Origin of the sequence: Streptomyces sp. NPDC058758 (assembly GCF_042746075.1) — a bacterium.
Taxonomy (GTDB): Bacteria; Actinomycetota; Actinomycetes; order Streptomycetales; family Streptomycetaceae; genus Streptomyces.
The window spans coordinates 54,392-154,404 of sequence record NZ_JBHYPS010000016.1; the positions used below are offsets into that span (position 1 = coordinate 54,392).

Annotated in this window: 63 protein-coding genes; 39 read left to right on the plus strand and 24 right to left on the minus strand. The window is 75.2% G+C overall.

All coding sequences use genetic code 11. The features are described 5' to 3' along the window. Nucleotides 1-129: 129 nt before the first annotated feature. Nucleotides 130-1,551, minus strand: coding sequence for a glycosyltransferase family 4 protein (locus ACFW6A_RS20475; protein WP_386478615.1), 1,422 nt, complete (start codon nucleotides 1,549-1,551; stop codon nucleotides 130-132). Between the two features lie 454 nt (nucleotides 1,552-2,005). Next, nucleotides 2,006-2,713 carry a glycosyltransferase gene (locus ACFW6A_RS20480; RefSeq protein ID WP_386641768.1) on the minus strand — a complete coding sequence of 236 codons (708 nt, stop codon included), beginning with the start codon at nucleotides 2,711-2,713 and terminating at the stop codon, nucleotides 2,006-2,008. Nucleotides 2,714-2,867: 154 nt separating this feature from the next. Between ACFW6A_RS20480 and ACFW6A_RS20485 the strand changes: the two genes are divergently transcribed. Then, the gene (locus tag ACFW6A_RS20485) at nucleotides 2,868-4,730 is read left to right on the plus strand and encodes a glycoside hydrolase family 15 protein (protein ID WP_386641771.1); all 1,863 of its coding nucleotides are present in this window, start codon (nucleotides 2,868-2,870) and stop codon (nucleotides 4,728-4,730) included. On the opposite strand, the gene ACFW6A_RS20490 is transcribed toward ACFW6A_RS20485, so the two are convergent. Both ACFW6A_RS20490 and ACFW6A_RS20495 read right to left on the minus strand, forming a co-directional pair. Then, nucleotides 4,679-5,419: a class I SAM-dependent methyltransferase gene (locus ACFW6A_RS20490; RefSeq protein WP_386481285.1), complete on the minus strand. Its 741-nt coding sequence runs from the start codon at nucleotides 5,417-5,419 to the stop codon at nucleotides 4,679-4,681. The genes ACFW6A_RS20485 and ACFW6A_RS20490 overlap by 52 nt on opposite strands. Next, nucleotides 5,416-9,861 carry an aminotransferase class I/II-fold pyridoxal phosphate-dependent enzyme gene (locus tag ACFW6A_RS20495; protein WP_386641774.1) on the minus strand — a complete coding sequence of 1,482 codons (4,446 nt, stop codon included), beginning with the start codon at nucleotides 9,859-9,861 and terminating at the stop codon, nucleotides 5,416-5,418. Before ACFW6A_RS20495 ends, ACFW6A_RS20490 begins: the two co-directional genes overlap by 4 nt. 196 nt (nucleotides 9,862-10,057) lie before the next feature. Here ACFW6A_RS20495 and ACFW6A_RS20500 point away from each other — a divergent pair, with 196 nt between their 5' ends. After that, a complete protein-coding gene (locus ACFW6A_RS20500; protein ID WP_351850408.1) occupies nucleotides 10,058-10,561 on the plus strand; it encodes a GNAT family N-acetyltransferase in 504 nt (167 codons plus the stop codon). Nucleotides 10,562-10,573: 12 nt separating this feature from the next. On the opposite strand, the gene ACFW6A_RS20505 is transcribed toward ACFW6A_RS20500, so the two are convergent. Both ACFW6A_RS20505 and ACFW6A_RS20510 read right to left on the minus strand, forming a co-directional pair. Then, on the minus strand, nucleotides 10,574-11,314 hold the full coding sequence (locus ACFW6A_RS20505) for an SOS response-associated peptidase (RefSeq protein ID WP_386641777.1): 741 nt from the start codon (nucleotides 11,312-11,314) through the stop codon (nucleotides 10,574-10,576). 70 nt (nucleotides 11,315-11,384) lie between these two features. Further along, nucleotides 11,385-11,876: a DUF664 domain-containing protein gene (locus ACFW6A_RS20510; protein WP_386641780.1), complete on the minus strand. Its 492-nt coding sequence runs from the start codon at nucleotides 11,874-11,876 to the stop codon at nucleotides 11,385-11,387. Nucleotides 11,877-12,144: 268 nt separating this feature from the next. On the opposite strand from ACFW6A_RS20510, the gene ACFW6A_RS20515 reads away from it, so the two are divergent. Further along, nucleotides 12,145-13,704, plus strand: a complete 1,560-nt coding sequence (locus ACFW6A_RS20515; RefSeq protein ID WP_386641783.1) for an alpha/beta hydrolase — start codon at nucleotides 12,145-12,147, stop codon at nucleotides 13,702-13,704. Between the two features lie 12 nt (nucleotides 13,705-13,716). On the opposite strand, the gene ACFW6A_RS20520 is transcribed toward ACFW6A_RS20515, so the two are convergent. Together ACFW6A_RS20520 and ACFW6A_RS20525 are read right to left on the minus strand one after the other, a co-directional pair. Further along, the gene (locus ACFW6A_RS20520) at nucleotides 13,717-14,136 is read right to left on the minus strand and encodes an STAS domain-containing protein (protein ID WP_386641786.1); all 420 of its coding nucleotides are present in this window, start codon (nucleotides 14,134-14,136) and stop codon (nucleotides 13,717-13,719) included. A 147-nt stretch (nucleotides 14,137-14,283) separates the two neighbouring features. Next, nucleotides 14,284-14,691: an ATP-binding protein gene (locus tag ACFW6A_RS20525; RefSeq protein WP_351850416.1), complete on the minus strand. Its 408-nt coding sequence runs from the start codon at nucleotides 14,689-14,691 to the stop codon at nucleotides 14,284-14,286. Between the two features lie 239 nt (nucleotides 14,692-14,930). On the opposite strand from ACFW6A_RS20525, the gene ACFW6A_RS20530 reads away from it, so the two are divergent. Both ACFW6A_RS20530 and ACFW6A_RS20535 read left to right on the plus strand, forming a co-directional pair. After that, nucleotides 14,931-16,454: a catalase gene (locus ACFW6A_RS20530; RefSeq protein ID WP_351850418.1), complete on the plus strand. Its 1,524-nt coding sequence runs from the start codon at nucleotides 14,931-14,933 to the stop codon at nucleotides 16,452-16,454. Between the two features lie 151 nt (nucleotides 16,455-16,605). Further along, nucleotides 16,606-17,151, plus strand: coding sequence for an EF-hand domain-containing protein (locus ACFW6A_RS20535; RefSeq protein WP_351850420.1), 546 nt, complete (start codon nucleotides 16,606-16,608; stop codon nucleotides 17,149-17,151). A 22-nt stretch (nucleotides 17,152-17,173) separates the two neighbouring features. On the opposite strand, the gene ACFW6A_RS20540 is transcribed toward ACFW6A_RS20535, so the two are convergent. Beyond that, nucleotides 17,174-17,611 (minus strand): nitroreductase family deazaflavin-dependent oxidoreductase, encoded by a 438-nt coding sequence (locus tag ACFW6A_RS20540; RefSeq protein ID WP_351850422.1) that lies wholly within the window; start codon nucleotides 17,609-17,611, stop codon nucleotides 17,174-17,176. Nucleotides 17,612-17,788: 177 nt separating this feature from the next. Between ACFW6A_RS20540 and ACFW6A_RS20545 the strand changes: the two genes are divergently transcribed. The 3 genes from ACFW6A_RS20545 (at nucleotide 17,789) to ACFW6A_RS20555 (ending at nucleotide 21,324) form a co-directional block, all read left to right on the plus strand. After that, the gene (locus ACFW6A_RS20545) at nucleotides 17,789-19,315 is read left to right on the plus strand and encodes a DUF3592 domain-containing protein (RefSeq protein WP_386641790.1); all 1,527 of its coding nucleotides are present in this window, start codon (nucleotides 17,789-17,791) and stop codon (nucleotides 19,313-19,315) included. Between the two features lie 70 nt (nucleotides 19,316-19,385). Continuing rightward, the gene (locus tag ACFW6A_RS20550; RefSeq protein ID WP_386481310.1) at nucleotides 19,386-19,904 is read left to right on the plus strand and encodes a hypothetical protein; all 519 of its coding nucleotides are present in this window, start codon (nucleotides 19,386-19,388) and stop codon (nucleotides 19,902-19,904) included. Between the two features lie 169 nt (nucleotides 19,905-20,073). Then, nucleotides 20,074-21,324, plus strand: a complete 1,251-nt coding sequence (locus ACFW6A_RS20555; RefSeq protein WP_351850427.1) for a serine hydrolase domain-containing protein — start codon at nucleotides 20,074-20,076, stop codon at nucleotides 21,322-21,324. 35 nt (nucleotides 21,325-21,359) lie between these two features. Here the strand turns inward: ACFW6A_RS20555 and ACFW6A_RS20560 are convergent, their stop codons facing one another. The 3 genes from ACFW6A_RS20560 to ACFW6A_RS20570 form a co-directional block, all read right to left on the minus strand. Then, nucleotides 21,360-22,331: a quinone oxidoreductase family protein gene (locus ACFW6A_RS20560; RefSeq protein ID WP_386641793.1), complete on the minus strand. Its 972-nt coding sequence runs from the start codon at nucleotides 22,329-22,331 to the stop codon at nucleotides 21,360-21,362. Nucleotides 22,332-22,380: 49 nt separating this feature from the next. After that, a complete protein-coding gene (locus ACFW6A_RS20565; RefSeq protein ID WP_351850429.1) occupies nucleotides 22,381-23,442 on the minus strand; it encodes a sulfotransferase in 1,062 nt (353 codons plus the stop codon). 72 nt (nucleotides 23,443-23,514) lie between these two features. Beyond that, a complete protein-coding gene (locus ACFW6A_RS20570) occupies nucleotides 23,515-24,783 on the minus strand; it encodes an MFS transporter (protein WP_386641796.1) in 1,269 nt (422 codons plus the stop codon). A gap of 56 nt (nucleotides 24,784-24,839) precedes the next feature. Here ACFW6A_RS20570 and ACFW6A_RS20575 point away from each other — a divergent pair, with 56 nt between their 5' ends. Continuing rightward, entirely contained in the window at nucleotides 24,840-25,484 is a 645-nt protein-coding gene (locus ACFW6A_RS20575; protein WP_386641799.1) for a helix-turn-helix domain-containing protein, read from the plus strand. A 158-nt stretch (nucleotides 25,485-25,642) separates the two neighbouring features. Here ACFW6A_RS20575 and ACFW6A_RS20580 read toward each other — a convergent pair whose 3' ends face one another. Next, nucleotides 25,643-26,626: a class I SAM-dependent methyltransferase gene (locus tag ACFW6A_RS20580; protein WP_386482285.1), complete on the minus strand. Its 984-nt coding sequence runs from the start codon at nucleotides 26,624-26,626 to the stop codon at nucleotides 25,643-25,645. A gap of 133 nt (nucleotides 26,627-26,759) precedes the next feature. Continuing rightward, nucleotides 26,760-36,020, minus strand: a complete 9,261-nt coding sequence (locus ACFW6A_RS20585; protein WP_386641802.1) for an amino acid adenylation domain-containing protein — start codon at nucleotides 36,018-36,020, stop codon at nucleotides 26,760-26,762. A gap of 209 nt (nucleotides 36,021-36,229) precedes the next feature. Here ACFW6A_RS20585 and ACFW6A_RS20590 point away from each other — a divergent pair, with 209 nt between their 5' ends. Beyond that, nucleotides 36,230-43,282: an amino acid adenylation domain-containing protein gene (locus tag ACFW6A_RS20590; RefSeq protein WP_386641805.1), complete on the plus strand. Its 7,053-nt coding sequence runs from the start codon at nucleotides 36,230-36,232 to the stop codon at nucleotides 43,280-43,282. A 132-nt stretch (nucleotides 43,283-43,414) separates the two neighbouring features. On the opposite strand, the gene ACFW6A_RS20595 is transcribed toward ACFW6A_RS20590, so the two are convergent. From ACFW6A_RS20595 to ACFW6A_RS20605, 3 genes are read right to left on the minus strand one after another with little or no spacing between them, the layout of a single operon-like run. Next, entirely contained in the window at nucleotides 43,415-43,651 is a 237-nt protein-coding gene (locus ACFW6A_RS20595) for a phosphopantetheine-binding protein (protein WP_351845688.1), read from the minus strand. 23 nt (nucleotides 43,652-43,674) lie between these two features. Then, entirely contained in the window at nucleotides 43,675-44,871 is a 1,197-nt protein-coding gene (locus tag ACFW6A_RS20600; protein WP_351845686.1) for a cytochrome P450, read from the minus strand. Nucleotides 44,872-44,877: 6 nt separating this feature from the next. Further along, nucleotides 44,878-47,388, minus strand: coding sequence for an AMP-binding protein (locus ACFW6A_RS20605; protein ID WP_351845684.1), 2,511 nt, complete (start codon nucleotides 47,386-47,388; stop codon nucleotides 44,878-44,880). A gap of 257 nt (nucleotides 47,389-47,645) precedes the next feature. Between ACFW6A_RS20605 and ACFW6A_RS20610 the strand changes: the two genes are divergently transcribed. The 25 genes from ACFW6A_RS20610 (at nucleotide 47,646) to ACFW6A_RS20730 (ending at nucleotide 75,630) form a co-directional block, all read left to right on the plus strand. Continuing rightward, on the plus strand, nucleotides 47,646-48,665 hold the full coding sequence (locus ACFW6A_RS20610) for a VOC family protein (RefSeq protein ID WP_386641808.1): 1,020 nt from the start codon (nucleotides 47,646-47,648) through the stop codon (nucleotides 48,663-48,665). Next, complete coding sequence (locus ACFW6A_RS20615; protein ID WP_386641811.1) at nucleotides 48,662-49,771, plus strand: alpha-hydroxy acid oxidase; 1,110 nt, start codon at nucleotides 48,662-48,664, stop codon at nucleotides 49,769-49,771. Before ACFW6A_RS20610 ends, ACFW6A_RS20615 begins: the two co-directional genes overlap by 4 nt. Next, nucleotides 49,768-51,096, plus strand: a complete 1,329-nt coding sequence (locus ACFW6A_RS20620) for a PLP-dependent aminotransferase family protein (RefSeq protein ID WP_386641814.1) — start codon at nucleotides 49,768-49,770, stop codon at nucleotides 51,094-51,096. The genes ACFW6A_RS20615 and ACFW6A_RS20620 overlap by 4 nt, the downstream gene beginning before the upstream one ends. 5 nt (nucleotides 51,097-51,101) lie before the next feature. Next, on the plus strand, nucleotides 51,102-52,169 hold the full coding sequence (locus ACFW6A_RS20625; protein ID WP_351845676.1) for an N-acetylneuraminate synthase family protein: 1,068 nt from the start codon (nucleotides 51,102-51,104) through the stop codon (nucleotides 52,167-52,169). Continuing rightward, on the plus strand, nucleotides 52,153-52,962 hold the full coding sequence (locus ACFW6A_RS20630; protein ID WP_386483826.1) for an SDR family oxidoreductase: 810 nt from the start codon (nucleotides 52,153-52,155) through the stop codon (nucleotides 52,960-52,962). The genes ACFW6A_RS20625 and ACFW6A_RS20630 overlap by 17 nt, the downstream gene beginning before the upstream one ends. Before the next feature lie 26 nt (nucleotides 52,963-52,988). Further along, on the plus strand, nucleotides 52,989-54,950 hold the full coding sequence (locus tag ACFW6A_RS20635; RefSeq protein WP_351845672.1) for a transketolase C-terminal domain-containing protein: 1,962 nt from the start codon (nucleotides 52,989-52,991) through the stop codon (nucleotides 54,948-54,950). Then, nucleotides 54,926-55,600: an RraA family protein gene (locus ACFW6A_RS20640; RefSeq protein WP_351845670.1), complete on the plus strand. Its 675-nt coding sequence runs from the start codon at nucleotides 54,926-54,928 to the stop codon at nucleotides 55,598-55,600. Before ACFW6A_RS20635 ends, ACFW6A_RS20640 begins: the two co-directional genes overlap by 25 nt. Continuing rightward, nucleotides 55,600-56,490, plus strand: coding sequence for a dTDP-4-dehydrorhamnose reductase (gene rfbD / locus ACFW6A_RS20645; protein WP_351845668.1), 891 nt, complete (start codon nucleotides 55,600-55,602; stop codon nucleotides 56,488-56,490). Before ACFW6A_RS20640 ends, rfbD begins: the two co-directional genes overlap by 1 nt. Next, nucleotides 56,490-57,134, plus strand: a complete 645-nt coding sequence (locus tag ACFW6A_RS20650) for an HAD family hydrolase (RefSeq protein ID WP_386486856.1) — start codon at nucleotides 56,490-56,492, stop codon at nucleotides 57,132-57,134. Before rfbD ends, ACFW6A_RS20650 begins: the two co-directional genes overlap by 1 nt. Before the next feature lie 6 nt (nucleotides 57,135-57,140). Next, on the plus strand, nucleotides 57,141-58,442 hold the full coding sequence (gene lat, locus ACFW6A_RS20655; protein WP_351845664.1) for an L-lysine 6-transaminase: 1,302 nt from the start codon (nucleotides 57,141-57,143) through the stop codon (nucleotides 58,440-58,442). 79 nt (nucleotides 58,443-58,521) lie between these two features. Next, nucleotides 58,522-58,737 (plus strand): MbtH family protein, encoded by a 216-nt coding sequence (locus tag ACFW6A_RS20660; protein ID WP_351845662.1) that lies wholly within the window; start codon nucleotides 58,522-58,524, stop codon nucleotides 58,735-58,737. 186 nt (nucleotides 58,738-58,923) lie between these two features. Next, complete coding sequence (locus tag ACFW6A_RS20665; protein WP_386641819.1) at nucleotides 58,924-61,698, plus strand: ATP-binding protein; 2,775 nt, start codon at nucleotides 58,924-58,926, stop codon at nucleotides 61,696-61,698. 265 nt (nucleotides 61,699-61,963) lie between these two features. Further along, complete coding sequence (locus ACFW6A_RS20670; RefSeq protein WP_386641822.1) at nucleotides 61,964-65,062, plus strand: BTAD domain-containing putative transcriptional regulator; 3,099 nt, start codon at nucleotides 61,964-61,966, stop codon at nucleotides 65,060-65,062. 79 nt (nucleotides 65,063-65,141) lie between these two features. Beyond that, nucleotides 65,142-65,459, plus strand: coding sequence for a hydroxyisourate hydrolase (locus ACFW6A_RS20675; RefSeq protein ID WP_351845656.1), 318 nt, complete (start codon nucleotides 65,142-65,144; stop codon nucleotides 65,457-65,459). Between the two features lie 448 nt (nucleotides 65,460-65,907). Then, complete coding sequence (gene uraH / locus ACFW6A_RS20680) at nucleotides 65,908-66,270, plus strand: hydroxyisourate hydrolase (RefSeq protein ID WP_351845654.1); 363 nt, start codon at nucleotides 65,908-65,910, stop codon at nucleotides 66,268-66,270. Nucleotides 66,271-66,362: 92 nt separating this feature from the next. Then, complete coding sequence (locus tag ACFW6A_RS20685) at nucleotides 66,363-67,370, plus strand: helix-turn-helix domain-containing protein (protein WP_351845652.1); 1,008 nt, start codon at nucleotides 66,363-66,365, stop codon at nucleotides 67,368-67,370. A gap of 260 nt (nucleotides 67,371-67,630) precedes the next feature. Beyond that, on the plus strand, nucleotides 67,631-68,425 hold the full coding sequence (locus tag ACFW6A_RS20690) for a fumarylacetoacetate hydrolase family protein (RefSeq protein WP_351845650.1): 795 nt from the start codon (nucleotides 67,631-67,633) through the stop codon (nucleotides 68,423-68,425). Nucleotides 68,426-68,477: 52 nt separating this feature from the next. Then, a complete protein-coding gene (locus tag ACFW6A_RS20695; RefSeq protein ID WP_351845648.1) occupies nucleotides 68,478-69,371 on the plus strand; it encodes an acetaldehyde dehydrogenase (acetylating) in 894 nt (297 codons plus the stop codon). Next, nucleotides 69,368-70,405, plus strand: a complete 1,038-nt coding sequence (gene dmpG, locus ACFW6A_RS20700) for a 4-hydroxy-2-oxovalerate aldolase (protein WP_351845646.1) — start codon at nucleotides 69,368-69,370, stop codon at nucleotides 70,403-70,405. The genes ACFW6A_RS20695 and dmpG overlap by 4 nt, the downstream gene beginning before the upstream one ends. 54 nt (nucleotides 70,406-70,459) lie before the next feature. Then, nucleotides 70,460-70,690: an acyl carrier protein gene (locus ACFW6A_RS20705; RefSeq protein WP_351845644.1), complete on the plus strand. Its 231-nt coding sequence runs from the start codon at nucleotides 70,460-70,462 to the stop codon at nucleotides 70,688-70,690. 69 nt (nucleotides 70,691-70,759) lie between these two features. Then, complete coding sequence (gene hisC / locus ACFW6A_RS20710; RefSeq protein WP_351845642.1) at nucleotides 70,760-71,863, plus strand: histidinol-phosphate transaminase; 1,104 nt, start codon at nucleotides 70,760-70,762, stop codon at nucleotides 71,861-71,863. Next, on the plus strand, nucleotides 71,860-72,837 hold the full coding sequence (locus ACFW6A_RS20715) for an LnmK family bifunctional acyltransferase/decarboxylase (protein ID WP_386641829.1): 978 nt from the start codon (nucleotides 71,860-71,862) through the stop codon (nucleotides 72,835-72,837). The genes hisC and ACFW6A_RS20715 overlap by 4 nt, the downstream gene beginning before the upstream one ends. Further along, nucleotides 72,834-73,379 carry an adenylyl-sulfate kinase gene (gene cysC / locus ACFW6A_RS20720; protein WP_386641832.1) on the plus strand — a complete coding sequence of 182 codons (546 nt, stop codon included), beginning with the start codon at nucleotides 72,834-72,836 and terminating at the stop codon, nucleotides 73,377-73,379. The genes ACFW6A_RS20715 and cysC overlap by 4 nt, the downstream gene beginning before the upstream one ends. Continuing rightward, nucleotides 73,376-74,311, plus strand: a complete 936-nt coding sequence (gene cysD / locus ACFW6A_RS20725; RefSeq protein WP_351845636.1) for a sulfate adenylyltransferase subunit CysD — start codon at nucleotides 73,376-73,378, stop codon at nucleotides 74,309-74,311. Before cysC ends, cysD begins: the two co-directional genes overlap by 4 nt. Before the next feature lie 2 nt (nucleotides 74,312-74,313). Beyond that, nucleotides 74,314-75,630, plus strand: a complete 1,317-nt coding sequence (locus ACFW6A_RS20730; RefSeq protein WP_351845634.1) for a GTP-binding protein — start codon at nucleotides 74,314-74,316, stop codon at nucleotides 75,628-75,630. A gap of 35 nt (nucleotides 75,631-75,665) precedes the next feature. Here ACFW6A_RS20730 and ACFW6A_RS20735 read toward each other — a convergent pair whose 3' ends face one another. The 4 genes from ACFW6A_RS20735 to ACFW6A_RS20750 form a co-directional block, all read right to left on the minus strand. Further along, the gene (locus ACFW6A_RS20735) at nucleotides 75,666-79,535 is read right to left on the minus strand and encodes an amino acid adenylation domain-containing protein (RefSeq protein ID WP_386641836.1); all 3,870 of its coding nucleotides are present in this window, start codon (nucleotides 79,533-79,535) and stop codon (nucleotides 75,666-75,668) included. Next, nucleotides 79,532-87,316: an amino acid adenylation domain-containing protein gene (locus ACFW6A_RS20740; RefSeq protein ID WP_386641839.1), complete on the minus strand. Its 7,785-nt coding sequence runs from the start codon at nucleotides 87,314-87,316 to the stop codon at nucleotides 79,532-79,534. Before ACFW6A_RS20740 ends, ACFW6A_RS20735 begins: the two co-directional genes overlap by 4 nt. A gap of 63 nt (nucleotides 87,317-87,379) precedes the next feature. Further along, a complete protein-coding gene (locus ACFW6A_RS20745; protein ID WP_351845628.1) occupies nucleotides 87,380-88,429 on the minus strand; it encodes a MupA/Atu3671 family FMN-dependent luciferase-like monooxygenase in 1,050 nt (349 codons plus the stop codon). A gap of 62 nt (nucleotides 88,430-88,491) precedes the next feature. Then, nucleotides 88,492-91,569, minus strand: coding sequence for an amino acid adenylation domain-containing protein (locus tag ACFW6A_RS20750; RefSeq protein WP_386641842.1), 3,078 nt, complete (start codon nucleotides 91,567-91,569; stop codon nucleotides 88,492-88,494). Nucleotides 91,570-91,915: 346 nt separating this feature from the next. On the opposite strand from ACFW6A_RS20750, the gene ACFW6A_RS20755 reads away from it, so the two are divergent. Beyond that, the gene (locus tag ACFW6A_RS20755; RefSeq protein ID WP_386641858.1) at nucleotides 91,916-93,193 is read left to right on the plus strand and encodes an MFS transporter; all 1,278 of its coding nucleotides are present in this window, start codon (nucleotides 91,916-91,918) and stop codon (nucleotides 93,191-93,193) included. 239 nt (nucleotides 93,194-93,432) lie between these two features. Here the strand turns inward: ACFW6A_RS20755 and ACFW6A_RS20760 are convergent, their stop codons facing one another. Continuing rightward, complete coding sequence (locus ACFW6A_RS20760) at nucleotides 93,433-94,572, minus strand: lytic polysaccharide monooxygenase (protein ID WP_386641845.1); 1,140 nt, start codon at nucleotides 94,570-94,572, stop codon at nucleotides 93,433-93,435. Between the two features lie 241 nt (nucleotides 94,573-94,813). After that, on the minus strand, nucleotides 94,814-96,322 hold the full coding sequence (locus ACFW6A_RS20765) for a DUF4246 domain-containing protein (protein ID WP_386641848.1): 1,509 nt from the start codon (nucleotides 96,320-96,322) through the stop codon (nucleotides 94,814-94,816). A gap of 253 nt (nucleotides 96,323-96,575) precedes the next feature. On the opposite strand from ACFW6A_RS20765, the gene ACFW6A_RS20770 reads away from it, so the two are divergent. From ACFW6A_RS20770 to ACFW6A_RS20780, 3 genes are all read left to right on the plus strand, one after another. Further along, entirely contained in the window at nucleotides 96,576-97,784 is a 1,209-nt protein-coding gene (locus ACFW6A_RS20770) for a glycosyltransferase (protein WP_351845698.1), read from the plus strand. Nucleotides 97,785-98,151: 367 nt separating this feature from the next. Next, a complete protein-coding gene (locus ACFW6A_RS20775) occupies nucleotides 98,152-98,631 on the plus strand; it encodes a hypothetical protein (RefSeq protein ID WP_351845620.1) in 480 nt (159 codons plus the stop codon). A 168-nt stretch (nucleotides 98,632-98,799) separates the two neighbouring features. Further along, nucleotides 98,800-99,720 carry an IS481 family transposase gene (locus tag ACFW6A_RS20780; protein WP_351845618.1) on the plus strand — a complete coding sequence of 307 codons (921 nt, stop codon included), beginning with the start codon at nucleotides 98,800-98,802 and terminating at the stop codon, nucleotides 99,718-99,720. Nucleotides 99,721-99,785: 65 nt separating this feature from the next. Here ACFW6A_RS20780 and ACFW6A_RS20785 read toward each other — a convergent pair. After that, nucleotides 99,786-100,013, minus strand: a 228-nt coding sequence (locus ACFW6A_RS20785; protein ID WP_386641851.1) for a transposase family protein, incomplete at its 5' end; no start/stop codon positions are given.

A 100,013-nucleotide genomic window follows, 5' to 3' on the forward strand; every position in this document is an offset into this window, starting at 1 on the left:
AGGCGGCCCTCCCGGGCTTCTTCGCGGCGACCGGCCCCCCGCGCGGCAGCGGCGGTGGTACGGGGCGCCGGTCGCCCCGTCGGAGGACGGACCCGGTGCGCCGCCCGGCCGGGGACCGTCGTACGGGGGTCATGGCGCGGGCTCCCGCCCCGTGCCGAGGAGCACGTCCCGCCGGGAGGCGAGCGTGACGGAGCCGTCGTGGACCCCGAGCCGCCGCAGCGCCCGGACCGCGCGCACCTCGTCGCAGTCGTGCAGGAGCAGCCGGAACTCGTCGCCCCGGCGGGCGTAGTCGTCGGTCTGGCGCAGCACCCGCCGGATGGAGCGCTCCATCGCGTCGCCGTCGGCGGCCCGGAAGTGCCCGGCCGCCGTGAGGTCGTTCGGCCGCCGCCGCGACCTGCGGTGCCTGCGGAGCCGACGGCCCTCCTGCAGCACCACGGCGGCCAGCCGCTCGGCGCTGGAGTCCCAGGAGAAGCGGGCCGCCCAGGCGCGGCAGCCCGCGGCGAACCGCTCCCGCACGACCGGGTCCCCCAGCTCCTCCAGGGCCTCCGCGATGCCCTCGGCGAGGTCGGTGTCGGAGGTCAGCAGCCAGCCGTTGCGCCGGTGCTGCACCGCGTCGCGCAGCCCCGGCACGTCGCGGGCCACGGTGGGGGTGCCGGCGGCGTTGGCCTCGATGACGGTGAGGCCCCGGCCCTCGGCCGGGAAGGGGACGACGGCCAGCCACGCCTGGGCCAGCAGCTCCTGCCTGCGCCGTTCGTCCACCCGACCGTGGAACGTGACGGCCCCGGCCGCCCCGGTGCCGGCGGCGAGGGCGCGCAGCCGGCCCCGCTCGGCACCGTCGCCGCACACGTGGACCCGCAGGTCCGGGTAGCGGAGCAGCAGCGCGGGCACCGCGCGGACCAGCAGCTCGACCCGCTTGTGCGGGACCAGCCTGCTCACGACGGCGAGGGTGGGGGTGCAGGCGCGGGGAGCGGCGGGGCGCCCCGGCGGCGCGGGGCTGCCGCTCGGCACGACGTACACCGGATTGGCCAGCCGCAGGTCCCGCCGGGTGGCCTCGCGGGTCGACGGCGAGGGCACGACCACCGGACGGCCGCGGTAGGCCGCGCGGCCCACGCGCTGTTCCAGGCGCCGGACGAGGGCGCCGAGGGGCCACCGGAAGCGGTCGTCGAACCGCTGCCGGTGGAGGTGGTGGATGACGCGCACCGCGGCGGTCCCGCGGCCGGCGAACAGCGGCGAGAAGAACGGGATCCCGTCCTGGAAGTCGACCACCGCGTCGTAGGCGTGCCGGTGGCGCAGCAGGTGGCCGGCGGCCGCCGGGTAGACCCCGTACACGCCGCCGGCGCGCAGGATCCGCACGCCGTCGGCCGTGCTCGCCGGCGCCGACCCCGGGTAGCGGGCGGTGAACAGCGTGACCTCGGCACCGGAGGCGGCGAACCGGCGGGCGAGCTCGAAGCAGTATGCCTCCGCCCCGCCCGCCTCCGGGTGCCAGGGGTCCCGCCGGTTCAGCAGGAGGACGTCGGCCCGGGCGAGCTGTGACAGGTTCCCCGCGGTCATGACGCCACCCCGCAGGGCCGGGGCGGGCGGGACCGGGCGGGCTGCGGGCACGCGCGGCCGCCCTCACCGCGAGGACGGCGCGGAGCGGGCGGGGGCGGTGGAGCGGAGGGCGGGGCGCCGTCGGCGGCGCCCGGACCGGACGAGCGGCGCCGGGTCCCGGAGCGGGCGCCCGCGGAGCGGCCGCGCCTGCGCCTGCGCGGCGCGGCCCGCCGGTGTCCGGCCGGGGCGCGGACCGCGGGCGCGGCCCGCAGCACCCGGTCCGAGGCGCGGCGGTCGGGACGGCCCGGGCGGCGGGCGGGGGCCTTCGGACCGCCGGGGCGGGACGCGCGCACGGGCCAGTCGGTCGCTCGTCGCAGGGGGTGCGGGGCGGGCGACGCGAAGCGGGACTCCTGGAGTGAGGACACCGAGCGCCTCTTGCCGGATCGTTCTTCTGCCGAAGCCTGTTCTCTCCACTCTAGGCACGTTCCCGGGGGCGGCAACCGCGCCGGTGCCGGGCGGCGAACCTGAGCAGCGCGTTCCGGGGGCGCTCCCGCCACAGCACGCGCAGGATGCGCCGTCCCTCGTGGAAGGTCCGCGCGGTCGTCCTCCGGTCGGAGCCCGGGGCCTCCCGGCTCGGCACCTCGGCGATCCGCAGGCCGTAGTGCAGGGCGTGGACGACGGTCTCCGGGCCGACCAGTTCGGGGGGGTCCCGCTGTTCCTCCAGAAGGGACAGGAATTCCCGGCGGAAGGCGCAGAATCCGTACCACACATCGGTCAGCTGCTGCCCGTAGAGACGACGGGCAGCGGTGAGCAGAACGCGGTGCCCCATTCTGCGGAACGCCGGATAGGCCGTGCATTCGCCGCCCGCGATGAAACGGGATCCCTTGACGAAGTCGAAGCCGTGGTCGAGGTAGTACAGGAAATGCGGGATGTCGTCGGGGGACATGCTGCCGTCGGCCTGGATCAGGACGACGCGGTCCCCCCACGCGATGTCCGGCCACCGGAAGGGCCGCCCCGCGCCGGGCGCCTCGACCGTCACCACCTGGTCCACGGAGTCCGGCAGCCGGTCGAGGAAACGGCCGGGATCGGGGTCGTCGCGAGCGACGAGGACGACCAGGCTCACGGTCCCCGGGCCCGGCGTCCGGGACCGGTCGGCGGACCGGCGCAGCGGATGAGTGGCCAATCGGAACACCTCCGGCCCCGAGGTGCGACGCCCTTCCATGATGCTTCCGCGGCCGCCGAGCGGTCAACGAGGAGGAAATCCCGCACGCCGGAACGGAAGGGCCGGAGAACGCCGGCCCCGGCCGCCGCGCGCATACGGGACTAGAATCTTCACCATGGCCGGAAAGATCGAGGATTACGCCCTGATCGGTGATCTCGAGACGGCCGCACTCGTCGGAAGGGACGGGGCGATCGACTGGTTGTGCGTGCCCCGGTTCGACTCCCCCGCCAGTTTCGCGGCCCTGCTCGGCACCGCGCGCAACGGGCAGTGGTGGATGGGCCCGGCCGGCCGGCCCCTCTCCCGCCGCAGGGCCTACCGCGGGGAGACCCTCGTCCTCGACACCGTGTGGGAAACCGTCGGCGGCACGGTGCGCCTCACGGACTTCATGCCGCCGCGGCGTCAGTTCCCCTGCGTCGTCAGGATCGTGGAGGGCCTCTCGGGGCACGTCCGGATGTGCGGCGAACTCGGCCCGCGCTTCGACCACGGCCGGGTCGTGCCGCGGAACTGGGCGGCCGGGGAGCGCGTGATGCGCTCGGTGGCCGGACCCGACGCGATGTCCCTGCTCTGCGAGGAGCCGGTGGACCTGTCCGTCACCGAGGCCGGAGCGTCGCTCCGGTTTTCCGTGTCGGCCGGCCAGCGCCTCGGATTCGTGCTGCGCTGGACCCCCTCGCACCTCGCCGACACCGACGCGCCCGTCCCCGACGCGCGGGCGGCCCTCGCCGAGACCCTCCGCTTCTGGCACGACTGGTCGGCGAAGTGCCGCTACCGGGGGCCCGCCCGCGAGGCGGTGATCCGCTCCCTCATCACCCTGAAGGCGCTGACGTACGCGCCGACGGGCGGCATCGTCGCCGCCGCCACCTGCTCGCTCCCCGAATCCCCCGGCGGCGAGCGCAACTGGGACTACCGGTTCTGCTGGCTCCGCGACTCCGCCTTCACCCTCTCCTGCCTGATGCGCAGCGGCTACCACGAGGAGGCGACCGCCTGGAACGCGTGGCTGATCCGGACGATCGCCGGCGAACCCTCCGACCTCCAGCCGGTGTACGGGGTCTGCGGGGAGCGGCGGATCGACGAGAGGGCCGCCCCCTGGCTGACCGGGTACGAGGACTCGTCACCGGTCCGCATCGGCAACGCCGCGGCCGACCAGGTCCAGCTCGACGTCTACGGCGAGGTGATGAACACCCTCTACTCGGCGCTGCGTTCCGGAGTGACCCTCGACGTCCGGATGCGGAGCCTGATCGTCTCGTTCATGGACCACGTGGAGAAGTCCTGGCGGTACCCCGACCGGGGGCTGTGGGAAGTCCGCGGCCCGCCCCGCCACTTCGTGCACTCCAAGGTCATGTCCTGGGTCGCCGCCGACCGCGCCCTGCGCCTCGCCCGCGTGATGGGACTGCGCTCGCGCGAACAGCGCTGGCGGCTGATGCGTGACCTCGTCCGGCGCGAGGTGTGCGACCGGGGCTGGGACGCCCGGCAGCGGTCCTTCGTGCAGTACTACGGTTCCCGCCGGATCGACGCCTCCGCGCTGCTCCTGCCCAAACTGGGCTTCCTGCCGCCCGGCGACCGGCGGGTGCGCGGCACGGTCGACGCGATGCGCCGGCTCGACCACGACGGCTTCCTCCGCCGGTACGAGGAGGACGACGCCGCCCGCACCGGGGGGCTCCACGAGGTGGACGGCCTGCCCGGCGGCGAAGGGGCCTTCCTCGCCTGCTCCCTGTGGTACGCGGACGCCCTGTCGCTGGTCGGCCGGGGCGACGAGGCGCGGGCCGTCTTCGACCGCGTGCTGTCCGTCCGCAACGACGTCGGCCTGCTCTCCGAGGAGTGGGACCCGGCGAAGGGACGTCACCTGGGCAACACGCCCCAGGCGTTCAGCCACGTCGCCGTGGTCAACACGGCCTTCGTCCTCGACGACATCCGCACGGCCGCCCGGCGTCAGCGGTCCGCCCGGACGGCGTGCAGCAGCAGGATGCCGGTGTCCCCGTAGTCGGGCAGCGTGCGGTCCTTCCCGACCCGCCGGATCTCCAGCCGCCGGGCGTGCGGGGCGAACGCCTCCCGGACGACGCCGGCGTCCACCGGGCAGGCGGGCCACAGCGGACCGTCCCCGATCCGGTAGCTCGGCATGTTCTCCATGAACGCGGCCAGCAGGTGCCCGCCGGGCCGGACGCAGCCGGCGAAGTCCCGGCACACCCGGGCGAATTCCTCGTGGTCCTCGGTGACGCTCTCCGCGACGAAGGACATCGACCCGAGGCCGTAGGCGTGCCGGCGCACGGCACGGACGTCGCCCCGGACGGCGGTCACCCCCCGCAGCGCCTCCGCCAGGGTGCGCGGCAACGCGGGGTCCAGCCGCCGGCACAGGGCGTAGAACGGCTGCCAGCTCGGATCCGGGCCGTCCCGCAGCTGCGCGCGGAGATAGGCGTGCCCGGCCGCGCCCGGCTCCAGGGCGTCGACGGCCCGGCAGGCGGTGGCCGCGGGCATCAGCGGGTACAGGTTGGGGCCCGCCCCGAACTCGACGGAACGCTCCACGCTGCCCGGCCCCAGCCGCCGGTAGAGGGCCGAGTGGTGGCGGATCACCGCGACGTCGCAGGGGTGCAGCGACCGGTAGTTCTCCGCCAGGTACGCCTCGACGGGCCAGGCGTCCCAGTCGGCGTCGGCGTTCCGCCGGGGCGCCGTCACCGCCGCCCCGCCCCGCTCGCCGCCCGCTTCAGCGGGTAGCGTCCGGCGAGACCGGTGAGGGTCCGCAGCAGGTCGTCGATCTCCTCGTCCGTGTTCGCCGCCGTGACCTGGATCCGGAACCCGACCTGGTCGCGGGGGACCAGCGGGTACGCGGCGAGCGTGACGTAGACGCCCCGGTCCCACAGGTACTCGGCGACGTCGTTCAGGTCCTCGGCGCGTTCGAGGGGCAGCTCGACGATGGGCAGGCCGTCGGTGTTCGGCGTGGCGGCCCCCAGCCGGCGCACGTGGCGCAGCACGCGCTCGGTCTTGCGGTACAGGTCGGCCCGGATCGCGTCGCCCCGCCGGTCGTTGACGTCGAGCCCGGCGAGCGCCGTGGCCAGCGAGGCCGTGGGGGAGGGGCCGGAGTAGAGGTACGGGCCGGCGGCGACCTTCAGGTGCTCCTTCACCTCGGTGGGGGCCGTGAGGAAGGCGAGCAGCGACGAGTACGCCTTGGAGAAGCCGCCGACGAGGACCGTCCGTTCGTAGTCGAGCCCCAGGTGCCGCACGATGCTGTTGCCCCGGCTGCCGTACGGGGAGCTCTCGCCGGGCCGGCGTTCGCCGATGACGCCGAAGCCGTGGGCGTCGTCCACGTACAGCGTCGCGTCGTGCTCGGCGCAGAGGCGGACCAGTTCCCGCAGGTCCGGCAGGTTGCCCGTCATGCTGTTGACGCCGTCGAGGCACACCAGTCGCGGGCCCCAGCGGGGCGTCGCCCGCAGCAGCGTCTCCAGTTCGCCGGGGTCCTCCGCCCGGAAGCGCCGCAGGGCCGCTCCGTTCGCCCGGGCGACGAGGCAGCCGTCGTACACCGTGCGGTGGGCCCGGTGCTCGACGAAGAGGTGGCCCCCTTCGGCGAGCACCGGGATCACGGAGGTGTGGATCAGGGTGATGGTCGGGAGCAGCAGGGAGTCGGGGGCGCCGAGCAGTTCGGTGAGCCGTTCCTCGATCTGCGGGTACAGCCGGGGGTTGCCGATCAGCCGGGACCAGCTCGGGTGGGTGCCCCAGGCGCGGACCTGCGGATCGATGGAGTCCATGATCTCCGGGTCGAGGTCGAGGCCGAGGTAGTTGCAGGAGGCGAAGTCGGTGAGCCACTGCCCGCCGCTGCGGATCCGGCGGCCCTCCACCTGGTCGATCACGGCGTCGCACATCCGCGTGGTGTGCTGGAGCCGCCCGAGGTCCTCCCACCGCTGCTGGTGGCGCCGCACCGGGACCGGGGTCCGCCGGCCGGCCTGGCCGAGGACCGGCGCCGGGTTCGCCGGCCGCCCGGGCGGGACCGCCAGGAAGTCCTCCGCCTCGTCCGCGGTCATCGGTTCGGCGAAGAGGAAGCCCTGGCCGAAGCCGCAGCCCATGGCGGTGAGCAGGTCCCGCTGCGCCTTGGTCTCGATGCCCTCGGCGATGACCTGGAGCCCCAGCACGTCGGCGAGGCGCACGATGCCCTCCACGATGGCGACCTGCTGGCCGTCGGTCACGATCTCGTCGATGAACGACTTGTCGATCTTCAGGATGTCGAGGGGGAACTCCCGCAGGTAGCTGAGCGACGAGAAGCCCGTGCCGAAGTCGTCGATGGCGATGGAGGCGCCGAGTTCCTTCAGGGTCCGCATGGTGTCCCGGATCTGCTCGTCGCGCCGCATGAGCACCGACTCGGTCAGCTCCAGGGTGAGCGAGTCGGAGCCGAGCCCGAAGCGGTCCAGGACGCGGCGGACGCTGTCGACGAACCCGGTGTCGCGGAACTGGCGCGCGGAGACGTTGACGTTGACCCGCAGCCGCCGGGTTCCGGACCGGGCGTGCCGCCAGCGGGCGGCGTCCCGCGCGGCCCGGTTGAGCACCCAGGTGCCGAGCTGGAGGATCTGGCCGGTCTCCTCGGCCAGGGCGATGAACTGCTCGGGCGGGACCATGCCGCGCCGCCGCGGCCACCGGACCAGCGCCTCGAAGCCGGTGACGTCCCCGCTGCCGATCTCCACGATGGGCTGGTAGCGCAGTTCGAAGCCCTCCTCGGCGAGGGCGTCGTAGAGGCCCGCCTGGAGGTCGTGCCGGGCCTCCATGCGGGCGTGCAGGGCCGGCCGGTAGCTCCGCCACTGCCGCTTGCCGGCGGACTTCGCGGCGTACAGGGCGAGGTCGGCGTGTCCGATCAGCGACTCCGCGTCGTCGGTGCCGGTCGCGGTGGCCACCCCGACGCAGGCCGAGATGCTGGCGGAGCCGTTGGAGAGCGGGAAGGGCCGGCCCAGGGCGTGCACGATCTGCTCGGCGAGGGCGTCGGCGTCGTGCGGCTCCCGGGCCCCTTCGACCAGGAGCGCGAACTCGTCGCCGCCGATCCGGGCCGCGGTGTCGCTGCGGCGCAGGGCGGAGCGCAGCCGGCCGGCGACGGCGACGAGGAGCTCGTCGCCGACGGAGTGTCCCATCATGTCGTTGACCAGCTTGAAGTCGTCGAGGTCGATGAAGAGCACGCTGGTCGTCGCGGACTTCCGGCGGTCCCGGAGCAGGGCCTGTCCGATGCGCTCCACCAGGAGGATGCGGTTGGGGAGGCCGGTCAGGGCGTCGTGGAACGCCCGGTGCATCAGCTCCCTTTCCAGCGTCCGCTGCTGGGTGACGTCGCGCAGGGTGAGGACGATGCCGCCCACGGTGGGGTCGTCGCGCAGGTCGCTGCAGCGCACCTCGACCTCGGGCGTGGAGCCGTCGGGTCCGCGCATGCTCCAGTTGTCCAGGACCTGCCCGTCGTGGGGGCTGCGGGCCCGGGTGAGTGCGTCCTCGGCCCTGCTCCGGTCCTTGGGGTGGACGAGGTCGCTCAGCGGGGCGTCGGACGGCGGGACGGCGCCCAGCATGGTCTCCGCCGCGGGACTGGCGTACCGCACGCTGTCGTCGTCGCCCAGGATGAGGATCACGTCCGAGGCGTTGTGCACCAGGGCCCGGAAGTACGCCTCGCTGTCGCGTCTGGTGATCTCCTCGCTGAGGCCGACGCGTTCGAGGGCGAGCGCCGTCTGGAAGGCGAGGGACCGCATCGGTCCCTGGACCTGCCGCAGTTCGGGGGCGGGGGCCGCGAGGACGAGGGCGCCGAGCGGCGGCCGGGTCGGCGCGTCGGGACCGCCCGGCAGCAGGGGGCACAGCAGGGCGGTGCGGAAGGGCCGGAGCGCCGCCCGGGCGCCGGGCCCGAGTTCGGCGACCGGCAGGTGCCGGATCTCCGCTCCGGCGGGCCCGGGGGCGGCGCGGGCCCCGCCGTCCAGGAGCCAGGAACCGTTCTCGCTGGGGGCCGGTACGGAGCGCAGGCCCCGCCCGCGGTCGAGCACGAGCAGCCGGGCGACGTGCTCCGTCGAGCCGAAGAGCGCGTCGGCGGCCCGGGTGATGGCGGTGGCGACGTCCTCGCGGGTGCGGGCCGACACCAGCAGGGCGGCGGCGACCTGGAGGCTCCGTTCGCGGGCCAGCGTCTTGCGGTTCTCGACGACCAGCAGCCACAGGCGCAGCAGCACCAGCAGGAACATGGCGGCGGAGACGGCGGCGATGACGGGGGCGTCCCGGACGGTGCCCCCCAGGGACTGCGCGAGGAGCACGGCCGGAGCCACCAGGGCGGCGAGGGCGAGCACGGCGAGGCGCCGGCGGATCCGGATGCCGGGCGGATCCGGCCTCGGCTCGGTCAGCCGCACCATGGAGGGGTGCAGGGCCGCGAACCCCCAGGCGGTGAAGTACAGCACCCAGCCGAGGTCCATCGGCGTGCCCACCTGCCAGGTGCCCTGGAGCTGGAGGTAGCCGTACAGGACGTCCGAGACGAGCAGCCCGACCGCGCCGAGGGCGAGCAGCTGGACCGCCCGATCGCCGAGCCCCGCGAGGACGAACCGGGTCAGCATGGCGAGGACGAGGATGTCCCCCAGCGGATAGGCCATGGAGATGGCCCGCTCCACCCAGGTCAGCCCGTCCGACATGCGCAGCGGGCTGATCAGGAACACCCAGGAGAGCACCGCCAGTCCCGTGGTGAGGAGCAGCGCGTCCAGCAGCGCGGACAGGTCGTGGCCCTGGTACCGGTAGCGCAGGAACCCGAAGATGCCGGCCGCGAACAGCGGGTACGTCGAGAGGTAGAAGACGTCGGCCAGGGACGGGAAGGGGTTCGGCCGGTCGAAGTAGGCCTCCATGATGTTGTACGTGGAGTCCCCGGCGACGAAGGTGAGGTTGGCGCAGGCGAGGACCCACCAGGGCCAGCGGTGCGCGGGCCGGTAGAGGTGCACCCCGGTGATCATCATGGCGACGCCGCCGAGGCCCACGACGGCCCAGGCGATGGTGTGCCGGGACGGCACGTCGAGGTAGACGACGGTGGCGACCGCGGCGACGGCGGCGTAGCCGACCGCCAGGGTGCGGCCCTTGCGGGCGGCCCGGTCACGATCCGGTTCCGCCGGCTCCCCGGGCCCGGGTGGGGGTGGGGGCATGGCTTCCTCCGCGCCTGGGCGCGTCCGGGTGCGGTGCGGGCCCGGCCTTCGCGTACCCGGCCGCCGGCCTCCCACCGCATGGCCACCGTCCATTATGTCCCGTTCCTTTGGGCTCTGCGCGATGGGTGCGGACGGGTCGGCCGGCCTTCGCGAGGCCGGGCTCCGGCGGTGCGGGGGAGTGGGGCAGAGTGGGGGCATGACGACGTACGAGACGATGGCGTACCACCTGGAGACCGAGCGGCTGGTGCTGCGGCCGTGGGCCGAGTCGGACGCCGAGGAGTTCTGCGCCCTGCTCTCCGAGCGTGAGAAGGGCTCGCCCACGGTCGAGAAGAGCCGTCGGGGCATCGTGAACCTGCTGGCGGAGACCGAGACCACGGGGATCGCCCTGCTGCCCGTCCAGCGGCGCGAGGAGGGCGACTTCATCGGCTACTGCGGGCTGATCGTCGGGCGCGCCTCGCTGGACGAGCCCGAGATCGCCTACGAGCTCTTCCGGCACGCGCACGGCCGCGGTTACGCCACCGAGGCGGCCGGCGCGGTGCTCCGGGCCGCGATCGCGACCGGCCGGAAGCGGCTCTGGTCGACCGTCGGCACGTGGAACGCGCCCTCGCTGCGGGTCCTGGAGAAGCTCGGCTTCGAGCGGGACCACCTCTCCGTCGAGGAGAACGGCGAAGTGGTCTGGATGACGCGCTCGTTGCCGTGACCGCCGCCCGGTTCAGGCCGCGGGGTCCAGGAGGTGGGGGCCGTTGTTCCGGACGTTGTTCACGGCCGTGGAGACGGGGCGGGCGTCGAGGCGCCCGCCGCCGGGCCGGGCGAGCAGGGCGCGGAGCGCCGCGGTGTCGTGGTGGTGGGGGTCGAGCCAGGCGTCGTGGTCGTCGGGGGAGAGGGTGAGCGGCATCCGGGGGTGGACGCGGCCGGCCGCGTCGGTCGCCTCGGTGGTGATGATCGTGCAGGTGGTCAGCCAGGCGGCCGGATCGTCGTCGTCCTTGACGTCGGGGTCGCGCCAGTGCTCGTACAGGCCCGCCATGGCCATCGGCTCGCCGTCGGCCGGCTGGATGAAGTAGGGCTGCTTGCGGGGCTTGCCCGTCGTCTCGTCCTCCACCCGCTCCCACTCGTAGAAGCCGTCGGCCGGCAGGAGGCAGCGGCGCTTCGCGAAGGCGCGGCGGTAGGCGGGCTTCTCGTGCACCGTCTCGACCCGCGCGTTGATCATCCGGGCGCCCGACGCGGGGTCCTTCGCCCACGAGGGCACCAGGCCCCACCGGAGCGCCCGCAGCTCGCGGCGGACCCGGTCCTCGCCGTCGCCGTCCCGGCCGGCGCGCTCCAGGACGGCGTACACCCGCTGGGTGGGGGCGACGTTCCAGCTGGGCTCCAGGGTCTCCTCCGGCTGCCAGTCGGTCACCTGGAAGAGCCGGGCCAGCTCCTGGGGGCTTCGGGTGGAGGCGTAACGACCGCACATGCCGCCACTCTGCCACCACCGGCCGCGTCCGCGCCGCCCGACAGGCCGCGCGGGCGGCCGGCGGCGGGGGTCAGCCGGCGGCGGACCGCTCCCGGCCGTCGCCGGCGGCGGGCTCCCACGGCCGGAACCACGGGTCGGGCCACGCCTCGGCCGCGGCGAGCAGGGGGTAGTGGGTCGCGCCGTCGATGGCCTCGCGGATGAGGTCGGCGTGGCCGCCGTGCCGCGCCGTCTCCTCGATCAGGTGCAGCAGCACCCAGCGCACCGACCACTCCCCGATTTCGGCGGGGAACCACGGCAGGCCGCGCGGCACCGGGACGGCCCGGCCGAGGTCCGGGACGCCGGCGATCACCGCGTCGGTGCGCTCCGCGGCCTCGGCGTGCTCGGCCAGGACCCCGGCCAGGCTCTCGTGCGGGGCGAGGCGGAACTCGTCGGCGTCCGACTCGTCCGCCGTGCGCCGCGACCCGCCGTCGCCCCGGAGGATCAGGTCCGTCCAGAACGTCTCGCAGCGCGCCGCGTGCTTGATCAGGCCGCCGATGCTCAGCTCGCCGGCGGAGGCCGTCATGCGGGCCTGCGCGTCGGTCAGGCCGTGGGGCGGTGACCCGCAGCGCGCGTCGCTGGTGGGCGAGGTAGGCGGTCAGCGCCGAGCGTTCGTCGGCGACGGGAGGAGCGAATCCCGGCACGGCTGTTCCCTCTCTGGTGCAATTTCTTGCAGAAAGTTTCACGCGCACTCTACTGTCCAACTCGGCCGTCACGGCAGGGGGGTTGGCCCCATCGCGGGCCGGCCGGGTGCCCGGATGGGCCGGCGGACCCCCGGACGGCAGGGTGAGGGCATGACCACACCTCGTGCCGGCAGGCCCCTTGCCGCCTCCGCCCTCTCCGCCGCCCTCGCCGCCGTCCTCCTCGCCCCGGCCGGACTCGTCGCCGGCGGAGGGGCGGCCCACGCGTCCGCGCCGTCCGCCGGGACGGCGGCCGCGAGCGCCGACGGCGGCGTGCTGCGGTGGGGGGAGTGCGCCGCCTCCGTGAGGGCGGCCGACGGGCAGCGGTGCGCCGTCCTCTCGGTGCCGCTCGACCACGCCGACCCCACCGGACCCCGGATCGACCTGGCCGTCTCCCGGCTGGCCGGCACCCGGCCGGGGGCGCGGCACGGGACCCTCCTGGTGATCCCGGGCGGGCCGGGAAGCTCCGGGGTGCAGCGGCTCGCGCAGAAGGGCGCGGCGCTCGCGGAGGAGACGGGCGGGGCGTACGACCTGGTGGCCTTCGACCCGCGCGGGGTCGGCGGCTCCGCCAAGGCGCGGTGCGGGCTCGCGGCGGAGGACCGGTGGATGGTGACCCTGCGGTCCTGGCCCGCCGCCGACGGGTCGACCGGGGCCGCGGCGGAACGCGCCCGGCGCGTCGCCGACGCCTGCGCCCGCAACGGCGGCGCCGTGCTGCGCGGCCTCACCACCGCCAACCAGGTGCGGGACATGGAGCTCCTGCGGCGGGCGCTCGGCGAGGAGAAGGTGTCCGCGTGGGCCACCTCGTACGGCACCTACGTCGCCGCCCGGTACGCGCAGGAGCACCCGCACCGGACCGACCGCTGGGTCCTGGACAGCAGCGCCGACCCGGACCCGCGCCGGGTCGCGTACGGCTGGCTCGCCGACATGGCGCGGGGCGCCGAGGACCGCTTCCCGGACTTCGCCGCCTGGGCCTCCGACCCGGACCGCGCGGCGGAAGGGCTGCGGCTGGCCGCCACTCCCGCGGACGTACGGGCCCTCGTGCTGGACCTGGCGGCACGGCTCGACCGGGCGCCCCGCGCCACCGCCGTGCCCGGCGCGCCGCTCGACGGCGCCTCCTTCCGCCAGGCGCTCCAGCTCGCGCTCTACTCGGACGCCGCCTTCCCCGCCTTCGCGCGGCTCGTCGGCCAGGCACTCGACCCCGAGGCCGTGCCGGTGCTGCCGCCGGAGCTGTCCGGGGCGATGCCCGACGAGGCCGCGGCCGTCACCGTGGGCGTGATCTGCAACGACGTCGACTGGCCCCGTTCCCTGCCGGCGTACGCCCGGGCGGTCGCCGCCGACCGGGCCCGGCACCCGCTCACCGGCGGCATGCCCGCCAACGTCACGCCCTGCGCCTTCTGGAAGGGCGGGGCGGTCGAGAAGCCGGTCCGGCTCACCGACGACGGCCCGTCGAACATCCTGATGATCCAGAACCTGAGGGACCCGGCGACCCCGCACGCCTCCGGGCTGAGGATGCGCGCGGCGCTCGGCGACCGCGCCCGGCTGGTCTCGGTCGACCGGGGCGGCCACGGCGTCTACCTGACCGCCGCGGGCGGGGCCGGTAACGCCTGCGGGGACCGCACCGTCACCCGGTTCCTGCTGACGGGGGAGCGGCCGGAGTCCGACGTGCGCTGCTGACGGACCGGGGCCTCACGTGCGGTGCCGTCTCCCGTCCTGGTGGGGCCCGCGGGGGGACGGGAGGCCGAAGAGGACGTCGGTCCGCGTGATGTCGAGCAGATGGGCGACCTGCTCGCTCGCCGCGGTGATGGAGAGGGGCACGTGCCGGTGCAGGGCGTGCAGACGCGCGCGCAGCAGGGCGTTGAGCCCCGTGGAGTCGCAGAAGCTCACGCCGGACAGGTCGAGGAGGAGCGGCGGCCGGGCGCCGGCGTCTCCGTCGGGCAGGGCGCGGGTGAGCGCCGCATCCAGCTGCCCGGCCGTGTCCATGTCGATCTCGCCGCCGAGGCGGAGGACGGTCCCGGAGGCGGTCGCTTCGACCTCCACCCGGATGCGCGGGCCGCCCGCCGCGGTCGGGAACGGCGCGGGCGACGGGTCCGCGCGTGGTGGGCTCATGGTTCCTCCCGGGGAGGGGCCTCCACCCGAGTGTCCGCCTCGCGACGGTTATGCGTCAATATTTACGCGAAAGATGCTTCGGGTATCGGTCGGGGCGGAACTCCTCGGCACTTCCCGGGGAGCGCGGGGGGCGGCGCCCCCGGCGGATCACGGGAAGAGCGGCAGGTGGGCGTGGACAGCCTTGCCCTCCCCGGGGCCCGCCGGGCCGCAGGTCGTCACGGCGTCCGCCAGCCGGGCCACGATGCCCAGGCCGTGACCGCCGTCCCCCGCCATGGACGGCCGCCGGAGGTGCGGCGGGAGGGGGCTGCGATCCGTCACGGCGATGTCGAGGCCGTCCGCCCCCGCCGCCAGTTCCACCGCGCGGACCCCGCCGCCGTGCCGGACGGCGTTCGTCACGAGTTCGGTCACCACCAGCGCCGCGTCGTCCTCCGCGGTCCGCCCCACCCGTCCGCCCCCGCGCGCCGTCTCGCGCACCAGGCGGCGCACCTCCCGCCTGGCCCGCCGCGCCGCGCACGGGCCCTCGATCTCGACGTGACGTCGTGCGGGGGCCGCCATCGGTCCGTCCTCCTCCAGCCCGGACAGCTCGTGGTCCCGGCGTCTACCCGCCGGCCGGGAAACGATTCACCGGCCGGTGGCTTCGGCCGGGAAACGATCCCCCGGGTGGTGGCCCCGGCCGAATGAGCCCAGGCTGGGTGGGGTGCGCGGCGGCCGGCGCCGTGCCCGCCCGCGCGGGGGAGCACGCCCACCGCGCTCGGCCGCGTCACCCGACAGAGCGACGAAAGGCAGACGTACCGATGACCGAGAGCCGCCCTCCCGCCACCACGACCGACTCGGGCGCCCCGGTGGAGAGCGACGAACACTCGCTCACCGTGGGCCCCGGCGGGCCGATCCTGCTCCAGGACGCCTACCTGATCGAGCAGATGGCGCAGTTCAACCGTGAACGGATCCCCGAACGGCAGCCGCACGCCAAGGGCAGCGGCGCGTTCGGACACTTCGAGGTCACCCACGACGTCAGCCGCTTCACCAGGGCGGCGCTGTTCCAGCCGGGCGCGCGCACGGAACTCGTCGCCCGGTTCTCCACCGTGGCCGGTGAGCGGGGCAGCCCGGACACCTGGCGCGACCCGCGCGGCTTCGCGCTGAAGTTCTACACGTCCGAGGGCAACTACGACATGGTCGGCAACAACACGCCGGTCTTCTTCGTCAAGGACCCGATGAAGTTCCAGCACTTCATCCGCTCCCAGAAGCGCCGCGCGGACAACAACCTGCGCGACCACGACATGCAGTGGGACTTCTGGACCCTCTCCCCGGAGTCCGCGCACCAGGTCACCTGGCTGATGGGCGACCGGGGCATCCCGCGCAGCTGGCGCCACATGAACGGCTACACCTCCCACACCTACATGTGGATCAACGCCTCCGGCGAGCGGTTCTGGGTGAAGTACCACTTCAAGACCGACCAGGGCATCGAGTTCTTCACCCAGCACGAGGGCGACCAGATGGCGGCCGCCGACACGGACTACCACACGCGGGACCTCTTCGAGCACATCCGCGACGGCGACTTCCCCTCCTGGACCCTGCACGTCCAGGTCATGCCGTACGAGGAAGCGGCGACGTACCGCTTCAACCCCTTCGACCTCACCAAGGTGTGGCCGCACGGCGACTACCCGCTCATCCCGGTCGGCCGGATGACGCTCGACCGCAACCCCACCGACAACCACGCCGAGATCGAGCAGGCCGCCTTCCAGCCGAACAACCTCGTCCCCGGCATCGGGCCGAGCCCCGACCGGATGCTGCTGGCCCGCCTCTTCTCGTACGCCGACGCCCACCGCCACCGCATCGGCGGCAACTACCAGCAGCTGCCCGTGAACGCGCCCGTCGTCGACGTCCACACGTACTCCAAGGACGGCGCGATGGCCTACCGCAAGACCACCGACCCGGTCTACGCGCCGAACTCCAAGGGCGGCCCCGCCGCCGACACCGAGCGGTACGGCTCGCCGCCGAGCTGGACGGCGGACGGCGAGATCACCCGGTCGGCCTACGTCGACCACCCCGAGGACGACGACTGGGGCCAGCCCGGCACTCTCGTCCGGGACGTCATGGACGACGCCGCCCGCGACCGGCTGGTCGACAACGTGGTGGGCCACCTCCTCAACGGCGTCACCGAACCCGTCCTGGAGCGCGCCTTCACCTACTGGAAGAACATCGACAAGACCGTCGGCGAGCGCATCGAGCAGGGCGTGCGGGCCAAGGCCGACGAGAAGGACCCCAAGGCCGCCGAACAGGGCAACCCCGCCCGCAGCTCCATGCAGCACAAGGCCTGAGCGGGCTTCGACGCGGCCTCGTCGGTCTCACGCGCCGGGCGCCGCCCGGCGCGTGAGCGGGCCTCCGCACGCCCCTTCGCGCCACCGCGCGCCGTTGGGAGGCGAGGGGCGCGTGGGCAGGATCGCCGAAGATCCGACAGAGAGGCCGACCGTGGCAAGTGACTTCCAGCGCGCCAAGCTCGTCAGCATGTTCCGCGCCTTCGACGCCGACGACAACGGCTATCTCGACCGGCGCGACTTCGAGGCCCTCGCGGAGAGGTGGCGCGGCCTGCCCCGCGTGCGGCCGGGATCCGAGCTGGCCGCGCGCGTGGACTCGCTCATGCTGGGCTGGTGGGACCTGCTCGCGACCCACGTGGACGCCGACGGCGACGGCAGGGTCGACCTGGACGAGCTCCTCGCCATGGTCGACCTGCTGCCCACCCTGCGCGAGGTCGTCGCCGCGACCGCCGAGACCGTCTTCGACGCCGTCGACGAGAACGGCGACGGTCGCATCTCGCCCTCCGAGCACCGCCGCCTGGTGGACACCTGGCACGGCGAGAGCGTCGACGTCTCCGACGTCTTCGGCCGCCTCGACCGGGACGGGGACGGACACCTCGACCGCGCCGAGTTCACCGAGCTGTGGATCCAGTTCTGGACCAGCGACGACCCGGCCGAACCGGGGAACGAGCTGTGCGGCCCGGTGCCCGCCGCCACCTGATCCGCCCGGCCGGGAAGCCGGGTCAGCCGGTGCGCTCGACCACGAAGACGGGGATCTCCCGCTCGGTCCTCAGCTGGTAGTCGGCGTAGTCGGCGAAGGCCGCCACGGCGCGGTCCCACCACACCCGGCGCTCCTCGCCGAGGACCAGGCGGGCCTTCATGTCCCAGAGCCGGGGGCCGTCGCGCAGCTCGACGAGGGGCGAGGCGACGAGGTTGTGGTACCAGACGGGGTGCTTCACCGCGCCGCCGTTCGAGGCGACGAGCGCGTAGGCGCCGTCGTGCTCCACCCGCATGAGGGGCGTCTTGCGGAGCCGCCCGCTGCGGGCGCCGACACTGGTGACCAGCACGACCGGCATGCCCCGCATGGTGGTGCCCTCGGTGCCGCCGGACGACTCGTACAGCTCGACCTGGGCGCGGACCAGCTCGTTCGTGCTGGGCTCGTAGGTGCCGGTGAGGGGCATGGTGCTCGCCTTTCGCAGGGGGGTCCGGCCGACCGGGTCGGCGTCCCGCCGACGCTACCGGAAGTCGGTGCGCCCTCCGGAACCGGTCGGTCCGTTCCGGGAGTGCCGCCGGCCCGTCCGGCCCGGTGCCCCGCGGGGGTGTCGGCCGCGCACCCCCCCGGCGGCACAATCGGGCCCATGACGATCACCGCGGGCGGGCCGCCCCCGCACGACTCGCCTCCCGAGCTCGTCCTGGGGTTCCTGACGGGCGGGGTGATCGGGGTGTCGCTCACCTCCTTCATCGGCGGGTGCGTCGTCGGGCGGCCGCTGCTCCTCGTCGTGGGGGTGGCCCTGCCCGCGGCCCACGGGCTCGCCCTCCTCCTCTCCGCCCTGCCGCGCCGCCGCCGCGAGGCGAGGACCGTCCCGCGCACGGCCCTGGCCAGGATCGAGGCCAGGGAGATGACCCGGGGCAAGCCCACCGACGTGCCGGTGCGGTTCGAGCTGTCCGTCGTGCCCGACGGCGCCCCCGCCTTCCGGCTGGCGCTCCGGCAGGACGTCCACGTCACCGAACTCGCCGACCTCCGGCCCGGTGCCGTCGTGGTGGTCACGTATCCGCCGGACCGGCCGTGGAAGGCGCGGATCGTGCGGCGGCCCACGCCGGAGTGGGAGGCGCGGGCGGCGGCCGCGCACCCGGACGCGGCGCCCGGCCCCGTCCTGCGGAGCGACGCCGAGCCGGGCCGGGCCGGCGGCTTCCTCACCCTCCTCGGCCTGCTGCTCGGCGTGGCGGGCGCGCTGCTGCTGCTCCGCGCCGACCTCTTCGGCCCCCGGGGAAGCGGCTCCCTGCCGGGCCTTCCCGGCTGGGACGGATTCCTGAGGCTGTGGTGCGCGGCGTGGGGCGCGGCGGCGCTGGCCGGGTTCGGCCTGTCGCTGGCGGGGCTGACGAAGGCGCAGCGGACGGTCCGGCTCACCGGTCGGGTCGTGCGGGTGCGGCAGCCGCGCCACGGCGGAACCCGGCGCGGCGGGATATCCGTGGTGGTCTCCTACCGGGACCCGGTCTCCGGTGAGGAGGTCACCGCGACCAACGACGGCGACGGCGGCGAGACGATCACCGCGGCGTGGGAGGGCCGGGAGATCGGCGTCCGCCACCCGAGGGGCCGGCCGCACGCCCGCCGGTTCTCGAACAGCCCCGAGCCGCCCGGCCGGGGGCTGGGCGCGCCGAGTTGCGCGGTCGTCCTGGCCTACGCCGGGCTGGTGGCCCTCGCCGCGATCGAATGGGGTTGGCCCTGGGCCCTGATCGGCGCGGGCGGACCGGGGGCGCTCCACGCCGCCGTCCACCTGCCGGGGACGGTCCGGGCGAGGAGCACCCGCCTCGCCGCCCTCGCGGCCATGGACGCCGTGCCGGGGCGGGTCGTCGCGGTCCTCGAGGACGTCGGCGTCGACCAGGAGGACGGCCACACCTGGACCAGGACCACCCCGGTCGTGGCGTTCACGACCCGTGCCGGCGAGGCCGTCACGGCCCACTGCACGGAGCACCTCCCGGAGCGGGAGGACGTGTACGGCCGCGAGGTGACGGTTCATCACCTCCCCTCCGATCCGGCCCGGTTCACCCTGGACCCCGCGGCCGAGCGCCGCTCGGAGTGGCTGGACGTGCTGGTCAACGTCCTCGTGATCCTCGTGTGCGGGGCCGCGGCCGCGGTGGGGGCGGCCCTGCTCCGGACCGGGTGACCGGGAGGCCTCGGCAGAGGCCCTGAAACGCCTCTTCCCTTGCCTGCCAAGGGTGTTGGAGGATCCGCACATGAATCCGCATGCGACCGATCCGTCCGCCGACGCGGCGTCCACCTACCTCACGGCGCTGCGCGGGCGGCTGACGGCCGACGGCTGCGCGGTGACCCCGCAGTCCTGGAACGGCCACCCGGTGGTGGCCGCCCACCGCGCCGACCGGAAGGCCCGCTGGTTCGGGACGAAGGTCGAGCTGTTCGTCCTCGCGGCCGCCGTCCCCGAGGTCGACGCGGCCGCCCTGGGGGAGTTCACCGGCTGGGCCATGGGCCACGCCAAGGGCCTGCGCCGGGGCATACCCGGCGCCCGCAACGCGGCCTTCGTGCTGCCCGCCCTGGTCAGCGCGCGCGTCCGCCCCGAGGCGGCCCGCTGGGCGGCCGAGGACGCCCGGCTCCTCGGCACGACCCTGATCAGCCGCCCGCTCACCGTCGAGACCGCCCCGGACGCGGTCCGCACCACGATGTACCGGGGCCAGGTCCCCCTGGGCGGCCTGTTCACCCGTCACGTCCTGGGGAAGGCCGCCCTGTACTTCCCGTGACGGCGATCGCCCGATCGGCCGAGGCGCGGGAGGCGCGAAACCTTCTGCCGGGGGGTTCGACACGGCCGGGTGGCGCAGGATCGCGCGCCCCGGCCGACGCCCCCGGAGCCGCGCGCCGAAGCTGGACGGGTCGGCGCACCAGGCCGCCGGCCCGTCCAGGAGGTCCCGCATGCCCCGATCCGCCCCGCTCCCGCCCCGGCCGCGCCGGGCCGCGGCCACCGCCCTGCTCCTCGTCGCCGCGCTCGCCGGGCCCGTCCTCCCGAACGCCGCCGCGGGCGAGCGGCCCGCCCCGGACGCCGGCGCGCGGGGCGGGGGCGGCGGCACGGAGCGGGAGCTGCGGCGCGCCCTCGCCGAACTCGTCGCCGCCCCCGGCGGACCGCCCGGCGCGATCGCCGTCCTCACCCGCGACGGCGTCCCCCGCGTCTACCGCGCCGGAACCGCCGACACCGACACCGGCCGGCCGCCGCGCCCGGACGACCACATGCGGATCGCCAGCGCCGCCAAGGCGTTCAGCGGAGGAGTGGCCCTGGGGCTGGTGGACCGCGGTGCGCTCGGCCTCGACGACACCCTGGGGCAGCGCCTGCCGCACCTCCCGGAGGCCTGGCACGCCGTGACCCTGCGCCAGCTCCTCCAGCACACCAGCGGGCTCCCCGACTACAGCCGCAGCGAGCGCTTCCAGGCGATCGTCCGGGCCGACCCGCGCCACCGCTTCGTCTCCCGGCGCCTGCTGGAGTTCGCCGCCCCCGACCTCCTCTTCCCGCCCGGCAGCCGCTACGGCTACTCCAACTCGGACAACATCGCCGTCGCCCTGATGGCCGAACAGGCCACCGGACGCCGCTACGAGGACCTGCTGCGGGAACTGGTGTACCGCCCGCTCGACCTCCGCGACACCAGCCTCCCCTCCGGCTTCCGGCTGCCCCGCCCCTTCCTCCACGGCTACGCCACGGCCCCCGGCGAGGCCCCCGAGGACGTCAGCGAGGCGGTCAGCGCCTCCGGCGCGTGGGCGTCGGGCGGCATCGTCTCCACCCCGGCCGACCTCGGCGCCTTCATCGGCGGCTACGCGGGACCCGCGCTGCTGTCGCCGGGGACCCGGCACGCGCAGCGGCGGTTCGTCCCCGGCGCGTCCGAGCCCGCAGGACCCGGCGAGAACGCGGCCGGACTGGGCCTCTTCCGGTACGAGACCCGCTGCGGCACGGTCTTCGGCCACACCGGCAACACCCCCGGCTACACCCAGTTCGCCGCCGCCACCCCCGACGGCCGGCGCACCGTGACCGTCTCCGTCACCAGCCAGCTCACGCTCGATCCCGCGCTGCTGGCCCGCCTGCGCGCGACCGAGGAGCGCTTCGTCTGCGCCCTGCTGGAGGACGGTCACGGCGACGGGCCGGAGTCCGGCGGCGGGTACGGCGACCCCGGGGCCTGACCGGCCCGCCGGCCCGCCCGCCCCGTCCGCGGCGGTCAGGAGCAGGTGAGCACCGTCTTGGCGATGGTGCCGCGGCCCTCCAGCGCCGCGTGGGCGCCCGCCGCGTCGGACAGCGCGAACCGCTGTCCGACGCGGACGCGCAGCCGCCCGTCGCGGACCATGCCGAGCACGGCGCCTCCCCGGCGGAGCAGTTCCGCCCGGTCCTCGATGTGGTGGGTGAGGTTCGGACGGGTGACGTACAGCGATCCGGCGGCGTTGAGGCGCTGGAGGTCGAGCGGCGGCACCGGGCCGCCGGACTGGCCGTAGACCGCCAGGACGCCGCGCGGGCGGAGGACGGCGAGGCTCTCGTCGAAGGTCGGGCCGCCGATGCCGTCGAACACGGCGGCGGCGCCGCGCCCGCCGGTGTGGCGGCGCACCGCCTCCGTCAGCGCGCCCGGCCGGTGGCCGACGACCTCGGCGGCGCCGGCGGCGCGCGCGGCCTCCGCCTTGGCCCCGGTCGAGGCGGTGCCGATCACGGTGCCGCCGCGCAGCCGGACGAGCTGGGTCAGCAGCGTGCCGACGCCGCCCGCGGCGGCGTGCACGACGACGGTGTCGCCGGGCCGCACCGGGTAGGTGTCGTGGCACAGGTAGTGCGCGGTCATGCCCTGGAGCAGGGCGGCCGCGGCCAGTTCGGCGGGGAGGCCGTCCGGCACCGGCACCAGCCGGTCGGCGCTCAGCGTCGCGTACTCCGCGTAGGCCCCCGGCAGGTTCGCCCAGGCGACCACGTCGCCGACGGCGACCTCGCGGACCCCGGGCCCGACCTCGACGACGGTGCCGGCGCCCTCCTGCCCGGGCACGAAGGGCAGGTCCCGCGGGTAGAGGCCGGAGCGGAAGTAGACGTCGACGTAGTTGACGCCGGCGGCGGCGAGCCGCACGAGCGCCTCGCCGGGCCCCGGCACCGGGCGCGGCAGGTCGACGGGTTCGAGCACCTCGGGCCCGCCGGCCCGGCTGACCCGGATGGCTTTCATGACCGGGATCGTACGGGGCCCGGCCGCCGCGCGCCGGGGTTCCCGCGGTTCAGCGGAGGTCATAGCCGGCCTCTTCGGCGAGGTCGCGGACGAGCGGCAGGACCTGCCGGATCCCGGCCTCGTGGCGGCGCCACTTGTCGGGGTCGGGGACGGTCTGGGTCATCACGACGGGGAGGTCGCGGCGGCCCCAGGCGTCGGAGAAGGGCAGCTTCACGGCGTCGGCCACCGCCTCCATCGTGGCCACCGGGTCGGCCTGGACGTCCTCGTAGCGGACGAGGACGGAGTTGCCGGTGGGGGCCAGGGCGCGGGCGGCGTCCAGGACGGCCCGGTTGTGGGCGACCCAGTTGCGCGCGCAGACCTCGGCCAGGGTCAGGTCCACCCAGTCCCGCCAGCCGGGCGGCAGGCTGAGGTTCCACCACTGCTTGCCCCACGGGAAGACGTCCGAGTAGCCCTTGATGCGCAGCGGCTCCGGCACCGGGTAGGAGAAGAACATCCTCGGGTTGAGCCAGGCGTCCATCAGGGAGCCGATGCTGGTGCGCGGGTCGCGGACGACGAACACGTAGGTGGCGTCCGGGTAGAGGGCCTGGAGGAAGGGGATCCGGAAGCAGGACTGGATGCTCTTCTCGACCAGCCGGATGCCGTCGGCGAGTTCGGCCTCGGTGGGGCGGGGGCCGCGCGGCGGGAAGCAGAACGGGGTGATCTCGTCGAGCTCGCCGCCGTCACGCGTGGTGGGCGGGCCTTCCGGCAGCTCGCCGGGGAAGCGCTCCCTGAGGGCCTTCAGCGGGACGTCGTAGTAGTACGGCTGGAGGCCCTGGGCGCGGATGAAGTCGAGGTGGTCGAGCTTGTCGGCGACCGACCACTCCGCGCCGGGCCTGCGGGCGGCGGCGAGCAGGTCCGCGTTCAGCCGGGCCGCCACCTCGGGGGTCGCGTCGGAGGCGTCCAGGGCGTTGGAGTGCCAGCCGCGCCGGCTGGGGTGCAGGCTGCCGCGCTCCCAGATCGGCTTGCCCTCGCGGCCGATGCTCCAGACGTGCTCGCTGCGCTCGATCAGACTGCGGACCAGGCTGGTGCCGGAGCGGGGGTGGCCGACGATGAAGACGGGCTGCTTGAGCATGACGGAACTCGCTTTCGCGGAGGCGGGTGTTCGGGGGTGTCCGGGGGTGTGCGAGGCGGTGCCCGGGAGGGGTCAGGCGGGCCAGCGGGCGGACCTGACGTGCCGGTTGGCGAGTCCGGCCGCGGTGATCAGGGCCTGGACGCCGGCGATCAGGACGAGGGCGCCGGTGACGCCGAGGAACTCCAGGGCCAGGCCGCCGGCCAGGGAACCGAGCGGGGAGCCGGCGCCGATGAGCGTGATGGTCGCGGCGATGGCGCGGCCCCGCCGGTGGTCCGGGGTCTGACGGAAGATCATGATGTCGACGAGGATCTTCAGGGCCGGCAGGCCGAGGGCCGCCAGGGTCAGCAGGGCGAAGACCCAGACCGGTCCGAGCGGGACCGCCAGCAGGGCCACCGAGACGGTGGTCAGGGTGGACGCGGCCAGGAGCAGCGCGCCGGGGCTGAGCCGCCGGTTGAGCCGGGGGACCAGCGCCGAGCCGGCGAGCATGCCGACGGCGGTGCCGGACAGGGCGAGGCCGATGGTGCCGGGGGAGTGGTGCCGGTCCTGGAGGGTCACCATCACCATCAGGATCGCGGCGGTGACGCTGAAGTAGAAGACGCTGATCAGGAGGAGCGCGGACCGCAGCAGCCGGTCGCCGAGGAGGTCGACGAGGCCGGAGAAGACCTCGGTCAGCGGTCCGAGCGCGCTCTTCCGCTCCCCGTCCGCCGGTGCGGCGGCCGGTTCCGCCTTCGGGACGCGGACGAGCAGGGCGCAGAGGAAGGAGACGACGAAGCCGGCGGCGGCGGCGACGAAGGGGAAGGTGCGGGAGACCAGGTAGAGCCAGCCGCCGAGGGGCGGTCCCGCGAGGGCGGCGGCTCCGCTGCGGGCCTCGTCCTGGCTGAGCGCCGCGGTCAGCTGGTGGTCCGGCACGACCGCGCGGACGAGCAGCATCCGGGCCGGCGCGCCGAAGGCGGTGCCGGCGCCGAGGACGACCGCGGCGAGGATCAGCAGGCCGTAGTCGGTCCAGCCGGCCGTCAGGCCGAGGACGATGCACGCGAGAGTGAGGGCGCGGACCGCTTCGGAGACCAGCAGGATCCGGCGCCGGTCCCACCGGTCCACCACCGCGCCGGCCGGGAGCCCGACCAGGAGGGCGGTGCCGATCTGCGCGAAGCCGAAGAGGCCGGCCAGCGCCGGGGATCCGGTCAGGGACATGATCAGGAGGGGGTACGCGACCTCCACCGTTTCGAGGCCGAGGTTGGCGGCGGCCGCGCCGATCCAGAGAATCTGGAAGCGTCGGTTGCGGCGCAGGGGTATGGATGGGGCGGGAGCTTCGCTATCACTCTGACGTAAGCGTTCACTCATGCGTGAACGGTAGCATGTGACTGAATGGTTCGCTACGAGGAAATGGGGTTGGGTTCATGGCTGACGATGCCGGCGCGGTGACGGTCGTCCGCGAGGTCGACGACGTGGAGACGCTGAAGGCCCTCTCCGACCCGCTGAGGTTGGCGATCCTGCGCACGATGATGAGCGACGTCCGCGCGGCGCACCGGGTGAAGGACATCGCGCGCCTGCTGGACCAGCCGCCCACCCGGCTCTACCGGCACATCAAGGTGCTGGAGTCGGCGGGCCTGATCAAGGTGGCGCAGACCCGGATGGTCTCCGGCATCCAGGAGAGCCAGTACCAGGTGGCGCAGTTCGCCCTGCGGCTGAGCCGCGACCTGCTGGCCGCGCCGGGCAACGCGGGAGACCTCGCCGACGCGTTCGCCGCGACGCTCAACGACTTCCGCGACCGGCTCGTGCGGGACATCATCAGCGGGCGCTTCCAGCCGGAGCCCGAGGCCGAGGCGAAGCCGGACCCGCTCGGCCCGATGGTGGTGGCGCTGGACCGCCGGCTGACACCGGAGCGGGCCACCGAGTTCCGCTCCCGCCTGGCCGCGCTGATGGAGGAGTTCAACCGGCCCGACGACGAGGAGAAGGCCGTGGTGCCGGTCGAGTTCCTGATGATGTTCTGGGCGCCGAAGGACCCCGCGGAGGAGTCGGCGGAGGAGTCGGCGGTGCAGTAGGGGGCGGCGAAGCGGGGGCGGAAGGGGGCGGCGAAGCAGGGGCGGAGAAGACGGAAGCGCCGTCCGTGTGGGGTCACACGGACGGCGCTTCGCCCTCGCGGACGCTCGGTGCGCGGGGGGCGCCCCGCCCGGTACGGGCTACGGGCGTCCCCCGCGCGTCACTTGGCGGCGATGAAGAGCCGGCCTCCGGGGAACCGGTGCGGCACGCAGCGGACCCGGTCGAAACCGGCCTGCCGGAAGCGGTCCAGCCAGTCCTCCTCCGGCGGCAGCTCCACGTCCATGAACCCGGCGTGCAGATAGGTGAACAGCGCGCTGAACCTGCGCTCGCGCCCGTCCGGCGCGTACGGCACCGAGTCGGTGATCGCCATGATGCCGCCCGGGCGCAGCGCCTCCCGGCACCGGCGCAGCACCCGGTCGAAGACGTCGCCCTCGCGCACGATGTCGTGGAAGACGAACCCGGCGTGGACGACGTCGGCGCCCTCCACCGGCGAGGGGTCGTCGGCGATGGACTGGATGGGCCGCTCCACCACCTCCAGACGGTCGCCCACGCCCGCCGCCCGCGCCGCGCGGGCCGCCTCCCGGCAGGCGCCGGCGCTCATGTCCAGCGCCACGCCGGTGCTCTCGGGCAGCCGGCCGAGCAGGTCGATGAGGAGCCCCGCCGCGCCCGCGCCGAGGTCGGCGATCCGCCGGGGCCGGGCGGCGAGGATCGCCTCGGTGGCCGCCGGGTAGAAGCCCTGGCTGCCGATCCAGCGCGAACTGACCGCCACCTCGCGGCCGTCGCGCCGGTGGATCGCGGCGGCGCCGGCCGGGTCGCGCAGGAACTCGGCGGGGTGCTCGACGTACGGCTGGTTGGCCCGCAGCGACCAGTAGAGGTAGCCCGAGGCGTGGATCCGGTCGGCGAAGTCGTCCGCGGCCCGGAACTCCTTGACGCCGGCTGGCTCCAGCAGCGCCGCGGCGACCAGGGCGGCCACGAAGCCGGCCATGCCCTCCTCCGGCACGTCCGCCGCGGCCGCCAGCTGCGCCGTGGTCACCGGCTCGCCGCGCTCCAGCAGGGGCACGATGCCCAGCCGGTCGGCCATCTCCAGCAGGGCGGCGACGGCGGCGAGGTCGGCCGCGGTCTCAGGGGTACTGATGGGTGACATCGCGCTCTCCCACTCCAATTCGACGATCATCTCGGGTTCCACGGAGCCGGGCCGGTACGGTTCCCGGCCGGCGGGCGCGGCACCGTCGGTGCCGCGCCGGTCTCTCGGTCGGGCGGGGTCGCCGCCCGTCGCCTCATCGGGAATCCGGGTCCGCTCCGGCGGAGCCCGTGCGCCTGCGGAGCTTCGGCCGGCTCCGGGGCGCGGCCCCGCCGAGCCGCGCGGCGAGCGCGGCGACCGTCGGGGAGTCGAAGAGGGCGGCCACGCTGAGGCTCGCGCCGAAGCGGGTGCGCACCCGGTTGAGCAGACGGGTGGCGAGCAGCGAATGGCCGCCGAGGTCGAAGAAGTTGTCGTGCACGCCGACCCGCGGCGCCTTCAGGACCTCGGCGAACAGGGCGCACAGCGCTTCCTCCCGCTCGTCCCGGGGCGCCACGTAGGCCGTCGCGGACGCGGCCGGGCCGGGGGCCGGCAGCGCCTTCCGGTCGACCTTGCCGTTGGCGGTCAGCGGCAGCCGGTCCAGCGTGACGAAGACGCTCGGCACCATGTGGTCCGGGAGCGTCCGGGCGGCGTGCGCCCGCACGGCGGCCGCGTCCACGTCCGCCGGCACCAGGTAGCCGACCAGCCGTTCGCCGTCCCCGGTGACCGTCGCGTGCGCCACGTCCGGGTGCCCGGTCAGCACCGCCTCGACCTCCGCCGGCTCGATCCGGAAGCCGCGCACCTTCAGCTGCGCGTCCACCCGGCCCTCGAACTCCAGCACCCCGTCGGGCCGGTAGCGGGCCAGGTCGCCGGTGCGGTACATCCGCCCGCCCGCGGGCCCGTACGGATCGGCCACGAACCGCGCGGCCGTCACGTCCGGCTGGTGGGCGTAGCCGCGGGCCAGGCCGGTCCCGGTCACGTACACCTCGCCGGGGACGCCGGGCGGGACCGGCCGCAGCCGCTCGTCGAGGACGTACAGCCCGGTGTTGTCCATGGGGCGGCCGATCGGCACCGTACGGCCCGGGGCCGAGGCGATCGGGTGCCAGGAGGAGATGACGGTGGTCTCCGTGGTGCCCCAGGCGGCCGCGACCGCGGTGTCCGGAGCGAGGGCCGTCAGCTCCGCGACCGACGCCGGCGACACCACGTCGCCGGCCATCCAGACGAGGTCCAGCGCGGCCAGCGCCGGTCCCGCCTCGGCCACCATCAGGTTGAACAGCGCGGAGGTGAAGACCGCGGTGGTGGCCCGCCCCTCGACGATGGTGCGGGCCAGCACCTCGGTGTCCAGCTCGCCCTCGGGCGCGATCACCACCCGGCCGCCGGTGAGCAGCGGCAGCCAGATCTCGTAGACCGACGGGTCGAACGAGGTCGGCGAGTGCATCAACGCGTCGGCCCGCCGCAGCCCCGCCCAGGCGCGGTCGGCGACGAACTCGGCGACGCTGCGGTGCGAGACCACGACCGCCTTGGGCGTGCCCGTCGAACCGCTGGTGAACATCGTGTACGCGGTGCGGTCCGGGTGCGCGACCGTCACGGGCCCGTGCTCCTCCGCGCCGGGGACGGGCGTGAGCACCGTGACCCCGGCCAGGTCGGTGGGCCCGTCGGTGACGAGCAGGCGCGCCCGCATGTGGTCCACCATGTGCTGCCGGCGGGCGAGCGGGGCCGAGCCCGGCAGGGGCAGGCAGCCGCCGCCGGCCTTGGCGACGGCCAGGACCGTCACGAGGTAGTCGATGCCGCGCGGCTGACGCACCGCCACCGGGTCGTCGGGCGCGCAGCCCGCCGCCACCAGCGCGTGCGCCAGGTGGTTGGCGCGCCGGTCGAGGTCCCGGTAGGTGATCGACCGGTCCCCCTCCACCGCCGCGACCGCGTCCGGGGTGGCGGCGGCCTGCCGGGCGAACAGCACGGCGAGGTCCTCGTCGACGACCGGCCGGGCGGTGTCGCGCGGGTCCGCCAGCGCGACCCGCCGCTCGGCTTCGGACAGCAGGTCGAGCCGTCCGATCGGCGCGTCGGGGTCCGCGACCGCCGCGCCCAGGAGCCGTACCAGCCGGTCCGTCAGGGCGGCCACGGTCTCCCGGTCGAACAGGTCCGTGCGGTAGCGGACCTCGCCCGTGATGCCCTCGGGCACCCGGCCCTCGCCGTGGTGCTCGACGAAGCTGAGGTTGAGGTCGAAGTCCACCGGACCGACCCGGATCGCCTCCACCGCCCCCTCGGCCGGGGCCGGCGCCACGTCCACGCCGGACAGCGCGAAGGAGGACTCGGCGTTGTTCTGGAGCACCAGCATGGTCTGGAAGAGCGGGTGCCGGCTCAGCGAGCGGGCCGGGTTGAGCGCGTCGACCACGCGGTCGAAGGGCAGCTCCTGGTGGGCGTAGGCCGCCAGGTCCAGCTCCCGCACCCGCGCCAGCAGTTCGCGGAAGGACGGGTCCCCCGCGGTGTCGGTCCGCAGCACCAGGCTGTTGACGAAGCAGCCGATCAGGTGGTCGAGGCCGTCGTCGCTGCGCCCGGCGACCGTGGTCCCGATCGGGATGTCGGTGCCCGCCCCGAGCCGGGTGTACAGCGCCGCCAGCGCGGCGTGCAGCACCATGAAGAGCGTGGTGTGGGTGGCCCGGGCCAGCTCCTCCAGCCCGGCGTGCAGCGGCGCGGGCAGGGCGACCGGCAGCAGCGCGCCCCGCAGGTCGGAGGAGTCGGGCCGCGGCCGGTCGTAGGGCAGCGCCAGCTCCTGCGGGAGCCCGTCGAGCCGCCCGGTCCAGTAGGCGGAGAGGCGCTTGCCCTCCGGGCCCTCGAGCAGGGCCCGCTGCCACAGCGCGTAGTCGGCGTACTGCACCGGCAGCGGCCGCCACACCGGCGCCTCCCCCCGCACCCGGGCGGCGTACGCCCGGGCGAGGTCCCGGGTCAGCGGGGCCAGCGACCAGCCGTCGCCGGCGATGTGGTGCATCAGCAGCAGCAGCGCGTGCCGGTCGGGACCGGTGGTGAACAGGTGGAGCCGCAGCGCGAGGTCGGTGGTGAGGTCGAAGCGGTGGAGCGCGGCGGCCGTCAGCTCCCGGTCCAGGTCGGCCGGGTCCACGGCGGCGGTCCGCAGCACCTCGTCCGGGTCGGTCTCCGCCGCGATGTGCTGCCGGGGCGCGCCGTCCGTCTCGGGGAAGCGGGTGCGCAGCGTCTCGTGCCGCGCGAGGAGGTCGCCCACCGCCGCGCGCAGCGCGCCGGTGTCCAGGGGGCCGTCGAGGCGCAGCACCAGCGGCCAGCCGAGCCCGTTCCACCGGGACAGGAACCACAGCCGCTGCTGGGCGTACGACAGGGGCAGCGGCGTCGGCCGCACGGCCGGCAGCAGGGGCGGGCGGGCGGGGCCCGCGTCCCGGCCGGAGTCGAGCCGGGCGGCGAGCGCCGCCGCGGTCGGCGCCTCGAACAGGTCCGCGACGCCCAGGTCCGCCCCCAGGTGGGTGCGGATCCGGTTGACCAGGCGGGTGGCGAGGAGCGAGTGGCCGCCGAGGTCGAAGAAGTTGTCGTGGGCGCCGACCCGGGTCCTGCCGAGCAGCTCGCCCATGAGCGCGACGAGGATCTCCTCGGCCGGGGTCCGCGGCGCCGTGTATCCGGCGCCGGTCTCGAAGACGGGCTCCGGTAGGGCCCGCCGGTCGACCTTCCCGTTGCCGGTGAGCGGCAGCGCGTCGAGGACGACGTACGCGCCGGGCACCATGTAGTCGGGCAGCGCCGAGGCGAGCCGGTCCCGCACGGCGGCCGGGTCCGCCCCGGCGCCCTGGGGCACCAGGTAGGCGACGAGCCGGCGTTCGCCGCCGCGGTCCTCGTGGGCGGTGACGAACGCCTGCCCGATCTCGGGCAGGGCGGTGAGCGCGGACTCGACCTCCGCCGGCTCGACCCGGAAGCCGCGGATCTTCACCTGGGCGTCGGCCCGCCCGAGGAAGTCCAGGGTGCCGTCGGCGCGCCACCGGACGACGTCCCCGGTGCGGTACATCCGGCTGCCGGGCGGACCCCACGGAGCGGCGGTGAACCGCTCGGCGGTCAGGCCGGCCTGTCCCGCGTACCCCCGCGACAGGCCCGAGCCGGCGATGTACAGCTCGCCCGGCACCCCGATCGGCACCGGCCGGAGCCGCTCGTCGAGCACGTACAGCCGGGTGTTGTCCATCGCGGTGCCGATCGGCACCCGGGCGGGCACCGCGTCCGCGTCGGACATCGAGAACCGGGTGGAGCAGGTGGTCGTCTCGGTCGGGCCGTACAGGGCCCGGACCGTCAGGCCGGGGTGGCGCTCCAGGAGCCGGGCGACCGCGGCGGGCGGCACCACGTCGCCGCCGGTGAGGACCTCCCGGACGCCCGCGAAGCAGTCCGGGTCCTCCGCGAGGGCCCCGAACAGGCCCGAGGTGAGCCAGATCCGGTCCACCCCGTACGAGGCGACCGCCTCGGCCAGCCCGGCGCCGTCGAGGTTCTCCCCGGGGGCCACCACGACCGTGCCGCCGGTCAGCAGCGGGGTCCAGATCTCGTGCACCGACGCGTCGAAGCCGGTGGCGGAGTGCATCAGCACGGTGCCGCCCGCCCGCCAGAGCCGGTCGCGGACGAACCCGGCGGTGTTCCGGTGCGTCAGGACGACGGCCTTGGGCCTGCCGGTCGAGCCGCTGGTGAACATGACGTACGCCGCCTGGTCCGGGTGCGGGTCCCGGCGGGGCGCCTCGGCGGACTCGCCGTCGCCCGGCGCCAGCACGGTCAGCTCCCCCCACCCGGCGGGCCCGTCGGTGACCAGGAGCGCGGCGCCGGCCTGCTCGGTCATCAGGCGCAGCCGGTCCGCCGGAGCGGCCGGCGGCAGCGGCAGGTACGCGGCGCCGGCCTTGAGGACCGCCAGCATGGAGACGACCAGGTCGGCCGAGCGCCGCTGGAGCAGCGCCACCGGCCGGTCCGGCGCGGCCCCGGCCTCGACCAGGCGGTGTGCCAGGTGGTTGGCGCGCCGGTCGAGTTCGGCGTAGGTGAGGGTGACCGCTCCGGCGACCGCCACGGCGTCCGGGGCGGCCTCGGCCCGCGCGGCGAAGAGCCGGGGGAGCGAGGCGTCCGGCAGCTGCCGTTCCGTGGCGTTCCAGGACCGCAGGACGGTGTCGCGTTCGGCGTCGCCGAGCACGTCGAGGCGGCCCAGCCGCTGGTCGGGGTCGGCGACGACGGCCTCCAGGACGCGGAGGAACCGGTCGGCCAGCGCCCGCACCGTCTCCGGGTCGAACAGCCCGGTGCGGTAGACGATCTCGCCGGCCATCCCGTCGGCGCCGCCGTCCGGGCGGTAGGCGTCGGTGAGGTTCACGAACAGGTCGAGCTGCGCGGCGGACGGAGTCGACCGGACCACCTCGGTGTCCAGGCCGGCCAGGGCGAAGCCGGCGTCCGCGTTGTTCTGCAGCACCAGCATCGTCTGGAACAGCGGGTGGCGCCCGAGCGTCCGGGTCGGGTTGAGCGCCTCGACGAGGCGGTCGAAGGGCAGCTCCTGGTGGCTGAGGGCGGCCACGTCGTCGGACCTGGTGCGCTCCAGGAGCTCCCGGAAGGTCGGGTCGCCCGCCGTGTCGGTGCGCAGCACCAGGTTGTTGACGAAGAATCCGACCAGATCGTCGAGCTGGTCGTCGCCGCGCCCCGCGACCACGGTGCCGATCGGGATGTCGGTGCCCGCCCCGAGCCGGGTGTACAGCGCCGCCAGCGCGGCGTGCAGCACCATGAAGAGCGTCGTCCTGCTCTGCTGCGCCAGGGCCATCAGGCCGGCGTGCAGCGGGGCCGGTATCCGCAGCGGGAGCAGCGCGCCGTCGTGGTCGGTGCCGCTGGGCCGGGGCCGGTCGTAGGGCAGGGCCAGCTCCTCCGGCAGGCCCGCCAGGTAGTCGCGCCAGAAGCCGGTCATCCGCTCCTGGTACGCCGTGCTGAGCAGGTCGCGCTGCCAGAGGGCGTAGTCGGCGTACTGCACCGGCAGCGGCCGCCACGCCGGCGCGCCGCCGGCGGCCCGCGCCGCGTAGGCGGCGGACAGGTCCTGGGCCAGCGGCCGCATCGACCAGCCGTCGCCCGCGATGTGGTGCAGCACCAGCACGAGGACGTGCCGGTCCGGCGCGGTGCGCAGCAGCCGCACCCGCACGGGCACGTCCGCCGTGATGTCGAAGGGCTCACGGCAGGCGGCCCGCACGGCCTCGTCCAGGCCCGCCCCGTCCACGTCCAGCACCCGGATCAGGCCCTCGGCCGGCACGGCGGGCAGGATCCGCTGGTACGGCTGCCCGTCCCGCTCCTCGAAGACGGTCCGCAGCGTCTCGTGCCGCGCCGTCAGGTCCTCGACCGCGGCGGCCAGCGCCGCCCGGTCCAGCGGGCCGGCCAGGCGCAGCACCACGGGGAGGTTGTACGTCCAGCCGAGCGGGTCCATGCGGTTCACGAACCACAGGCGCTGCTGGGCCCAGGACAGCGGGACGCGGTCCGGCCGCGCGACCGCGGCCAGGGCCGGGGCCTCCTGTCCGGCGGTGGCGGCGAGGGTGGCCGCGAGACCGGCGACGGTGGGCGTGGCGAACAGCGCGTCGATTTCGAGCCGGACGCCGAAGGCGCCCCGGATCCGGTTGAGCAGCCGGGTGGCGAGCAGCGAGTGGCCGCCGAGGTCGAAGAAGTCGTCGTCGATGCCGATCGACGGCCGGTCCAGCAGCTCGGCGGCGAACTCGCAGAGCAGCTTCTCCCGGGCGTCGCGCGGTGCCCGGCCGGACGCGTGGCCCCGGAAGTCGGGCGCGGGCAGCGCCCGGCGGTCCAGCTTGCCGCTGGCGGTGAGGGGCAGCGCGTCGAGCACCACGAACGCGGAGGGCACCAGGGAGGACGGCAGGTGCTCCCTGGCCCAGTCGCGCAGCGCCGCGACCAGCAGTCCGCGGCGGCGGGTGGCGATCGGGTCGTTGGTGAGGGGGCCGGAGCGGGCGGCACCGGGAGCGAGGTACACCCCGCCCAGGGCCCGCGGGCCGTCGGCGGCCGGGAAGAGCACGTCCAGCAGGTCCGGGCCGTCCGCCGACCAGGTGACCACGGCGGTGCGTCCGTGCGCCGCGGCGAGGACGTGCCAGTCCTCGGGGTCGACCTGGTCGCCCGGCCCGGCGAGCGCGGCGCGGACCGAGTCCAGGGGCGCGTCGGCGTGGACCGCCCTGGCGGCGGCGACCTCGCCGGCGACCCGGGCGTTGCGCACCCCGGTGAGCCGCAGCGCGGTGCCGTCGGCCAGCCGCGCGGCCAGCTCGCCGGCGTCCCGGACGTCTCGCCCCCAGCGCAGCACCGGCGCCGCCGACAGGTCCTGCGCGCCGGTGCCCGCCTTGTGCAGCACCACGTCGTAGCGGTGCTTGGTCAGCTCGTTGTGGTCGGCCCCCGGCTTGAGCCGCACGTCGACCGCGCCGGCGCCGACCGTGCCGAAGAACGCCGGGTCGACCAGGAGCTCCTTCTCCAGGGCCACCGTCTGCTCGACCTCGCGGCGCAGCACCCCGGGACCCGGGTCGCGGTCGAGCTGCGCAAGCCGGACGCCGGTCCACATGGCGTCCACCAGCGGCAGGCACCGCACGTCGCCGACGAACAGCCGGCCGCCCGGCCGGAGCAGGTCCAGCAGCCCGGCCAGCACGTCCCGGAGGTACTCCTCGTGCGGGAAGTACTGCACGACCGAGTTGACGACGATCGTGTCGAAGTGGTCCCGCGGCAGTCCGGCGGTCACGTCGGCCGCCTGCACGCGCAGGGTGACCCTGGCGGCGGTGTCCGGCTCGCCGGCGAGCCGGTCGCGGAGCCCCTCGATCGCGGAGGCCGAGTAGTCGGTGCCCCAGTACTCCTCCACCCCGCCGACCAGCCGCGTCAGGATCAGGCCCGATCCGACGCCCACCTCCAGGACGCGGCGGGGCGCGAAGTCCCGGACCCGGGAGACGATCGCCTCGCGCCAGCGGGCCATCTGCTCGACGGGGATCCCCTCGCCGGTGTAGGTGGAGTTCCAGCCGGAGAAGTCGGATCCGAAGGCCGTCCGGTCGGACCGGTCGTAGAACGACTCGTAGATCTGCTGCCACTCGTCGACGTGCCGTTCGGCGTTGCCGTCGTCCCCGGCCGGCGTCCGGCCGGGGACGACGTAGCCGGCCAGCCGCTTCTCGCCGAGCCGGTCCTCGTGCACCAGGACCCGGGCCTGCTCCACCGCCGGGTGCCGGGCGAGGACCGCCTCGATCTCGCCCGGTTCGATCCGCAGGCCGCGGATCTTGACCTGGTCGTCGGCCCGGCCGCAGTAGGCCAGCTGCCCGTCCGGCAGCCGCCGCACCAGGTCGCCGGTGCGGTACATGCGGCTGCCCGGCGCCCCGAAGGGGTCGGCGACGTAGCGCTGCGCGGTGAGCCCGGCGCGGGCCACGTACCCCCGGGTGACGCCCCCGCCCCCGCTGTACAGCTCGCCGATCTCGCCGTCGGGCGTCGGGCGCAGCCGGTCGTCCAGCACGTACAGGCGGCTGTCGCCCGCCCGGGAGCCGATCGGCGGCGCGTCCGGCCCGGGCACCAGCGGCGCCGACAGGGTGATCGCCATGGTGGTCTCGGTGGGGCCGTAGCCGTTGACCATCCTGCGGCCCCGGCCCCAGACGTCCACCAGCCGCGCGCCGCAGGCCTCGCCGCCGACCATCAGCGCCCGCAGCGCGGGCAGTTCGGTCCTCGGCACGGTCGCGAGCACCGACGGCGGCAGGAACGCGTGGGTGATCCCGTGGTCCCCGAGGAACGCGGCCACGTCCTCGCCGGCCAGCGTCTCGGGGGAGACCACCAGGGTGCCGCCCGGCGCGAAGGCCATCAGCACCTCGATGACCATGGCGTCGAAGCTGGGCGAGGCGAGCTGGGACACCACCCCGTCCGGCCCCGCCGCCATCCGGTCCGCCAGGTCGGCGGCGAACGGCGCGAGCCCCCGGTGCGGCACCGCGACGCCCTTGGGCCTGCCCGTCGACCCCGACGTGTAGATGACGTACGCCAGGGACAGCGGACGGTCCACCGGGTCCGGCGCGGTCGCCGGCGCCGAGGCCGCCTCGGCCAGCAGCTCCGGCAGCGGCCACTGGGCGGTGCCCGGGGTGTCCGGCAGCCCCGGCGGCACGGCCCCGGTGGTGAGCAGGGCGCGGGGAGCGCTGTCGGCGCACATGAAGGCGATGCGCTCGGCCGGGTGGTGGACGTCGACCGGCAGGAACGCGCCGCCCGCCTTCCCGACCGCCAGCATGGCCACGATCAGCTCCGCCGAGCGGGGCAGGGCCAGCGCCACGACGTCCTCGGCGCCGACGCCCCGGGCGCGCAGCACGCGGGCCAGGCGGTTGGCGCGGGCGTCCAGTTCGGCGTAGCTCAGCTCGACCCCGCCGCAGCGCAGGGCCGGCGCGTCACCGCGCCGTGCCGCGTGCCGGGCCACCAGCCCGTGCAGGGACGCGCTCGCGTCGGTATCGGCTGACGGCAGGTGCTCCGGCGAAAACGGCATCGCGGCTCTCCATGTTCCTTCTGTGCCGGTGGTCCCGTGCGGGCTGGCTCATGATGGGCGGACGAAAAGATGTGCGACAACCCCTAGACGGGGCCGCCAAAACCCCTGGGGACAAGGCCTTTCGCCCCCCGGTCACCCTCCCGCCGGACGGCGCCGACCTATCGTGTGCGGCCGACGACCGTCGCTGTCTCGCAGGCGCAGGAGGATCCGTGTTCCCGTTGTCTTTCGCGCAGCAACGCCTGTGGTTTCTCAACCGTCTCGACACCACGGCGTGGACCTACAACCTGCCGCTCGCCCTCCGGCTGGAGGGGCCGCTCGACACCGCGGCCCTGCGCTCCGCCCTGGGCGACCTGGTCGCACGGCACGAGAGCCTGCGCACCGTCTTCCCCGAGGTCGACGGCGAACCCCGCCAGCGGGTCCGCCCCGCCGTGGACCCCGCCGAGTTCCTCACCGAGACGGACGTGGCCGCCGACGCGCTGCCCGCCACCCTGGACCGGCTGGCCCGGCACGCCTTCGACCTGACGGCGGACCTGCCGCTGAAGGCGTGGCTGCTGCGCACCGGTCCCGAGGACCACACCCTGTACTTGGTGCTCCACCACATCGTGGGCGACGGCTGGTCGATGGCGCTGCTCGGCCGCGACCTGGGCACCGCCTACGCGGCCCGCCGGGCCGGCGCCGCCCCCGCCTGGGAGCCGCTGCCCGTCCAGTACGCCGACTACGCGCTCTGGCAGCGCGAGCTCCTGGAGGGCCCGGACGGCGCGGACCTCCTCGACCACTGGACGGACCGGCTGGCCGGCCTGCCCGACGAGCTGCCGCTGCCCCTGGACCGGCCCCGCCCGGACGTCTCCGGCGACGAAGGCGCCGAGGTCCGCCTCGACCTGCCGGCCGAGCTGCACGCCCGCCTGCTGCGGCTCGCGCGCGAGGCCGACGCCTCGCTGTTCATGGTCGTGCACGCCGCCCTCGGCGCCCTGCTCACCCGGCTCGGCGCCGGCACCGACATCCCCCTCGGCACCATGGACGCGGGCCGCGCCGAGGAGGACCTGGAGGACCTCATCGGGTTCTTCGTGAACACGCTGGTGCTGCGCCTGGACACCTCCGGCGACCCGACCTTCCGGCAGCTGCTCGCCCGGGCCAGGGAGACCGACCTCGCCGCCCTCGCCCACCCCGAACTGCCCTTCGACCGGCTGGTCGAGGCCCTCAACCCGAGCCGCGCGCTCAACCGGCACCCGCTCTTCCAGGTCGCCCTCGTCCTCCAGAACAACGCCGCCGCCCGGTACGCCCTGGACGGCCTGACCGTGACCGAACTGCGCAACCGGACCATCGCGGCCCACTTCGACCTCTCGGTCGCCTTCACCGACCGCTGCGCCCCGGACGGCACCCCCCTGGAGCTGTCCCTCCAGCTCGTCCACCGCACCGAACTCTTCGACCGCGCCACGGCCACCGCCTTCGCCCACCGCCTGGTGCGACTGCTCGAAGCGGTGGCGGACGACCCGGACCGGCACCTGGGCGACCTCGACCTCCTCGACGCCCGCGAACGCGCCACCGTGCTCCACGGCTGGAACGGCACCGCCCGCCCCGCACCGGCCACCGGACTCGCCCGGGCCTTCTCCCTGCAGGCCGCCAGGACCCCCGCCGCCCCCGCCGTCTCCGACCGGCACGGAACGCTCACCTACGCCGAACTGGACCGGCGCGGCGACCTGCTGGCCGGCCGCCTGCGCCGGCTCGGCGTCACGGCGGAGACCCGCGTCGGCATCCTCCAGCAGCGCTCCGCCGACCTCCTCGTGTCGATGCTCGCGGTCCTCAAGGCCGGCGGCTGCTTCGTGCCCCTGCCGCTGACCGCGCCCACCGAACGGCTGCGCGACATCCTGGCCGGCTCCGGAGCGGAACTCCTGCTGGTCGACGAGGCCCTGCGCGACCACGAGGCCGCGACCGGCGCCGGACCGCGGACCCTGGACGTGACCGGCTTCGAGGCCACCGCGGACGACCGCGCCGCCGTGCCGGACGGCGACGCCCACCCCGACCAGGCCGCGTACATCATGTACACCTCCGGCTCGACCGGCGCGCCCAAGGGCGTCGTCACCACCCAGGCCGGTGTGCTCGCCTTCGCCCGCGACCGCTGCTGGCAGGACGAGCGGCCCCGCCGCGCACTGCTCCACTCGCCGCACGCCTTCGACGCGTCGACCTGCGAGATCTGGGTGCCGCTGCTGTCCGGCGGCGAGGTCGTCGTGGCTCCCCCCGGCGAGGTCGACGGCGCCGTCGTGCGGGCCGCGGGCCTCACCGACGTGCTGCTGGTCTCCGGCCTCTTCCAGGTCGTCGCAGAGGAGGACCCGGACTGCTTCGCGGGGCTCCGCGAGGTGATGACCGGCGGCGACGTCATCAGCCCCGCCGCCGTCCGCGCCGTCCTGCGCCGCCACCCCGGCCTGCGCGTCCGCGCCACGTACGGCCCCACCGAACTCACCATGTGCTCGGTGCAGATGCCCCTCCACGACCCCGACCTGGTGCCCGACAGCGTGCCGATGGGCCGGCCGATGGACGACACCGCCGTCTACCTCCTCGACGAGCGGCTGCGGCCGGTGCCGGTCGGCGTCGTCGGCGAACTGTACGGCGCCGGCGCCGGCCTGGCGCGCGGCTACGCGGGCCGCGCCGGACTGACCGCCGAACGCTTCGTCGCCGACCCCTTCGGCCCGCCCGGCACCCGGATGTACCGCACCGGCGACCTCGCCCGCTGGCGCGCCGACGGCACCCTCGAATTCGCCGGCCGGGCCGACACCCAGGTGAAGATCCGCGGCTTCCGCGTCGAACCCGGCGAGGTGGAGAGCGCCCTGCTCCGCCACCCGCACGTGGCCCAGGCCCACGTGCACGCCCGCGAGGACCGGCCCGGCGACAAGCGCCTCGTCGGCTACCTGGTGCCCGCCGTGGCCACGCCGGACCTGGCCGGGATCCGCGCCGCCGCCGCCTCGCTCCTCCCGCCGTACATGGTCCCCTCCGCCCTCGTCCCGCTCGCCCAGCTGCCGCTCACCCCGAACGGAAAGATCGACCGCAAGCTGCTGCCGGCCCCTGAGGAGACCGGCCCCGGCACGGAGCACGTGGCCCCCCGCGACGATCGCGAACGCGCCCTGTGCGCCCTCTTCGCGGAGGTCCTGGGCGTCCCGGAGGTCGGCGTCCACGACGGCTTCTTCGCGCTCGGCGGCCACTCGCTGCTCGCGATCCGGCTGGTCAACCGCGTCCGCGCCGCCCTCGGCGCGGACCTCGGCGTGGCGACCCTCTTCCGGGCGCCCACCGTCGCCGAACTCGCCCCCCGGCTCCGCGAACCGGCCGCCGGCGCACGGATCCCCGCCGTCCCGAGGACCGGACCGCTCCCGCTGTCGCACCAGCAGGAGGGCCTGTGGTTCCTCCACCAGCTCGACCCCGCCTCCCCGGTCTACAACGTGCCGCTCGCGCTCCGCCTGACCGGCGACCTCGACGCCGGCCGGCTCTCCCGCGCCCTGGGCCGGCTGACCGCCCGCCACGAGAGCCTGCGCACCCGCTTCGTCGCCGTGGACGGCACCCCGGTCCAGATCGCCGACCCCCCGCCGGCGACCCTGCCGCTGACGGTGACCCCGATCCACCCGGACCGGGTGCCGCAGGCCCTCGCCGAGGCCGCCACCCGCCCCTTCGACCTGGCCGCGGACCCGCTGCTGCGCGCCGAACTGCTGCGGCTCGGCCCCGCCGAGCACGTGCTGGTGCTCTGCACCCACCACATCGTCGCCGACGGGTGGTCGGCGGGCGTCCTCCTCGACGAGCTCTCCACCCTCTACACCGACCCCGACGCCGTCCTCCCGGACCTCGGCGTCCAGCCGGCCGACCACGCCGTCTGGCAGCGCGCCCGGCTCGCCGACGACGTCCTGGACAAACAGCTCGGCTACTGGCGCGAACGGCTCCACGCCCTGCCACAGCTGGACTTCCCCACCGACCGCCCGCGCGGCACCGCCTCCGGACACCCCGGCGCCACCGTGGAACTCCGGCTCCACGACGGCCTCGGCGCCTCCCTGCGCGGCCTGGCCGACGCCGAACGCGGCTCGCTGCTGTCCGTGGTGATGGCCGGCTTCCTGCTGGTGCTCTCCCGGCACACCGGACAGGACGACATCGGCATCGGCTCGGTACTCTACGGCCGCGACCGGCCCGAACTGGAGCCGCTGGTCGGCTACTTCGCCCACACCGTCGTGCTCCGCGCCGACCTCGCCGGCAACCCCACCTTCCGGGAGCTGGTGCGCCGCTGCGAACTCGCCGTGCGCGGGGCCACCGAACACCAGGACCTCCCCTTCGGCACCCTGGTCGAGCGGCTCCGCCCGGCCCGCGAACCCGGCCGCAACCCGCTCTTCCAGATCAGCCTCACCCTGCACGCCGACGAGACCTCCGCCGCCGCGCCCGCCTTCGGCCCCGTCACCGCCGAACCGCTGCCGGTGGCCGGCTCGGTCGCCCGCTTCGACCTCGCCGCGCACGCCACCGTCACCGCCGACGGCGGACTGCGCCTCCAGGCCGAGTACGCCACCGACCTGTTCGACGAGGACCGGATGACCCGCCTGCTGGAACACCTGGGCCGCGTCCTGGCCCGCGCGGCGGCCGAACCGGACGCCACGGTGGGCGCCTTCGTCCTGCCAGGACCGGACGAGGCGGCGCTCCTGCGCCGGTGGAGCGCCGCCCGGAGCGAACTGCCGTCCGACGACTCCCTCTGGGACCTCTTCGCCGCCCAGGTCCGCCGACGCCCCGACGCGGTGGCGGTGGTCGCCGGCGAGGAACGGACCACCTACGCCCAACTGGCCCGGCGCGCCGAGCGGCTGGCCGCCCGGCTGGCCGCGCGCGGCGTCACCCGGGGCGGCCTCGTCGGCCTGTGCGCCCGCCGGGACACCGACCTCGTCGTCGGGATCCTCGGCATCCTGCGGGCCGGCGCCGCCTACGTACCGCTCGACCCCGACTATCCGGCCCAGCGGCTCTCCTACATGGCCGCCGACGCGGGCCTGTCGGTGGTGGTCGCCCCACAGGGCCTCGACGTGCCCGGGACCGTGCTGCTCCTGGACGCCGACACCGACGGGGACCTCCCGGTGCCGGAGGCGACCGCGACCGGCGCCGACCTGGCCTACCTCATCTACACCTCCGGCTCGACCGGTGAGCCCAAGGCGGTCGCCGTCCCGCACGGACAGGTCGTCCGGCTGCTGCGGGCCACCGCGGACCTGTACCGCTTCGACGAGCGGGACGTGTGGACGCTGTTCCACTCGTTCGCCTTCGACTTCTCCGTCTGGGAGCTGTGGGGCGCGCTCGTCCACGGCGGCCGGCTGGTCGTGGTGCCGTTCTGGCAGACCCGCTCGCCCGAGGACTTCCACCGCCTGCTCGTCCGGGAGGGGGTCACGGTGCTGAACCAGACCCCGGCCGCCTTCCGGCAGCTGGTCGCCGCCGACGAGGAGCGCGGAGAGGCCCTCTCCCTGCGGTACGTGATCTTCGGCGGCGACGCGCTGGACGCCGACTCCGTACGACGCTGGTTCGACCGGCACGGCGAGGACCGCCCCCGGCTCGTCAACATGTACGGCATCACCGAGACCACCGTCCACGTCACCCACTGCCCGCTCACCCGCGAGCTGCTGCGCGAGAACGCGAGCCCCATCGGCGAGCCGATCCCCGACCTGTCGCTGTGGGTCGTCGACCGCGCCGGACAGCCGGCGCCCATCGGCGTCCCGGGCGAACTCCTCGTCGGCGGCGCCGGACTGGCCTGGGGCTATCTGCACCGGCCCGGCCTGAGCGCCCGGCGGTTCGTCGCCGACGGCTTCGGCGGCCCGCCCGGCGCCCGGCTCTACCGCTCCGGCGACCTCGCCCGGCGCCGCGCCGACGGCGGCCTGGAGTACCTGGGCCGCATCGACCACCAGGTCAAGATCCGCGGCTACCGGATCGAACTCGGCGAGATCGAGGCCGTGCTCGCCGCGCACCCCCGCGTCGACCACGCGTGCGCGGCCGTCCGCGACGACCGGCTCGTCGGCTACGTCGTCCCCGCCACGCCCGGCGCGCCCGTCGACCTCGGGGAGCTGCGCGCCCACCTGGCGGCCCGCCTGCCCGACTACATGGTGCCCGCCGTGCTCGTGCCCGTGGAGAGCATCGCGCTGACCGCCAACGGCAAGGTGGACCGGGCCGCGCTGCCCGCGCCGGAACCGGGCCCCGCCGGCGGGGCCGTCGCCCCGCGCGACGCCACCGAACGCGCGGTCGCCCGCGTCTGGGCCGCCCTGCTGGGCACCGACCGGATCGGCGTCCACGACAGCTTCTTCGACCTGGGCGGCACCTCGCTCGACCTGACCCGGCTGCGCGCCGAGATCCGCCGGGAGTTCGGCGCCGACCTCGACGTGCGCGACCTGTACGCGGCACCGACCGTGGAGAGGACCGCCATGCTGCTCGACCCGTCCCACCGGAAGCGGAGCCTGCCCTCGCCGCTGGTGCCCGTCAAGGCCACCGGCACCCGGCCGCCGCTCTTCCTCGTCCACGCCGTCGGCGGATCCGTGGTGCCGTACCTGCCGCTGGCCCGCCTCGTCCACCCCGAGCAGCCGCTCTACGGCCTGGAGGACCCCGGACTCGACGGCGGCCCGCTCACCGCCTCGCTCACCGACCTCGCCGAGCGGTACGCCGACGCGGTCCGCGCCGTCCAGCCGCACGGCCCCTACCACCTCGGCGGCTGGTCCCTCGGCGGCCTGGTGGCCGCCGAGATGGCCCGTCTGCTGACCGCCGCGGGCGAGGAGGTCGCGGTGGTCGTCATGCTCGACACCGGCATGCCGCCGTACCTCGGCGAGGAGCAGCCGGACCGGGCCGCACTCCTCGGCGGCTTCGTCCACGACCTCGCCGGCCTGGCCGGGGCCCCGGCGCCCCGGTACGACGAGGCCGCGCTGCGCGGTCTGGCCCCGGACCGCCAGGACGAGGCGCTGCTGGACCTCCTGGAGGGCGCGGGCCTCGTCCCGGAAGGCATCCGCGACGACCTGCGGGACCGGATGCGGGTCTTCGAGGCCAACACCCGCGCCCTGCTGCGGCACCGGCCGGGCCCGGTCGACGCGCGCCTGGTGCTGCTGTCCGCGAGCCGGCAGCCGCGCCGGCCCGCCACCCGCCCCTGGCGCGTCCTCGCCCGCGGCGGCTTCGAACTCCACACCGTCCCCGGCGACCACCACTCGATGATGCGGCAGCCGCACCTGACCGCCCTGGCGGAGAGCCTGCAAGGCGTGCTGGACCGGCTGGGCCGGCTGGGCCGGCCGTGAGACGCCGCCGGGGGCCGGGTCGCGAGGACGCCTCGTGACCCGGCCCCCGGCGGCGGCCGCCGCGCGCGGCCGGGCACACGGGAACGGCGGGAGCGGATCATCCGCTCCCGCCGTTCCCGTGCGCACCGGTGGTCAGGACCGGTCGGGGGCCCCTTCCGCCGCCCGCGCGAGCTGCTCGGCGAAGTCCGCCAGCACGGGGTGTTCGAGCAGCACCCGGACCCGGACCGAGACGCCGAGGCGCCGGCGGACCGCGGCCACCACCTCCATGGCGGCCAGCGACTGGCCGCCCAGGGCGAAGAAGTCGTCGTCGTCCGCGACCGGGACGCCCAGGACCTCCTGCCAGATCTCGGCGATTGCGGTGGTTCCCATCGTCGATCAGCTCCTTGACGGGCTCATGCCGGGCTCAGCCGCACCGGCAGACTGGTCAGTCCGTGGATGAAGTTGCCGCCGCTCCACACCGGCGGACCGGCCGGGGCGATCGCGCGTACGCGGCGGGTCAGCGCGGTCAGCAGCGCGCCCAGTTCGAGCCGGGCCACCCGGGCCCCGACGCAGACGTGCGGGCCCCAGCCGAAGGCGAGGTGCCGGTTCGGGGCGCGGTCGGGGAGGAAGGCGTCCGGGTCGGCGAAGACCGCCGGGTCGCGGTTGGCCGAGCAGAGCCAGGCGGTCACCCGCTCGCCGGGGGCCAGCGGGGTGCCGGCGACCGTCACCGGCCGGGTCACCGTGCGCAGCGCGTGCAGGCCGGGGCTGGTCCAGCGCAGGATCTCCTCGACGGCGGTCGGCAGCAGCTCCGGCGAGGCGCGCAGCGCCGTCCACAGCGCGGGCTGCTCCCCGAAGACCAGCAGGGCACCGGCCGCCGCGTAGCGGACGGTCTCGCTGGCACCGGTCAGCACCCCGCTGCAGTTGACGATCAGCTCCTCGTCGGTGAGGTCGCCGCCGGCCGCGAGCAGTTCGCTGATCAGGTCGTCGCCGGGGCGGGCGCGGCGCCGGTCGAGCAGCTCGGCGAAGTAGCCGAAGATCTCGGCGTTGGCGTCCAGCCGGTCGATGGGGTCGGGGGAGTCCAGGCCGTCGGTGGTGAGCCGGCCGATCAGCGGCCAGTCGGCCCGCGGCAGGTCCATCATGGCGCAGATGACCTGGTTGGGCAGCCGCCGCGCCAGGTCCCCGACGGCGTCCAGGACCCAGGGCCCGTCCGCCGGCCGCCCGCCGGCACCGGCCGCGACCGTCTCGTCCACCAGGTCGGTGACGCCGTCGACGATCCGGTCGTGCCAGCGCCGCAGCGCCGCGGGCGTGAAGGGCGCCCCCACCACGCGGCGGATCCGGCCGTGCCGCGGCGGGTCGCTGACCACCATCATCCGGTCGGCGACCAGCCGGGCCGCCTCGTCCGAGCCGCCGATCCGGATCCCGGCGCGGGAGCTGAACGTGCCCGGGTCCCCCAGCACGGCGAGCACGTCGTCGTACCGGGCGGCCACCCAGAAGCCGGGGCCGTCGGGCTCCGGATGCCAGGTCAGGCCCGGCCGGGCGCGGACGGCCGCGAGCTGGTCCAGGTGCCGCTGCCCGGCGAAGACCTCCGGCGTGAGCAGGTCGATGTCCATCGCCGCTCAGCGCGCCTCGATCACGGAGAACGGCGACCCGGCGACGGCCGAGACCCGGTGCATCCGGTAGCCGGCGGCCTCCAGGATCCGGGCGAACCCGGCCCGGTCGCGTTCCCGTCCGCCGGTGAGGACCATCATGCCGAGGTCGCTCCAGCGGCTGACGTGCTGGGTGCCGTCCTCCGGCACCAGCATCTCGATGACCAGCAGCCGCCCGCCGGACGCCAGGGCGCGGCGGCTCGACCGCAGGATGTCCACGGCCTGCTCGTCGGTCCAGTCGTGCAGGACGCTGCACAGCAGATGGGTGTCGGCGCCGGTGGGCACCGCGGCGAAGAAGTCGCCGGGCACGGCACGGCAACCGGGCACTCCGCCGCGGAGGTTCACCTCGTCGATCACCGTGGGACGGTCGAAGAGGACGCCGCTCGCGTGCGGGGCCACCGACAGGATCTCGCCGAGGAGGAAGCCGTCGGCGCCGCCGATGTCCAGGATCACCCGCGACTCCGACCAGTCGACGGCCTCGGCCGCCTGCCGGTAGAGGCGGCCGGTGCGCTCCCGCATGCGGCGCAGGAACGCGACGTTCTCGCCGCGTCTGGAGTTCTTGACGCCGAAGAAGCCGCCGCCGTCGCCCTCGTCGAAGGAGGCCGCGCCGGTGCGGAAGGTGTCCGTGGCCCGGAGCCAGGCGAGCTGGCTCTCGGCGTTGACCAGGGACGCGGAGAGGCTGTGCGGGTCGTCGCGGCGCAGCCGCGCGCCGAGCGCGGTCAGCCGGAAGCCGGCGGCCGGGTCGCCGGCGAAGAACCCGGCCGGGGCGAGCGCGGACAGCAGCCGCCCCAGGGCGTCGGGATCGGCGTCGATCAGGCCCGCGGTGGTCGCCACGGGCTGCGCGACCGACCGGTCCATCACATCGGCGACGCCGAGCTCGACGGCGATCCGCAGGGCGTGCGGGAGCACCGCGACCATGCTGTCGTCGACGAGCGTGAGGTAGTCCTCCACGATCCTGTCGGTGGCCCCGGCGACGCCGGCGGAGTCGGTGCGGGCGGGAGTGGTCTCGGTGTACGTGGTCATCGTCAGCCGCTTTCCTGGGGTCGGGACGCGCAGCAGCTCCGTCACCGCTCGATGGTCGACCTTGCCGTTGGCGTTGTGGGGGAGTGCGTCGAGGCGGCGCACCACGTCGGGCACCAGATGGCCGGGGAGCCGGTCGCGCAGCTCCGCGCGCACCCGGTCCGGGTCCGCGTCGCCGGTGAAGGCCAGGCCCAGGCGTTCGTACGCGCCGCCGCGGCCGGTCAGGGCGACCGCCACGCAGTCGCGCACGCCGGCGCGGTCCGCGGCCCGGCTCTCCACCTCGCCCAGCTCCACGCGGTAGCCGCGGATCTTCACCTGCCGGTCGGCGCGGCCGAGGAAGTGCAGCACGCCGTCGGCGTCGCGCTCCGCGCGGTCGCCGGTGCGGTAGACCCGGGTGGGCACGCCCCCGACGTCGACGGTGACGAACCGCTCGGCGGTGCGCTCCGGGTCGTGCAGGTAGCCCCGGGCCAGCCCGGAGCCCGCGACGCACAGCTCGCCGTCGATCAGGTGGACCTCGGTGCCGGGCACCGGCCGCCCGATGGGCACGCCGTGCGGCCGGTCGCAGTCCTCGGGCCGGATACGGTGCATGGTGGCGAAGGCGAAGCTCTCCACCGGGCCGTAGCAGTTGTGCACGGTGATGTCCGGGTGGCGGAGCAGCAGCTCGCGCACCGGCCCGGGGGCCAGCCGCTCCCCGCCGATGAACATCAGGTCGACCCCGCGGAAGCAGTCGGGATCCAGCCGCACCAGCAGGTTCACCACGGACGCGACCAGGACGAGGGTGTTCACCCCGTGCCGGTCGATCAGCTCGCGCAGGGCGTCCGGCAGCAGGTGGTCCTCGTCCGGCAGCACCACCGTGCCGCCGCGGCCGAGCATGCCCCACAGCTCCAGCCCGCAGGCGTCCCAGCCGACCGGCGAGAGCTGCGGCAGCACCCGTCCGGGGCCGAAGGCCGCCAGGGGTCCGGTGTCGAAGAGCCGCAGCACGGCCCGGTGCGGGGTCACCACCCCCTTGGGGGTGCCGGTGCTCCCGGAGGTGAAGAAGACGCAGGCCGGTTCGTCCGGTCCGATGCCGGCCGGGGCCTTCCGCGGCCCGGGCACGGGCGCGGGCACGGCCGGCGGGGTCCAGCAGGGGGCGCCGTCGAGCGGGGTGTCCGTGACGAACACCGGTGCCCGCAGCAGGCGCAGCAGTTCACGGACCCGTTCGTCCGGCCACTTCACGTCGATGGGGCAGTAGGCCGCGCCCGTCTTCAGCACGGCCAGCAGCAGGGTCGCCATCCGGGCCGAGCGGGCGATCCGCACCGGCACCAGACAGCCCGGTCCCACCCCCGCCGCGGCCAGCGCGGCGGCATGGGAATCGGCCTCCGCGACCAGCCGGGAATAGGTGACCGGTCCTTCACCGTCTATCAGCGCAATATGGTCGCCGTATTGTGCCGCGCGTTCGTCGAGTGCCTGGTGAATCAGCACGTACCGCTCCTTGTCCGCAGCTTCGATCGCACGCATATTCACCCGCGGCGACGATCGGGGCAACCCCTACGAACCCCCTAGGGGAACCCCCCGCACCCAGGTGCGGACAGGCGTGTTCCGCACTGTCAGGCCCCTCCCGCCAGGGTTTCGTTGACATTCCCCGACGCCCGTCCTTAGCGTCCATTTCGTCGCGGTACCGGGATCCGGAAATTCTTCTTCCCGTCCTTGAAACCGATTATCGAGCCCTGGGGGAATTCGTGTCTTCCGCACCCCATTCCAGAAATCAGCACGCCGTCGACGCCGGCATCGACCACATCACCCTCTCCGTCGGTGACGCCCGGGCCCGGGCGGCCGAGTTCGTCGAGCGCTACGGCTTCGAGGTCATCGCCACCGGGGACACCGCGGAGTTCACCGCCGTGGCCGTGCGGCAGCGGGACGTCGTCCTGGTGCTGCTGGAGGGCCGCACCGACGAGCACCCGGCCACCCTCTACACCGCCCGGCACGGCGACGGCGTGAGCGACATCGCCCTCGGCGTGGCCGCGCCGGACCCCACGGTGCTCGAAGCCTTCGGCGACGTGACCCACACCTTCGTCAGCCGGCCCCCCGGCGCGCCCTGGTCGCTGCCCGGCATCACCCCGGTGCCCGCCGCGGACCGCGCGCCCGGCGCCGGAGCCACCGCGCCGCCCAGGAGCCACCTGCTGTGCGTCGACCACATCGCGATCTGCCTGGAGACCGGCGAACTGGACCCGACCGTCGAGTTCTACGCCCGGACGCTGGGCTGGCGGGTGGTCTTCGAGGAGGACATCCACGTCGGCGCCCAGGCCATGCAGTCCAAGGTGGTGCAGAGCCCCGGCGGCGGCGTGACGCTGACGCTGCTCCAGCCCATGACCGGAGCCGTCCCGGGCCAGATCGACGACTTCCTGAAGAAGCACGGCGGCAGCGGCGTGCAGCACCTGGCCTTCGCGGTGCCCGACGTCGTGGACGCGGTGGCCGACCTCGGCACCGCCGGCGTCCGGTTCCTGGCCACGCCCGACTCGTACTACGAGGACCTGGAGGAGCGGCTCGGCGGCTCCGGCCACGCCGTGGCGGAACTCCGCAAGTACAGCGTGCTCGCCGACCGGGACCACGACGGCGAGCTGTTCCAGATCTTCACCCGGTCCGAGCACCCGCGCCGCACCCTCTTCATGGAGATCATCGAACGCCGCGGCGCGACCACCTTCGGCAGCAACAACATCCGCAAGCTGTACGAGGCGGTCGAGCGACAGGACCGGACGTGACCGGCGGGCGGGCCGCCCCGGCGGCGGATCCGCTCACCCTCGACGACCTGGAGGACCGGGCCCGCGCCGTGCTGGCGTCCGAGGTGTACGACTTCGTGGCCGGCGGAAGCGGCCACGAGTCGACCCTCGGCGCCAACCGGGCCGCCTTCGACCGCTGCCACCTCGTGCCGCGCGTGCTGTCCGGGACGGCCGCCGCGGACACCACGACCACCCTGCTGGGCGCACCGGCGTCGATGCCCGTCGCCGTGGCGCCGATGGCCTTCCACACGCTGGTGCACCCGGACGGCGAACCGGGGGTCGCCCGTGCCGCCGCCGCGGCCGGCGTCCCCTTCACGGCGGCGACCCTCGCCGCCCGCCCCCTCGACGAACTGGCCGTCACCGGCGGCGAACTGTTCTTCCAGCTGTACTGGCTGCGCGACCGGGACCGCACCGAACGCCTGATCGCCGAGGCCGAACGGCTCGGCGCCCGCGCCCTGGTCCTCACCGTCGACGTGCCCTTCATGGGCCGGCGCCTGCGCGACCTGCGCAACGGATTCGCCGTGCCCGCCCACGCCGCCCCGGCGAACCTCGCCCCGGCGCAGCACGGCGGCGGACAGAGCGTCGGCGGACACGCCGCCGCCGTCATCGACCCCACCCTCTCCTGGTCCGACCTGGAGCGGGTCCGGCGGCGGACGCGACTGCCCCTGGTCCTCAAGGGGATCCTCGACCCGGCGGACGCCCGGCGCGCGGTGGACCTCGGCGCGGACGGCCTGGTCGTCTCCAACCACGGCGGCCGGCAGCTCGACGGCGCCGTCCCCAGCCTCCTGGCCCTGGCCGGGATCAGGGACGAGGTCGGCGACGCCTGCGAACTGCTCCTCGACAGCGGGGTGCGCGGCGGCACCGACGTGCTGCGCGCGCTCGCCCTCGGCGCGTCCGGGGTGCTCCTCGGCCGGCCGGTCCTGTGGGCCCTGGCCTCCGGCGGCGAGCCGGGCGTGACCGGAGCGCTGAAACTGCTGCGCACCGAACTGGCCGCGGCGATGGCCCTGGCCGGCGCGCCCGACGTGGCCGCGGCCGGACGGCTCGGCGTGCGCTGGGCGCCCGGCGCGAACGAACGGGAGGCGCGATGACCGACCCGTCCCACGCCCGGACGGCACGGCCCGGGGCGGTGATGGACCTGGCCGACCTGCACGGCTCGCTGTCCGACCCGGCGCTGCTGTCCATGAACCTGCTCAACGAGGTCTCAGAGCGGTACCCGGACGCGGTGTCCTTCGCCGCCGGCCGGCCCGACCCGGGCGACTTCGCGATCGAGGACGTCCACCGGTACCTGCGCGCCTGGACCGCGCACGTCGCCGACGGCACGCCCGGCGGCGCGGAGACGGCCCGCAACCGGCTCTACCAGTACGGCCGCACCAAGGGGGTGATCCAGGACCTGGTGGCCCGCAACCTCGCCACCGACGAGTCGATCCACGCCGACCCGGAGTCGATCGTGGTGACCGTCGGCTGCCAGGAGGCCATGGTCCTGGTGCTGCGGGCGCTGCGCGCCGACGACCGCGACGTGCTCCTCACCACCTCGCCGGCCTACGTGGGCATCACCGGCGCGGCCCGGCTGGTCGACCTCCCGGTCGTGCCCGTCGACAGCGGCTCCGGCGGCATCGACCTGGACGACCTGGCGGCCAAGGTGCGGGGGGCCCGCGAGGCCGGACTGCGGCCCCGCGCCTGCTACCTGGTGCCCGACTTCGCCAACCCGACCGGACTCAGCCTGGACGTGCCGACCCGGCGCCGGCTCCTCGACCTCGCCGCCGAACTGGACATCCTCCTCGTCGAGGACAACCCGTACGGCTTCTTCGGCGACGGGAGCCCCCCGAAACCGACGCTCAAGTCGATGGACGAGGGCCACCGGGTCGTCTACCTCGGCTCGTACGCCAAGACCGCCCTGCCCGGCGCCCGCATCGGGTACGTGGTGGCGGACCAGCCGGTCGTCCGGGACGGAGAGGCCGTCGGCACCCTCGCCGACGAGCTCTCGAAGATCAAGAGCATGATCACGGTCAACACCCCGCCGATCGCCCAGGCGGTCATCGGCGGCAGGCTGCTGGAGAGCGGCTTCGCCCTGCGCGAGGCCAACCGGGACGCCACCGCGCGGTACGGCCTGCGCCTGCGCCACCTGCTCGACGGGCTCGCCGCGCGCTTCCCGGCGCCGTCGCCCGTCACCTGGAACCGCCCGGACGGCGGATTCTTCCTGGTCGTCACGGTGCCGTTCACCGCCGACGACGAGCTGCTCGCCCACTCGGCCCGGCGGCACAAGGTCATCTGGACGCCCATGCACCACTTCTACGCGGCAGGGGGCGGCCTGCGGCAACTGCGGCTGTCCTGCAGCTCGCTCACGCCGGAGGAGATCGACCTCGGTCTGGACCGGTTCGCTTCGCTGGTGACCGATCTTCTGGAGAGGACCTGAGAACCATGAGAGCGCTGACGGTAAACGGTCGGACGATCTCCGACGAGACCGACGCCTATGTGATCGCCGAGATCGGCCACAACCACGAGGGCGACCTGGGCAAGGCCGAGGAGCTGGTGCGGCAGGCCGCCGCGGCCGGCGCCAGTGCGGTCAAACTGCAGAAGCGGAGCAACCGCTCCCTCTTCACCCGGGCCATGTTCGACTCCCCCTACACGGGACGCAACAGCTTCGGCCCGACGTACGGCGCGCACCGCGAGTTCCTGGAGTTCGGCACCGCCGAGTACACCCACCTCCAGCAGCTGTCGGCCGAGCTGGGCGTCGACTTCATGGCGACCGCCTTCGACTTCGCCAGCGTCGACTTCCTGGCCGAGCTGGGGGTCCCGGCGATCAAGATCGCGTCCGGGGACATCAGGAACACCCCCCTCCTCGCCTACGCGGCGAAGGTGGGCAAGCCGCTGATCGTGAGCACCGGCGGCGCCGACATGGAGGCCGTGCGGCGCGCCTGCGGCACCGTCCTGCCCATCAACCCCGACCTGGCGCTGCTCCAGTGCACGGCGATGTACCCGGCCGAGCCGGAGGTGCTGAACCTCTCGGTGCTGGACGCCTACCGGGCCGAGTTCCCGGAGACGGTGGTCGGCTTCTCCGGGCACGACCTGGGCCCGTGGGCCGCCTGGACCGCCTACGCCCTGGGCGCCCGGGTGGTGGAGAAGCACGTCACCCTCGACCGCACCGCGCCCGGCAGCGACCACGCCTTCTCGATGGAACAGCCCGACCTGGCCGAACTCGTCGACGGACTGCGCCGGGTGCGGCGCTCCCTCGGCGCCCGGGACAAGGAGGTCCTGGAGGGCGAGCGGCCCGCGATGGCCAAGATGGGCAAGAAGCTGGTCGCCCACCGGGACCTGCCGGCCGGGCACCGCCTCACCCTGGAGGACGTGGCGATCAAGTCGCCGGGCGACGGACTGACCCCCGACCGGCTCGCCGACGTGGTCGGCCGCTCCCTCGCCCGGCCGCTGGCCGCCGACGCCGACATCACCCTGGACGCGCTGGTGGACGCCGATGCCGGCCGCGATTGACCTGACCGGCTCGGTCGCCGTGGTGACCGGGGTGCACGGACGGCTCGGCGCGGTGTGGGCGGACGCCCTGCTGGGCGCCGGCGCCCACGTGGTGGGCCTGGACGTGCGGGAGAGCGGCGGACCGGAGCTGCGCGCGGTGCTGGACGCGCACGACCCGAAGCGGTTCACCCCGCTCGTCGCGGACGTCACCGACACCGCCGGCCTGCGCCGGGCGCTCGACGCCTGTCTCGACCTGGCCGGCGAACCGGACGTCCTGGTCAACAACGCGGGCATCGACAGCCCGCCGTCGGCCGACGGCACCGGCTGGCTCTTCGAGGACATCCCGGACGAGGTGTCCGGCGGCGTCCTCGCCGTCAACGCCCAGGGAACCCTGCGGATGTGCCAGGTGTTCGGCTCGCGGATGGCCCGCCGCGGCCGCGGCTCGATCGTCAACATCGGCTCGATGTACGGCGGCCTCGCGCCCGACCCCCGGATGTACGAGCACCTGCCGGTGGAGCCGCCGTTCCTGAAACCGCCCGCGTACGGCATGTCCAAGGCCGGCGTCGCCTCGCTCACCCGCTACCTGGCGGTGCTGTGGGGGCCGGCCGGAGTCCGGGTCAACACCCTGTCGCCGGGCGGGGTGCTGGGCGCGCAGGACCCCGTGTTCCGGGCGAAGTTCGACGCCCGCGTGCCGCTGCGGCGGATGGCCCGCGCCGAGGACCTCACCGGACCGCTGCTGTTCCTCGCCTCCGACCTGAGCCGCTACGTCACCGGCACCGAACTCGCCGTGGACGGCGGGTTCGGCTGCCGGTGACCCCGACCCACCCCCGAGGAGAAGCCATGGACAGGTCCCTGGCCTGGATCCCGCGCACCGAGTTCGCGCGCGTCCTGGGACACGTCGACGACCCGTACGACCGGGCCCTCGCCTTCGCGGCGATGTCCCGGATCAACACCCTCTACATGATCACCCGCGCCGGGTCGGGACACATCGGGTCCAGCTTCAGCGCCGCCGACGTGGTCGGCTGGCTGCTGCTGGAGGAACTCGACCGGCCGTTCGAGGCCGACGGCGACGTGTACTTCTCGTCGAAGGGCCACGACGCGCCCGGCCTGTACGCCGCGATGATCGCCCTCGGCGGGCTCGACGAGGACCTGCTGCACCGGCTGCGGCGGATCGACGGACTGCCGGGCCACCCCGACACCGGCACCCCCGGCATGCCCTTCAACACCGGCTCCCTGGGCATGGGCATCTCCAAGGCGAAGGGCCTGGTCCTCGCCCACCGCCTGGCCGGCCGCACCTCCCGCGTCGTCGTCATGACCGGCGACGGCGAACTGCAGGAGGGCCAGAACTGGGAGGCGCTGCCCGGCGCCGCGCGGTACGGGATGGGCGAACTGACCGTCGTCGTCGACCACAACCGCCTCCAGTCCGACACGTACGTCGCCGACGTCAGCGACCTCGGCGACCTCACCGGCAAGTTCACCGCCGCCGGCTGGGGCGTGCTGCACTGCGACGGGCACGACCCCCGGCAGCTGGAGAAGGCCTTCGCCCAGCGCGCCGAGGAGCACCCCGACCGGCCCGTCGTGATCGTCGCCGACACGGTGAAGGGCGGCGGCTGCCCCACCTTCGCCGCGACCTCGATGGCCCCCGGCGAATGGCGCTACCGCCACCACAGCGGCGCCCCGAGCCCGGAGGACCACGACGCCGCGCTCCGGGAGCTGACGGCCACCGCCGACGAAATCCTGCGGCGCCACGGCCTGGCCCCCCTCCGGCCGGAGAGGCGCACCCTGGACCTGCCGGCGAAACCGGCCGGGGTCCGCCTGCCCGAGCTGTACGGGCGGCTGCTCACCGAGGCCGCGCACGAGGACCCGCGGATCGTCGCGCTCGACGGCGACCTGCTCCTCGACACCGGCCTCATCCCCTTCCGGGACGCCCACCCGGACCGGTTCGTCGAATGCGGCATCGCCGAACAGGACATGGTCTCGATGGCGGGCGGCCTCGCGGCCGGCGGCCTGCGGCCGTTCGTCCACTCCTTCTCCTGCTTCCTGCACGCCCGGCCCAACGAGCACATCTACAACAACGCCACCGAACGCAGGCCCGTGGTCTACGTCGGTTCGCTCGCCGGCCTCCTGCCCGCAGGACCCGGCCACTCGCACCAGGCCGTCCGCGACGTGTCCGCGCTGAGCGCCGTCCCCGGGCTCACCGTCCTGGAACCCTCCCACCCGGCCCAGCTGGCCGCCGCCCTCGACTACTGCCGGACCACCCCGGACAGCGTCTACCTGCGGCTGTCCAGCCAGGTGGTCCCCGCCGAGCTGGCCGGACTGCCGCCCGCCCCGCTGGTGCCCGGCCGGGGACACGTCCTGCGGCCCGGCCGCGACGCGGTCGCCCTCGGCGCCGGACCGGTCGTCCTCGCCCAGCTCCTCGGCGCCGCCGAGATCCTCGCCGCCCGGGGCGTCGAGCTGACCGTGGTGGACCTGCCCTGGCACAACCGCGTCGACCCCACCTGGCTCGACGAACTGCTCACCGGCGTCCGCCACGCCTTCGTGGTCGAGCACCAGTACGGCCGCGGCGGCCAGGCCGACCTGATCGCCCGGCAGCTGCTGGAGACCGGCACCTGGGACGGCGCCGGCTTCCGCGGCATCGGCCTCACCGAGGTGCCGCGCTGCGGCACCGACGCGGAAGTCCTCGCCGCCCACGGCATGGACGCACCCCACCTGGCCCACCTGATCGGCGCGGACGTCCTCGACCGCGGCCGCGCCACCGAACCGACGGGAGACACACCGTGGAAACTGTCCGCAACGAACTGACCCGCCCGCCCGAGGAACTCGTCGAGGGCTTCCGCGCGGTGCTCGCCGAGTACAGCCCCAGCTGCCTGGTCACCGACGCCCGACGGCGCGTCGGCGCCATCGGCGGGCTGCTCCCCGTCAAGCACCACCACAAGATCGCCGGACCGGCGCTCACCGTGAACCTCTCGATCGACGACCTCGTCGACTGCATGCCGGTGCTCACCCGCGCGCGCCCCGGCGACGTCGTCGTGGTCGCCTGCCACGGCACCACCCGCACCGCCATGTGGGGCGGCCTGATGTCCACCCTCTCGAAGCAGATCGGACTCGCCGCCGGCATCGTCGACGGCGCCGTCCGCGACGTCGACGAGATCCGCGACCTGGACTTCCCCGTCTGGTACCGCAGCACCGTCCCCCGGCCCTCCCCGACCGCCGTCCACGACCGCACCGAACCGGTCCAGGTCAACGTGCCGGTCGTGATCGACGGCCAGGTGATCCACCCCGGGGACATCGTGGTCGCCGACGAGAACGGCATCGCCGTCGTCCCCCGCGACGACGCCGAGGCCGTGCTCGACCGCACCCGGATGAACATCGACAGGGAACGGGTGATCCGCGACAAGATCGCCTCCGGCCTCTCCGTCGCCGAACTGATCGCCGAGTTCGGACACCTGTGATGCGCGTCTACGTCACCGGCGCCGACGGCATGCTCGGCACCGCCCTGCGCCACGAGCTCGCCGCCCGCCCCGAGACCGCCGACTGGCCCGTCCTCGGCGTCTCCCTCGCCGACTTCGACATCGGCGACGAGGCCGCCGTCCGGGACTCGATCGCCGACTTCCGGCCCGACGTGGTCGTGCACACCGCCGCCAACGCGGTCGTGGACTCCTGCGAGCGGAACCCCGGACCGGCCCTCCGCGTCAACGTCGGCGGCACCCACCACGTCGCCGACGCCTGCCGGCGCCACGGCAGCCGGCTCGTCTACATCTCCAGCGACTACGTCTTCGACGGCCGGGCCCCCGGGCCCGCCGGGTACAACGAGGACGACATCCCCGACCCGGTCAGCGTCTACGGCCTGAGCAAACTCGCCGGCGAACGGATCGTCGAGGCCGTCCCCGACCACCTCGTCGTCCGCACCTCCTGGCTGTACGGCGGCACCGACCCGGCCCTCGACCAGGTGCTCGCCGCCGCCCGGGAGTTCCTCGACGGCGGCCGGCCGCGCCTGATCGACGACCAGTTCAGCAGCCCGACCTACCTCCCCGACCTGGCGTCCGCGCTCGTGGGACTGCTGCCCGGCGCCCTCGCCGTCCGCGGCCTGCTGCACATCGCCAACCGGGGCCGGGCCAGCTGGTACCAGGTGGGCAGGGCGCTGGCCGAACGCCTCGGCACCGCCCACCCCGTGCCGATGTCCATGGACGACGCCGGATTCGTCGGCGGCCGGCCGCGCGACTCCCGCCTCGACAGCACCCGCGCGGCCGCCTTCGTCCACGCCATGCCCCACTGGACCGACGCCCTCGCCCGCTACTGCGCCCGGTTCACCGCCCTCGACCGGGGACCGGTGGACCGCTGATGCCCGTGCCGTTCCTGCTCCTCGACTTCGACGGGGTGGTGTGCGACACCGAACGGGCCGCGCTGCTGGCCTGGCAGGACCTCTACGACCGGCTCGGGGTCCCCCTCGACGCCGGCGTGCGGGACCGGATGGTCGGCAACTCGGCCGGAGCCCGGGTCGCCCTGGCCGACCTGGCCTCCCGGCTGGGCCGGCCGGTCGGCGAGGACGAATGGACCTGGCAGCGCGGGCGGCGCGCCGCCCGGTGCGCCGCCGCACCGGCCCGGCCCGGCGCGGAACGGCTGCTGGACACCGCGGAGGGCGCCGCGATCGTGTCCAGCAGCCCGGCCTCCTGGGTGGAGGAGCACCTGCGCCGCCTCGGCCTGCGGGACCGCTTCGCCTTCCTGGTGACCGGCGACGACACCGACCGGCACAAGCCGGCCCCGGACCTGTACCTGCGCGCGCTGGCGCGCGCCGGGGTCGGCGCCGACGACGCGCTGGCCGTCGAGGACTCCCCGCCGGGGGTCCGCGCCGCCCGCGCCGCCGGAATACGCTGCGTGGCGGTGCCCTGGGAGCCCGCCGGGGCCCCCGGCGTGGCCGGTGCCGACGCGGTGCTGTCGAGCCTGAGCGAACTGGACCTGCGGCGCTACCGGCGCCACGAGGCGTGACGAGGTGTGACATTGGAGATCACGGCGGACAACGCCCTGGAGGAGCTGTCCCGGCACGTCCTGATGGACGGCCTGGACCTCGTCCTCGACCTGGAACGCAGCCGCGGCAGCACGCTCGTCGACGCGCGCGGCGGCGAGGAGTACCTGGACCTGCTCACCTTCTACGGCTCCCTGCCCCTGGGCATGAACCACCCCGGCATGACCGGGGACCCGGCCTTCCTGGCCGAACTCACCCGCGCCGCCCTGCACAAGGTGACCAACTCCGACGTCTACACCGCGCAGTACGCGCGCTTCGCGGCGGCGTTCAGCCGGGTGCTCGGCGACCCCCGGCTGCCGCACCTCTTCTTCATCGACGGCGGCGCCCTCGCGGTGGAGAACGCCCTCAAGGTGGCCTTCGACTGGCGCGACCGGCGCCCGCGCGCCGACCCGGCGGCGCCCCTCGAGGTCCTGCACATGGAGGGCGCCTTCCACGGGCGCAGCGGCTACACGCTGAGCCTGACCAACACCTCGCCGACGGTGACCGCCCGCTTCCCGGCGTGGGACTGGCCGCGCGTCCCGCTGCCGGAGCCCGGCGCCGAGCACGAGGCGGTCGAGGTCGCGCGACGGCACCTGGAGGAGCGCGGCGACCGGATCGCCTGCTTCATCGCCGAGCCGGTCCAGGGCGCCGGCGGCGACCGGCACCTCGGCCGGGAGTTCCTGCTGCGCATGCAGGACCTCTGCCACGCCCACGACGTGCTCTTCGTCCTCGACGAGGTGCAGACCGGCTGCGGCGTGTCCGGCGCGCCGTGGACCTACCAGCGGCTCGGACTCGCCCCCGACGTGGTCGCCTTCGGCAAGAAGACCCAGGTGTGCGGCCTGATGGCGGGCGGCCGGGTGGACCAGGTGCCCGACGGCGCCCTGACCGTGCCGGACCGGCTCGGCTCCACCTGGGGCGGCAACACCGCGGACATGGTCCGCGCCACCCGGATCCTGGAGATCATCGAACGGGACGGCCTCGTGGAGGCCGCCGAGGCCAAGGGCGCCCACCTCGGCAAACTGCTCGCCGGCCTGGCCGCCGCCCACCCGGCGCTCGTGAGCGGCGTGCGGGGCCTGGGCCTGATGTGGGCCTTCGACCTGCCGGACCCGGCCCTGCGCAAGGAGGTCCTGGACCGCCTGCGCCGCGACCACCGGGTCCTGCTGCTGCCCGGCGGGCCGCGCGCCGTCCGCTTCCGCCCGGCCCTGACCATCGGCCTCGGCGAACTGGAGAGCGCGGTCGCCGCCGTGGACGCGGTCCTCACCTCGCTGGCCCCCGCGCGTACGGGGTCGTAGGGGTTGTCAGCCGCCGAAGGCCGCGGCCAGAATACGGGCGGCTTTGAATTCCGGAAGCGAAAAAGGAGTGCGACGGCTCATGAGTAATCCGTTCGAGGATGAAAGTGCTTCCTACTGCGTTCTGGTCAATGCGGAACTGCAGTATTCATTGTGGCCGGATTTCGCGGAGGTCCCGGCCGGCTGGACCGTCGTCCTGCCGAGCACGACCCGGCAGAACTGCCTGGACTACGTGAACGAGCACTGGGTCGACATGCGCCCCAAGAGCCTGGTCGACGCGATGCGCCGGAGCGGCTGAAGCACCCGCGCCGGAACGCGGCCAGGGACCGCCCCGCCTCACGGGGAGGTCCCTGGCCGCCGCCTTTTCCTCCTCCGCGACAGCCGATAGCGCCCTGATAGCCGGTCGATGAGCCCGGCGGGAAACATGGCTCGCGTCGGTGACCGTAATGGTCTTCCCCCTACTGACCTACGGGAGGAGTTCGCGGTGGAACTGGTGGAGCGCGAGGCACCGTTGGCGCTGCTGACCGCACTGGCGGCAAAGGCGCGGGGCGGGCACGGACGCGCCGTGCTGGTCTCCGGACCGGTGGCGGCCGGCAAGAGCGTCCTGGTGCACAACGTCGCCGACCGGGCCCCCGGCCTGGGCATGTTCGCGCTGACGGCGCTGGGATCGGAGGACGAGCGGCACCTGCCCCTGGGAGTGGTGCGGCAGCTCGTCGACGACGCCCCGCTGGACCCCGCGGACCGGGCGCGGGCCGTGGCGCTCATCGAGGAGGGCGGGCGCGCCGCCCGGCACCCGGACACCGGGACGCCGGTGGACGCCGGCATCGTGCAGGGCCTCTGCGCCGTCCTGCTCGACCTGGCCGAACGCCGCCCGCTGTACCTCGCCGTCGACGACGTCGAGCAGGCCGACCCTGCCTCGCTGACCTGCCTCGCCTACCTGGCCCGGCGGCTGAACAGCGCCCGGGTGCTCGCGGTGTTCACCCACAGCGGCCACGGCTGCGACACCGACTTCCGCTTCGGGGCCGACCTGCTGAGGCAGCCCCACTGCCACCGGGTCGAGGTGACCCCGCTGTCCCTCGCGGGCGTACGGCGGCTGATCGCCCAGCACCTCGGCGAGACCGTCGCCGACGCCCGGGCCGCCGACTGGCACGCCGCCAGCGGAGGCAACCCGCTGCTCGTCGAGGCACTGGTCCGCGACCACCTCGGCGGCGACGAGGCGGGCCCCCGCTTCCGCGAGGCCGTCCTGTCCTGCCTGCGCCGAGGCTGCCCGGACATGACCCGGGCGCTGAACGGCTGCGCGGTGCTCGGCGCCCCGGCCGACCCGGAGGGCCTGGACGCCCTGATCGGCCTCGGCCCCTCCCGTACCACCGAGGCGGTGCACGCGCTGGTCGCCGGCGGACTGCTCACCGCGGACGGATTCCGCCACGAGGCCGCCCGCGAGGCGGTGACCGGCGCCATCGAGGCGGCCGAGCTCGCCCGGCTGCACGCCCGGGCGGCCGTACTCGCCCACGAACGCGGCGCCGGCACCGACACGATCGCCGACCACCTGCTCCGGGCCGGAGCGCCGGCCGCCGGCGGCGCTCCGGCGGAGCCCTGGGCCCTGCCCGCCCTGGAGGACGCCGCCGGCCACGCCCTGCGCGAGGGCGCGGCCGACCGCGCCGTGGACTGCCTCCGGCTGGCCCGGCGGATCTGCGCGGACCCGCACCGGCGACCGCGCCTCACCGCCGCCCTGGTCCGTGCCGAGTGGAGCATCAACCCCGGAGTGTCCGCCGCCCGGCTCGGCGAACTCGCCGAGGCGCTGCGCGAGGGCCGTCTGCGGAGCGTCGACGCGCTGACGCTGGTACGGGCGCTGCTCTGGCACGGCCGCTTCGACCAGGCCCGGGAGGTCCTCGGACGGCTCGCCGCGTCCGGGCGGGCGACGGACGCCGAGACGGCCACCGAACTGCAGATCACCCGGCGCCGGCTGCGGCACGCCTATCCGTCCTTCCTCGCCGCGCTCGGCCCCCGGCCCGCCGCCGGCCGGCCCCCCACCCACTCGGTGAGCGCCGACCGCCGGCTCCAGGCCGTGTCCGCGCTGGCCGCGGTGCTCGCCGAAGGACCCCACCCCGAGCCGGTCGGCGTGGCGCAGCGGGTCCTCCACGGCACCCGGCCCGACGAACTGTCCACCGAGACCGTCGAAAGCGCCCTCCTCACCCTCGCCTACAGCGGGCGGGCCGAGCGCGCCGCCCACTGGTGCGACGTCATCCTGGACCGCTCCCAGGAGCGCCGGCTGCCGGCCAGACGGGCCCGGATCGGCGCGGTGCGGGCCGAGGCGGCCCTGCGCCGGGGCGACCTCGTCGACGCCCGGCGCTACGCGAGCGAGGCGCTCGCCACCCTGCCGGCGATCAGCTGGGGCGTGACCGTCGGCGCCCCGCTGAGCACCCTGGTCCTGGCCGCCACCGCGATGGGCCGCTACGACGAGGCCCAGACCCACCTCGACCACCGCGTGCCGGAGGCGATGGCCGACACCCGCTACGGCATGCACTACCTCCACGCGCGGGCGCGGTTCGGGCTGGCCACCGGCCACCTGGAGATGGCCCTGGAGGACCTGCGCCGCTGCGGTGCCACGCTGCGCCGCTGGGGGATGGACACGCCCGGCCTCATCCCGTGGCGCACCGACGTGGCCGAGGTGTACCTGGGCCTCGGCCGCCCGGACGACGCCCTGCGGGTGCTGGAGGAACAGGCCGCCCTGTTCCCCGTGATGCCGAACCGGGTCCGCGGCGCCGCGACCCGGGTCCTCGCCGGGACCGGAGCCCCGGCGCACCGGCCGGCGCTGCTGCGCCGGGCCGCCGAACTGCTGCAGTCCGACGACGGCGACCGGTACGAACTCGCCCTGGCCTTCGCCGACCTGGCCCGCGCCTACCGCACCCTGGGCGAGTTCCGGCGGGCCGCGGCGGCCGAGCGCCGCGCCGTGATCGTGGCGGCCGACTGCCACGCCGAGGCGCTGGTCAGGGGCCTGGCCCTGGAGAGCCCCACGGCGGCGCCGGCCCGGCCCGACGGCGGCGACGGGCTCACCGAGGCCGAGCGCCGGGTGGCCGCGATGGCCGCGGTCGGCTGCTCCAACCGGGAGATAGCCGAGGGGCTGCACGTCACGGTCAGCACGGTCGAGCAGCATCTGACCCGCACGTACCGGAAGCTGCGCATCAGCCGGCGGGCGGACCTGCCGCCGCTGCTGGGCGGCCCGGCGAAGGGGGACCTCACCGACGCGGGCCGGCACTGAGCCCGGGGACGCGTCCGGGCGGGCAGGGGGGGACGGCGGCCGCGCGCCGTTCCCGCCGCCGCTTTCCTTTCCGCCGTCGAAATTCCGACAACATGGCTCGGAATCCTTCTCGAAACCCGCCGTCAATCACTCCGTGGCTTCCGCCGGTGCCCTCCCGGTCACTTCGGATTCGATGCTCTCTGGACAGAGCCGATCGCGTTGGGTAGATATGAGGTCGCTGCGTAGCTGACCGGCGGGAAATGTGTCGCGGATGTGAAGGACGGTCATGCGCTTTCGTTTACTCGGGCCGTTGGAAGTGGCCGGCCCCGGTGGCCCGGCGCTGATCACCGCCGAGCGTCAGCGCGTCGTCCTGGCGGTGCTGCTCCTGGAGCCCAACCGGATCGTGCCGACGGACCGGCTGGTCGACGCGGTCTGGGGGGCATCCCCGCCGCCCACCGCGCGCGCCCAGATCCAGATCTGCGTCTCCATGGTCCGGGCCAGCATGGCGAAGGTCGGTCTGGCCGAGGTCATCCTGACCAGGTCGCCCGGCTACCTCGCCGAGGTCGGGGACGACGAGCTGGACCTCCAGGTCTTCGAGCGGGCCGCCGCGGCCGGACGCGCCGCCGCGGAGGAGGGCCGCTTCGAGGAGGCGGCCTCCTCCTTCGAGACGGCCCTCGGGCTCTGGCGCGGGTCCGCGTGCTTCGGCGGCGGCGTCACCAGCACGGTGCTCCAGGCCCCGGCCGCCCGGCTGGACGAGCAGCGGCTGGCCGTCGTCGAGCAGTGGGTGGACGCCCGGCTGGCCCTCGGCCTGCACCAGCAGCTCGTGGCGCGGCTCATCGACCTGGTCATGCAGAACCCGCTGCGGGAACGGCTCCGCGCCCAGCTGATGGTGGCGCTGTCCCGGTCGGGCCGCCAGGCCGAGGCGCTGGAGGTCTACCGGCGCGGCCGGCGCGAGCTGGTCGACGAACTCGGCATCGAGCCGGGGGAGGAGCTGCGCCGGATCCAGGAGGCGATCCTGGCCGGCCGGCTGGAGGGCGCGACGCGGCCGCCGGGCGCGCCGGCCGCCGCCCCCGCCGCGCCACCGGAGCCCGCCCCCGCCCCCGTGTCCGCGCCCGTATCCGTCCCCGCCCCCGTGCCCGAACCGGCGCCCGCGCCGGAACCCCCGGCGCAGGCCGCGGTCTTCGTCGAGCCGCCGGCGGTGCCCCGTCTGCTGCCCGGCGCCATCGCCGACTTCACCGGCCGCGACGAACTGCTCGCCCGGCTCAGAGCCGGCCTCGAGGAGGCCGCGGAGACGCCGTACGCCCTGCGGATCGTGGCGATCACCGGCAAGGGCGGAGTCGGCAAGACCACCCTCGCGGTCCACCTCGGGCATTCGTTGGCGAATCGTTTCCCCGACGGCCAGATGTTCGCCAAGCTGCGCGGACCCTCGGCCCAGCCGATCCTGCCGACCCGCATCCTGGAGCGCTTCCTGCGCAGCCTGGGCATCCCGGGACCGGCCGTGCCGCCGAGCATCGAGGAACGGGCCGAGCTCTTCCGCAACGTGGTCGCCGACCGGCGCATGCTCATCGTCCTCGACGACGCCATCGACGAGGAACAGGTGCGCTGGCTGCTGCCCGGCTCCTCCAACTGCCCGGTCCTCATCACGAGCCGGTCCCGGCTGGCCGGCCTGGAGGGCACGAACTCCGTCCAGATCGACGTGTTCTCCACCGAGCAGGCGCTGCAGCTCCTCAGCCGGATCCTCGGCGCCGAGCGGATCCACAGCGAGATGTCCAGCGCCCTGCTGCTGGTCAAGCAGTGCGGCAACCTCGCGCTGGCCCTGCGGATCGTGGCCGCCCGGCTGGCGGCCCGGCCGCACTGGCCGCTCAGCAAGATGGTGGCCAGGCTCGGTGACGAACGCCAGCGCCTGGACGAGCTGACCCACGGCGGCGTCGGCGTCCGGGCCGGCCTGGCCATGGCCTACCAGGGGCTGCCCCCCGACGCGCAGCGCCTCTTCCGGCGGCTGTCCATGCTGGAGGCCTCGGAGTTCGCCGGCTGGGTCGCCGCCCCGCTGCTCGACGTCGCCGCGACGGAGGCCGAGGACACCCTGGAGTTCCTCGTGGACGCCCAGCTCGTCGACGTCGAGGTGGTGAAGGGCAGCCGCCCCCGCTACCGCCTGCACGACCTGGTCCGGGTCTACTCGCAGGAGTGCCTGGCCGCGCACGAGACCACCGCCGAGCGGTCCGCCGTCCTCGGCCGGGTGCTCGGCACCTGGCTGTTCCTGGTGGAGGAGGCGCACCGGCGGGCGTACGGCGGGGACCACACGCTGATCCACGGGCAGGCACCCCGCCTGCCGCTCGACCAGCCCGTCATCGACCGGGAACTCGCCGACCCGCTCCGGTGGTTCGAGGACGAGCGGGCCAGCCTGATCACGGCCGTCCGGCAGGCCGCCGGCGCGGGCCTCGACGAGCTGTGCTGGGACCTGGCGCTCACCCTCGTCACGCTCTTCGAGATGTACGGCTACTTCGACGACTGGCGCACCACGCACGAGATCGCGCTCGCCGTCACCCAGCACAACGACAACCGGCGCGGCCGGGCGGCGATGCTGTACTCCCTCGGCACCCTGCACATGTTCCAGTACGAACTGGACGAGGCCCACGGCCGGCTGGGGCTCGCCGGCGACCTCTTCCGGCGGGTCGGCGACCTCCACGGCGAGGGCCTCGCCCTGCGCAACCTCGCCTTCGTCGACCGGATCCAGGGCCGCCTCGACGAGGCGATGGCGGGATACGAGAAGGCGCTCGGCATGCTCCGCGAGGTGAACGACTCCACCGCCGAGGCGCACGTCCTGAGCAACATGGCCCAGATACACCTGGACCGCGGACTGATCGCCGAGGGCAAGCGCGTCATGGCGGACGGCCTCGTGGCGGTCGAGCGCTCGGGCAACCGGCGGGTGCGCGCGCAGATCCTGTGCCGCCTCGGCGAGGCCCACCTGCAGATCGACGAGGTCACCGAGGCCGAGTACGCGTTCACCCGGGCCCTGGAGACCGTCCGCTCGGTCGGCGACCCGGTGGGGGAGTGCTACGTGCTCCGCGGACTCGCGATCGTGCGGTGGCGCCAGGGCGACCACGGCGCGGCCTACGGGATGCTGGAGCAGGCCATGGGGATCGCCACCCGGGCCCACGAATACCTCGCCATCGGCCGGATCCGGCTCTCGCTCGGCGAGGTGGCCGCGGACCGGGGCGACCGCGCGTGCGCCCGGGAGCACTTCGCCGCCGCCCTGGAGATCTTCGAGCGGATGCGGGCCACCCGGTGGCGGGAACAGACGCTGCGCCTGATGGGCGAGGTCGGCGCGACCCCCGGCTCCGGCCCCGCCGACGAGGCCGCCTACGCACGGGCGGGTGCGGGCTGAGACCCGCGGACGGGACGCATCCGGCGTCCCGCCCCACCAAGGACGCAATCGATGAGGCCGGTGTCACGTGAAACTGGGAGTGTGTGTCTCTGATGGAACCAACGGGCGGCCCGTCGACGGGCTGCCGGTCCGCATCGAAAGGCCGCGCCTGGACGCGTGGCAGACCGTGTGGCAGGGGCTGACCGGCAGCGACGGCCGGCTGGACCGGCCGCCCCGGCCGGAGGACGCCCCCGGGCCCTTCCGGCTGGTCCTGGAGACCGACCGGTATTTCACGACGCTCGGGATGCGGCCGTTCTACAGTCACATCGTGGTCGTGTTCGCCGAGTGGGAGACGGACCGGGAGATCCCGATCGTCATCGCCCCTCACGGATACGCGGTGAGCGCCGTCGGCCCCTGACGGAGGCCGACGGCGAGGCACGACGACAGGCGACCCCGCCCGGGCCGATCCCCGAGGGCGGCGCGGTCGCGCGAAGGCGATCCCTTCCCCGTTCACCATCACGGCCCCACGAGGGCGGAACTCCCTTGGCTCCCGGCGCTTAGCGAGTACTTAGCGTTCCGGTAGGAGGACGAAAAGGGACCTCGTGAGACTGGAGACATCCACCCGACCTCCGGGTCACGAGTTTCCACACGGGAGATCACCATGTTCGCTCTGCTGTGCACCCTGGCCGGATTCGCGGGCGTCTGGACCACGGACGACACCATCTGGGGCTGACCCCCTCCGGGGCCGGCCCTCCGCCGGCGAGCGGGAACGCCCCACGTACGGACGACGCAGGAAGAGACGCGGTGTTGATGGCAGGGGAAGAACGGACGGCGACCCGACCGGGGCGCCGGGGAGGCGACGGCGGATGAGCATCTCGGTTCGGGTCATCGACTCCACCAACGGCCGCCCGGTCGCGGACCTGGTCGTCACGCTGCACGCCCGGGAACAGGGGGCCTGGGCCGCCGTGGCCCGGTCGCGCACCGACGACACCGGGAAGATCGGCTCGCTGTCCGGCGAGGAGCTGCCGCGCGGCACCTACCGGCTCGTCTTCGAGACCGGCGAGTACTTCGCCGAACGGGCCCTCGACAGCCTCTACCCGGAGGTCGTCGTCTCCCTCCGCCACCCGGGCGACCCCGGCCACCTGCACGTCCCGCTGCTGCTCAGCCCGTTCTCGTACACCACCTATCGGGGGCCCGCCCCCAGGCAGGCGGCGGCCGAGCAGACGTGAGGCCGCCCGGCGGTCCCCTCTCTCCCGCCTTTCCCGCGCAAGCAGAAGGGATGGAACAGTTGTCGGACGCATCGCAGTCCACGCTTCACACCGTGCCCGTCGCATCCCTGCTGCCGGCGGACTCGCCGCGTCTTTCGGGGCTCAGCGAGGGCCACGCGCAGGCGCTCGCGGAAAGCGGCACCGCCTTCGAACCGATCCTCGTCCACCGGGGCACCGGCCGGGTCGTCGACGGCATGCACCGGCTCCGGGCCACGGTCCTGCGCGGCGAACCCCGCATCACCGTCCGCTACGTCGACGGACCGGTCGCCGACCTGTTCATCCGGTCGGTGCGGGCCAACATCGGCCACGGCCTCCCCCTGACCCTGGAGGACCGCAAGGCGGCCGTCCTGCGCATCCTCACCACCCACCCCCACTGGTCGGACCGGGCCATCGCCGCCGTCACCGGGGTGTCGCCCAAGACGGTAGGGGTCGTACGGGGGAGGCGTTCGACTGAGGAATCTCCTCAGTCGAACCCCGCCCTCCCCCGGGTGGGCCGGGACGGCCGGGTGCGCCCCGCCGACATGCCGGAACGCCGGGAGAAGGCCCGATCGCTGCTGGCGCAGCGGCCCCGGGCGACGCTGCGCGAAGTGGCCCGGGAGGCCGGCGTCTCCGTCAGCACCGCCCACCGCCTGCGGCAGGAACTGCGCTCCTGCGCGCCGGAGCCCGGCACGGACGGCCCGGCCCCGGCCGCCCGCGAGGACCCCGTCCGCCTCGCCCCCCTCGTGGTCGCGCCGCCGCCGCGGTGCCCCGCCCCCGGGCCCCGGCCCGTGCCGGTGGACGCCTCCGCGCGCGGGGCCGCCCGCCTGCGGGTGCGGGCCATGGACGTCCTGGCCAACGACCCCTCCCTCCGCTTCACGGACAGCGGCCGCGCCCTGCTGCGCTGGCTCAACGGCCAGGCCCACGGGCTGGCGGCGGGCGAGCAGCTGCTGGCCGCCGTCCCGCCGCACTGCGCCGGCGCCCTCACCGAGGTGGTGAGCCACTACGCCAGGGAGTGGGAGCGGCTGGCCGCCGGACTCCAGCGGACCGACCCGGTGAAGGACTCCTGGCGGGCGGCCCGGTGAGCCCCCGCCCGCGGGCGGACCGGCGGCGGGGCGCCCGTTCCCAGAGACAGGAGGCGAACACTTCTGCGGCGGTCGCTTCGTGGCTACCGTGAGACGTGCGACGAGGGGGACGGCACAGGGACTTCGCGGCCACGCCCCCCTCGCCCGGATCCGCTCGGCCGATCCGGAGGACCCCGCCGCGCCGGGACGCGAGACGGTCCGCGAAGAGATCACCGACGGGCCCCACAAGGGCAGGCGCGATGTGTTCTGACAGGAGCAGCGTGAACATCTCGGTGGACGACGCCAGAATCATGGCCAAGGCACTGTACGAGGCGCGTGCGACGGGCCGCCCCGTCCCCCCCTTCACCGACGACGACCCCGCGCTGGACGTGCACGACGGGTACGCCGTCCAGCGCGAACTCGTCGCGATGCTGACCGCCGCCGGCGACCGCGTCGTCGGCTACAAGGCGGGACTCACCTCCGCCCCGATGCAAGGACTGTTCGGCGTCGACACCCCCGACTACGGGCCGGTGCTCGCCTCGACCGTGTACGGGGACGGAGCCACCACGCCGGGCGGCGCGTTCATCGCGCCCAAGGTCGAGGCGGAGATCGTCTTCCGGCTCGGCAGCCCCCTCCGGGGGCCCGGGGTCACCGTGGAGGAGGCGCGGTCGGCGGTCGCCGAGGTCATGGCGGGCCTGGAGATCGTCGACTCCCGGATCGAGGACTGGCGGATCCGGCTCGCGGACACCGTCGCCGACCTCGCCTCGAACGGCGCGGTGGTGCTCGGCCCGCCGGTCGTCCTGCCCGAGGACTGCGACACCCGCCTCATCGGCATGGCCTTCTCCCGCAACGGCGAACTCGTCGCGACCGGAGCCGGCGCCGCCGCCCTGGGCGACCCGGCCGCGGTGGTCGCGTGGCTGGCCAACGTCCTCGGCGAGCACGGAGTGACGCTCGAAGCGGGACAGCTGATCATGACGGGCGCCCTCCACGCCGCGGTCCCGATGTGCCCCGGCGACCGCTTCGAGGCCGAGTTCGACCGGCTGGGCACCGTCACTCTTCACGTGGGCGACGCGTAGGCCACCGACGCCCCCCAAGGCGAATCCGTAGAGAGGGAAGGGCGATGCAGCCATGAAACGAACCGGGCGCCTGCCCGTGGCCGTCCTCGGCGCCGGCCTCATCGGCGTCGATCTGGCAGAGAAGATCATGCGTTCGGAGTTCCTCGACTGCGGCATGGTCGTGGGACGCGACGAGAACACGCCGGGCCTGCGGCAGGCGGCCGACCTCGGCCTTCCCATCGGCACGCGCGGCGTCGAGTCCCTCCTGGACGCCCCGGAACCGTTCGCCATCGTGTTCGACGCGACCAACGCCATGGCCCACGCCGAGCACGCGGAACGCCTCCGCCGGGCCGGCGCGAAGCTCGTGGACCTGACGCCGAGCAAGGTCGGCCGGATGGTGATCCCGAGCGTGAACGGCGCCGAGGTCCTCCACTGCGACGACATCAACATGATCAGCTGCGGCGGCCAGGCCTCGATACCCGTCCTCCACGCGCTCACCCAGGCCCACCGGGTCGAGTACGTCGAGGTCGTCACGACGGCCGCCAGCCCCAGCGTCGGCCGCTCCACCCGCCTCAACCTCGACGAGTACGTCGAGACCACCCAGGACGCCGTCCGCGACTTCACCGGCGTCAAGGACGTCAAGGCCATCCTCAACATCAGCCCGGCCAGACCGCCGGCCACCTTCCGGGTCGCCATGTCCGTGCTCGGGGAGGGCTTCGCCACCGCCTCGGTGACCGCGGCCGTGACGGCCGCCGCCGACCGGGTCCGCTCCTTCGTCCCGGGCTACCGGATCACCGCCTGCGTCGTGGAGGAGGGCAAGGTGTTCGTCGCCGCCGAGGTCACCTCCTCCGGCGGACGCATCCCCCGCTACGCCGGCAACCTCGACATCATCAACTCCGCCGCGGTCCACATCGCCGAGCAGTGCGCGGCGGCCGCCCCGGCGCGCACCGGTACGGAGACGCCATGAGCGCAGCCACCACGCCCGACGGCCCCGGAAAGCGGGTGCTCCTCTACGACGCGTCCCTCCGCGACGGCCACCACGCCGTCCGCCACCAGCTGGACGCCGGACAACTGCGGGCCTACGCGAGCGCGGCGGACGCCGCCGGCGTCCCCGTGGTCGAGATCGGGCACGGCAACGGCCTGGGAGCCTCCTCACTCCAGGTCGGGCAGGCCAGGCTCGGCGACGACGAGATGCTGTCGATCGTCCGCGAGGCCCTGCGCGACAGCAGGATGGCCGTGTTCATGCTGCCCGGCTGGGGCACCACCGGGGACCTGGAACGGGCCATCGCCCACCAGGTGGACGTGGTCCGGATCGGCACCCACTGCACCGAGGGGGACCTCGCCGAACGGCACCTGGGCTTCCTCCGCGAGCAGGGCGTCGAGGCCCAGGCCGTGCTCCTGATGAGCCACATGGCCACGCCCGGACGACTGGCCCGCGAGTGCGCCCGGCTGGTGGAGTTCGGCGCGAACGCCGTCGGCATCATGGACTCCTCCGGCCACTACCTCCCCGCCGACGTCACGGAACGCGTCACCGCCATGCGGGAGGCCGTCGACGTCCCGGTGATGTTCCACGCCCACAACAACCTCGGCATGGCGGTCGCGAACTCCGTCGCCGCCGCGGAGGCGGGCGCGGACATCCTCGACGCCTGCGCCCGCGGATTCGGGGCGGGCGCCGGCAACACCCAGCTGGAGGTCCTGGTGCCGGTGCTGGAACGGATGGGCTTCGCCACCGGGATCGACCTGTACGGACTCCTGGACGCCGCCGACCTCGCCGAGCGCGAGCTCATGCCGGCCCCGCCCGCCATCGACTCGCTGAGCGTCGTCAGCGGCCTGGCCGGCGTGTTCTCCGGATTCAAGAACCGGGTCCTGGACATCGCCCGGCGCGAGGACGTCGACCCGCGCGACGTCTTCTTCGAACTGGGCAGGCGGCAGGCCGTCGCGGGTCAGGAGGACCTGATCGTCGAGGTGGCCCTCGGCCTGAAGGCGGCACGAGGTGCGTGAGAGCCGCGGCCCCGCGGCCCTCCGTCGGGCGAGGACAACGAGGGAAGAGCAGCCGTGTACGACGAACTGAAGGACATCCTGGTCGCCGACCTCCAGGTGCGCGAGGAGGACGTCGTCCCCACCGCCACCCGCGAGGAGGTCGGACTGGACTCCCTGTCGGTGCTGGAACTCGCCGCCGCGCTGAACGAGCGGCTCGGCATCGAGGTCCACGACTACGAACTGCTGGACGCCGGAACCCTCGCCGACGTGGCCCGTCTGATGGCCGAACGGCGCCCCGGAGGCTGAGCCCCACCGTCGATCCGGGCGCCGCCCGCACGACCGGCGCGGCGGCGCCCCTCTCCCACGGGAGTCCCCATGACCCACCCACCCCTGCGCGCGGTCCTGGAGACCGTCGCCCCCTACAAGCCCTCCGACGGCGTCCACGACCCGGCCGCGCGCCCCCGCCCGCTGTCGGCGAACGAGTCGCCGCACACCCCCCTCCCCGGCATCGTCGAGGCGATCGCCGCCGCCGGCGCCGGCGTGAACCGCTACCCGGACCCCGGCTGCGGGGAGCTGATCCGCGCCCTCGCCCGCGCCCACGGCGTCACGGAGGACCGGATCGCCGTCGGCGCGGGCTCCGTCGCCCTCCTCCAGACCCTGTTCCAGGCGGTCGCCGACCCCGGCGCCCAGGCCGTCTACGCCTGGCCGTCGTTCGAGGTCTACCCCACCCTCGCCGCCCTGGCCGGCGTGGAGTCCGTCCAGGTGCCGCTGGCCGGCGAGACCCACGACCTCGCGGCCATGACCGACCGGATCACCGACCGGACCCGGCTCGTCGTCGTGTGCAACCCCAACAATCCGACCGGCACGGCCGTCGACCCCGAGGAACTCCGGAAGTTCCTCGGCTCGGTGCCGCCTACCTGCCTGGTCGCGGTGGACGAGGCGTACCACGAGTACGTCCGAGGACCGGCGGCGGCGAGCGCGCTGCCGCTGTGCGCCGGGCACCCGAACCTCGTCGTGCTGCGCACCTTCTCGAAGGCGTACGGACTGGCCGGGCTGCGGACCGGATACCTGGTGGGCGACCCCCGCGTCGTCGAGGGCCTCCGCAAGGCGGCCCTGCCCTACGCGGTGAACAGCGTCGCGCAGCGGGCGGCCGTCGCCGCCCTCGGCCTGGAGGACCGGCTGCTGCGGCGCGTCGACGAGACCGTCGCGGAACGCGCCCGCGTCCGCGACGCCCTGCTGCGCGCCGGCTGGGAGGTCCCCGACAGCCAGGCCAACTTCCTCTGGCTGCGCCTCGGCGAGGACGCCGCCGCCTTCGGCGCGTGGTGCGCGAGCCACGGCGTCGCCGTGCGCGCCTTCCCCGGCACGGGCGTCCGCGTGTCCATCGGCTCCGCCGAGGACGACGACCGGTTCCTCGCCGCGGCGGACGCGTGGCGCTCCCCGGAGCGGACGCCCCGCGCGGGACGGGAGGACCGGGCATGACCACCGTGCACCCCGCGCCCGGCGCGCCGGCGGCCACCGCCGGATCCTCCCGCCACGTGGTCGTCGCCCCGGGCATGTGCAGCGGCGGCTCCCTGGTGTTCGGCCGGATCGGCGACTGGACCTGGGAGGTGGTGAGCGAGTCGTGCCGGATCAACGTCCACGCGGCCCGCACCGCCGCGGGAGACCCCGCCTACCTCTCCTTCTACTACTTCCACGTGCGCGGCGGAGACGTCGTCCACCCGCACGGGCTCACCTTCGGCGACGAACTCCGCGTCGACTCCCGGGCCTTCCGGTTCGGCACCCAGTCCGTCATCACCCTGCACCGGCTGGCCCCCGCCGGCCTGGACCTGCCGGACGGCCCCCTGGACCCGGAGGAGGTGTACGCGCACCCGCACCCGGACTGCCTCTACGCCGAGAACTTCAACCGCTGGATCGCCCGCACCACCGCCGGCAGCAACCGGGGCCTCGCCCAGGTGACGCCGCCCGGCTTCGCCCACCAGGACCTGCCCCCGCTGCCCAACGCCCACTCCCCCCGGTCCCTCGTCGGCCGCGCCCGGGCCACCGGCAGCTTCCACCCCGACGGGCCCCCCGGCTTCCACGAGGACGGACCGCCCCGGACCTTCCCGTACGCCCTGGACGTGGTCCGCGACCTCAACGGCGCCGGACTCATGTACTTCGCCTCGTACTTCGCCGTCTTCGACACCGTGCTGCTGCGCCTGTGGCGCTCGCTGGGACGGACCGACGGGGAGTTCCTGCGGCGCAAGGTCCTCGACCAGAAGGTCGGCTACTTCGGCAACGCCGACCCCGGCACCGTCTTCACGGTCACCGTCCGCCGCTGGATCCGCGACGGGGCACCGGGGACCGAGGTCGCCGACATGGCCCTGCGCGACGCGGCCAGCGGCCGGCTGATCGCCGTCACCGCGATCGAGACCGCGACCGGACCCGGGCCGACCGCACGGCCGGTGACCCCGTGAGCGGCGGCGCCCCCGGTGCGACGGTGTGGCTGACCGGCCTGCCCAGCGCGGGCAAGACCACGATCGCGTACGACACGGCCGCCGCGCTCCGCTCCGCCGGGCACCGGGTGCAGGTCCTGGACGGCGACGAACTGCGCGCCCACCTCACGCCCGGCCTCGGCTTCTCCCGCGAGGACCGGGACGCCAACGTCGCCCGCGTCGGCTACGTCGCCCAACTGCTCGCCTCCCACGGCGTGACCGTGCTGGTCCCCGTCATCGCCCCGTACGCCGACGCCCGCGCGGCGGTGCGCGAACGGCACGCCGCCGCCGGCACCCCCTACGTCGAGGTGCACGTGGCGACACCGGTCGAGGTGTGCGCCACCCGCGACGTGAAGGGCCTCTACGCCCGGCAGGCGCGCGGCGAGATCTCCGGACTGACCGGAGTGGACGATCCGTACGAGCCGCCGGCCGCACCGGACCTGCGGCTCCCGGCACACGAGCAGAGCAGGACGGAGTCGGCGCGATCGCTGGTCGCGCTGCTGCGGCGGAAGGGACTGGCATGACGACCGCGACGCAACGGCCCGCACGGACCGACGACCCGTACGCACCGACCCACGCGGACGTGCTGGAGTCGGAGGCGGTGCACATCCTCCGCGAGGTGGCGGGGGAGTTCGAGCGGCCGGTGATCCTCTTCTCCGGCGGCAAGGACTCCATCGTCATGCTCCACCTCGCGCTGAAGGCCTTCGCCCCCGCCCCCGTGCCCTTCGCGCTGCTCCACGTGGACACCGGGCACAACTTCCCCGAGGTCCTGGAGTACCGCGACCGCGCCGTGGCCGCCCACGGGCTGCGCCTCCACGTGGCCTCCGTGCAGGAGTACATCGACCGCGGCGTCCTCAAGGAGCGTCCCGACGGCACCCGCAACCCGCTCCAGACGCTGCCGCTGACCGAGACGATCCAGACGGAACGGTTCGACGCGGTCCTCGGCGGCGGCCGGCGCGACGAGGAGAAGGCCCGCGCCAAGGAACGGGTGTTCAGCCTCCGCGACCGCTTCTCGCAGTGGGACCCGCGCCGCCAGCGCCCCGAGCTGTGGCAGCTGTACAACGGCCGGCACGCCCCCGGCGAGCACGTCCGGGTCTTCCCGCTCTCCGACTGGACCGAGCTGGACGTCTGGCAGTACATCGCCCGCGAGGGCATCGAACTGCCCGGCATCTACTTCGCCCACGAGCGCGAGGTCTTCCGGCGCTCCGGGATGTGGCTCCCGGTGGGCGCGTGGGGCGGCCCGGGGGACGGCGAGACCGTCGAGAAGCGGCGCGTCCGCTACCGCACCGTCGGCGACATGTCCTGCACCGGCGCCGTCGACTCCGACGCGGAGACCCTGGACCAGGTGATCGCCGAGATCGCCGCCTCCCGGCTCACCGAGCGGGGCGCCACCCGCGCCGACGACAAGCTCTCCGAGGCCTCCATGGAGGACCGCAAGCGCGAGGGGTACTTCTGAGCATGACCAGGACCACCGAACTCCCGGCCACCACCCTGCTGCGGTTCGCCACCGCCGGCTCCGTCGACGACGGCAAGTCCACCCTGGTAGGCCGCCTCCTGCACGACTCCAAGTCGGTCCTCGCCGACCAGCTGGAGGCCGTCGAGCGGGCGTCCGCCGTCCGCGGCCGCTCCGGAACCGACCTCGCCCTGCTCACCGACGGCCTGCGCGCCGAACGCGAACAGGGCATCACCATCGACGTCGCCTACCGCTACTTCGCCACCCCGAAGCGGCGGTTCATCCTCGCCGACACCCCCGGGCACGTGCAGTACACCCGCAACATGGTCACCGGCGCCTCCACCGCCCAGCTGACCGTGATCCTGGTCGACGCCCGCAACGGCGTCGTCGAGCAGACCCGCCGGCACGCCGCCGTCGCCGCCCTGCTCCGCGTCCCGCACGTCGTCCTCGCGGTCAACAAGATGGACCTGGTCGGCTACCGCGAGGCCGTGTTCGCCACGATCGTCGCCGAGTTCTCCGCGCACGCGGCCGAACTGGGCATCCGCGAGGTCACCGCCATCCCGATCTCGGCCCTGGCCGGGGACAACGTGGTGGAGCCCTCGGCGGTCATGGACTGGTACAGCGGCCCGACGGTGCTCGAACACGTGGAGTCGGTGCCCGTCGGCCCCGACCCGGCCGACGCCCGGGCCCGGCTCCCCGTCCAGTACGTCATCCGCCCGCAGACCGCCGAGCACCCCGACTACCGCGGCTACGCCGGCCGGATCGCCGCCGGCGTGCTCCAGGTCGGCGAGCCGGTCACGGTCCTGCCGTCCGGCCGCACGACGAGGATCGCCGGCATCGACCTGCTCGGCCGGCCGGTCGACTCCGCCCGGAGCGGGCAGTCGGTCACCGTCCTCCTGGAGGACGACCTCGACGTCTCGCGCGGCGACCTGATCGTCCCGACGGCGGAGGCCCCGGCGACCACGCCGCTCATCGACGCGACCGTCTGCCACGTCGCCGACCGGCCGCTCGGCGCCGGGGACCGCGTCCTGCTCAAGCACGGCACCCGCACGGTCAAGGCCGTCGTGGAGGACGTGCCCGCCCGGCTCGCCCTCGACGACCTGTCCCTGCGCCCGCACTCCGGCCGGCTCGTCGCCAACGACATCGGCCGCGTCCGGATCCGGACCGCCGAACCGCTGCCCGTCGACTCCTACGCCGACTCGCGCCGCACCGGCTCGTTCATCCTGATCGACCCCGACGACGGCACCACCCTGACCGCGGGCATGGTCGGCGCGTCCTTCGCCGCCCCCGGACCGGCCGCCGAGACCGGCCGGGACCTCTGAACCCGGGGGCCGGAGGAGCCTCCTCCGGCCCCGGTTCACCGGCCCCCTCCCGAGCCCTTCGCGGCCCTGGCCGTCAGCACCTCGCCGATCACGGCGAGCGGAGCGGGATCCAGCATCCCGTAGTGGCCGCACGCCACGTCCACGGCCGTCAGCCGACCGCCGGCGTACGCCCGCCAGGCCTCCGGAGCGCCGGCCGGCGCGTCCGACGCGGCGCGGAAGTGCAGCACGTCCACCCCGCGCGAGCGCGCGGGTACGGCCCGCAGCGCGTCCACCGCCGACCGCACCGCCAGCCGGGACCCCTCCACCGCCCGCTCCCCGAGCAGCGCGATCTGCTCCGGCGGGGTCCCGTCCCCGGCGAACCCGGCCGACGCGGCCACGTGCCGGTGCGTCTCCTCCCAGCCGGGCAGCCCCTCCCGGGGCGCCGGGTACGCGTCGAGCAGCGCCACGAACTCCACGGCGTGCCCCGTCTCGACCAGCTCCGCGGCCACCCCGTAGGCGAGGGTGCCGCCGACCGACCAGCCGAGCAGCCGGTACGGCCCCTCCGGCCACACCTCCCGGATCCGCCGCGCGTACTCCCGCACCAGCTCCTCCGGCTTGCGCGCGCCGCCCTCCGGATCGGCGAGGCTCGGCGCCTGCAGACCGTACAGCGGCACCTCCGGATCCAGGTGCGGCAGCAGCCGGGCGTACGGCCAGGCCAGACCGCTCGCCGCGTGCACCGCGAACAGCGGCGCGAGCCGCCCTCCCGTCCGCAGCGGCAGCAGCACGTCCAGACCGGAGCCGTCGCCGCCGCCGTCGAGCCGGCGCGCGAGGGCCGCCGGGGTCGGCGCCTCGAACAGGGCGCGGACGGTCAGCGCGGTGCCCAGCACCGCCCGCACCCGGCTCACCAGCCGGGTCGCGAGCAGCGAGTGCCCGCCCAGGTCGAAGAAGCCGTCGTCCGGGCCGACCCGCTCCACCCCGAGCACCTCGGCGAACAGCGCGCACAGCGGCTCCTCGTGCGCGTGCGCGGCCTCCCGGCGGGCGGTCGTGCCGTACGCGGGCGCCGGCAGCGCCGACCGGTCCAGCTTGCCGTTCGGCATCAGCGGGAACCGCTCCAGCCGCACCACCGCCGACGGCACCATGTGCTCCGGCAGCGCGGTCCGGACGAAGCGCCGCAGCTCCGCGCCGTCCGGCGCCCCGGCCCCCGCGGCCAGCACGTACGCGACGAGCCTGCGGTCGCCCTCGCGGTCCTCCCGCACCACCGCGACGGCCCGCGCCACGTCCTCGTGCCGCAGCAGGGCGGCCTCCACGTCGCCGAGCTCGATCCGGAAGCCGCGGACCTTCACCTGGCCGTCGAGCCGGCCCAGGTACTCCAGCTGCCCGTCGGCCCGCCACCGCACCTGGTCGCCGGTGCGGTACATCCGGCCGCCGGGCTCCCCGAACGGGCAGGCCACGAACCGCTCCGAGGTCGGCGCGGGCCGGTTCAGATAGCCGCGGCTCACCCCGTCGCCTGCGATGTACAGCTCGCCCGGCAGCCCCACCGGCACCGGCCGGAGCCACGGGTCGAGCACGTAGACCCGGGCGTTGGGCACCGGCCGGCCGATCGGCGGATCGCCGTCCGGCCCCTCCTCGCCGCCGCGCCACCACGTCGCGTAGGTGGTCGCCTCGGTGGGGCCGTAGATGTTGGTGACCGCGCAGCCGGGCACCCGCTCCCGCAGCTCGCGCAGCAGGGCGCGCGGCACCGCCTCCCCGCCGAGCACCACGTGCCGGGCCGTCACGTCGAGGGCGTCGCCCGCCGCCATGCTCGCCACCGCCGACGGCACGCCGCTGACCAGACTGCCCTCCCAGCCGTCCCGCTCCAGCAGCGCGAACAGGTCGTCGACCAGCTCCAGGTGCCCGCCGAGCGCCAGGGTCGCGACGATCTCGAAGACCGACACGTCGAAGCTGAGCGAGGTGGACGCCAGGACCCGCGCCATGCCGTCGGCCCCGAAGTGGTCCTCGACCACCGCCACGAAGTTCACCGCGTTCGCGTGCTCGACGACCACCCCCTTGGGGACGCCGGTGGTGCCCGAGGTGTAGATGACGTAGGCGGGGTGCCGGGGGAGGAGCGGACCCGACCGCTCCGCGTCCGCCACGTCCCCCTCCTCCTGCCCGGCGGCCCGCCGCACCACGGCCGGGTCGTCCAGGACGACCGCGGCCGTCCCCGCCGGCAGCACCCCCCGGGTCGCCCCGGTGACCACCGCCAGCCGGGGCCGGGCGTCGCCGAGCATCCGCGCCACCCGGTCGGCCGGATAGCGCACGTCGACCGGCACGTAGGCGGCCCCGGTCTTGAGGACGGCGAGCAGGGCCACGACCGTGTCCGGCGTCCTCGGCAGCGCCAGGGCCACCCGGGCCTCCGGCCCCGCGCCCTCGGCGATCAGCACCCGCGCCAGCCGGTTCGCCCGGCGGTTCAGCTCGGCGTACCCGAACTCCCGCCCCCGGTACGTCAGGGCCGTCCGGTGCGGGTCCCGCGCGGCCCGCGCCTCGATCAGGGCGGGCAGCACGGCCGGTGCCACCGGCCGTGCGGTGGCGTTCCACTCCTCCAGGAGCAGCCGGCGCTCGTCCTCCGACAGGCCCGGCAGGCTCCCGGCCGTGCGGTGCGGATCGTCGGCGATCGCCTCCAGGACCCGGCCCAGCCGGTCGGCGATCCCCTCCACCGCCGCGCGCCCGAACAGGTCCGGCCGGAAGTCGATCCGCAGGCCCAGCTCCTCGGCCGGCGTGCAGATCAGGGAGAGCGGGTAGTGGGTCGCGTCGAAGCCCGTCACGCCGACGAGCAGCGCCTCGCCGAGCCGGCGCTCGCCCGCGCCCATCGGGTAGTTGTCGAGGACGGCGGTGGTGTCGAACAGCGCCCCGAACCCGGCGCGCCGCTGGATCTCCGTCAGCCCGACGTGGTGGTGCTCCATCAGGTCGAGCTGCTCGTCCTGGACCCGCTCCAGCAGGTCGAGCAGCGTGTCCCGGGGGTCGATCCGCACCCGCGCCGGCACGGTGTTGATGAGCAGCCCCACCATCGACTCGACGCCGTCGACGTCCGCGGCCCGCCCCGACACCGTCATCCCGAACACCACGTCGCCCTGCCCGGTCAGCTGCCGCAGCACCAGCCCCCAGGCCACCTGCGTCACCGTGCCGAGCGTGACCCCCGCCTCCCGGGCCCGGGAGGCCAGCGCGGCGGTGCGCGCGGCCGGCAGGGTGCGGACCACCCGCTCGGGCACCACCGTGTCCGTGCCCTGCGCCCGCGGCGCCACCAGCGTCGGCCCCTCGATCCCGGCCAGCGCCTCCGCCCACGCCTGCCGGGCCTCCTCCTCGTCCGCCGTGGCGAGCCAGTCCAGGTAGGAGGTGTACGAGGGGGCGGGCGGCAGCGGGTCGGCGCCGGCCCCCGCGCCGTACAGCAGGAACAGCTCGTCGAGGAGGATCGACGTGGACCAGCCGTCCAGGATGATGTGGTGGTTCGTCAGGACGAAGCGCCACCGGGCGGTGTCCAGACGGATCAGCAGGAAGCGGATCAACGGCGGCCGGGCGGGGTCGAAGCGCCGCCGCCGCTCCTCCCCGGCGAGCCGCACGGCCTCGGCCTCCCGGTCGCCGGGCGCCGTCCCGGTGAGGTCCGCCGTCCGCCAGGCCGGCTCCAGCCGGGGCCGCACGAACCGCACGGGCGCCCCCGACGCGTCCGTGCGGAGCCCGGACCGCAGGCTGTCGTGCCGGTCCGTCAGCACCCCGCAGACCCCGCGCAGCAGACCGGGGTCGACCGGCCCCTCGAAGTCCAGGGCCAGCTGGATGGTGTAGACGTCCTGGCCGTCCGTGTCGAACGCCGTGTGGAAGAACAGCCCCTCCTGGAGCGGCGCCGGTCTCGACGTCCCCCCGTCGGAGTGCTCGTACGCGGGGTGTGATGCGGTCACGCCGTGCCTCCCGGCTCCGTGGTGGTCGTGGTCAGGTGCTCCAGGGCCGTGCACCAGGCGTCGGCCAGCGCCTCCACCCGGGCCCGCTCCAGCAGGGCCTCCGGATACGCCCAGGTGACGTGGAGCTCCGGCCGGTCGCCGCGGTCGTGGACGATCGCCGACACCTCCAGGAGGTGCGTCAGCGGCATCCCGGGGTCGCCGCCCCCGCCGACCGCGCCGGCCTCCGGCACCAGGCCCCAGTCCGTGCCGTCCGGCCGGTCGAAGCGGCCCAGGTAGTTGAAGAGGACCTGCGCCCGGGGCAGCGCCCCGAGCACGGGTCCGGTCTCCGGATGGAGGTGGCGCAGCAGCCCGAAGCCCAGCCCCTTGTCCGGCATGCTCCCCAGCTGCCGGTCCACCGCCCGTACGGTGCCCTCCGGGTCGTCCGGACGCCCCGGCAGCCGCACCGGGAACATGCTGGTGAACCAGCCGACGGTCGCCGACAGGTCGAGGCCGCCCGCGATCTCCTCGCGGCCGTGCCCCTCCACGTCCACGAGGAACGGCGCCCCGCCGGGCTCCGCGCGCCACCGTCCCGCCGCCATGCTCAGCGCGCCGAGCAGCACCGCGTTCACCCCGACGCCGAGGCGGGCGGGCACGCGGGTCAGCAGCGGCTCCGTCCGGTCGGCGGGCAGGAGCCGGGTGACGGTGCGCTTCGTCCCCTCGACGTCCCGCGCGGCCACCAGCCCCGCCCCGGCGACGAGTTCGCCCGCGCCCTCCAGGAGCCCGCGCCAGAAAGGCAGTTCGGACACCCGGCCGGGCGCCTCGGCCGCCAGCCGGCGGCCCCAGTCGGCGAAGGACACGGGCGCGGCGTCCGGCCCCCCGGGCCGGGGGGCGACGCCGCCGGCCAGGTCCTCCAGGAGGATCCGCCACGACACGCCGTCCACGACGAGGTGATTGACCATCAGGAGCAGCCGGCCGGGCCGGCCGGGGCCCGCGTCGAACCACACCGCCTGGACCATCCTCCCCTCGCCGGGCGCCAGCCGCCGCCGTGCCGCGTCCGCCTCGGCCCGCACCCGCTCCGCGAGCCCCCCGGCCACCCACCCGGCCGCGTCGACCCGCACGAGCACTCCGGCCGCCTCGACCGCGCCGTGCGGCAGGACGTCGAAGCGCCACCCGGGCTCCCGGGTCAGCCGCGTCCGCAGGGCGTCGTGCCGGTCGAGCAGCGCCTGGAGCAGCGCGCGCAGGCGCTGCGGGGACAGGTCCGCCGGGGTCCTGACGAGCACGGACTGGTGGAAGCCGTCGACGGGCCCGCCCCGCTCGCGCTGCCAGTGGAGGATCGGGGTGAGCGGCACCCCGCCCGGCTCCGCCGCCACGGCCCGCTCCTGCACGGCCGGCGCCGGCCGGGGCGCACCCGCCCCGGGGGTCCGTACCTTCGCGTGGGCGGCGAGCGCGGCCACCGTCCGGTGGCGGAAGACGTCCTTCGTGGAGAGCGACAGACCGCGCGAGCGGGCCCGGGACACCAGCCGGATCGACACGATGCTGTCGCCGCCGAGCGCGAAGAAGTCGTCCTCCACGCCGACTTCGCCCCGCCCGAGGACGGCCGCGAACAGCTCGCACAGGATCTTCTCCGCGGCGGTCTCCGGCTTCCGGGTCCTCCCCGAGGGGGAGGCGGCGTCGTGCGGGGCGGGCAGGGCGGACCGGTCGAGCTTGCCGTGGGGCGTGAGCGGCAGCCCGCCGGGGAGCACGACGACGGCGGGGACCATGTACGAGGGCAGTTCCTGCCGTGCCCACGCGGACAGCGAGGGCCCGAGGCCGTCGTCCCCGGCGGCGTCCCGGGCGGGCACCGCGTACGCGACGAGGCGGCGCTCGCCCGGCCGGTCCTCGCGCACCACGACGGCGCTGCGGACGACCCGCGGGTGCCGGTCCAGGGCCGCCTCGACCTCGCGGGGCTCGATGCGGAAGCCGCGCAGCTTCACCTGGTCGTCTGTGCGCCCGAGGAAGCGGAGACCGCCGCCGGCGGTCCACCGGACCAGGTCGCCGGTGCGGTACAGCCGGCCGCCGGGCGGCCCGTACGGGTCGGCGACGAACCGTTCGGCGGTCTGCCCCGGCCGGCCGAGATAGCCCCGCGCCACGCCCGGACCCCCGAGGTACAGCTCGCCCGGGACGCCGACGGGCACCGGCCGCAGCGCCTCGTCCAGGACGTACACCCGGGTGCCGCCCAGCGGCGAGCCGAGCGGCGGACGCTCCGCGTCGCGCGCGTCGATCGGGGCCGCGAGGGACCAGATGGTCGTCTCCGTCGGCCCGTACGCGTGGACGACCTCCGACGCCAGGGCGGTGAGCTTCCCGGCGAGGGCGGGGGGCAGCGCCTCGCCGCCGACGAGGACGCGCAGCCCCCGGACCGCCTCGGGCACCTCGGCCACGAGGCCCGACCACAGCGACGGCGTCGCCTGGACGGCGGTGACCCCGTGCCGTTCGACGAGCCGGCCGAGGGCCCGCGGCTCGCGCACCTCGTCGGGGGAGGCGAGGACGACCGCCGCGCCGCCGAGCAGCGGCAGCAGGAGTTCCAGGTGCGCGATGTCGAAGGCGACGGTCGTCACGGCGAGCAGCCGGTCGGCGGGGCCCAGCGGCAGCAGGTCCCGCAGGGAGGCCAGCAGATGGGCGAGGTTGCCGTGGGTGACCGCGACCCCCTTCGGGAGGCCCGTCGAACCGGAGGTGTAGAGGACGTACGCCGTGGCGTCGGCCGGCACCGCCCCGTACGGCACCGGGCCGACGGCACCGGCCTCGGCTTCGGCACCCGCACCGGTTTCGGCCCCGGCCCCGGCGGTGAGGGTGGCGGCGAACGCGGGGTCGTCCAGCGCCTGCCAGGCGTCGGTGCCGAGTGCCTCGCGGGTGGCCCGGTCGGAGAGCACCAGGAGCGGCGCGGCCTCCTCCAGCACCCGGGCCACCCGGTCCCGGGGATGGCCCGGATCGACCGGGAGGTACGCGGCGCCGGCGCGGTGCACGGCGAGGAGCGCGACCAGGAGGTCGGGCGTGCGGTCCATCGCCACGGCGACCAGCCGCTCCGGCCCGGCGCCGAGCCCCCGCAGCCGCCGGGCCAGCCGCTCCACCCGCGCGTCGAGTTCCCCGTACGTGATCCGCCGCGCCCCTTGGACCACGGCGACCGCGCCGGGCGTCCGGGCGGCCTGCTCGCGGAACCACCCGGGCACCGTGCCGGCCGGCGTCCGCGCACCGGCCGGCGACCCGCTCCACTCCGTGAGCACGGCGCGGCGCTCGGCCGGGGACAGCAGGTCCAGCTCCCGCACCGGCCGGGCCGGCCGGTCCGTGGCCCCGGCGAGGAAGCGGGCGAAGCACCCGGCGAGCCGCTCGGCGGTGGCGCGGTCGAAGAGGTCGAGGGCGTAGACCAGACTGCCCTCCAGACCGCCGCCGGACTCGGTCAGGTCGAAGAGCAGGTCGAAGGGGACGGAGCGGTAGCGGCCCGGGCGCAGCGCCTCGACGTGGAGACCGGGCAGCTCCAGCGCGCCGGCCGCGTTGTTCTGCAGGCTCAGCATGACCTGGAAGAGCGGGTGCCGGGCCGCCGACCGCGTGGGTCCGACGGCGTCCACGACCTGCTCGAAGGGCACGTCCTGGTGCTCCAGCGCGGCGAGCACCGCGGAGCGGACCCGGTCGAGCAGGACGCCGAAGTCCGGGTCCCCGGAGACGTCGGTCCGCACCACCACGGTGTTCACGAAGCAGCCGACCAGCTCGTCGAGACCGCTGTCGGTGCGTCCGGCGACCGGGCTGCCGACCAGGACGTCCGTCCCCGCGCCCAGCCGCCGCAGCAGACCCGCCAGGGCGGCGTGCAGCACCATGAACACGCTCGCGCCGTGCCGCCGCGCCAGGGCGGTCAGCCGCGCGTGCTCGGCCGGGGCGAGCCGGAACGGCACCGTGCCGGCACGGTGGGTGGCGGTGGCGGGGCGCGGCCGGTCGAGCGGAAGCGCAAGCTCGTCGGGGGCGCCGTCCAGCACGCCGCGCCAGTGGGCGAGCTGACGGGCCAGGACGCCGTCCGGGGCGGCCGTGCTCCCGAGCACCTCGCGCTGCCACAGCGTGAAGTCGGCGTACTGCACGGGCAGTTCGGGGAGGTCGGGGGCGCGTCCGCGCAGCCGGGCGGCATAGGCCGAGGAGAGGTCGCGGAGGAAGGGCGCGGCGGACCAGCCGTCGAAGGCGATGTGGTGGAACGTGACCGCCAGGACGTGGTCCTCGGGGCCGCGGGCGAAGAGCTCCGCCCGCACCGGTCTCTCCCGCGCCAGGTCGAAGGCGCGCTCCGACGCCGCCGACACCGCCGCGTCGGTCTCCGGCTCCGGCACCTCCCGCACCGGCAACGAGAACGGGCCCGCCTCCAGGACCCGTTGGCGCGGCGTCCCGTCGACGACCGGGAAGACGGTGCGCAGGCTCTCGTGCCGCGCCACCACGTCACCCAGCGCCGCCGACAGCGCCCCGGCGTCCAGCGGACCCGTCAGCCGCAGGGCGGTCGTGACGGTGTGCGAGGCGGCGCCCTCCGCCAGCTCGCCCTGCGCCCAGAAGCGCAGTTGGGAGAAGGACGGGGGCAGGACGTCCCCGCGCGGCCGCCGCCGCAGCCGGCCGCGCCCGGAGCGTCCGGTCCCGCGGCGCGCCGCGAGCCCCGCGGGCGTCGGCGACGCGAAGACCGCCCGCGTCGTGATCCCGTCGTCCAGCACCTCGCGCAGCCGGTTCACCAGCCGGACGGCCAGCAGGGAGTGGCCGCCGAGCGCGAAGAAGTCGTCGTCGGCGCCCACGTCCGGCACCCCGAGGACCTCGGCGAACAGGTCGCACACCAGCCGCTCGGCGGGCGTCCGCGGCGGACGGGAGCCGCCGCCGCGCCCGGGGGCGGGCAGCGCCGCCCGGTCCAGCTTGCCGTGGGGCGTGAGCGGCAGCCCGCCGGGGAGCACGACGACGGCGGGGACCATGTAGTCGGGCAGGGTCCGCCGGGCGTGCTCGGCGACCTCCGGCGCGGGATCGCCGGCGAGGCCCGGGGCGGGGACGACGTAGGCGGCGAGCGCGCGCTCGCCCGGCCGGTCCTCCCGGACGAGGACGGCGGCCCGGGCGACGGCCGGGTGGCGCTCCAGGACGGCCTCGATCTCGCGGGGCTCGACGCGGAAGCCCCGGATCTTGACCTGGTCGTCGACGCGGGCCAGGAAGTCGAGTTCGCCGTCGGCGGTCCAGCGGACGAGGTCGCCGGTGCGGTACATGCGGCCGCCGGGTCCGCCGTACGGGTCGGCGACGAAGCTCCCCGCGGTGAGGCCCGGGCGGCCGAGGTAGCCGCGGGCCAGACCGGCCCCCGCCAGGTACAGCTCGCCCGGCACCCCGACCGGCACCGGCCGGAGCCGTTCGTCGAGCACGTACACCCGGGTGTTCGCCATCGGCCGGCCGATCGGGGGCCTGCCGCCGTACGCGTCCCGGCCGGTGCCGGACGCCGTCCCCGCGTCCGCGGTCCGGGCCGGGTCCAGTCGGCCGAAGGTGGTGAACGCCGTGTTCTCGGTCGGCCCGTACACATGGGTCAGCGCCGTGCCGGGGTGGTCCCCCAGCATCCGCCGCACGGCCCCGGCCGACGGCTGCTCGCCTCCGGTCCAGACGTGCCCCAGCCGGCCGAGCACCGGATTCCCCTCCGCGACCAGCAGGTTGAAGAGCGCGGTGGTGAGGAACGCGCTGTTCGCCTCCCCCTCGGCCACCGCCCGCTCCAGGGCGGCCGGAGAGGAGTCGCCGGGCGGCACCATCACGACCGTGCCCCCGCGCAGCAGCGGCACCCACAGCTCGTACGTCGACGCGTCGAAGGAGTGCGGCGAGTGGGCGAGCACCCGGGTGTGGCCGCCGTCCTCGTCCCAGCAGGGATCGGCGGCGAGGGCGACGACGTTCCGGTGGGTGACCAGGACGCCCTTGGGGCGGCCGGTGGAGCCGGAGGTGTACATCGCGTAAGCGGCCCGGTCGCCGGCGGGCTCCGGCCACGCGCCGGGCTCCGCCGCCTCCGCGTCCCGGTCGGGGCCGGCCGGACCGGGCTCGTCCACGAGCACGAGCGGCAGGCCGGGCGGCCCGTCCGCGAGGGCCCCGGCCCGTTCCCCCGTGGACGCGTCCGCCAGGATCAGGCAGGGCCGCGCGTCGGCCAGCACCGCGCGCTGCCGGTCGTCCGGGTTGCGCGGGTCCAGGGGCAGGTAGGCGGCCCCCGTCCGCAGGACGGCGAGCAGGGCGACGACCAGGTCGGCCGAGCGGTCCGCGGCCACGGCGACCAGCCGTTCCGGCCCCGCGCCGCGCCGCCGCAGGCGGTGGGCGAGCCGGTCCGCGCGGGCGTCCAGCTCCGCGTAGGTGAGCCGGGTCCCGCCGCAGACCACCGCGGTGGCGTCGGGCGCGGCGGCCGCCCGGCGCCGGAACAGCTCCGGCACGGAGTCGGCCGGGAGGGCGGTGGCGCGGCCGTTCCACGTCTCCAGCGTCGTGTGCCGTTCTGCGGGGGAGAGGAGTTCGTGCCGGCCGACGGGCAGCTCGGGCGCGGCGACCGCCTGCGCCAGGAAGGCGGTGAAGCCCCGGGCCAGCCGCTCGGCGGTGGCGCGGTCGAAGAGGTCGCGGGCGTAGACCAGCGCGCCGCCCAGCGCGCCGTCGGTCTCCGTGACGTCGAGGAGCAGGTCGTAGACGATCGTCCGGTGCGTGTAGTCCAGCAGGCGGGCGTCGAGGCCGGGGAGGTCCACGACGGCGCCCGCGTTGTTCTGCAGGCTGAGCATCACCCGGAAGAGCGGGTGGCGGTCCGCCGAGCGGGCGGGGTTGACGGCCTCCACGACCTGCTCGAAGGGCACGTCCTGGTGGTCGAGGGCGGCGACGACGCTCCGCCGGGTCCGCCGGAGCAGCTCGTGGAAGTCGGGGTCGCCGGAGGTGTCGGTCCGGACGACGACGGTGTTGACGAAGCAGCCGACGAGGTCGTCGAGGCCGACGTCGGTGCGGCCGGCGACCGGGCTGCCGACCAGGACGTCGGTGCCGGCGCCGATCCGGTGGAGGAACCCGGCGAAGGCCGCGTGCAGGACCATGAAGGTGCTGGCGCCGTGCCGCAGGGCGAGCGCGGAGAGCGGCCGGACGCCGTCGGCGGGCAGGTGGAAGGGGACGCTGCCGGCCCGGTGGGTGGCGGCCCCGCGGCGCGGCCGGTCGGTGGGCAGCGGGAGTTCCGCCGGCGCGTCGGCGAGGGCGCGCCTCCAGTGGGCCAGCTGCTCGGCGGCGAGACTGCCGGGATCGTCGGGCGAGCCGAGCCCCTTGCGCTGCCAGAGGGTGAAGTCCACGTACTGCACCGGCAGTTCGTCCCAGGACGGCGGCCGTCCCCCGAGGCGCGCGGCGTAGGCCAGGGACAGGTCGCGGAGGAACGGCGCGACGGACCAGCCGTCGATGGCGATGTGGTGCACGGTGATCGCCAGGACGTGCCGGCCGGTGGAGCCGACGGCCAGCAGCACGGCCCGCAGCGGGAGTTCGCGCTTCAGGTCGAAGCGGTGCCCGGTCTCCTCGGCCAGCGCCGCCTCGACGTCCCGCTCCGCCACCCGGCGCTCGGGCAGCCCGACCGGCGCCGCCTCCAGGACGTGCTGCCGGGGCACGCCGTCGGTGACCGGGAAGACGGTGCGCAGGCTCTCGTGCCGCGCCACCACGTCCCCCAGCGCCTCGCGCAGCGCCGCCGTGTCCGGCCGGGCCGCCAGCCGGAGCGCCATCGAGGTGTTGGGCGACTCTCCGCCCCGGTCCAGCTCTTCCTGGAACCAGAACCGCAGCTGCGAAAACGACAGGGGGATCACGGTGGTCTCGGCCTCTCGGTTCTCTCGGGTCTTCCGGGCTCCGGGCTCTTCCGGGCTCTCGGGTCAGCGCGCCTGGCAGGCTTCGCGGAGGGCGTTCAGGTGGCGCAGCCCGTCCAGGACGGTCTTGGTGCCGATGCCGAAGTCGATCAGGCACGCGAGCTCGTCCACGCCGGCCCCGCGCAGCCGCTCGACCGTCGCCGTCGCGTCCTCCACCGTCCCGAACAGGCCCCGCCGCTCGAAGTAGGCGTCGAAGGAGCGGGCGACGAGGAAGTCGAGGTCCTCGTCCTCCAGGGCGTCGGGGTCGAAGTCCGGGTCGGAGGCGCCGAAGGAGCCGGCGACGAGCCGGACCGAACTCCTGAGGTAGGCGCACAGCGGCTCCTCGACGGTGGCGCGCACCTCGTCCCGGTCGGTGCCGAGGAAGGTGTGCAGCATCAGGACGACGTGCCCCTCCCAGCCGTCGTGGGCCTCCCGCGCGGTCCGCCGGTAGGCGGCGATCTTCGCGGCGAGCTCGTCGGCGTCCTGGTGCAGCAGGTGGGTGAGCACCCCGGCCCGTGCCACCGCGGCGGTGCGGAAGGTGTCCTCGTCGCCCGCGCTCGTCACCCAGAGCGGCAGCTCCCGCTGCACCGGCGGCGGGAAGACCCGGACGGCCGCGGGGGCGCCGTGGCCGTCCACCACCTGGTGCGCCTCCCCCCGCCACAGCCCCCGGAGCTGCTCGATGCCGGCGGCCAGCGCCCGCTTGCGGTCCTCGTACGGCACCCGGCTCAGCGCGAAGTCCACCGGGTGCCAGCCGGAGGCGAGGGAGATCCCGACCCGCCCGCCGGAGAGGTTGTCCACCACCGACCACTCCTCGGCGATCCGCAGTGGATGGTGGAGGGGGGCGACGACGCTCCCGGCGCGGAGGGCGACGGTGTTCGTGATCATCGCGAGGGCGGCGCCCACCACGGACGGGTTCGGGTAGAGCCCGCCGAAGGGGTGGAAGTGCCGTTCGGGCGTCCACACGGCGCGGAAGCCGTGCCGGTCGGCGAAGCGGGCGCCCTCCAGCAGCAGCTCGTACCGTCCGGCGTCCCCGGCCGGTGTGCTGTCGTCGGCGAAGTAGAACAGGCTGAAGTCCATCGGAATCCTTCGGTGACCCTCGGCGTACGTGATCCGGTCGGTGGCGCGGCCCCGCGCGGCCGTCAGTCGGGGCGGGGCATCCTCCGCAGCGCCGCCCGCGCCGTGCGGGCCCCCGCGAGCCGGGCGGCGAGACCGGCGGGCGTGGGCGCGTCGAAGACCGTCCCGACCTGGAGCTCCACCCCCAGCTCGGCGCGGACCCGGCTCACCAGCCGGGTGGCCAGCAGCGAATGACCGCCGAGCGCGAAGAAGCTGTCGTCGATCCCGACCGCGTACGCGCCCTGCGCCGCGCCCGCCGACTCCGCGCCGGCCGTCCCCGTGTCCGCCGACTCCGGGTCCGGTGCGGGGGCGAGCCCGAGGACCTCCGCGTACATCCGGCACAGCGCCGCCTCCCGCGGGGTCCGCGGCGGCCGTCCGGCGGCGGGCCGGGGCCCGTGGGGCGCCGGCAGGGCGGCCCGGTCGAGCTTGCCGTGCGGGGTGAGCGGGAACGCGTCGAGGACGACGATCGCGGACGGGACCAGGGGGGAGGGCAGGTGCGCGGCCGCCCACGCGGCGACGGACGGGACCAGCGCGGCGTCGTCGGCCCCCGCGAAGGGCACGTTGACGCGGCGCCCGGGGTCCACCGCCGGACCGGCCCCGCCGTCCGGGGGGAAGGCCCCTTCGTTCCACGAGAGTTCGGCGTCGACGTGGTCGGGCCCCGCCTTCGCGGACCAGCGCAGCGCGACCCGGTGGCCCAGGCGCTCGCCGAGGCGGGCGAGCTCCTCCGGGTCCGGGCCGGAGCCCGGCGTCCCGCCCGCCGCCCGCAGGTCACCGGCGAGGCGCCCGTTCGGCACGCCGGTGACCCGGACGGGCACGCCCCGCCGCGCGGGGTCCCGCAGGGCGGCGGCGAGGTCGTCGAGCGTGCGCACGTCCGTGCCCCACCGCAGCTCCGCCACCGCGCCGGGGCGGTGCGCCGCCGCACCGGCCCCGGCGCGGCGCAGGACGACGTCGTAGCGGTACCGGGTGAGCTCGTTGGAGTGGGCGCCCCGCTTCAACCGCACGTCGCAGCTCGCGAAGAGCGGCTCCGCGCCCCCGGCCGCGCTCGTCAGCGATCGGAAGTACTCCGGGTCCACCAGGAGTTCCGGCTCCGTGGCGAGGCCGCGCGCCACGGCCCGCCGGTGCTCCGCGCTGCCGGGGGCGGCGTCCGGGAAGCGGGCCGCCGCGACCGCCCCGTGGAAGGCCTCCGCGAGCCCCAGGTGCCGGACGTCGCCGACGAAGACCGAGCCGCCGGGCGCCAGGGCGGCCGCCGCGAGCCGGAGCACCCGCGCGAGATAGCGCTCGCCGGGGAAGTACTGGACGACGGAGTTGAGGACGACCACGTCGAAGTACCCGCGCGGGACGCCCTCGTGGTCGTCGGCCGCCCGGCTGTCCAGCACGACCCGCCCGGCCAGCTCCGGACGCCCCTCCACCTGCCGGCGCAGCCGCCCGATCACCCGGGGCGCGTGGTCGAGCCCCCAGTAGGCCTCCGCGTCCGGGGCGAGCCGCGACAGCAGCAGCCCGCTGCCCACGCCCAGTTCGAGGATCCGGCGGGGGCGCAGGGCGCGGACGCTCCGCACCGTCTCGTCGCGCCACTCCCGCAGCTGCTCCCGTGGCAGCGGGCTGCCGTCGTAGCCGCTGGTCCACCCGCCGAAGTCCTCCCCGAACGCCGCCGGACCGTCATCGCCCGCCTCCGGGCCGGCCGGCACCGCGTCGTGGACGCGTCGCCACGCCGCCACCCGCTCCGCGTCGCCGTGACCGCCGGCGGCCGCGGGGTCGCGCCGGACGTAGGCGACGAGCCTGCGGTCCCCGTCCCGTTCCTCGCGCACGGTCACCGCGGCGGCGGCCACGTGCGGGTGGGCGGCGAGCAGCGCCTCGACCTCGCCCGGCTCGATCCGGTGCCCCCGCACCTTCACCTGGTCGTCCGAGCGGCCGGCGAACTCCAGTTCTCCCGAAGGGGTGCGGCGGGCCAGGTCGCCCGTACGGTACATCCGCGACCCGGCCGGCCCGTACGGGTCCGCGACGAAGCGCCCCGCCGTCAGCCCGGGCCGGTCGAGGTAGCCGCGCGCGAGACCCGCCCCCGCGACGTACAACTCGCCCACCGCGCCGTCGGGCACCGGCCGCAGCGCACCGTCGAGCAGGCGCAGGGAGGCGCCGCCGACCGCCCCGCCGATCGGCGGCGTGCCGGGCCCCTCGGGGAGGGGGCCGCTCATGGTGGCGCAGACCGTGGTCTCCGTCGGCCCGTACGCGTTGATCAGCGTCCGGCCGGGAGCCCACCGCCGCACCTGCTCCGCGTCCAGGGCCTCCCCGGCCGCGACCAGCACGCGCACGTGCGGGAGGGCGTCGGACGGCAGGGCGCGCAGCACCGACGGCGGCAGCGTCGCGTGGGTGATCCGCCGCTCGTCGGCGAGCCGGCGCAGACCGGGACCGGGGAGCAGCTCGCGGGCGGGCGCCAGGACGAGCGCGGCGCCGGCGGTCAGCGCCATCGCCAGCTCCCAGAAGAACGCGTCGAAACCGGGCGAGGCGAACTGCAGGACCCTGCTGCCGGCGTCCACCGCGAGGGTGTCGCGCTGGTGGGCGGCGAGACGGGCGAAGCCGGAACGGGTGACCACCACGCCCTTGGGCAGGCCGGTCGACCCGGAGGTGTAGACGACGTACGCGGGCAGCGCGCCCAGCGCGCGCCGGGCACCGGCCGGCGGCCCGGACGCGGGGGCGCACCGCAGCGCGGCGCGGGTCTCCGGCCCGTCCAGGTCGATCCGGGAGGCCGCCGGGGCCCCGGGGGAGGCCGGGGGGAGGGCCGTCCCGGCGCGCGCGAGCAGCAGGGCCGGGGCCGCGTCGCAGAGGAGGTGGGCGATGCGCGGCGCCGGATAGCCGGGGTCCACCGGCAGGTGCGCGGCCCCCGCCTTCATCACCGCGAGGACCGCGACGACCAGCTCCACCGAGCGGTCGAGCGCCGAGGCGACGACCGTCTCCGGCCCGGCGCCCCGCGCGACCAGCAGATGGGCCAGCCTGTTGGCGCGGGCGTCGAGTTCCGCGTACGACACCGTCTCCTCCCCGAAGACGACGGCGGTCGCGTCCGGCGCGCTCGCGGCCCGCTCCTCGAAGAGGTCGATCGCGTTGGTGACCACGGGCAGCTCCTTGCGCGGGAGGGAGGGAGACCGGTGCGGGCGACGGGGACGACGGACGGGCCGGGCGCGGCGGACGGCGTCCCGGGGCCGCGCCGTCGGGAGCGCGGTGAATTCACGGGCCCCGGAATGGGCCGGACGCATTCTCGGACGGATCGATCATCCGGGCCGACCCTTCCACGGGGCATGGTGCGCTGGCAATGGGCGGGGCCGAGCGTAAACGGCACCCGTGAGAAATGGCCACCCTGGTTTCCAGGACGATGAACTTGTACGATCCAGCCCGAACTCACGGCCACCCCCTCCTCGGTGCGCCGGAAATCCGTCGGTTATCGAAGTCCGGAGGCCCGCGCTGGAATCCCCCGCGCCCACCACCGACCAGGCCGCGAAGGACCGGGGCCGGCGCCCCCACCGGAACTTCCGGCTGCTGCTCGTCGGCGAGACCACCAGCAAGCTGGGCACCAGCGTCACGTCCGTCCTGCTGCCGCTCGTGGCCGTCACCGCCCTCCACGCCTCACCGTTCGTGATGGGCGTGCTCACCGCCGCGTCCTGGCTGCCGTGGCTGGTCCTGGGCCTGCCCGCCGGAGCGTGGGTCGACCGCCTCCCGGTGCGCCGGGTCATGCTGGTCTGCAACGCCGTCTCCGGAGCGGTGTTCCTGAGCGTCCCGGCCGCCTGGTGGCTGGACACCCTGACGATCCAGCACCTCCTCGGGGCGGCCCTCCTCTCCGGCGCCGCCTCCGTCTTCTTCTCCACCGCCTACTCGGCCTACCTGCCCCAACTGGTCGCCACGGACCAGCTGATGCGGCGCAACGCGCAGCTCCAGGCCGGCGACCAGGCGGCCAGGGTGGCCGGACCCGGCCTCGGCGGTCTGATCGCCCAGGCCCTGGGCAGCGTGCCGGGTCTGCTGCTCGACGCCGCTTCCTTCCTGGTGTCCTCGCTCTGCCTCCTGGCCGTCCGACCCGACGCCCCGCGCCCCGACCCGGCGCCCCGGCGGCCGCTGGGCCGCGAGATCGCCGAAGGGGTGCGCTTCGTCCTCGGCGACCGGCTGGTCCGGGCCGTCACCGCCTTCGGCGCGGCGGTCAACCTGGCGGTGGCCGGACTGCAGGCCGTCCAGATCGTCTTCCTCGTCCGCACGGTCGGCGTCGGTTCCGACACGCTCGGCTGGCTCGTCTCCTGCGGCGGCCTCGGCGGGGTGCTCGGCGGCCTCGCCGCCGGCCGGCTCGCCGAGCGCCTGGGCTCGGCCCGCACCCTGCTGGTCGTCCAGTTCGCCACCTCGCCCTTCGGGCTGCTCGTCGCCCTCACCGCCCCCGGCCCCCGGCTGGCGTTCTTCGTCCTCGGCACGCTCGTGCTCTTCGCGGGCGTCGTGGCCTGCAACGTCGTCATCGTCAGCTTCCGGCAGGCGTACTGTCCGCCCGAGATGCGCGGCCGCGTCACCGCGACCACCCTCTTCCTCAACTTCGGCACCATCCCGGTCGGCGCCCTCCTGGGCGGCTCCCTCGCCTCCCTCTTCGGCGCCCGGGCCGCGATGTGCGCCGTCACGGCCGCCCTGGTGGCCGCCGGCGGATTCCTTCTCGCGGCCCCCCTGCGCACCCGCCGCGACCTTCCGGGCGCACCCGCCGCCGACGGCTGAGAATTTCGGCCAGAGGAACCGAAGGCCGAATTGAGACTTTCGGCTTTCGGTGAAAGGGGGGGAGGTGCCGAATGCGTTCCGGGAATCCCGCGGTGAATCGGGAGTTCCGGAAGGATCCTCTTTCGGACATATTTCCGGGGCCGGGATCGGGGTCGGGACTGGGGCCGGGACGGGTGAAGGGCCGCTCCCCGGTCTCCCGGGGGAACGGCCCCTCGCTCTTCAGGCGTGCCGGAGGGCCGTCACGGGGTGACACACACCACGGATCCGACCGGATGGTCGTTTCCGGTCGAGGTCGCGGTGAACCCGAAGGTGACGCTGCCGTCCGCCGGGACGGTCCGGTTGTAGTCGACGTTCCGGACGGTGAGCGTGCCGTCGGTCCCGGTGGTGAGGGCCCCGTTCCAGAGGCTGGCGATCCGGGTGCCGGTGCCGGGCGTCCACCGCACGGCCCAGCCGTCGCGGGCCGTCGTGGCGTGGTTCATCACCTCGACGGAGCCCTGGAAGCCACCGCTCCAGGCGTTGACGACGGTGTAGACGGCCATGCAGCCGGTGTGCGGGTCGGTCGGGGTGGGCGTGGGGGTGGAGCCGGTGGGGGTGGGCGTGGGCTCCGTAGCGGTGGGCGTGGGCGTAGGGGTGGTGGGGGTGGGCGTGGGGGTGCCGCCCGTGCCGCGGATGCCCGTCACCTCGCCGTTGCCGCCGTCGAAGACGATGTCGGAGCAGGAGAAGAAGTTCTCCTGGCTGTCCGAGCGGACCCACTGGATGAAGAGGACCGCGTCACCCGAGCGGCCCGAGGGCAGGCTCAGATCCCAGTAGTAGTGCCCGCCGTCCGTGCCGGGGGAGCCCGTCTGCGGCGGGTCGGTGACGGTCTGGATCAACTCCAGTTCGTCCCAGCCGAGTTCGGTGGCGGGGGAGTAGCCGGGCTTGGAGAGGTAGACCCGGAAGGAGCCCGGGTGGGCGGCCCAGTTGCTGTGCTTGACCCGGATCGTCCGCCCGGAGGTCAGGTGGGTGCGCGGCCAGTCGGAGCGGGCGGCGTTGTAGCCGGTGAAGTCGTACGGCGAGCGGTCGCCGGCGCTGCACAGCGTGCCGTCCGGCACGTAGCCGGCGCCGCGTCCGCCGGCCTGGGAGTCGAGCACGGCGAACCAGTTGTACAGCGAGTTGGGTCCGCTCTCGTCGAGCGCCGCCCGGCACGCCGGGTTGGTCGGGTCCAGGCTTCCGGTGCCGGTCTTCGCGTCCAGCCAGCAGAGGTACGTGCGCGATCCGGGCGTCATGGTGACGCCGTGCGCCTGCGCGCTGCCCTGGCCCAGCAGGGTCAGGCCGATCCCGGCGAGCAGGGTGGCGAGCGCCGCCGCCAGGGAGGCGAGCCGCTTCTTGCGTCCAGCCATCGTGTCTCCTGTGCGTGTGTGGGGTGGGTGGGTCCGTTCGGTGTGCTCCTCTTGCGCTGTTCGTCGGAGGGGGAGTGGTGCGTCGTGCGCCCCGGTTCGGACGCGGGAGGTGCCATCGAGTCGAATGGGAGCGCTCCCACAGTCTGCCGTCGGGCGGAACTGTAAGAGCTGAAGGTGTACCTGACAACCCGTCGGGAGCGGATCCGGCGGCCCGGGCCGGATCCGCCCCGCACCGCCGGGCTCAGTGCTCGCAGAGGGAGAACTCCCGCTCGTACAGCTGCTCGTTGTGCTCGGCGACGAAGAACGTGCGCTCCCGCATCAGCTCCTCGCGGAAGCCCCGTGCCTCTTCGAGCGTCATGGTCGAGGTCGCGGCCCACGGCTGCTGCGGCGGCACGTCGGAGGTCGACACGATCGGCCGCGAGGGGTCGACGAGGAAGAACGCGAGGATCTTGCGGTGGCCCGGGCGGGTGGGGTCCGCCAGACGGAACGGGGCGACGCGGTGCTGGAGGACGTTCGGGAACGCCAGGCAGCGGCCGGCCGGGGTCGGCACCGACCCGAGCACCTGGTTCAGCGCGTCCTCGTCCTCCAGGCCGTAGACCTCGCGCACCCCGTCGTGGTCGCTCTGCTCGTACTCCGGGTCGTCCAGCGCCGCGCGGAAGCCGAGCCGGCTCTCGGTGGTGTTCTCGCCGTCCCAGTAGTAGATGCCCGTCGAGACGATCCGCTCGTTCAGCATCCCCTCCACGTGCCAGGACCCGCCGGCGTACTCGGGGTCGTCCGGGGTGAGGTGGATCGTGGCGAGCTTGACGACGACCTGGAGGCGCCGCCCGCGCAGGTCGACCCGGTCGGACGCGGCGAGGGGCTCGGGCGCGGCGAAGACCGGCGCGTCCGGGACGACCGGGCGGCGGTTCTCCCACCAGTCGTCCCGGGCCCGGTCCCACGCGCGGAGCGCCTCCCGGTACGCCTCGTCGTCGCCGAAGGAGGACCTGTCCGGGCGCACGGGACCGGAGCCGTACCACCCGTAGGGGTCGGCCTCGATGCGCGGCGGACGCGGGTGGCGCAGGTCGGTGAGCACGTTCTCCCAGAGCGGGCGGAAGCGCGCGAACAACTCCGGCAGGACGGCGGCCAGTTCGCGGTGCCGCTCGGGATGGACGTTGTTGACGTACGAGAGGAAGACGGCCCGGCCGTCTTCATCGACCTCGACGTCGGTCGGCAGCCACTGGAACCGCTCCGAGAACTCGTGCTTCGCGTAGTGGTCCGTCGGGTTCCGCCAGGCCCGCTCGGGCGCCCCGCTCACCCCGTTCACCAGGCAAAACAGCGAAGGGTGCACCAGGTCCAGCACCTGGCCGCCGGAGCCGGGGTGCCAGTCCCGCTCCGCTTCGGGCACCTCCTCCAGCACCCGGACCGCCTCGCGCAGCCGGGACCCGAGCGCCTCGTCGACCAGGGTGTCCGACTGCCAGACCCCGTCGACACCGGACACCTCGACGCCCGTCCGCGTGTCCCGCAGGGCGGCGTAGTGCGCGAGCTCGTCCAGCACGTGGCGCACCTGCGCCCCGGTGAGGCCCTGCTCGACCGCTTCCCGCGTCCACCGGGCGACGACCTCCGCGTCGTTCCTCTTGTCGCGCCACCCCTCCTTCTCCCGGATGTGCGCGCTCAGTCGCGTCATCTGCAGCTCACGGAGCGTCCGGGGCGGCGTGAACGGCAGGGAACGGGTGGTGCGGAAAGGCAGCGGGAAAGCGGGCGGGACGGTCAACGGTCGGGTTCCTTCGGCTCGGTGGGGAGTGCGGCCGGAAGGATACGCGAGGGCTCCGACACCCTTCTGTCACCCTCCGACGCCCCCCCGCCGCGCTCCGACGCCCCCCGCCGCGCTCCGACGCCCCCCGCCGCGGTCCGGCGGCCCCCACGATGAGCGGGCGCGCCCCGGCCCCGTCGCGGAGGGGAGTCCGGCAGGTCTTCCGCGGCGTCGCGTCCGGGTGGGGCACACTGGCGGTGTGCGCATCGTGATGATGACGGCGGGCTCCCGGGGTGACGTCGCGCCGTACACGGGTCTGGGCGCCGGTCTCGTGCGGGCCGGACACGACGTGACGCTGGCGGCGCACGGTGTCTTCGAGCCGCTGGTGGCGGGGTCCGGGGTGCGGTTCCACCCGCTGCCCGTGGACCCCCGCGCCGAGCTGCACTCCGCGCGGGGCCGCCGGCTGCACGACGCGAGGACCGGCGCGGGCAAGCTCGTCCGGCTGGCGTCCATGGCCCGCGGCGCGGCCGACGAGATGACGGAGGCCCTGGCGGACGCCGCGCGGGAGGGTGAAGTCCTGCTGGTCGGCGGGGCGCTGGGCCCGCTCGGCTACGCCCTTGCCGAGGGGCTGTCGGTGCCCGCCCTGGGACTGCACCTCCAGCCCCTGCACCCCACCGGGGAGTTCCCCGCCCCCGTCCTGGGGACGCGCTCCCTGGGCCGGGCCGGCAACCGGCTCAGCGGACGGGCCGTCATGGCGACGGTGGACCTGCTCTTCTCCGACGCCGTACGGTCCCTCCGGCGCCACGGGATCGCGGTGCCGGACCGGTCCCGGCGACGGCGGCCGCGGCCCGTCCTGCACGGGTACAGCGAACTCGTCGTCCCCCGCCCCCGGGACTGGCCCGCCGGGCTGGAGGTGGCCGGATACTGGTGGCCGCACGAGACCGGAGGACTTCCCCCGGAGGTCGAGGAATTCCTCGCCGCCGGGCCCCCGCCGGTCTTCGTCGGCCTGGGCAGCGCCACCGTGCCCGACCCCGAACGGCTCGGCCGCGAGATCGTCACCGCGCTGCGCGCGGCGAACGTGCGCGGCATCGTCCAGCGCGGCTGGGCGGGCCTGGCCGCCCGCGGCGACGACATCCTGACCGTCGGCGAGGTGCCCCACTCCCTGCTCTTCCCCCGCACGGCCGCCGTCGTCCACCACGCGGGCGCGGGCACGACCGCCGCCGTCCTGCGGGCCGGAGTGCCCACCGTCCCGGTGCCGGTCCAGTTCGACGCGGCGTTCTGGGCCTCCCGGCTGACCGCGCTGGGCACGGCGCCCGCGGCCGTGCCGCTGCGCCGCCTCACCGCTAGCTCCCTCGCCGAAGCCCTCCGCCGGGCCACGCGGGACGACTCCCACCGCACCCGGGCCCGCGCCCTGGCCGACCGCCTGGTCCGGGAGGATGGCGTCGCCCCGGTCCTCGCCGCCCTCACCCGCCTCCCCGGCTGAGCCCCGACGCCGCGGCGCGGGCACCCCGCCGCGCCCCGCTCATCCCACCGGCCTGCGCCCCCGCCCTCACGGCCCGCCGCGCCCTTCGGCGACGCGCGAGAACCGATTCCCCTCTCCGCTCGTCCTGTTCCAGGGTGCCGAACCGGTCGATCGGGACGGGCGAGGGCCGGGGGAAGGCGGAGAACGAGGCCTGCCCGGTGGACGTCCCGCCCGGTGGACGTCCCGCCCGGCGGGCGCGGCGGCAGGGTGAGCCCGTTCCACGGCGGGCAAGCTGCGTGGTTTCCGGAAGGCGTTCGACGGTGCCGGTAGTCTGCGGGGGCTGGACTCCCCCTCGCGTGCCGGGCAACGGCATGAGTGGAATGAGTTCATGGCTGCAGTGATCGCGATGTTGGAAGAACTCCGGGCCCTCGCCCCGCTGACCGCCGAGGGCGCGGCGGCGCGGTTCGCGGCCCGGGAGTGGACGCCCGGCGGCAAGCTCCGCGACGGCGTGGAGACCTCCTGGGACAAGGACGGCGTCGGGGCCTGGATCCGGACCTTCAGCAGCGGGACGGTCACCGTCTCGTTCACCGTCTGGATCCGCGACGTCGACGAGTCGGGCTACTTCGACGACCTGGAGGCCGTCTACGAGGAGGGGGAGCGGGCCCTGGCCGCCTTCCTCCCCGAGATCGAGGACTCCCCCCTCGCCGGCCACCTCGCCGAGGCCGGGCGGACGGCGGAGGACGAGGACGAGTTCATCGCGCTGAGGAAGTGGACCCTCGACGGCCGGACCCTGACCGCCGGCGTGGTCCAGCCCGACACCGACCTCCCGGTGAGGGTCGTGGTGGCCCTGGAGGCCGCCCCCGCCTGAGCGGCGCTCGCCACGGCCAGCCTGCCGGTGGGCACGGAGCCGAGCGAGGTGGCGGCGGCCACTAGGTGTATTGATCACGAGCGTTGTTGACACTGGTCTGGTCTTGATCATGGCGAAGACCTCCGGTGTGGTGGGAGCTGTCTAGGAACTCACCGCACGGAGGTCTTCGTGTCCCTCCGTAATGCCCGGCTGACCGTCTTCGGTAGGAGACTGCTGGTCGAACGTGTCTGCTCAGGCCGTCCGGTCGCCCATGTGGCCGCGGAAATGGGCATCTCCCGGGCCACGGCTCACAAGGGGATCCGCCGGTGGCGGGCCGAGGGCGACGCGGGCCCGCACGACCGGTCGAGCCGGCCACGCACCACCCCGCGCCGGACCGCGGCCGCGGTCGAGGGCCGCGTCTGCGAGCTGCGGCAAACCCGCAAACCCGGCCCGGCCCGGATCGGCCCGATCCTGGGCCTGCCCGCCTCGACGGTCCACCGGATCCTGACCCGCCACCGGCTCAGCCGGCTGGCCTGGATCGACCGCCCGACCGGCACGGTGATCCGCCGCTACGAACGAGACCGGCCCGGCGAACTCCTCCATGTCGACGTGAAGAAGCTCGGCCGGATCCCCGACGGCGGCGGTCGCAAAGTCCTGGGCCGCCAGGCCGGCCGGGTCACCCGCAGCAGCGTGGGTTTCGACTACGTGCACTCCGCCGTCGACGATCACAGCCGGCTGGCCTACAGCGAGATCCACCCGGACGAGAAGGTCGCGACCTGCGCGGGCTTCCTGGCCCAGGGCATCACCCGCATCGAACGGGTCCTGACCGACAACGCCTGGGCCTACCGCAAGGGCCTGGCCTGGAAGAACGTCCTGGCCGGCCTCGGCGCGACCGGCAAACTCACACGTGCCTACCGGCCACAGACCGACGGCAAGGTCGAACGCTTCAACCGCACCCTGCTCGACGAGTGGGCCTACCTGCGGCCCTGCACCTCGAACACCGAGCGGACAGCGGCCCTGGCAGACTTCCTCCACACCTACCACCACCGCTGCCACACCGCACTCGACGGACACCCACCCATCACCCGCGTCAACAACCCTGCGGGTTAATACACCTAAAGGGTGTTGCAGAAGGTCCGCTTCGGGCAGGCCGGAGGGGTGTTTGACCTGTCGGTTCACCCGGTGTGGGCGAGGTTGTGCATGGTGGCGACGGCCTGGACGGCATGGTGAAGTCCGTCGCCTCGCTGTCGGCAGTCGCGCAGGATCTTCCAGTTCTTCATCCGGGCAAAGGTGTGCTCGACACGGGCTCGCACCCTTCGGTGCTCGGCGTTGTCCTCCTCCTGCCCGCGCAGGAGGGGGCGGCCGGCTCTCTTGCGGTGCGGAACGACCAGACCGGTGCCGAG

Coding starts and splice junctions, on each gene's coding strand:
- ACFW6A_RS20515 (WP_386641783.1), top strand. CDS start 12,145: ATGACCACACCTCGTGCCGGCAGGCCCCTTGCCGCCTCCGCCCTCTCC.
- ACFW6A_RS20600 (WP_351845686.1), bottom strand. CDS start 44,871: ATGGACATCGACCTGCTCACGCCGGAGGTCTTCGCCGGGCAGCGGCAC.
- uraH (WP_351845654.1), top strand. CDS start 65,908: ATGAGCATCTCGGTTCGGGTCATCGACTCCACCAACGGCCGCCCGGTC.
- ACFW6A_RS20620 (WP_386641814.1), top strand. CDS start 49,768: ATGACCGACCCGTCCCACGCCCGGACGGCACGGCCCGGGGCGGTGATG.
- ACFW6A_RS20660 (WP_351845662.1), top strand. CDS start 58,522: ATGAGTAATCCGTTCGAGGATGAAAGTGCTTCCTACTGCGTTCTGGTC.
- dmpG (WP_351845646.1), top strand. CDS start 69,368: ATGAGCGCAGCCACCACGCCCGACGGCCCCGGAAAGCGGGTGCTCCTC.
- ACFW6A_RS20570 (WP_386641796.1), bottom strand. CDS start 24,783: ATGAGTGAACGCTTACGTCAGAGTGATAGCGAAGCTCCCGCCCCATCC.
- ACFW6A_RS20585 (WP_386641802.1), bottom strand. CDS start 36,020: ATGCCGTTTTCGCCGGAGCACCTGCCGTCAGCCGATACCGACGCGAGC.
- rfbD (WP_351845668.1), top strand. CDS start 55,600: ATGCGCGTCTACGTCACCGGCGCCGACGGCATGCTCGGCACCGCCCTG.
- ACFW6A_RS20495 (WP_386641774.1), bottom strand. CDS start 9,861: ATGCCCCCACCCCCACCCGGGCCCGGGGAGCCGGCGGAACCGGATCGT.
- ACFW6A_RS20505 (WP_386641777.1), bottom strand. CDS start 11,314: ATGTGCGGTCGTTACGCCTCCACCCGAAGCCCCCAGGAGCTGGCCCGG.
- ACFW6A_RS20500 (WP_351850408.1), top strand. CDS start 10,058: ATGACGACGTACGAGACGATGGCGTACCACCTGGAGACCGAGCGGCTG.
- ACFW6A_RS20540 (WP_351850422.1), bottom strand. CDS start 17,611: ATGCCCCTCACCGGCACCTACGAGCCCAGCACGAACGAGCTGGTCCGC.
- ACFW6A_RS20650 (WP_386486856.1), top strand. CDS start 56,490: ATGCCCGTGCCGTTCCTGCTCCTCGACTTCGACGGGGTGGTGTGCGAC.
- ACFW6A_RS20715 (WP_386641829.1), top strand. CDS start 71,860: ATGACCACCGTGCACCCCGCGCCCGGCGCGCCGGCGGCCACCGCCGGA.
- ACFW6A_RS20630 (WP_386483826.1), top strand. CDS start 52,153: ATGCCGGCCGCGATTGACCTGACCGGCTCGGTCGCCGTGGTGACCGGG.
- ACFW6A_RS20575 (WP_386641799.1), top strand. CDS start 24,840: ATGGCTGACGATGCCGGCGCGGTGACGGTCGTCCGCGAGGTCGACGAC.
- ACFW6A_RS20530 (WP_351850418.1), top strand. CDS start 14,931: ATGACCGAGAGCCGCCCTCCCGCCACCACGACCGACTCGGGCGCCCCG.
- hisC (WP_351845642.1), top strand. CDS start 70,760: ATGACCCACCCACCCCTGCGCGCGGTCCTGGAGACCGTCGCCCCCTAC.
- ACFW6A_RS20525 (WP_351850416.1), bottom strand. CDS start 14,691: ATGGCGGCCCCCGCACGACGTCACGTCGAGATCGAGGGCCCGTGCGCG.
- ACFW6A_RS20695 (WP_351845648.1), top strand. CDS start 68,478: ATGAAACGAACCGGGCGCCTGCCCGTGGCCGTCCTCGGCGCCGGCCTC.
- ACFW6A_RS20485 (WP_386641771.1), top strand. CDS start 2,868: ATGGCCGGAAAGATCGAGGATTACGCCCTGATCGGTGATCTCGAGACG.
- ACFW6A_RS20550 (WP_386481310.1), top strand. CDS start 19,386: ATGAATCCGCATGCGACCGATCCGTCCGCCGACGCGGCGTCCACCTAC.
- ACFW6A_RS20595 (WP_351845688.1), bottom strand. CDS start 43,651: ATGGGAACCACCGCAATCGCCGAGATCTGGCAGGAGGTCCTGGGCGTC.
- ACFW6A_RS20545 (WP_386641790.1), top strand. CDS start 17,789: ATGACGATCACCGCGGGCGGGCCGCCCCCGCACGACTCGCCTCCCGAG.
- ACFW6A_RS20560 (WP_386641793.1), bottom strand. CDS start 22,331: ATGAAAGCCATCCGGGTCAGCCGGGCCGGCGGGCCCGAGGTGCTCGAA.
- ACFW6A_RS20635 (WP_351845672.1), top strand. CDS start 52,989: ATGGACAGGTCCCTGGCCTGGATCCCGCGCACCGAGTTCGCGCGCGTC.
- ACFW6A_RS20775 (WP_351845620.1), top strand. CDS start 98,152: ATGGCTGCAGTGATCGCGATGTTGGAAGAACTCCGGGCCCTCGCCCCG.
- ACFW6A_RS20670 (WP_386641822.1), top strand. CDS start 61,964: ATGCGCTTTCGTTTACTCGGGCCGTTGGAAGTGGCCGGCCCCGGTGGC.
- ACFW6A_RS20770 (WP_351845698.1), top strand. CDS start 96,576: ATGACGGCGGGCTCCCGGGGTGACGTCGCGCCGTACACGGGTCTGGGC.
- ACFW6A_RS20730 (WP_351845634.1), top strand. CDS start 74,314: ATGACCAGGACCACCGAACTCCCGGCCACCACCCTGCTGCGGTTCGCC.
- ACFW6A_RS20745 (WP_351845628.1), bottom strand. CDS start 88,429: ATGGACTTCAGCCTGTTCTACTTCGCCGACGACAGCACACCGGCCGGG.
- ACFW6A_RS20475 (WP_386478615.1), bottom strand. CDS start 1,551: ATGACCGCGGGGAACCTGTCACAGCTCGCCCGGGCCGACGTCCTCCTG.
- ACFW6A_RS20580 (WP_386482285.1), bottom strand. CDS start 26,626: ATGTCACCCATCAGTACCCCTGAGACCGCGGCCGACCTCGCCGCCGTC.
- ACFW6A_RS20555 (WP_351850427.1), top strand. CDS start 20,074: ATGCCCCGATCCGCCCCGCTCCCGCCCCGGCCGCGCCGGGCCGCGGCC.
- ACFW6A_RS20510 (WP_386641780.1), bottom strand. CDS start 11,876: ATGACGGCCTCCGCCGGCGAGCTGAGCATCGGCGGCCTGATCAAGCAC.
- cysD (WP_351845636.1), top strand. CDS start 73,376: ATGACGACCGCGACGCAACGGCCCGCACGGACCGACGACCCGTACGCA.
- ACFW6A_RS20625 (WP_351845676.1), top strand. CDS start 51,102: ATGAGAGCGCTGACGGTAAACGGTCGGACGATCTCCGACGAGACCGAC.
- ACFW6A_RS20520 (WP_386641786.1), bottom strand. CDS start 14,136: ATGAGCCCACCACGCGCGGACCCGTCGCCCGCGCCGTTCCCGACCGCG.
- ACFW6A_RS20760 (WP_386641845.1), bottom strand. CDS start 94,572: ATGGCTGGACGCAAGAAGCGGCTCGCCTCCCTGGCGGCGGCGCTCGCC.
- ACFW6A_RS20565 (WP_351850429.1), bottom strand. CDS start 23,442: ATGCTCAAGCAGCCCGTCTTCATCGTCGGCCACCCCCGCTCCGGCACC.